General features: G+C 41.8%; 125 protein-coding genes, 1 pseudogene and 2 riboswitches (2 of these 128 running past the window's edge). Of the genes and pseudogenes, 38 read left to right on the top strand and 88 right to left on the bottom strand.

What is annotated here, in order from left to right; all coding sequences use genetic code 11:
• The 3 genes from BAA9072_RS08820 to pruA form a co-directional block, all read right to left on the bottom strand.
• Positions 1–349 carry the 5' end (the start) of a Glu/Leu/Phe/Val family dehydrogenase gene (locus tag BAA9072_RS08820; protein WP_201714296.1) on the bottom strand. The gene continues 896 nt to the left of window position 1, outside the view, so 349 of the gene's 1,245 nt are visible here — the first part of the coding sequence; the start codon lies at positions 347–349; its stop codon lies off the left edge, out of view.
• Positions 350–501: 152 nt separating this feature from the next.
• The gene (locus tag BAA9072_RS08815; protein WP_201714295.1) at positions 502–1,695 is read right to left on the bottom strand and encodes an ornithine--oxo-acid transaminase; all 1,194 of its coding nucleotides are present in this window, start codon (positions 1,693–1,695) and stop codon (positions 502–504) included.
• Between the two features lie 91 nt (positions 1,696–1,786).
• On the bottom strand, positions 1,787–3,331 hold the full coding sequence (pruA, locus tag BAA9072_RS08810) for an L-glutamate gamma-semialdehyde dehydrogenase (RefSeq protein WP_201714294.1): 1,545 nt from the start codon (positions 3,329–3,331) through the stop codon (positions 1,787–1,789).
• 301 nt (positions 3,332–3,632) lie between these two features.
• On the opposite strand from pruA, the gene BAA9072_RS08805 reads away from it, so the two are divergent.
• Complete coding sequence (locus BAA9072_RS08805) at positions 3,633–5,015, top strand: sigma-54 interaction domain-containing protein (protein WP_201714293.1); 1,383 nt, start codon at positions 3,633–3,635, stop codon at positions 5,013–5,015.
• A gap of 366 nt (positions 5,016–5,381) precedes the next feature.
• On the opposite strand, the gene BAA9072_RS08800 is transcribed toward BAA9072_RS08805, so the two are convergent.
• The 5 genes from BAA9072_RS08800 to BAA9072_RS08780 all read right to left on the bottom strand — a co-directional run bounded on the left by BAA9072_RS08800 (position 5,382) and on the right by BAA9072_RS08780 (position 10,382).
• Positions 5,382–6,842 (bottom strand): catalase, encoded by a 1,461-nt coding sequence (locus BAA9072_RS08800; RefSeq protein WP_201714292.1) that lies wholly within the window; start codon positions 6,840–6,842, stop codon positions 5,382–5,384.
• A gap of 234 nt (positions 6,843–7,076) precedes the next feature.
• Entirely contained in the window at positions 7,077–7,409 is a 333-nt protein-coding gene (locus tag BAA9072_RS08795) for a DUF779 domain-containing protein (RefSeq protein WP_201714291.1), read from the bottom strand.
• A 1-nt stretch (position 7,410) separates the two neighbouring features.
• A complete protein-coding gene (adh, locus tag BAA9072_RS08790) occupies positions 7,411–8,931 on the bottom strand; it encodes an aldehyde dehydrogenase (RefSeq protein WP_201714290.1) in 1,521 nt (506 codons plus the stop codon).
• A 420-nt stretch (positions 8,932–9,351) separates the two neighbouring features.
• On the bottom strand, positions 9,352–9,759 hold the full coding sequence (yugI, locus tag BAA9072_RS08785) for a S1 domain-containing post-transcriptional regulator GSP13 (RefSeq protein ID WP_175990525.1): 408 nt from the start codon (positions 9,757–9,759) through the stop codon (positions 9,352–9,354).
• Between the two features lie 335 nt (positions 9,760–10,094).
• Positions 10,095–10,382 (bottom strand): spore morphogenesis/germination protein YwcE, encoded by a 288-nt coding sequence (locus BAA9072_RS08780; RefSeq protein ID WP_201714289.1) that lies wholly within the window; start codon positions 10,380–10,382, stop codon positions 10,095–10,097.
• A gap of 342 nt (positions 10,383–10,724) precedes the next feature.
• Here BAA9072_RS08780 and BAA9072_RS08775 point away from each other — a divergent pair, with 342 nt between their 5' ends.
• The gene (locus BAA9072_RS08775) at positions 10,725–12,053 is read left to right on the top strand and encodes a sodium-dependent transporter (RefSeq protein WP_201714288.1); all 1,329 of its coding nucleotides are present in this window, start codon (positions 10,725–10,727) and stop codon (positions 12,051–12,053) included.
• Positions 12,054–12,193: 140 nt separating this feature from the next.
• On the top strand, positions 12,194–12,565 hold the full coding sequence (locus BAA9072_RS08770) for a helix-turn-helix domain-containing protein (protein ID WP_201714287.1): 372 nt from the start codon (positions 12,194–12,196) through the stop codon (positions 12,563–12,565).
• A 578-nt stretch (positions 12,566–13,143) separates the two neighbouring features.
• Here the strand turns inward: BAA9072_RS08770 and BAA9072_RS08765 are convergent.
• Positions 13,144–14,313 (bottom strand): aminotransferase, encoded by a 1,170-nt coding sequence (locus BAA9072_RS08765; protein ID WP_201714286.1) that lies wholly within the window; start codon positions 14,311–14,313, stop codon positions 13,144–13,146.
• Complete coding sequence (locus BAA9072_RS08760; protein WP_201714285.1) at positions 14,310–14,810, bottom strand: Lrp/AsnC family transcriptional regulator; 501 nt, start codon at positions 14,808–14,810, stop codon at positions 14,310–14,312. The genes BAA9072_RS08765 and BAA9072_RS08760 overlap by 4 nt, the downstream gene beginning before the upstream one ends.
• A 180-nt stretch (positions 14,811–14,990) precedes the next feature.
• On the opposite strand from BAA9072_RS08760, the gene BAA9072_RS08755 reads away from it, so the two are divergent.
• Positions 14,991–15,899, top strand: a complete 909-nt coding sequence (locus BAA9072_RS08755) for an alpha/beta fold hydrolase (RefSeq protein WP_201714284.1) — start codon at positions 14,991–14,993, stop codon at positions 15,897–15,899.
• 113 nt (positions 15,900–16,012) lie between these two features.
• Positions 16,013–17,176 (top strand): MalY/PatB family protein, encoded by a 1,164-nt coding sequence (locus BAA9072_RS08750; RefSeq protein WP_201714283.1) that lies wholly within the window; start codon positions 16,013–16,015, stop codon positions 17,174–17,176.
• A gap of 95 nt (positions 17,177–17,271) precedes the next feature.
• Here the strand turns inward: BAA9072_RS08750 and BAA9072_RS08745 are convergent, their stop codons facing one another.
• The 3 genes from BAA9072_RS08745 to BAA9072_RS08735 all read right to left on the bottom strand — a co-directional run bounded on the left by BAA9072_RS08745 (position 17,272) and on the right by BAA9072_RS08735 (position 19,173).
• Positions 17,272–17,775 (bottom strand): superoxide dismutase family protein, encoded by a 504-nt coding sequence (locus BAA9072_RS08745; RefSeq protein WP_201714331.1) that lies wholly within the window; start codon positions 17,773–17,775, stop codon positions 17,272–17,274.
• Between the two features lie 284 nt (positions 17,776–18,059).
• Positions 18,060–18,260: a hypothetical protein gene (locus BAA9072_RS08740; RefSeq protein ID WP_201714282.1), complete on the bottom strand. Its 201-nt coding sequence runs from the start codon at positions 18,258–18,260 to the stop codon at positions 18,060–18,062.
• Positions 18,261–18,582: 322 nt separating this feature from the next.
• Entirely contained in the window at positions 18,583–19,173 is a 591-nt protein-coding gene (locus tag BAA9072_RS08735; protein ID WP_230980809.1) for a peptidylprolyl isomerase, read from the bottom strand.
• 242 nt (positions 19,174–19,415) lie between these two features.
• Between BAA9072_RS08735 and BAA9072_RS08730 the strand changes: the two genes are divergently transcribed.
• Entirely contained in the window at positions 19,416–19,814 is a 399-nt protein-coding gene (locus BAA9072_RS08730; RefSeq protein WP_201714280.1) for a kinase-associated lipoprotein B, read from the top strand.
• Positions 19,815–19,863: 49 nt separating this feature from the next.
• On the opposite strand, the gene kapD is transcribed toward BAA9072_RS08730, so the two are convergent.
• Complete coding sequence (gene kapD / locus BAA9072_RS08725; protein ID WP_201714279.1) at positions 19,864–20,484, bottom strand: 3'-5' exonuclease KapD; 621 nt, start codon at positions 20,482–20,484, stop codon at positions 19,864–19,866.
• A 307-nt stretch (positions 20,485–20,791) separates the two neighbouring features.
• Here kapD and BAA9072_RS08720 point away from each other — a divergent pair, with 307 nt between their 5' ends.
• Positions 20,792–22,003 carry an MFS transporter gene (locus BAA9072_RS08720; RefSeq protein WP_201714330.1) on the top strand — a complete coding sequence of 404 codons (1,212 nt, stop codon included), beginning with the start codon at positions 20,792–20,794 and terminating at the stop codon, positions 22,001–22,003.
• A gap of 16 nt (positions 22,004–22,019) precedes the next feature.
• Positions 22,020–23,867 carry a transglycosylase domain-containing protein gene (locus BAA9072_RS08715; protein ID WP_201714278.1) on the top strand — a complete coding sequence of 616 codons (1,848 nt, stop codon included), beginning with the start codon at positions 22,020–22,022 and terminating at the stop codon, positions 23,865–23,867.
• Positions 23,868–23,917: 50 nt separating this feature from the next.
• On the opposite strand, the gene BAA9072_RS08710 is transcribed toward BAA9072_RS08715, so the two are convergent.
• Both BAA9072_RS08710 and BAA9072_RS08705 read right to left on the bottom strand, forming a co-directional pair.
• On the bottom strand, positions 23,918–24,493 hold the full coding sequence (locus tag BAA9072_RS08710) for a DUF5366 family protein (RefSeq protein WP_230980799.1): 576 nt from the start codon (positions 24,491–24,493) through the stop codon (positions 23,918–23,920).
• A 163-nt stretch (positions 24,494–24,656) separates the two neighbouring features.
• A complete protein-coding gene (locus BAA9072_RS08705) occupies positions 24,657–24,914 on the bottom strand; it encodes a hypothetical protein (protein WP_201714277.1) in 258 nt (85 codons plus the stop codon).
• A 301-nt stretch (positions 24,915–25,215) separates the two neighbouring features.
• Here BAA9072_RS08705 and BAA9072_RS08700 point away from each other — a divergent pair, with 301 nt between their 5' ends.
• The 7 genes from BAA9072_RS08700 to mnhG are packed head-to-tail and all read left to right on the top strand — an operon-like array spanning position 25,216 to position 30,980.
• Complete coding sequence (locus BAA9072_RS08700) at positions 25,216–27,621, top strand: Na+/H+ antiporter subunit A (protein ID WP_201714276.1); 2,406 nt, start codon at positions 25,216–25,218, stop codon at positions 27,619–27,621.
• Positions 27,618–28,052, top strand: coding sequence for a Na(+)/H(+) antiporter subunit B (locus tag BAA9072_RS08695; protein ID WP_201714275.1), 435 nt, complete (start codon positions 27,618–27,620; stop codon positions 28,050–28,052). The genes BAA9072_RS08700 and BAA9072_RS08695 overlap by 4 nt, the downstream gene beginning before the upstream one ends.
• The gene (locus BAA9072_RS08690; protein ID WP_201714274.1) at positions 28,052–28,393 is read left to right on the top strand and encodes a Na(+)/H(+) antiporter subunit C; all 342 of its coding nucleotides are present in this window, start codon (positions 28,052–28,054) and stop codon (positions 28,391–28,393) included. Before BAA9072_RS08695 ends, BAA9072_RS08690 begins: the two co-directional genes overlap by 1 nt.
• Positions 28,386–29,867, top strand: coding sequence for a Na+/H+ antiporter subunit D (locus BAA9072_RS08685; RefSeq protein ID WP_201714273.1), 1,482 nt, complete (start codon positions 28,386–28,388; stop codon positions 29,865–29,867). Before BAA9072_RS08690 ends, BAA9072_RS08685 begins: the two co-directional genes overlap by 8 nt.
• Before the next feature lie 6 nt (positions 29,868–29,873).
• The gene (locus BAA9072_RS08680; protein ID WP_201714272.1) at positions 29,874–30,350 is read left to right on the top strand and encodes a Na+/H+ antiporter subunit E; all 477 of its coding nucleotides are present in this window, start codon (positions 29,874–29,876) and stop codon (positions 30,348–30,350) included.
• On the top strand, positions 30,350–30,634 hold the full coding sequence (locus BAA9072_RS08675) for a Na(+)/H(+) antiporter subunit F1 (protein ID WP_098350101.1): 285 nt from the start codon (positions 30,350–30,352) through the stop codon (positions 30,632–30,634). The genes BAA9072_RS08680 and BAA9072_RS08675 overlap by 1 nt, the downstream gene beginning before the upstream one ends.
• Positions 30,618–30,980 (top strand): monovalent cation/H(+) antiporter subunit G, encoded by a 363-nt coding sequence (mnhG, locus tag BAA9072_RS08670; RefSeq protein ID WP_201714271.1) that lies wholly within the window; start codon positions 30,618–30,620, stop codon positions 30,978–30,980. Before BAA9072_RS08675 ends, mnhG begins: the two co-directional genes overlap by 17 nt.
• A 59-nt stretch (positions 30,981–31,039) precedes the next feature.
• Here mnhG and BAA9072_RS08665 read toward each other — a convergent pair whose 3' ends face one another.
• Positions 31,040–31,408 carry a DUF2188 domain-containing protein gene (locus tag BAA9072_RS08665; protein ID WP_201714270.1) on the bottom strand — a complete coding sequence of 123 codons (369 nt, stop codon included), beginning with the start codon at positions 31,406–31,408 and terminating at the stop codon, positions 31,040–31,042.
• Positions 31,409–31,481: 73 nt separating this feature from the next.
• Positions 31,482–31,865 carry a hotdog fold thioesterase gene (locus tag BAA9072_RS08660; protein WP_201714269.1) on the bottom strand — a complete coding sequence of 128 codons (384 nt, stop codon included), beginning with the start codon at positions 31,863–31,865 and terminating at the stop codon, positions 31,482–31,484.
• A gap of 164 nt (positions 31,866–32,029) precedes the next feature.
• Here BAA9072_RS08660 and BAA9072_RS08655 point away from each other — a divergent pair, with 164 nt between their 5' ends.
• Entirely contained in the window at positions 32,030–32,416 is a 387-nt protein-coding gene (locus BAA9072_RS08655) for a hypothetical protein (RefSeq protein ID WP_201714268.1), read from the top strand.
• 36 nt (positions 32,417–32,452) lie between these two features.
• On the opposite strand, the gene BAA9072_RS08650 is transcribed toward BAA9072_RS08655, so the two are convergent.
• The 3 genes from BAA9072_RS08650 to BAA9072_RS08645 all read right to left on the bottom strand — a co-directional run bounded on the left by BAA9072_RS08650 (position 32,453) and on the right by BAA9072_RS08645 (position 35,875).
• A complete protein-coding gene (locus BAA9072_RS08650) occupies positions 32,453–33,769 on the bottom strand; it encodes a Na+/H+ antiporter family protein (protein WP_201714267.1) in 1,317 nt (438 codons plus the stop codon).
• Between the two features lie 185 nt (positions 33,770–33,954).
• Entirely contained in the window at positions 33,955–34,089 is a 135-nt protein-coding gene (locus BAA9072_RS24465) for a hypothetical protein (RefSeq protein ID WP_269139930.1), read from the bottom strand.
• Positions 34,090–34,369: 280 nt separating this feature from the next.
• On the bottom strand, positions 34,370–35,875 hold the full coding sequence (locus tag BAA9072_RS08645; RefSeq protein WP_201714266.1) for a leucyl aminopeptidase: 1,506 nt from the start codon (positions 35,873–35,875) through the stop codon (positions 34,370–34,372).
• A 159-nt stretch (positions 35,876–36,034) separates the two neighbouring features.
• Between BAA9072_RS08645 and BAA9072_RS08640 the strand changes: the two genes are divergently transcribed.
• Complete coding sequence (locus tag BAA9072_RS08640; RefSeq protein ID WP_201714265.1) at positions 36,035–36,514, top strand: divergent PAP2 family protein; 480 nt, start codon at positions 36,035–36,037, stop codon at positions 36,512–36,514.
• A 10-nt stretch (positions 36,515–36,524) separates the two neighbouring features.
• A complete protein-coding gene (locus BAA9072_RS08635; protein ID WP_201714264.1) occupies positions 36,525–37,325 on the top strand; it encodes a cobalamin-binding protein in 801 nt (266 codons plus the stop codon).
• A gap of 136 nt (positions 37,326–37,461) precedes the next feature.
• On the opposite strand, the gene BAA9072_RS08630 is transcribed toward BAA9072_RS08635, so the two are convergent.
• The 6 genes from BAA9072_RS08630 to BAA9072_RS08605 all read right to left on the bottom strand — a co-directional run bounded on the left by BAA9072_RS08630 (position 37,462) and on the right by BAA9072_RS08605 (position 42,437).
• Positions 37,462–38,352, bottom strand: coding sequence for a fructose bisphosphate aldolase (locus BAA9072_RS08630; RefSeq protein WP_201714263.1), 891 nt, complete (start codon positions 38,350–38,352; stop codon positions 37,462–37,464).
• Between the two features lie 174 nt (positions 38,353–38,526).
• Positions 38,527–39,231, bottom strand: coding sequence for a 3D domain-containing protein (locus BAA9072_RS08625; RefSeq protein ID WP_201714262.1), 705 nt, complete (start codon positions 39,229–39,231; stop codon positions 38,527–38,529).
• Between the two features lie 538 nt (positions 39,232–39,769).
• On the bottom strand, positions 39,770–40,087 hold the full coding sequence (locus BAA9072_RS08620; protein WP_034763779.1) for a YuiB family protein: 318 nt from the start codon (positions 40,085–40,087) through the stop codon (positions 39,770–39,772).
• A gap of 189 nt (positions 40,088–40,276) precedes the next feature.
• A complete protein-coding gene (locus BAA9072_RS08615; protein ID WP_172655674.1) occupies positions 40,277–40,402 on the bottom strand; it encodes a YuiA family protein in 126 nt (41 codons plus the stop codon).
• 158 nt (positions 40,403–40,560) lie between these two features.
• A complete protein-coding gene (locus BAA9072_RS08610; RefSeq protein WP_201714261.1) occupies positions 40,561–41,064 on the bottom strand; it encodes an NUDIX domain-containing protein in 504 nt (167 codons plus the stop codon).
• Positions 41,065–41,219: 155 nt separating this feature from the next.
• Positions 41,220–42,437, bottom strand: coding sequence for an NAD(P)/FAD-dependent oxidoreductase (locus BAA9072_RS08605; RefSeq protein WP_201714260.1), 1,218 nt, complete (start codon positions 42,435–42,437; stop codon positions 41,220–41,222).
• Positions 42,438–43,339: 902 nt separating this feature from the next.
• Here BAA9072_RS08605 and BAA9072_RS08600 point away from each other — a divergent pair.
• Positions 43,340–44,338, top strand: a complete 999-nt coding sequence (locus BAA9072_RS08600; RefSeq protein ID WP_201714259.1) for an NAD(P)/FAD-dependent oxidoreductase — start codon at positions 43,340–43,342, stop codon at positions 44,336–44,338.
• Between the two features lie 187 nt (positions 44,339–44,525).
• Positions 44,526–45,170 (top strand): SDR family oxidoreductase, encoded by a 645-nt coding sequence (locus BAA9072_RS08595; protein WP_201714258.1) that lies wholly within the window; start codon positions 44,526–44,528, stop codon positions 45,168–45,170.
• 50 nt (positions 45,171–45,220) lie between these two features.
• Here the strand turns inward: BAA9072_RS08595 and BAA9072_RS08590 are convergent.
• The 4 genes and pseudogenes from BAA9072_RS08590 to BAA9072_RS08575 form a co-directional block, all read right to left on the bottom strand.
• Positions 45,221–45,337: pseudogene (locus BAA9072_RS08590) on the bottom strand (iron-sulfur cluster assembly accessory protein); the annotation flags it as partial.
• A 155-nt stretch (positions 45,338–45,492) separates the two neighbouring features.
• Positions 45,493–46,305, bottom strand: a complete 813-nt coding sequence (locus BAA9072_RS08585; RefSeq protein WP_201714257.1) for a hypothetical protein — start codon at positions 46,303–46,305, stop codon at positions 45,493–45,495.
• Positions 46,306–46,317: 12 nt separating this feature from the next.
• The gene (locus tag BAA9072_RS08580; RefSeq protein ID WP_201714256.1) at positions 46,318–46,884 is read right to left on the bottom strand and encodes a recombinase family protein; all 567 of its coding nucleotides are present in this window, start codon (positions 46,882–46,884) and stop codon (positions 46,318–46,320) included.
• 226 nt (positions 46,885–47,110) lie between these two features.
• Positions 47,111–49,618: a Helicase associated domain protein gene (locus BAA9072_RS08575; RefSeq protein WP_201714255.1), complete on the bottom strand. Its 2,508-nt coding sequence runs from the start codon at positions 49,616–49,618 to the stop codon at positions 47,111–47,113.
• 499 nt (positions 49,619–50,117) lie between these two features.
• Between BAA9072_RS08575 and BAA9072_RS08570 the strand changes: the two genes are divergently transcribed.
• Positions 50,118–50,717: a restriction endonuclease gene (locus tag BAA9072_RS08570; protein ID WP_201714254.1), complete on the top strand. Its 600-nt coding sequence runs from the start codon at positions 50,118–50,120 to the stop codon at positions 50,715–50,717.
• An 18-nt stretch (positions 50,718–50,735) separates the two neighbouring features.
• On the opposite strand, the gene BAA9072_RS08565 is transcribed toward BAA9072_RS08570, so the two are convergent.
• The 5 genes from BAA9072_RS08565 to BAA9072_RS08545 form a co-directional block, all read right to left on the bottom strand.
• Positions 50,736–50,912: a hypothetical protein gene (locus tag BAA9072_RS08565; RefSeq protein WP_201714253.1), complete on the bottom strand. Its 177-nt coding sequence runs from the start codon at positions 50,910–50,912 to the stop codon at positions 50,736–50,738.
• Positions 50,913–50,951: 39 nt separating this feature from the next.
• Complete coding sequence (locus BAA9072_RS08560) at positions 50,952–51,713, bottom strand: ribonuclease H family protein (protein WP_201714252.1); 762 nt, start codon at positions 51,711–51,713, stop codon at positions 50,952–50,954.
• Positions 51,714–51,804: 91 nt separating this feature from the next.
• Positions 51,805–53,112, bottom strand: coding sequence for an LAGLIDADG family homing endonuclease (locus tag BAA9072_RS08555; RefSeq protein WP_201714251.1), 1,308 nt, complete (start codon positions 53,110–53,112; stop codon positions 51,805–51,807).
• A gap of 118 nt (positions 53,113–53,230) precedes the next feature.
• Positions 53,231–53,962 (bottom strand): hypothetical protein, encoded by a 732-nt coding sequence (locus tag BAA9072_RS08550; protein ID WP_201714250.1) that lies wholly within the window; start codon positions 53,960–53,962, stop codon positions 53,231–53,233.
• Positions 53,963–54,501: 539 nt separating this feature from the next.
• A complete protein-coding gene (locus BAA9072_RS08545) occupies positions 54,502–54,798 on the bottom strand; it encodes a hypothetical protein (RefSeq protein WP_201714249.1) in 297 nt (98 codons plus the stop codon).
• A 376-nt stretch (positions 54,799–55,174) separates the two neighbouring features.
• Here BAA9072_RS08545 and BAA9072_RS08540 point away from each other — a divergent pair, with 376 nt between their 5' ends.
• A complete protein-coding gene (locus BAA9072_RS08540) occupies positions 55,175–55,975 on the top strand; it encodes a hypothetical protein (protein WP_201714248.1) in 801 nt (266 codons plus the stop codon).
• Between the two features lie 174 nt (positions 55,976–56,149).
• Here BAA9072_RS08540 and BAA9072_RS08535 read toward each other — a convergent pair whose 3' ends face one another.
• Positions 56,150–57,184 carry a tyrosine-type recombinase/integrase gene (locus BAA9072_RS08535; protein ID WP_201714247.1) on the bottom strand — a complete coding sequence of 345 codons (1,035 nt, stop codon included), beginning with the start codon at positions 57,182–57,184 and terminating at the stop codon, positions 56,150–56,152.
• A 163-nt stretch (positions 57,185–57,347) separates the two neighbouring features.
• Positions 57,348–57,710, bottom strand: coding sequence for a HesB/IscA family protein (locus BAA9072_RS08530; protein ID WP_201714246.1), 363 nt, complete (start codon positions 57,708–57,710; stop codon positions 57,348–57,350).
• 218 nt (positions 57,711–57,928) lie between these two features.
• Between BAA9072_RS08530 and BAA9072_RS08525 the strand changes: the two genes are divergently transcribed.
• The gene (locus BAA9072_RS08525) at positions 57,929–58,627 is read left to right on the top strand and encodes a DUF2225 domain-containing protein (protein WP_201714245.1); all 699 of its coding nucleotides are present in this window, start codon (positions 57,929–57,931) and stop codon (positions 58,625–58,627) included.
• A 194-nt stretch (positions 58,628–58,821) separates the two neighbouring features.
• On the opposite strand, the gene BAA9072_RS08520 is transcribed toward BAA9072_RS08525, so the two are convergent.
• A complete protein-coding gene (locus BAA9072_RS08520; protein WP_201714244.1) occupies positions 58,822–59,196 on the bottom strand; it encodes a VOC family protein in 375 nt (124 codons plus the stop codon).
• Positions 59,197–59,308: 112 nt separating this feature from the next.
• Entirely contained in the window at positions 59,309–59,590 is a 282-nt protein-coding gene (locus tag BAA9072_RS08515) for a YuzB family protein (RefSeq protein WP_148970775.1), read from the bottom strand.
• A gap of 284 nt (positions 59,591–59,874) precedes the next feature.
• Here BAA9072_RS08515 and BAA9072_RS08510 point away from each other — a divergent pair, with 284 nt between their 5' ends.
• Entirely contained in the window at positions 59,875–60,942 is a 1,068-nt protein-coding gene (locus tag BAA9072_RS08510) for an NAD(P)/FAD-dependent oxidoreductase (protein WP_201714243.1), read from the top strand.
• A gap of 52 nt (positions 60,943–60,994) precedes the next feature.
• On the opposite strand, the gene BAA9072_RS08505 is transcribed toward BAA9072_RS08510, so the two are convergent.
• Both BAA9072_RS08505 and BAA9072_RS08500 read right to left on the bottom strand, forming a co-directional pair.
• A complete protein-coding gene (locus BAA9072_RS08505; RefSeq protein ID WP_201714242.1) occupies positions 60,995–62,197 on the bottom strand; it encodes a cytochrome P450 family protein in 1,203 nt (400 codons plus the stop codon).
• 138 nt (positions 62,198–62,335) lie between these two features.
• Positions 62,336–62,662 carry a YuzD family protein gene (locus BAA9072_RS08500; protein ID WP_201714241.1) on the bottom strand — a complete coding sequence of 109 codons (327 nt, stop codon included), beginning with the start codon at positions 62,660–62,662 and terminating at the stop codon, positions 62,336–62,338.
• 196 nt (positions 62,663–62,858) lie between these two features.
• Between BAA9072_RS08500 and BAA9072_RS08495 the strand changes: the two genes are divergently transcribed.
• A complete protein-coding gene (locus BAA9072_RS08495) occupies positions 62,859–63,095 on the top strand; it encodes a NifU family protein (RefSeq protein ID WP_034763763.1) in 237 nt (78 codons plus the stop codon).
• A 47-nt stretch (positions 63,096–63,142) separates the two neighbouring features.
• Here the strand turns inward: BAA9072_RS08495 and BAA9072_RS08490 are convergent, their stop codons facing one another.
• Positions 63,143–64,105, bottom strand: coding sequence for a 2-hydroxyacid dehydrogenase (locus BAA9072_RS08490; protein ID WP_201714240.1), 963 nt, complete (start codon positions 64,103–64,105; stop codon positions 63,143–63,145).
• A gap of 74 nt (positions 64,106–64,179) precedes the next feature.
• Positions 64,180–65,181, bottom strand: a complete 1,002-nt coding sequence (gene yutH, locus BAA9072_RS08485) for a spore coat putative kinase YutH (RefSeq protein ID WP_201714239.1) — start codon at positions 65,179–65,181, stop codon at positions 64,180–64,182.
• Positions 65,182–65,421: 240 nt separating this feature from the next.
• On the opposite strand from yutH, the gene BAA9072_RS08480 reads away from it, so the two are divergent.
• Both BAA9072_RS08480 and sda read left to right on the top strand, forming a co-directional pair.
• Complete coding sequence (locus tag BAA9072_RS08480) at positions 65,422–65,922, top strand: phosphatidylglycerophosphatase A family protein (protein WP_201714238.1); 501 nt, start codon at positions 65,422–65,424, stop codon at positions 65,920–65,922.
• A gap of 313 nt (positions 65,923–66,235) precedes the next feature.
• Positions 66,236–66,358: a sporulation histidine kinase inhibitor Sda gene (sda, locus tag BAA9072_RS08475; RefSeq protein WP_201714328.1), complete on the top strand. Its 123-nt coding sequence runs from the start codon at positions 66,236–66,238 to the stop codon at positions 66,356–66,358.
• Here sda and BAA9072_RS08470 read toward each other — a convergent pair.
• From BAA9072_RS08470 to BAA9072_RS08460, 3 genes are all read right to left on the bottom strand, one after another.
• On the bottom strand, positions 66,355–66,606 hold the full coding sequence (locus BAA9072_RS08470; RefSeq protein ID WP_201714237.1) for a helix-turn-helix domain-containing protein: 252 nt from the start codon (positions 66,604–66,606) through the stop codon (positions 66,355–66,357). The two genes, sda and BAA9072_RS08470, sit on opposite strands and share 4 nt — an antisense overlap.
• A 561-nt stretch (positions 66,607–67,167) precedes the next feature.
• Positions 67,168–67,932 (bottom strand): TIGR01457 family HAD-type hydrolase, encoded by a 765-nt coding sequence (locus BAA9072_RS08465; protein WP_201714236.1) that lies wholly within the window; start codon positions 67,930–67,932, stop codon positions 67,168–67,170.
• Between the two features lie 254 nt (positions 67,933–68,186).
• Complete coding sequence (locus tag BAA9072_RS08460; protein WP_201714235.1) at positions 68,187–68,624, bottom strand: DUF86 domain-containing protein; 438 nt, start codon at positions 68,622–68,624, stop codon at positions 68,187–68,189.
• 137 nt (positions 68,625–68,761) lie between these two features.
• On the opposite strand from BAA9072_RS08460, the gene BAA9072_RS08455 reads away from it, so the two are divergent.
• Both BAA9072_RS08455 and BAA9072_RS08450 read left to right on the top strand, forming a co-directional pair.
• Positions 68,762–69,031 carry a DUF3055 domain-containing protein gene (locus BAA9072_RS08455; RefSeq protein WP_201714234.1) on the top strand — a complete coding sequence of 90 codons (270 nt, stop codon included), beginning with the start codon at positions 68,762–68,764 and terminating at the stop codon, positions 69,029–69,031.
• 71 nt (positions 69,032–69,102) lie between these two features.
• Positions 69,103–69,411, top strand: coding sequence for a cytosolic protein (locus tag BAA9072_RS08450; protein WP_201714233.1), 309 nt, complete (start codon positions 69,103–69,105; stop codon positions 69,409–69,411).
• Between the two features lie 44 nt (positions 69,412–69,455).
• On the opposite strand, the gene BAA9072_RS08445 is transcribed toward BAA9072_RS08450, so the two are convergent.
• The gene (locus BAA9072_RS08445; protein WP_201714232.1) at positions 69,456–69,731 is read right to left on the bottom strand and encodes a YutD family protein; all 276 of its coding nucleotides are present in this window, start codon (positions 69,729–69,731) and stop codon (positions 69,456–69,458) included.
• Between the two features lie 103 nt (positions 69,732–69,834).
• Between BAA9072_RS08445 and BAA9072_RS08440 the strand changes: the two genes are divergently transcribed.
• Positions 69,835–70,551, top strand: a complete 717-nt coding sequence (locus BAA9072_RS08440; protein ID WP_230980798.1) for a YhcN/YlaJ family sporulation lipoprotein — start codon at positions 69,835–69,837, stop codon at positions 70,549–70,551.
• Between the two features lie 607 nt (positions 70,552–71,158).
• Here BAA9072_RS08440 and lipA read toward each other — a convergent pair.
• The gene (gene lipA / locus BAA9072_RS08435) at positions 71,159–72,076 is read right to left on the bottom strand and encodes a lipoyl synthase (RefSeq protein ID WP_201714230.1); all 918 of its coding nucleotides are present in this window, start codon (positions 72,074–72,076) and stop codon (positions 71,159–71,161) included.
• 226 nt (positions 72,077–72,302) lie between these two features.
• On the opposite strand from lipA, the gene BAA9072_RS08430 reads away from it, so the two are divergent.
• The gene (locus BAA9072_RS08430; protein ID WP_408015222.1) at positions 72,303–73,301 is read left to right on the top strand and encodes a M23 family metallopeptidase; all 999 of its coding nucleotides are present in this window, start codon (positions 72,303–72,305) and stop codon (positions 73,299–73,301) included.
• Positions 73,302–73,339: 38 nt separating this feature from the next.
• Here BAA9072_RS08430 and BAA9072_RS08425 read toward each other — a convergent pair whose 3' ends face one another.
• The 31 genes from BAA9072_RS08425 to BAA9072_RS08275 all read right to left on the bottom strand — a co-directional run bounded on the left by BAA9072_RS08425 (position 73,340) and on the right by BAA9072_RS08275 (position 102,440).
• A complete protein-coding gene (locus tag BAA9072_RS08425) occupies positions 73,340–73,447 on the bottom strand; it encodes a methionine/alanine import family NSS transporter small subunit (RefSeq protein ID WP_201714229.1) in 108 nt (35 codons plus the stop codon).
• A 1-nt stretch (position 73,448) separates the two neighbouring features.
• A complete protein-coding gene (locus BAA9072_RS08420) occupies positions 73,449–74,975 on the bottom strand; it encodes a sodium-dependent transporter (protein WP_201714228.1) in 1,527 nt (508 codons plus the stop codon).
• 285 nt (positions 74,976–75,260) lie between these two features.
• Positions 75,261–76,823, bottom strand: coding sequence for a Na+/H+ antiporter NhaC family protein (locus BAA9072_RS08415; protein WP_201714227.1), 1,563 nt, complete (start codon positions 76,821–76,823; stop codon positions 75,261–75,263).
• Positions 76,824–76,938: 115 nt separating this feature from the next.
• Positions 76,939–77,120: riboswitch (Lysine riboswitch) on the bottom strand.
• A 79-nt stretch (positions 77,121–77,199) separates the two neighbouring features.
• Positions 77,200–77,964 carry a sporulation protein YunB gene (gene yunB, locus BAA9072_RS08410; RefSeq protein WP_201714226.1) on the bottom strand — a complete coding sequence of 255 codons (765 nt, stop codon included), beginning with the start codon at positions 77,962–77,964 and terminating at the stop codon, positions 77,200–77,202.
• A 61-nt stretch (positions 77,965–78,025) separates the two neighbouring features.
• The gene (locus BAA9072_RS08405; protein WP_201714225.1) at positions 78,026–79,135 is read right to left on the bottom strand and encodes an HD-GYP domain-containing protein; all 1,110 of its coding nucleotides are present in this window, start codon (positions 79,133–79,135) and stop codon (positions 78,026–78,028) included.
• Between the two features lie 336 nt (positions 79,136–79,471).
• Positions 79,472–79,774, bottom strand: coding sequence for a YunC family protein (locus BAA9072_RS08400; protein ID WP_201714224.1), 303 nt, complete (start codon positions 79,772–79,774; stop codon positions 79,472–79,474).
• Between the two features lie 55 nt (positions 79,775–79,829).
• Positions 79,830–81,182, bottom strand: a complete 1,353-nt coding sequence (locus tag BAA9072_RS08395) for a bifunctional metallophosphatase/5'-nucleotidase (RefSeq protein WP_201714223.1) — start codon at positions 81,180–81,182, stop codon at positions 79,830–79,832.
• A gap of 33 nt (positions 81,183–81,215) precedes the next feature.
• Positions 81,216–82,040 carry a sulfite exporter TauE/SafE family protein gene (locus BAA9072_RS08390; RefSeq protein WP_201714222.1) on the bottom strand — a complete coding sequence of 275 codons (825 nt, stop codon included), beginning with the start codon at positions 82,038–82,040 and terminating at the stop codon, positions 81,216–81,218.
• A 21-nt stretch (positions 82,041–82,061) separates the two neighbouring features.
• The gene (locus BAA9072_RS08385; RefSeq protein WP_201714221.1) at positions 82,062–82,904 is read right to left on the bottom strand and encodes a DUF72 domain-containing protein; all 843 of its coding nucleotides are present in this window, start codon (positions 82,902–82,904) and stop codon (positions 82,062–82,064) included.
• 147 nt (positions 82,905–83,051) lie between these two features.
• On the bottom strand, positions 83,052–84,449 hold the full coding sequence (sufB, locus tag BAA9072_RS08380; protein ID WP_201714220.1) for a Fe-S cluster assembly protein SufB: 1,398 nt from the start codon (positions 84,447–84,449) through the stop codon (positions 83,052–83,054).
• 38 nt (positions 84,450–84,487) lie between these two features.
• Entirely contained in the window at positions 84,488–84,928 is a 441-nt protein-coding gene (sufU, locus tag BAA9072_RS08375) for a Fe-S cluster assembly sulfur transfer protein SufU (RefSeq protein WP_201714219.1), read from the bottom strand.
• Complete coding sequence (locus tag BAA9072_RS08370; protein WP_201714218.1) at positions 84,918–86,147, bottom strand: cysteine desulfurase; 1,230 nt, start codon at positions 86,145–86,147, stop codon at positions 84,918–84,920. Before BAA9072_RS08370 ends, sufU begins: the two co-directional genes overlap by 11 nt.
• Positions 86,147–87,457 (bottom strand): Fe-S cluster assembly protein SufD, encoded by a 1,311-nt coding sequence (sufD, locus tag BAA9072_RS08365; protein WP_201714217.1) that lies wholly within the window; start codon positions 87,455–87,457, stop codon positions 86,147–86,149. The genes BAA9072_RS08370 and sufD overlap by 1 nt, the downstream gene beginning before the upstream one ends.
• A gap of 17 nt (positions 87,458–87,474) precedes the next feature.
• Entirely contained in the window at positions 87,475–88,260 is a 786-nt protein-coding gene (sufC, locus tag BAA9072_RS08360; protein WP_201714216.1) for a Fe-S cluster assembly ATPase SufC, read from the bottom strand.
• A gap of 237 nt (positions 88,261–88,497) precedes the next feature.
• The gene (locus BAA9072_RS08355; protein WP_201714334.1) at positions 88,498–88,644 is read right to left on the bottom strand and encodes a hypothetical protein; all 147 of its coding nucleotides are present in this window, start codon (positions 88,642–88,644) and stop codon (positions 88,498–88,500) included.
• Positions 88,645–88,736: 92 nt separating this feature from the next.
• Positions 88,737–88,937, bottom strand: coding sequence for a hypothetical protein (locus tag BAA9072_RS08350; protein ID WP_201714333.1), 201 nt, complete (start codon positions 88,935–88,937; stop codon positions 88,737–88,739).
• Positions 88,938–89,216: 279 nt separating this feature from the next.
• Positions 89,217–89,582 carry a carboxymuconolactone decarboxylase family protein gene (locus BAA9072_RS08345; RefSeq protein ID WP_201714215.1) on the bottom strand — a complete coding sequence of 122 codons (366 nt, stop codon included), beginning with the start codon at positions 89,580–89,582 and terminating at the stop codon, positions 89,217–89,219.
• A gap of 502 nt (positions 89,583–90,084) precedes the next feature.
• On the bottom strand, positions 90,085–90,909 hold the full coding sequence (locus tag BAA9072_RS08340; protein WP_201714214.1) for a MetQ/NlpA family ABC transporter substrate-binding protein: 825 nt from the start codon (positions 90,907–90,909) through the stop codon (positions 90,085–90,087).
• A gap of 15 nt (positions 90,910–90,924) precedes the next feature.
• Entirely contained in the window at positions 90,925–91,593 is a 669-nt protein-coding gene (locus BAA9072_RS08335; RefSeq protein WP_201714213.1) for a methionine ABC transporter permease, read from the bottom strand.
• On the bottom strand, positions 91,590–92,612 hold the full coding sequence (locus BAA9072_RS08330; RefSeq protein WP_201714212.1) for a methionine ABC transporter ATP-binding protein: 1,023 nt from the start codon (positions 92,610–92,612) through the stop codon (positions 91,590–91,592). Before BAA9072_RS08330 ends, BAA9072_RS08335 begins: the two co-directional genes overlap by 4 nt.
• Before the next feature lie 150 nt (positions 92,613–92,762).
• A riboswitch (SAM riboswitch) is annotated at positions 92,763–92,869 on the bottom strand.
• Positions 92,870–92,977: 108 nt separating this feature from the next.
• Entirely contained in the window at positions 92,978–93,328 is a 351-nt protein-coding gene (locus tag BAA9072_RS08325; protein WP_201714211.1) for a hypothetical protein, read from the bottom strand.
• Between the two features lie 238 nt (positions 93,329–93,566).
• Positions 93,567–93,881 (bottom strand): thioredoxin family protein, encoded by a 315-nt coding sequence (locus tag BAA9072_RS08320; RefSeq protein WP_201714326.1) that lies wholly within the window; start codon positions 93,879–93,881, stop codon positions 93,567–93,569.
• A gap of 5 nt (positions 93,882–93,886) precedes the next feature.
• Entirely contained in the window at positions 93,887–94,243 is a 357-nt protein-coding gene (locus BAA9072_RS08315) for a toprim domain-containing protein (protein WP_201714325.1), read from the bottom strand.
• A gap of 181 nt (positions 94,244–94,424) precedes the next feature.
• Positions 94,425–94,661: a YusG family protein gene (locus BAA9072_RS08310; protein ID WP_201714210.1), complete on the bottom strand. Its 237-nt coding sequence runs from the start codon at positions 94,659–94,661 to the stop codon at positions 94,425–94,427.
• 92 nt (positions 94,662–94,753) lie between these two features.
• Positions 94,754–95,137, bottom strand: coding sequence for a glycine cleavage system protein GcvH (gene gcvH, locus BAA9072_RS08305; protein WP_201714209.1), 384 nt, complete (start codon positions 95,135–95,137; stop codon positions 94,754–94,756).
• Between the two features lie 129 nt (positions 95,138–95,266).
• Entirely contained in the window at positions 95,267–95,623 is a 357-nt protein-coding gene (locus tag BAA9072_RS08300; protein WP_201714324.1) for an arsenate reductase family protein, read from the bottom strand.
• Between the two features lie 112 nt (positions 95,624–95,735).
• Positions 95,736–96,038: an ArsR/SmtB family transcription factor gene (locus BAA9072_RS08295; protein WP_201714208.1), complete on the bottom strand. Its 303-nt coding sequence runs from the start codon at positions 96,036–96,038 to the stop codon at positions 95,736–95,738.
• 32 nt (positions 96,039–96,070) lie between these two features.
• Positions 96,071–96,850, bottom strand: a complete 780-nt coding sequence (locus BAA9072_RS08290; RefSeq protein WP_201714207.1) for an SDR family NAD(P)-dependent oxidoreductase — start codon at positions 96,848–96,850, stop codon at positions 96,071–96,073.
• Positions 96,851–96,994: 144 nt separating this feature from the next.
• The gene (locus tag BAA9072_RS08285; protein ID WP_201714206.1) at positions 96,995–98,779 is read right to left on the bottom strand and encodes an acyl-CoA dehydrogenase family protein; all 1,785 of its coding nucleotides are present in this window, start codon (positions 98,777–98,779) and stop codon (positions 96,995–96,997) included.
• 60 nt (positions 98,780–98,839) lie between these two features.
• Positions 98,840–100,018 (bottom strand): acetyl-CoA C-acetyltransferase, encoded by a 1,179-nt coding sequence (locus tag BAA9072_RS08280; protein WP_201714205.1) that lies wholly within the window; start codon positions 100,016–100,018, stop codon positions 98,840–98,842.
• Positions 100,019–100,055: 37 nt separating this feature from the next.
• On the bottom strand, positions 100,056–102,440 hold the full coding sequence (locus tag BAA9072_RS08275) for a 3-hydroxyacyl-CoA dehydrogenase/enoyl-CoA hydratase family protein (protein WP_201714204.1): 2,385 nt from the start codon (positions 102,438–102,440) through the stop codon (positions 100,056–100,058).
• A gap of 428 nt (positions 102,441–102,868) precedes the next feature.
• On the opposite strand from BAA9072_RS08275, the gene BAA9072_RS08270 reads away from it, so the two are divergent.
• The 3 genes from BAA9072_RS08270 to BAA9072_RS08260 all read left to right on the top strand — a co-directional run bounded on the left by BAA9072_RS08270 (position 102,869) and on the right by BAA9072_RS08260 (position 105,125).
• On the top strand, positions 102,869–103,006 hold the full coding sequence (locus BAA9072_RS08270) for a YuzL family protein (protein WP_201714323.1): 138 nt from the start codon (positions 102,869–102,871) through the stop codon (positions 103,004–103,006).
• Positions 103,007–103,392: 386 nt separating this feature from the next.
• Positions 103,393–104,019 (top strand): YczE/YyaS/YitT family protein, encoded by a 627-nt coding sequence (locus tag BAA9072_RS08265; protein WP_201714203.1) that lies wholly within the window; start codon positions 103,393–103,395, stop codon positions 104,017–104,019.
• 128 nt (positions 104,020–104,147) lie between these two features.
• Entirely contained in the window at positions 104,148–105,125 is a 978-nt protein-coding gene (locus tag BAA9072_RS08260; protein ID WP_201714202.1) for a bile acid:sodium symporter family protein, read from the top strand.
• A gap of 355 nt (positions 105,126–105,480) precedes the next feature.
• On the opposite strand, the gene BAA9072_RS08255 is transcribed toward BAA9072_RS08260, so the two are convergent.
• From BAA9072_RS08255 to BAA9072_RS08245, 3 genes are all read right to left on the bottom strand, one after another.
• Positions 105,481–106,944 (bottom strand): potassium/proton antiporter, encoded by a 1,464-nt coding sequence (locus tag BAA9072_RS08255; RefSeq protein ID WP_201714201.1) that lies wholly within the window; start codon positions 106,942–106,944, stop codon positions 105,481–105,483.
• Between the two features lie 103 nt (positions 106,945–107,047).
• Positions 107,048–107,542, bottom strand: coding sequence for a GNAT family N-acetyltransferase (locus BAA9072_RS08250; protein ID WP_201714200.1), 495 nt, complete (start codon positions 107,540–107,542; stop codon positions 107,048–107,050).
• 73 nt (positions 107,543–107,615) lie between these two features.
• The gene (locus BAA9072_RS08245) at positions 107,616–108,533 is read right to left on the bottom strand and encodes a proline dehydrogenase family protein (RefSeq protein WP_201714199.1); all 918 of its coding nucleotides are present in this window, start codon (positions 108,531–108,533) and stop codon (positions 107,616–107,618) included.
• A gap of 322 nt (positions 108,534–108,855) precedes the next feature.
• Here BAA9072_RS08245 and BAA9072_RS08240 point away from each other — a divergent pair, with 322 nt between their 5' ends.
• Both BAA9072_RS08240 and BAA9072_RS08235 read left to right on the top strand, forming a co-directional pair.
• The gene (locus BAA9072_RS08240; RefSeq protein ID WP_201714198.1) at positions 108,856–109,113 is read left to right on the top strand and encodes a hypothetical protein; all 258 of its coding nucleotides are present in this window, start codon (positions 108,856–108,858) and stop codon (positions 109,111–109,113) included.
• 79 nt (positions 109,114–109,192) lie between these two features.
• Entirely contained in the window at positions 109,193–109,477 is a 285-nt protein-coding gene (locus BAA9072_RS08235) for a spore coat protein (protein WP_201714322.1), read from the top strand.
• Positions 109,478–109,738: 261 nt separating this feature from the next.
• Here BAA9072_RS08235 and BAA9072_RS08230 read toward each other — a convergent pair whose 3' ends face one another.
• From BAA9072_RS08230 to BAA9072_RS08210, 5 genes are read right to left on the bottom strand one after another with little or no spacing between them, the layout of a single operon-like run.
• Positions 109,739–110,002 (bottom strand): DUF2573 family protein, encoded by a 264-nt coding sequence (locus BAA9072_RS08230; RefSeq protein ID WP_201714197.1) that lies wholly within the window; start codon positions 110,000–110,002, stop codon positions 109,739–109,741.
• Positions 110,003–110,029: 27 nt separating this feature from the next.
• A complete protein-coding gene (locus BAA9072_RS08225) occupies positions 110,030–110,782 on the bottom strand; it encodes an IucA/IucC family C-terminal-domain containing protein (RefSeq protein ID WP_201714321.1) in 753 nt (250 codons plus the stop codon).
• Positions 110,779–111,597: an ABC transporter ATP-binding protein gene (locus BAA9072_RS08220; RefSeq protein ID WP_201714196.1), complete on the bottom strand. Its 819-nt coding sequence runs from the start codon at positions 111,595–111,597 to the stop codon at positions 110,779–110,781. Before BAA9072_RS08220 ends, BAA9072_RS08225 begins: the two co-directional genes overlap by 4 nt.
• 15 nt (positions 111,598–111,612) lie before the next feature.
• Complete coding sequence (locus tag BAA9072_RS08215) at positions 111,613–112,668, bottom strand: FecCD family ABC transporter permease (protein WP_201714195.1); 1,056 nt, start codon at positions 112,666–112,668, stop codon at positions 111,613–111,615.
• Positions 112,669–112,672: 4 nt separating this feature from the next.
• Positions 112,673–113,659 carry a FecCD family ABC transporter permease gene (locus BAA9072_RS08210; protein ID WP_201714194.1) on the bottom strand — a complete coding sequence of 329 codons (987 nt, stop codon included), beginning with the start codon at positions 113,657–113,659 and terminating at the stop codon, positions 112,673–112,675.
• A gap of 227 nt (positions 113,660–113,886) precedes the next feature.
• Here BAA9072_RS08210 and BAA9072_RS08205 point away from each other — a divergent pair, with 227 nt between their 5' ends.
• Positions 113,887–114,846, top strand: a complete 960-nt coding sequence (locus BAA9072_RS08205) for an ABC transporter substrate-binding protein (RefSeq protein WP_201714193.1) — start codon at positions 113,887–113,889, stop codon at positions 114,844–114,846.
• Positions 114,847–115,037: 191 nt separating this feature from the next.
• A protein-coding gene (locus BAA9072_RS08200; protein ID WP_201714192.1) for a spore germination protein crosses the window boundary here: on the top strand, positions 115,038–115,343 show its start. 1,200 nt of this gene lie beyond the right edge of the window; only the first 306 of its 1,506 coding nucleotides appear in the window; its start codon is at positions 115,038–115,040; its stop codon lies beyond the right edge, outside the window.

The following is a 115,343-nucleotide window of genomic DNA, read 5'->3' as shown; positions in this document are numbered from 1 at the left end:
ACATTGTTCGTGGGTCACAGATGATCCCGCCTTTTCCTCCACCGTATGGAAGATCAACAATGCCGCATTTCAAGCTCATCCACATAGATAGAGCCTTTACTTCCTCTTCGTCCACTTCAGGATGGAATCGTACGCCGCCCTTCGTTGGACCTACTGCATCGTTATGTTGTGCACGGTAGCCCGTAAATACTTTGATACTGCCATCGTCCATTCGAACAGGGATTCGAACGGTCAACATACGAATCGGCTCTTTCAGAAGTTCATACATTTCTTCCGTATATCCAAGCTTCGATAAAGCATCATTGATGACATGCTGTGTAGAAGTAAACAGATTAAGGTTTTCTCCCATTGTAAACATTCGCCTCTTTATTATGTGATCTGAAACGTTGTTATTGTAACATATTACCGTATGTTAAACCATTGACTTGGGAAAGAAATAATTTTTATTTTTACGCCTGTTCAAGCACGTTTCAGGAAAAAAATCTTCTTACCAACGGCGTATTAAGACAATACTTTTTTGATTCGTTCAATCGCCCAGTCCAGGTCTTCTTGTGAGATGACAAGAGGTGGAGCAAAACGGATGACGGTCTCATGAGTTTCTTTACATAGCAATCCTTCTTCTTTGAGTTGTTCACAGTATTTACGGGCTGGCTCAGTCAGTTCCACTCCGATAAATAAACCACTGCCACGAACTTCCTTAATCATAGGATTATCTATCTCACGAAGTTTACTCATAAAGTATTCTCCCATTTGAAGGGAACGGCCGGCAAGGCCTTCATCGATCAACACATCCAGTGATGCAACGGACACTGCACATGCCATTGGATTTCCTCCGAAAGTAGAGCCATGAGAGCCAGGATTGAATACACCAAGCACTTCTTCGTCTGCTACCACACAAGAAATCGGGAATACCCCGCCTCCCAGAGCTTTTCCGAGAATGTACATATCAGGATCGATATCTTCCCACTCACATGCAAACATTTTTCCGGAACGGGCAAGCCCTGCCTGAATTTCATCTGCAATGAATAGGACATTATTTTCTTTACATAACTCAAACGCAGCTTTCATGAAGCCTTTAGGCGGGAATACGATCCCTGCCTCCCCTTGGATCGGTTCAATGAGGAAAGCCGCTGTATTTGGAGTGATTGCTTCTTTCAGTGCGTCAAGATCACCATAAGGAATTAAGTTGATCCCCGGAAGCATCGGACCGAACCCACGCTTATATTCTTCTTCTGAAGAAAGGGAAACGGCTGTCATCGTTCTTCCGTGAAAATTCCCGTTACACGCGATGATTTCTGCACTGTTTTCGGCTACACCCTTCACATCATAAGCCCAACGGCGAGCTGTTTTGATCGCCGTTTCAACCGCTTCAGCACCTGTGTTCATTGGAAGAGCCATGTCTTTACCCGTCAGCTTGCAGATCTTCTCATACCAAGGAGCTAATTGGTCATTGTGAAATGCCCTGGAAGTTAAGGTCACGCGGTCTGCCTGATCTTTTAACGCCTGGATGATCTTTGGATGACGGTGCCCTTGATTGACGGCTGAATATGCGCTCAGCATATCCATATACTTATTGCCCTCAGGGTCCTTCACCCATACACCCTCCGCTTCGGAAATGACGATTGGGAGAGGATGATAATTTTTCGCACCATATTTTTCGGTTTGTTCAATAATCGAATGAGTACTTACTGCCATGAAAGGTTCCTCCTAACGTAATAAAAAACAATTAAATAGTTATATACAAGGAAGGGGCCTCTGCGTACAAAGGCTCCCCCCGTTTTCACTCTTAAAGTGTTTCGGATGTCGTTTTTGCTTGAAGATGAAGCAGAAGATAATCCGGTCCGCCCGCTTTCGAGTCGGTACCTGACATATTGAATCCACCAAACGGCTGGTATCCAACGATGGCTCCTGTACAACCTCTATTGAAGTATAAGTTTCCAACATGGAAATCTTCACGGGCCTGTTCGATCTTCGCACGGTTATTCGTGATCACTGCACCTGTTAAACCATAATCCGTGTTGTTTGCAATCTCCAGGGCATGATCGAAGTCTTTCGCTTTCGAGAATGCGACAACCGGTCCAAAGACTTCTTCCTGCATCAATCGAGCATTTGCATCGAGATCAGCAAAGATTGTCGGTTTTACGAAGAAGCCTTTTGAATTATCCCCTTCTCCACCAATCATTAATTTACCTTCTTTTTTACCGATTTCAATGTAGCTCATAATTTTATCAAATGACGCCTGGTCGATCACAGGACCCATGAAATGCTCACGGTCTGTCGGATCTCCAACCGTCAATTCTTTCGTTAATTCAACTGCGCGCTCTAGTACTTGATCGTAAACGTCTTCCACCACAACGGCACGGGAACAGGCAGAACATTTTTGTCCGGAGAATCCGAATGCTGATGCAACAATTGATTTAGCCGCTAATTCAAGATCTCCTTCGCTATCGACAACAATCGTGTCCTTACCGCCCATTTCAGCGATAACGCGTTTCAGCCATTTTTGGCCGGGGTTCACTTTTGCTGCTCTTTCGTAGATACGGATACCAACGTCACGGGAACCTGTGAATGAAATAAAACGTGTCTTTGGATGATCGACCAGGTAATCTCCAACTTCTGCTCCACTTCCCGGAACATAGTTGATGACACCCTTCGGAAGACCTGCTTCTTCTAATACTTCAATGAACTTGGCTGCCACAACCGCAGTCGTTGAAGCTGGTTTAAGAAGAACCGTGTTACCCGTAACGATTGCTGCTACAGCTGTACCAGCCATGATCGCAAAGGCAAAATTCCAAGGCGAGATCACAACTCCCACTCCCAGTGGAATGTAGTTGAACTGGTTGTATTCACCTGGACGGCTTTCAACTGGGAACCCATCTTTCAAACGAAGCATTTGACGAGCATAGTATTCCATGAAATCGATCGCTTCCGCTGTATCAGCATCCGCTTCATTCCAAGGTTTACCTGCTTCTTTCGTTAGTAAAGCAGAGAATTCATGCTTACGCCGACGAACAATTGCAGAAGCGCGGAAAAGAATATCGGCGCGGGTTTCAGGCTTCACTTTACGCCATGTTTGGAATGCATCATAAGCGACATCCATCGCTTTTTCAGCTAGACCTTTATTCGCTTTGGACACACGTCCGATGAGTTCTTCTTTGTTTGCAGGGTTGACAGAAACGAGTTTATCATCGGTTGTTACCCGCTCTCCGCCAATCACTAATGGATAGTCTTGGCCTAAGTAACTGTTTACTACTTTTAGACCTTCTTTAAATGCTTTCTGATTCTCTTTCTCCGAAAAATCTGTGAATGGTTCGTGCTTGTAAGGAATCATGTGGGCATTTCCCCCTTTAAGCAAAGATTTTTTATTCATCCTCAATATGACGAGGTTCATTAGCAGATATGCAAAAAAAATTTGCATTTAGAAAACCCTTACACTTATAATAATGCAAAAGATAGTTGCATTTTTCAAGAGTTTTTTCAAAATTTTTTAAAATTCCACTCTTTTTGCGGAATCCATTCAGATAAGGAGCTAATCCCCTTAATGAAAGCCTGGAAAATTTGCGCAAATTATTGTTCTATAGACGATACTTTTTGCAGGAATAACAAATGATTAAGAAGAGGAGAGAGACAGCATGCTGGAATCTGAAAAACGGTTGTATATGTATGAAAAAGTCGCTGAACATCTCGAATCAGGTGTCCATGTCATCGATTCTACCGGAAGAACCATCATCTACAATCGTAAGATGCGGGAAATCGAAGGAATGGAAATCGAAGACGTTTTGGATAAAAATTTGTTGGATGTCTTCCAATTTCATTCTGAAGAGGAAAGCACCCTCCTTAAAGTCCTTAACACTAAGGAGCCAACCCTCAATATGAAGCAAACTTATTTTAATATAAACGGTATCGAAATCACGACGATGAACGATACATTCCCTATTTTTCATGATGAGGTGTTGATTGGAGCGATCGAGATTGCAAGAGATATCACCAAGCTCGAAAAAGTGATGAGGGATCATATGCATAAGCGCCCGAGCAGCTTATATACTTTTGATAGCATTATCGGTCAACATCATCGTCTGCAGGACGCAATCGAAACAGGAAAGCGGGCGACGAGGAATTCTTCCCCTGTGTTAATCTGTGGTGAAATCGGTACCGGCAAGGAGCTTTTCGCACACAGTATTCATAACGACAGCGCCCGTGCCAACCACCCCTTCATCACCCAGAATTGTTCTTCATTACGTGATGATATGCTTGAAGAAATCCTTTTTCAGGATGAGCAAGAAGGCAGCAGCCCGGGAGATCAACGGCCCTCCCTCTTCCAGCAAGCACAGGGAGGAACACTTCTCCTCGACGAAATCAACTCATTACCCCCTTCCCTCCAGGAGAAGCTATTAAACTTCTTTTCCAGAGGGACGGACCTTCCATACGACGTCCGTGTGATGGCGACCGTGAACGAGGATCCGATCGATGCCATTGCAGAAGGACGGTTATTGAAGGAGCTCTATTACAGGCTGAGCATTGTGTCTATCTTCATCCCCTCTCTCCGTTCGAGAAAGGACGATCTACCGGAAATCGTGAAATATTTCATTGATCAGTTCAACCACCATTTCGCCATGAATATGAAAGGGATTTCGAAGGAGGTAATGGATATTTTCCATCAATATGACTGGCCGGGTAATGTAAGAGAGCTTGAACATGTTATTGAGGGAGCATTTAATCTCGTTGGCTTTGAAGATGAAATCCACTTCAATCATCTTCCATTCGGTTTCCGACAACGAATTCTCCACACAGCAGTTGGAGAAGAAAAACAGGATGAATCAGATTTCCTCTATCAATCCGGAACAGAGATCAAACCGTTGGAGCTTTTCATAGAAGAGGCCGAAACCTATTATATTCAGAAATCATTGAAACATCATGACTTCAATATCACCAAAACGGCGAAATCCCTTGGAATGAGCCGGCAGAATTTACAGTATCGGATTCGGAAGTACGGGATTGAACGGAATGCGTTTTGATGGTATTGGCCACTTTCTCTAATTGGGGGAGTGGCTTTTTTTGTTATGGGGTTGATCAGGAATAAGATATTTGTGGTTTTTTGAAAATGACAGCTACATATTATAGAGCGCATAGAACCCTACTTTTCCCTCTATTAGAGCGATTGAGCAATTTGCCGCAATTGGAAGAACAGTCAATATCTTAAAAAATGAAAGTTAGGTTGATATTTTGATAAACCCAGATAACGTTTGACAAATATATATCTATCTAAGAAAGACCATAAATCTTCACATCTGCTACCTGAATTCTTCAAAAAAAAGAGCACCAGCCCCTTTTATCAGTGCACCTTCACCGATAAAATAAGACCAGTACTCTGTCATCCCAGCTTATTCCATATGCTGCAAATAAGGTGTCAAATCCACTCCAATACTCTCTGCCAGCTTCTTACCAAGCGCTACATCTGCCCGGAAGAAATTACACACTGCGCGGAGAGCGATTCTTTCATTAATTTGTGATAGTTCACTGGAAATATTTTTCACTACTTGCTCTTTCACTTCATCCGAATAGCTTCTGTAAATGCGTCCAGCCTGACCGAAATCATCTGTTTTCTGGATCTTCTGTCTTCCTCTTTCACCCGTCATCGGTTGATGTATTTCTGTATACCCCTCCACTTCTTTCGGTGTTTCATCGAAGCTGTTCGGCTCATAGTTCACTGAGCCTTTCTGCTGCTTGAATGGCATATGTCCGTCCCTCTGGTTATTCTCCACTTGAGCAAATGGACAATTGATCGGGAGTTGCATGTAATTTGCGCCGATTCGATAACGCTGTGTGTCTGAATAAGAGAATAGTCTTCCTTGAAGCAATTTATCTTCAGAAGGAAGCATTCCGTTCACGAGCACTCCTGGATTGAAGCCCACTGATTCCGTTTCCGCAAAGATGTTTTCTGGATTTTCATTTAAAATCATCGTACCGATAAAGTGAGATGGTATGTCATCCTCCGACCAATCTTTCGTTGCATCAAGTGGATCGAAATCAAAGGCATCTACATCCATTGGATCCAGTAGCTGAACATATAGGTCCCATTCAGGGAATTCTCCGTTTTCAATCGATTCATAAAGATCACGGCTTGCATGGTTAAAGTCTTTCCCTTGGATTTCTGCTGCTTTTTCTGAAGATAGATTTTCAATACCTTGCTTCGGTTTCCAGTTCAACTTCACATACACGGTATTCCCCGCGGCATTTACCCATTTATAGGCATGCACACTGGACCCGCGCATTTGTCTATAGTTAGCAGGAATCCCTTCATCTGTATAGAGATGAAGAAGCATATTTGTTGATTCCGGAGTCAAGGACATGAAATCCCAATATCTCTCAGGCTCTTGGATATTCGTTTGGGGATTCGGCTTTAAAGAATGAACCATATCCGGGAACTTCATGGCATCACGGATAAAAAACACAGGAAGGTTATTCCCGACAAAATCCCAGTTCCCTTCTTCTGTATAAAATTTCACGGCAAATCCCCGGGGGTCCCGTAAAGTTTCAGGAGAATGCTGCCCATGGACGACAGTGGAAAAACGGGCAAATACAGGTGTTTCTTTGCCGGCTTCCTGAAAAAGTGCGGCTTTTGTATATTTTTTCATACTGTTTTTTGTAATGAATACTCCGTGTGCTCCCGCTCCTCTTGCGTGAACAACTCTTTCTGGTACCCGTTCTCTGTCGAAGTGAGCCAATTTCTCAATTAGTTGATAATCCTCGAGAAGTGTCGGACCCCTTTCTCCCGCTGTAATTGAGTTCTGATTATCGCCGATAGGGGCACCTTGATTCGTAGTTAGTTTTCTATTATCCACTAAAAACACTCCTTTAGATTATAATTATTATTAAGTAATTATAGTTTTATTTTAACTATTTTCTAATGAAAGTCAATATAAATTATAATTATTTTAATGTAGTAATTATTAAAAATAGAAAAATGAGTGTACTTCACAATCTATCGTTCTCAATACAAAAAAGAGACAACCTATAAAAAGTTGTCTCTAAAAATTATTATTAAGAGTAGAAAAGTAGAACCATAAAATTCATTCTTACGATCTGATCAATTTAGAATCCGTGACAAAGCGCACGCCCTCCGTGGATTCCAAAGAGAACACTCCTCCCCTTCCTTCTCTAACATCCAATATGATCCGGAAATGCTTCCAATACTCATATTGTTGTTCGTTCATGTAAAAAGGACAGTCGGCTACAGTACCTACCAATACATCACTATCACCGATGATCAAATCATCCTGACTTAAACACATAGGAGAACTGCCATCACAACATCCTCCAGACTGATGAAACAGAAGGGCACCATGTTTGCCTTTTAACGTTTCAATCAGTTGAAGGGCTTGTTCTGTTGCCTCTAGTCGCTCTTCCATTTTAAAAGAATCCTAACGCTTTAGGACTATAGCTGACTAGTAAATTCTTAGTTTGTTGATAGTGTGATAGCATCATTTTATGATTTTCACGACCGATCCCGGACATTTTGTATCCACCGAATGCCGCATGTGCCGGGTATTGATGGTAACAGTTAGTCCATACGCGACCTGCTTGAATTTCTCTGCCGAAACGGTAAGCCGTGTTCATGTCACGCGTCCATACACCTGCTCCAAGTCCATAAAGGGTATCATTGGCGATTTCAAGAGCTTCTTCCTTCGTTTTGAACGTTGTCACGGAAACTACCGGGCCAAAGATTTCTTCCTGGAAAATACGCATTTTGTTGTCACCTTTGAATACAGTAGGCTTTACATAGAAACCAGATTTCTGATCCCCGTTCAGTGTATTTTGCTCGCCGCCGATGAGTAATTCCGCTCCCTCTTCTTTTCCGATTTCAATATAAGAGAGGATTTTATCCAATTGTTCTTGAGAAGCCTGGGCGCCAAGCATTGTATCTGTATCTAATGGGTTTCCCTGCTTGATTTGTTTCACTCGTTCGATTGCACGCTCCATGAATTTATCATAGATCGATTCCTGGATTAGCGCTCTTGAAGGACAAGTACACACCTCTCCTTGATTAAGTGCAAACATGACGAACCCTTCCACTGCTTTATCGAGAAAGTCATCATCCTGATCCATGACATCTTCAAAGAAGATGTTAGGTGATTTACCACCAAGCTCCAATGTAACAGGGATAATATTTTGAGAAGCATATTGCATGATGAGACGACCAGTTGTCGTTTCACCTGTGAAAGCTACTTTTCCAACACGCTTACTTTGGGCAAGTGGTTTCCCTGCTTCTACTCCGAATCCTTGAACCACGTTCAGAACGCCCTTAGGCAGAAGGTCTTCTATCAGTTCTACCAAAACCATGATGGAAGCCGGTGTCTGCTCTGCCGGCTTTAAAACGACACAATTTCCTGCAGCCAGAGCAGGAGCAATCTTCCATACCCCCATCAGAATCGGGAAGTTCCAAGGGATAATCTGTGCAACAACCCCAATCGGCTCATGGAAGTGATAAGAAACCGTATCATTATCGATTTCTCCAAGAGATCCTTCCTGACCTCTGATGCATCCTGCGAAATAACGGAAATGATCCACCGCTAATGGTAAGTCTGCCGCCATTGTTTCACGGACTGGCTTTCCATTATCCCACGTTTCAGCTACGGCCAGCATTTCCAGATTTTCTTCTATACGATCCGCAATTTTATTTAATATATTGGATCTTTCGGCTACAGAGGTTTTCCCCCATGCGTCCTTCGCTGCATGTGCTGCGTCTAATGCCTTTTCAACATCCTCTTTGTTTGAACGGGCAATTTTCGTGAAAACTTTACCCGTAATAGGTGATACATTTTCGAAGTATTCTCCACTTGCAGGAGGCACATATTCTCCACCAATAAAGTTCTCATACTTGTCCTTGAATTGTACCAATGAACCTTCAGTATTCGGATTTTTATAAAGCATCTAAGATCCTCCTGTATTTATGTATTTTCTTACCAATTAAAGCGCTTCCATTCTCATTATATGTCATTCAGGAGGTACGGACAAGTTTATTGTACAAAAATTCTATATTTTTCGTTAATTCACGATAAAATTTTTTGTGAAAAATATAGAAACATGCTTTGTGAAAAGAACCTAATAAAAGACGAGGATCCTCTTATACGTTGGGTTTTCTAATGGTTGAATACAGGTATAAATCCTGATAGGAATAAAGGAAAGGGTACATGGGTTTCCAGAAAATAGATTACTAATCTCCTCTATCAATTTGATCTTTTTTTCTAAAAAGAAGCAAAAATCCAGGCTTATTACCCTGTCGATAGAGGTATGAAATAAACCATCAAAAAAAAGACTGCCCATTAAGAGGACAGTCTTTTTTTTGATGGTTTATTTTTTGATTAGATCTTCACGTTCTGATTGCTCGATCCACTCTTCAAGCTTGTCTTTAAGAGTGTTGAAACCTGCTGGTGTTGTTTCTTCAGCTGCTGGTTTCACACTTCCTTGACGGCGAGGTTTTTTCGCTGCTGCCGGCTTTGCTTGTTGAGCAGGAGCTTCTTCTGTAGCACGGATAGAAAGGCTGATTTTACCAGCTGCTTCGTCCACTGATAGTACTTTCACCTTTACTTCGTCGCCTACTGAAAGGTGCTCACTAACGTCTTTAACAAATCCGTGAGTGATTTCAGAGATGTGAACTAATCCTTGAGTTTCTTCGTCAAGTGCAACGAATGCACCGTATGGTTGAATGCCTGTAACTTTACCTGTTACAACAGAGCCTGTTTCGAATTTTGTAGTCATGGTAACACTCCTAGTATATATATTATTTTTCGTCTTTACACGCAATTGTAGATTATATCATAGAATCAGGATTTCAGCAAAGGAATATTCATCATCCCTTCTTCTTCAATATCCTATCATCCGTCTATAATTGCTTTCTCACTAGTTATGCTTCCCAATTATTCATATTATTAAAACAGTGTAAATTCAGCGTTCATCAGGTTTCTTCATACACATCTCCTGTTTCAGAAGATATTGGCTGGGCTCATCTGTTTTGACGTATACTCTTCTACTACTCCCTGACAGATCACTCCTTTTTCAAAAAAAAGCCCAACCCTGGAAATAATAGGGTCAGACTAATAGTTCTTTACAGTTGAAGATCTTTTCTTTTTCTGCTTTTGAATAAAGGGAACGGCATATAGCATAAAGGCTGCGATGTGTGCGAAAGCAAGGTTTGCAACAAACAGGCTCCACAGGGTTACATGTCCCCAGCCACCGAGTTCCGGTACGGCTACATAATAGATAAATACTGACCATAACGCTATAACAAATGGGATATGAAGAACCGCCCATTTACGATGTTCGACCCATAGAAAAAGTGGAGTTGCTGTTGCGACGAATAGGTATACTAGAAAGACATCCATTTCCATTCCTCCATTTCTGTAGTAAACGCTTTCAATTGTGGCGAAAAAAAGAATAATTTGTGAACGTTTTGTTACAATTAGTATACTACATATTATGAAATTTTCCAGCCTATTTAGCATCTTTTTGACTTCTTTTCTAAAAATTAGTTGAAAAGTAATGATTTTAAGCGTTTTCACACACAATAACTGGAAATACAATTCAAGAGTTCTCTTGATCTGCCCTCAATTACTGACATTTCTTCTCTATACCCTATTTATTGAAAATTAAAAAATCCGGTGTACAGGGGTACTAAAACATAGTACGATTGAAAAATCTTATTTTTTGAAAGGAGGATCTTAGGTATGGCCAAGAAAGATCAATGGACTTCTAAGATAGGCTTTATTCTTGCAGCCGCAGGTTCCGCCATCGGCTTGGGTGCGATTTGGAAATTCCCTTATATGGCTGGTGCGAATGGTGGGGGTGTATTCTTCTTGCTCTTTATTCTTTTTACTGTCTTAATCGGTGCCCCCATTCTTCTCGCTGAATTCGTCATCGGGAGGCGTGCCGGAGCAGATGCAGTTACTTCATATAAAATATTAGCCCCAAATTCCCATTGGCACTGGATCGGTTATTTAGGGACAGTCGTTTCGTTTATTATCCTTTCCTTTTATAGTGTGGTTGGTGGATGGATCCTTTCCTATTTAGCAAGAAGTATGACAGGATCTTTGATTGGAAAGTCACAAGAACAATATGGGGCTCTGTTTGAAAGCATCATAGCCAATCCCAAGGAAGTTCTGATAGCACAATTTGTCTTTATCATCATGACCATTCTTGTCGTACAGGGCGGGATTCAAAAAGGGATTGAACGGGCTAGTCGTTACATGATGCCGGCATTATTTATATTATTTATTATTTTAGTGATCAGGTCCCTGACGTTAGAAGGTGCGATGGAAGGTGTCCGCTTCCTATTGCTTCCTGATTGGAGTTATTTGAATGGGGAAACGGTGCTGCTTGCATTGGGACAGGCATTCTTTGCTCTAACCGTAGGTCTATCCGTAATGGTGACGTATGCATCGTATCTGTCAAAAGGTGACAGTATGCCGAGATCTGCTATCAGTGTCTCAGGGCTGAATATCTTTATCTCTTTACTCGCAGGATTGGTTATTTTCCCGGCCGTGTACGCTCTCGGCTTTAAACCCGATGAAGGTCCCGGTATTGCCTTTGTGGTCCTACCTGCCGTATTCAATGAGATTGCTTTCGGTGGCATATTCTTAACCGTGTTTCTTATCCTGCTACTGTTTGCTACGCTGACTTCGGCTTTCTCGATTCTTGAGATCGGGGTTGCTGCCCTGTCCAAAGGAAACCAGAAGAAACGAATGCCATTTACATGGTTGATCGGAGTTCTCGTATTCATTGCCGGTATTCCGAGCGCTCTATCATTTGGTGTATTCGATGATGTTCTTATTGGAGGAAAGAATTTTTTTGACTTTGCCGATTATATAACAAGTAATTTCGGATTGCCTGCGGGTGCATTACTCATATCCGTATTCGTATCCTACCGATTAAAACGGGAAGACGTCTGGAACGAACTGCAATCAGGTTCATCCATATCCAGAAGCCTCTTCAACAGTTGGATCTTCCTCCTCCGCTACATCGTACCAATAGCCATCGTACTCGTTTTCTTGTCATGATCCAAAGAGGTCCGTCCCTCAAAATGAGGGACGGACCTCTTTTTTATGTAACATTTTGTTCAAGGGTTGCAGGGCTATTTTTTTCCAATTGGTGATAAACTAATGATAGAAGGAAGGAATTTTATGAGGGGGAATTTGGCATGTCACATTTTGGTGAGAATCTAAAACGAGTAAGAGAAGATCGAAAACTATCTCAACAGGAGCTTGCTTTACGAGCCAGATTAGGAACGAAAACGATCGGTAAATATGAATCTGATCAACAGATCCCTGATACACAAACCATCCTTAAACTATCCACCGTGCTCGATATTCCTGCTTCGGAGCTCATGGAACGGGAAATGAAAGAACATCCTCCTAAAGGGGTAGATGCCGAAATGGAGCAGCTGATCAAGGAATTGGGTCCTAAACGGACAAAGCTCATCCTTCGTAAAGCAAAGGAATTCACCGAAGAAGATTTTCTGCGTGTGATGCAAATGCTCTATGAATTGAAATATGAAAAAAGCGAAACATAAAACTTTTTTAAAAAATAATGTATAAAGATGAAAAAAAGGGATCATACTGAAAATAAGCTTTCTAAGTATTCCCCCTTTTGTTTTCATTTTTTGGACGATCTTGGTATCGTCCTATTTTTTTGCGCATTTTTAGGTGCCTGTTAAAAGTGCCTGGCACTATACGAGGATTTTGTGCCTGGCACCATTCGAGGCTTCGGTGCCTGGCACCATTCGAGGTTTCAGTGCCTGGCACCATTCGAGGTTTCAGTGCCTGGCACCATTCGAGGTTTCAGTGCCTGGCACCATTCGAGGCTTCGGTGCCTGGCACCATTCGAGGTTTCAGTGCCTGGCACCATTCGAGGTTTCAGTGCCTGGCACCATTCGAGGTTTCAGTGCCTGGCACCATTCGAGGTTTCGGTGCCTGGCACCAGTCGAGGTTTCGGTGCCTGGCACCAGTCGAGGCTTCGGTGCCTGGCACCATTCGAGGCTTCGGTGCCTGGCACCCTTCGAGGTTTCGGTGCCTGGCACCAGTCGAGGTTTCGGTGCCTGGCACCATTCGAGGCTTCGGTGCCTGGCACCATTCTTGTCTGTACTACTTCTTAACTATGATTTTCCACAAACCGCTTCATCCGCTTCACGGCTTCCTGCAGCTGTTCCATGCTTGAAGCGTACGAACAGCGGATATAACCCTCCCCGCCTTTCCCAAATACATTGCCGGGAACAACAGCTACTTTCTCTTCCATAAGGAGTTTCTCTGCAAACTCCTCTGAACTCATTCCCGTCTTTTGAATAGATGGAAAAGCATAGAATGCTCCACCAGGGGTGTGGCATGTTAATCCACATTCATTCAGGGAGTCGACGAAATAGTGACGTCGATGACGGTAACTTCTCTTCATCTCCATCACATCGTCCATTCCCTTATCCAGTGCCTCGACTGCGGCATATTGAGCAGGCGTCGACGCGCACATCATAGCGTACTGATGAATTTTCAATAAGGATGAGGCAATTTCCTCAGGTGCACATATATAGCCGAGTCTCCAGCCTGTCATCGCGAATCCTTTCGAGAAACCGTTGATGACGATGGTTCTTTTTCTCATGTCTTCTAAAGAAGCGATGGATACGTGATGAGCATCATAAGCAAGCTCAGAATAGATTTCATCTGAAAAGACAACGAGATCATGCTTTCGGATTACTTCAGCCAGGCTTTCTAAATTCCCCTTTTCAAGGACCGTCCCTGTTGGATTGTTCGGGGAACAAAGTAACACAGCTTTTGTCCTTGGGGTGATGGCTGCTTCGAGTTCTTCAGCCGTTACCTTGAAGTCATTTTCCGGTTTGGTTTCGACAGTTACGGGTACTCCTCCTGCCAACTGGACGAGGGGGACGTAAGAAACAAAGCCCGGCTCCACGACAATTACTTCATCCCCCTGATCGATGATAGCCCTCATACTGATATCAAGCGCTTGAGAGGCACCGACCGTCACGATGATTTCCGTTTTAGGATCATAATTAACTGAGTACCCCTCTTTCATATACCGGGCTATTTTTCCCCTCAGCTCGAGAAGTCCCGCGTTCGCTGTATAAGAGGTATACCCCTGCTCTAAAGATAGAATCGCTGCTTCCCTCACCGTCCAGGATGTAATGAAATCCGGCTCCCCTACACCCAATGAGATGACTCCTTCCATATTGGCAGCAAGATCGAAAAATTTCCTGATTCCGGATGGCTTCAAGTTTTTCACGGATTGAGCTATGTATGAGGTCTTCGTTGTCATGGTGACACCACGATTCTTCTATCTTCTCCATGGTCCCCGAAAATGGTCCCATCATGCTTATATTTTTTCAATTGAAAATGAGTGGTCGTTGATAGAACAGAATCCAAGGTCGACAACTTTTCTGATACGAATGTTGCCACTTCATGCATGGATCGCCCCTCCACCGTCACGGACAGATCGTACGCACCGGACATCAGGTATACACTTTTCACTTCTTTATAGCGATATATTCGGTGAGCCACTTCATCAAAGCCCACTCCCCTTTTCGGAGCGACTTTTACGTCAATCATTGCCGTAACGCCTTCATGCCCTTCCACCTTTGACCAATCCACAATCGAACTGTATCTGACGAGAACCTTCTCTTTTTCCAGTTTATTTACCACTTCCTCAACTTCCTCTGTGGATACTTGAAGCATCTTCCCTATATCCTCAGTTGAAATCCTGGCATCATTCTGTAAAATCCTTACTAAATCAAGCTCCATTTCTCTCAGTTGCATCCTGCTTCCTCCTCATCACCACTAAATGGTTTCATTATATCAGAAGTCACCTATATGAAAAGAGTCAAAGTTATTTTCCCCTTTACCCTGAAGGGATATGTCAGAACTTTCGAATCGATGTGTTAAATGCATAATTGCGGGTAAAATATCAATAAACTAAACAGAAAGGAGTGACGAAGAATGCAAGAACAGGATTTCGCCAAATTGGTGCAGGTGAATGGTGCCAATGTTTACTTTGAACATCATGAGCATCCTACTGCATCTGAAACCTTCGTCCTTCTTCATGGATTTCTCTCATCAACCTTTAGCTTCAGACGGCTTACTCCTCTTTTGAAAGAAAATTATAACGTCATTTCTATCGATCTTCCTCCCTTTGGGAACAGCGGGAAAAACAATCGGTTTACTTACTCCTATGAGAACCTGGCCAATACGGTGATCGCCCTATTGGATCATTTGAATGTAAACAACGTCCACTTGACCGGCCATTCCATGGGTGGACAGATTGCCTTGAACGTCATGAAAAAAGCTCCTTCCTTAGTCGAGAAAGGTGTTCTCCTGTGTAGTTCCGGGTATCTTAAGAGAATGAATTGGCCAATCACTCTGTTGAGCCATATCCCCTTTTTTCACCTTTATGTGAAGCTATGGCTTACACGTTCAGGGGTGCGGAACAATCTTGAAAATGTCGTCCATGATACTGGATTGATTGACGATGAGATGATGTTCGGGTATTTGAAACCGTTTCTGGAGGATGATATATTCAAGGCTTTGACTAGGATGATACGGGACCGTGAAGGAGATTTATCTGTGAATGATCTGAAAAACATACACACACCCTGCCTTCTCGTTTGGGGAGAGCATGACAGGGTGGTGCCTTTGTCAACAGGGCACAGGTTAAAACAGGATATTCCGAACTCGAAGCTCGTGGTGCTGAAAGAAACGGGGCATCTTGTTCCGGAAGAAAAACCGACGGAGGTATTGAATCATATTCATGCATTTGTTCGTGCAACAGCAGAAGAGGTGTCAGATGATACTCAGACAGAGTCACTGTTTCAAAATGGACTTTCCCAAACGCTTATTTCTGAAACGTAGGGATAAGTCCCTTTTTTCTTTCATTTTGAAAACGATAAACAAATTATTTTCATCTTTTTCGTTTCCATCATATGATTATACTGACAAATACATAAGCGAAAGGGGAATAAACGATGAGTAGATTTGAAGAAGTCATCGACCGGAAAGGGTCCTCCTCCGTGAAATGGGACTTAACGAAAACTGTGTTTGGTAAAGATGATGTCCTGCCCATGTGGGTTGCGGATATGGATTTCCTTCCGCCGGAAGATGTGTTGGAGGCTCTCGGGAACAGGTTAAAGCACGGAATCTTCGGATATACCTTTGTCGGGGATCCGACAGCGGATAGCATCAAAGATTGGATTCAAAAGCGTCATGGTTGGAAAATAGAGAAATCCTGGCTGCAATACAGTCCGGGAGTCGTTCCAGCCATTTCAACCATCATCCAGGCACTTACTTCCCCTCTGGACAAAATACTCGTTCAATCGCCAGTCTACACCCCTTTTTTCAACCTGGTGGAAGACAATGGGCGGGAAATCGTAAATGCTCAATTAAAGTATCAGGACGGAAGCTATTCCATCGACTATCAAGCCTTTGAAGAATCCCTTAAAACAGGTGTGAAGTTATTCCTCCTTTGTAACCCTCATAATCCGAGCGGGCGAGTGTGGAAGAAAGAAGAACTTACAAAGATAGCTGAACTTTGTAAGAAATACAATGTCGTGATTGTGTCAGATGAAATTCATTCTGATTTGGTCTATAAAAGTCACACTCATACTCCACTTGCATCCCTGAATGATACATTCCGGGATATGACGATCACCTGCATTGCACCAAGTAAGACCTTCAACCTTGCCGGATTACAGGCTTCGGCCATGATCACCCCCAATTCGGAGCTCCGAGAAAAAATTGCTGGAATTCATAAGAAGCAGGGCTTTTTCACTCTCAACACATTTGGCATCAGTGGAATGGAAGCAGCCTATCGCCACGGGGAACAATGGTTAGAAGAAATCCTCGATTATCTGCAGGAAAATGTAAAAGTGACGAAGAACTTCCTTGAAGAGCATCTTCCTGAACTGACTCTTGTCGATCCGGAAGGAACGTATTTACTTTGGATTGATTGCACAAAGTTGAAACTATCCGATGAAGAACTAAAGAATCGTTTGCTGGATAAAGGGAAACTCGCATTGGAACCCGGTACGAAATATGGGCCAGGAGGGGAAGGCTTTGTCCGGATGAATATTGCGTGCCCACGAGAGACACTGTTGGATGGGTTGGAAAGACTAAGGGTCGCACTGGGGTAATGCGAATCTCGTGTAGAGTATGACGATTAATAAAATGTACCCGGTACAATTCGACTTGATTGTACCGGGTACATTTTTCTGTTTAACGCTTTATATTATTTCTTCTCACTTTTAATCTCTCCACACGCAATCCTTTTACCCGAATCTCCGGAGGGTTGGGTCATCCCATCGTCCTTATTTTCATCTATGATGAGAGAGGTGCCTTCTTTTGTGAAGAGGGATGTTTTCCCCTTTGATAACGTAACCATCGGAGCCATGAGTGTTACCTTAACAGTCCCGTCATCCCCAACGATGAGGTTGGGAAGATCGCCACCATGAGCACCTTTAGGGTGAAGCAGTCCATGTTTTTTGTCATCGGGATTGAAGTGGTTCCCCGCTGATACAAAATCCGGCCGCTTGCATACGCCCTTTTCATGAATATGGATTCCATGCTCACCAGGAGGCAGCCCCTCTAGATCCATCACGACTTCTACTCCGTCGGATTGCTCTTGCATGGTGGCTTTCCCCAGTGAATCACCGTTCTCATTTTTCATTTCCACTTCTACTTTTTTAGGATTTTCGATGGCACATCCACTTGCAAGGATTGTGATCAAGATCATATATAGTAGTGATAATTTTTTCAAATCGCTCTGCCTCCATCTCTGCGTACTCTTTCACCATTGTTGACTCACGGGGTGAAAAATATTCCTATTTAAGACAGGCTATATTCGAAAAAGGATGATGCCAGGGGTCTCACCTATCCAGTTCCGACAGCTCCCTCCTCGAGGTCAAAAACTAAATAATCCTCTTTTAGCCCACACTGATTGACAAAACTCAGGCAGACCAAGTGTTAATAAACAACAAAAAAACACGCTCAACGAAGACAAGCGTGTTTTCTATTACCTTATTCTGTTCTCTTTTGAACCCTTGCTTCCTCTTCCATTCTTTTTGTTTTCAATTCTTCTCGCTTTGAAGCTTTTTGAATGATTCGAAATGTGAAAAGGGCTGCTATCATGAAGATGGCCATTGTGATGCCGGCTGGGATATACTCTGTCTTATCTTCAGGAAAATAGAGAAATAAATTTAATATAAATGAAGAAAGCATGGTAAGCTCCTTTCGAAAAACAAACTCTTTGTCCATTATAACAACTGTGTAAAGGACAAACCAACTTCAAATCGTCACGGTTTTTAACGATTTATTGAACGACGATCCGACAATTTCCGAGGAAATAGTCTTTCTTTCCTTATATAAGATGACTCCTTTCTTTCAAAGGTAGTATTTACCGCTCAACTTACGACACCCGGAAAGTGGGTACTTGGAGGGGAAATCAACAATCCACTTTTCTTTTTAATAGCAACCAAATATACAAAACCAGCTTATAAAAAGAGCTGTAAACCCCAAAATGGCGTTCACAGCTCTTCAACGATTATTTTACAACCTTAATGCTTTCAATCACGACGTCTTCTTTCGGAAGGTCGTTTGCGCCCACTTCTACGTTTGCAATCTTATCCACAATGTCCATGCCTTCAACCACTTGTCCGAACACAGTGTGTTTCTGATCAAGCCACGGAGTCCCGCCATTTTCCATATATGCATCGATGATCTCTGCCGGGAAGCCTGCAGATTTCATTTGATCTTCCAATTTCGGGTCGATGTCACTTTTCTGAACGATGAAGAATTGACTTCCATTCGTATCAGGACCGGCATTCGCCATGGAAAGGGCACCGCGAAGATTGAATAATTCCGGGGAAAATTCATCTTCAAATGATTCACCATAAATGCTTTCTCCACCTGTTCCATTTCCCTTCGGGTCTCCACCCTGGATCATGAAGTCTTTGATGACACGGTGGAATTTCAAACCGTCATAATAACCATCTTTACTATGGGTGATGAAGTTTTCCACAGTCTTTGGAGCCTGTTCAGGGAATAGCTTGATTTTGATGGTTCCCATGGATGTCTTCATTTCGACTAATTTCTCGTTTTCAGCAACTTCTGTTGTAAGCTGAGGATATGTCATATTTTCATCTCCTTTGGTTTCTTCCGAAGTCTTCTGTTTCTCATCTGCTTTTGGCTTTTCTTTTGCGGTGTCTCCCTTTTCTGTTTGTCCACAAGCAGCAAGGGTTAAACCTAGTAAACATAGGATGACGATCATTAAACGCTTCATATATGTACCTCCACATGTTACCTTTATAGTAGTTATTTCTCAGTTTCATTCTGCTTTCATTATAATAGAGATTGATGCAATAGAGGAGGTTTTTTATGAAAAACATTCAAATTGGTGATTATGTCACGGCTTTTTATAAGACGGGTAAATACGTGGGGGAAGTCACGGGGGAACGCCCTGGTGCTTTTGTGGTAAAGATTCTCGCTGTATTAAAGCATCCCAGACAAGGAGATCTGCATAACCCCCAGGCTGTGGATGTTCCTTTGTTCCATGAACGTAAAGCACTTGCCCACGGCGAGCGCGCAAACATGCCGGAAAAAATGGTCAAGCCATATGATGGAGATATCCCTGATTACAATGAAACATTGATCCATTCCTACTCGACATTAAAAGACGAACTGGAAAAAGATGCTTCCCCGCATGCGCTAAAGAGCCTTGAAACACTTCGGTCCATCCAAAGGGAATACGAACTGATGTATAACCTCACATTTTAAATAAAGACGAGGGACGGACCTTCAACCTGAAGGTCCGTCCCTCGTCTTGTCATGCGAGCTGGTTGTAGAATTTGGAGAGGTCGATTCTGTCTCCGATGGTGGTGGGTTCGGCTTTATCGAGGTATTTTTTGTCTTTTTCGACTAGGTTGTATATATGCTGAGTGGTGAGGGCATCATCTAATGCTTTATGGTGCTTACCGACTCCTTCCCTCCCATATTCCTGGACCGCCTTCCATAGGCCCGTTTGATTTTGATCACCAAAGAAGCGCTTGTATTCCATGGATAAATCGACGAATTGAGCTTGGAAAGGAAACGGTATGCCGGACTGGGCGCAGTTATCACGCAGTACCTTCATATCCATGTTTCCCCACGTCACTACCTTCGCGACTCCCATATCATTTAACCTGTTAAAGTAATCAATCAAGCACTGGAACGATATCCCTGTCTCCACTTCATTCTGGGTAATAGATAAAAATCGTTTGCAGCGGTTGGTCAGTTTGGGAAAGGCAGTCGGTTTCACGTAAGAGGAAAACGTATCTGACATTTGCCCATTCTGAACCACCACTACCCCGGCTTCAATGATTTCAGGGAAGAAACCTTTGGGGACTCTATGTCGTTCCGGCATAGAAAACTCAAAATCTATAAACACAAGCTGTTCCGCTTTCGCCACTTAAACTCCCTCCTCAAAATGTAGATAAGACCCCAATCCATCTATAATAAAAATTTTTCACGATGTTGGTTGCATTTCTTACTCCCTGGCTTCTTCCGAATTGGAGAACCGCTATATTCAAAAATAGATGCACGCACCGTTTCTCCATACCTCTTATTCTTACATTATATCATGCAGAGTCTAGAAATTATGACTAAATCCCCGTTTTCCATGTGAATAAATGTTATTCGGTGGACTATGAAGCAAATCTTTAATAAAATGAATATTTAGGTATACGAAATAAAAATTCATATAGAAGGTGTTTACCATTTCCAACAAAAAAAAGAATCTAGCCATCATGCTCACGGCCAATTTTTTGGTAGCTGCAAGTGCAACAATGGTGCTGCCCTTTTTATCTCTTTACATTGAAACCTTTGGTACTTACAGCCACGAATATGTACAGCGCTGGTCAGGTTTTGTCTTCGGCGTCACTTTTTTGACAGCGTTCTTCATCTCTCCTCTTTGGGGACGGATCGGGGATCGTTATGGGTATAAACCGATCCTTCTGATCACGGGATACGGAATTGCTGTGTCCATCTTCTTAATGGGCTTTATGGATTCCGTTTTGGGATTGTTCATTCTCCGGATGATTATGGGGGCTGTCACAGGCTTCATTCCTACATCGATGGCCCTTATTTCATCCCAGACTCCAAAAGAAGAAGCGGGACGGACCCTCGGGACCCTGCAGATGGGAACGGTATCCGGCGGGTTATTCGGACCGGTGATTGGCGGACTCTTAGCAGACAATGTAGGTTTTTCCTACACATTCATCTTCACTTCCATTGCTATAGCAACGGCTGCAACCGTCGTATTGTTTGGAATTAACGAGGAGCGGAGCAAGGAGCAGCGAAATCAAAGAAACAAGTATTCCAGTAAAGAAGTCCTTCAGCATATATTCAGCCACAAACTACTTGTGACGGTGCTTTTGCTGTCATTATTGATTCAAGTGGCGAATTTCAGCATACAGCCGCTCCTCGCACTGTATGTAGATGAGCTCACTTCTTCTTCGAATCTGGCATTTTTGGCAGGGATTGCTTTTTCAGCTACTGGTTTCGGAAATTTGCTTGCCACGAGACGATGGGGTCAGCTCGGTGATGATATCGGGTATGAAAAGGTATTATCAATCCTTCTCGTTCTGGCATCTATCTTCATCGTTCCACAGGCACTGGCAGTCGAATTATGGCAGCTTGTCCTGTTCCGGTTCCTTTTCGGAATCGCCATCGGCGGCATGATTCCCTGCGTTACGGCCTACATCCGCCAGGAAGCACCTTTAAGCATGCAAGGGGAAGTCCTCGGATATAATCAAAGTTTTCGGTTTTTAGGAAATGTAATCGGCCCTGCCTTTGGTGGTATCGTGTCCGGCTATATTGGCATTTCTTCCGTATTTTATGTAACAGGTGCTTTATTCTTGGGGGCATTTGGATTATTATGGTGGAGTATACGTCATTCTGACACAACCAGCCATGTGAAAGATTACTAGAAAAGTAGAGTGAGATATGAGAGTTTTTGCAGGATATGTAACGGTAATTAGTTTTGTACTCATCTTTTTTACCACATTATTTTTTGCGACAGACGAATGGAATAAGGTACAAAGCTTTCAACAGGAATTGGAGCACACTGTAAGTACTGACACCATCGACCTGAACCGCACGAGCTTACTCCTTGATCAGGACGGTAAGGTCTTTTCCGAGGTGAATCGTCCTTATCGTCTCTATGCACCCGACGATAAGATCCCAGCATTTCTAAAGGATATCCTTGTTGCTTCAGAAGATCAGCACTTTTACGAGCACGTCGGTTTCGATGCAGGTGCCATTCTGCGGGCTGTTGTGAAAAACCTTGTGTTCACCCATATCCAACAGGGGGGAAGCACCATTACCCAGCAGCTTGCCCGGAACTTATATTTGGGACAGGAAAAAACATATAATCGTAAATTGACAGAGCTATTCTACGCCCACGAAATTGAACAATCCTTGTCAAAAGATGAAATACTGGAGTTATACATGAATGTGATTTACTTCAGCAACGGTGTGTATGGAATTGAAACAGCTTCCCAATATTATTTTCAAAAAAGTGTCACCGAGCTCAATCAAGCGGAGATGGCGTTTATTGCTTCGATCCCGAATAACCCGGGTAAGTATGATCCCATTGACCATTTTGATCAAACAAAAGTTCGACAGGAACGACTGATTGATATCCTTGTGAGCACGTCAAAGCTATCCAAGGATGAAGCGGAGAAATTGAAGAAAGTTCCGATTACTTTGAATGTCCGTAAGAAGACAGATCTGTATCCAGATTATGCCTTTTATGTGGAAAACGAGCTAAAAGACCTGATTGCTTTCAATGAAGGCTTTAAGCTCGAATTGGAAAATGCTTCTACAGCAGAAGAAAAGAAGCGGATCGCCGAGAATCTCGAAGAACGTTTTCAGGACGTGATTTCGTCAGGGGTCCGGATTCAAACGGCTTTGCAGCCTGCACTTCAACAAAAAAGTGTACGGGCTTTGAACGAACAACTGAATGAAGAATTGCAGGGAGCCACCGTCACTATCGACAACAACACCAGGGACATTGTCGCCTTATCCGGGGGAATGAACTACCAGAAGTATAATTTCAATCATGCGTTTCAAGCCTTTCGACAGCCAGGGTCAGTGATAAAACCGCTGCTTGTATACGCTCCCTATATTGAGAAATTCAAGGCAGGCATCAATGACAAAGTGAATGCCAATCAGTATTGTATCGGTGAGTATTGTCCAGTCAACTATGGAGGAGTCCAGCCGGGTAAAGTGACGCTGAAACAATCCCTGGCACAATCTTATAATGGCTCGGCGGTTCGACTCATGGAAAAAGTCGGCATAGAAAAAGCCTTCCAATCCATATCCCCTTTTTCCTTTGAAAAGGTGACAAGTAAAGACAAAACCTATGCCTCTTCTGTGGGTGGTTTTACTTATGGGATGAGTCCCCTTGAATTGACGGAGGCCTATACCTCTTTTATTAATGGAAGGTATCAGGAAAGTCATGCCATCGTTCACGTGAAAGACTATAATGGAAAAATCCTTTATCAATGGAAAGAAGATCCGAAGAAGGTTTGGTCGCAAGCCACTACTTCTAAAATAAGAAAAATGCTCAACGAAGGAGCAACAGTGGGAACCGGAAAAGCCGCCTACGTATCCAAACCCTATGTAGGAATCAAAACCGGAACGACCAATAACTATCATGATTACTGGGTGATCGGGCTAACTGACTCTCTCACAACCGGGGTATGGGTAGGGCATGACATCCCCCGTAATATGAGCCAGATCGAACATCAGCGCCCAAGCCATAAAATCTGGCAGGAAATCATGAAATGACCTGAAACCAAAAAAAGCGTCTGCAGAATGGTCTGCAGACGCTTTTCCTTTTATAATTTCACCTTCGACATTATCGGCAAACTTGCCATCACTCCATTATAAAGCTTCAGAAAAACAAAGAAAATCGTCAAAAACAACGATGACCATGAGAACATCTGTAAACTCACCACTCCGAAGACCCCCCATTTCGAGAGGGACGGACTGATTTTATACACAAAATAGATAAAATAAGAAATAGAACTAAGTGCAAATATGATGAAAAGCCCTAAGAAGGACTTTAGACTCACTACAGACACCAGACCCCCGATGAAGTAGATCATCGAGCCTGAACGAACAAGATTATACAACTGCCCATCCGAATCCGTGGCAAAAAACAGCATGGATACACCATTGATTGTCTCCGCGATCAGTTTTAAAGCCGCAAACACCATGAAAAAAGCAACCATTAACAGGACCAAAATGGCAAGCTTAAGCTGTATATCGGATAAAAACTCCCTCATGCCGGGGTAAACGCCGATTTTTTTAAATACGTCTACGAATACTTCCACTCCATAAACGGAAAACGTAAGACTAAACAATAATATTGAAAAAAGGGGTAAGTAACTTGTTAAGTATGTATTTTTCACTCAAAACTCTCCCATAACCATTCTTCATCCACTCTCATCATAATCGTTTATGGGAATCTTGAAAAGGGTATAGAAACAGAAGGGACAAGGACAAAATACCTATCTATTCTTATTGCTAACAAAGTAAAAAACTGCCCCTTCTATACTGGAAGAAAGGACAGCTTCAATGTTGAAGATTGGTATGTGGCACTACTCTAATGTATTCCCTGGATCCAAAGGGTTGTCTCCCGGGAACAGGTTCTTTCGTTATCTCCTCTTCCACTTCTTCCGTTTCCCCGTATTGAACAGGTTGGATATTCATACTCGTCGGGTCTTCCGTTTCAATGATCCCCCGATTAAACCGGTCTTCCGTTTCAACCATCCACGCAAAACCAAAAAAAGCAAAAAATATCGATGTAACCGCTACTGTTTTCTTTTTCATAACTTCACCACCTTATGGATAGGATTCTCCAAATTGACCGAAACTATTCTGTAGGACACCCGATTTAAGGAGAAAAATCAACAAATTTTTCATATTGGAATACCGCCTATCTTCATATTTAATACTTCATGAATTATCTGATATGGATGGGATGCTGAGTAATGCAAGCATTTATTTTTTGCGTTATAATGCTCTTTGAGGTTCAACTTCGGTCAAGGTGTGTAGAATGTTGTCAGTTTATGAATAAGGTTGACATAAGATCATGTTGAAAATAAATGAATTTATATAAGGGGGGTTTTAAATGACTTTATTACATTGGGCTATTGTATCGCCTTTTTTATTTGCCCTACTCATTCCATTTCTTTATAAAGCATTTCGGAATGTACATACCGGCTGGTTCGTCCTTTTGTTGCCAGTAGCTTTATTTACATACTTTTTTCAATTCATCTCCATTACGAAGAACGGAGATACGGTTAAGGAAACCTTGGAGTGGATGCCTTCCTTCGGGATTAACTTCATCGCTTATGTGGATGGCCTCGGATTACTTTTTGCCATGCTCATCACAGGGATCGGTTCACTTGTAGTCCTTTACTCGGTTTATTACTTAGATAAGAAGAAGGAGCAATTACATAACTTTTATGTGTACCTAATGATGTTTATGGGAGCGATGCTCGGTGTTGTTCTATCCGACAACGTAATCGTTCTTTATATGTTCTGGGAATTCACTTCCATTTCTTCATTCTTATTGATCGGTTATTGGTATCATCGCGAGCGTTCAAGATACGGTGCACTGAAATCCATGCTCATTACGGTCTTTGGCGGACTGAGCATGCTTGGAGGATTCCTGCTTCTTTATCTCATGGGCGGGACCTTCAGCATCAGGGAATTAGTCGTACAAGCTGATCAGCTTATGTCACAGGCACTATTCCTTCCAGCTTTACTCCTTGTACTATTAGGAGCTTTCACGAAATCCGCTCAGTTCCCATTTCATATCTGGCTGCCTGATGCCATGGAAGCACCTACACCTGTCAGTGCGTATCTGCATTCTGCCACAATGGTTAAAGCCGGAATCTATCTTGTTGCACGATTAAGTCCCGTATTCGCAGAATCAAGCGTTTGGTTATGGCTTGTTGGAGGAGTAGGGATTTTCACCTTATTCTGGGGATCGTTCAATGCTGTGAAACAGACGGATTTGAAAGGGATTCTCGCCTTTTCCACAGTCAGTCAGCTTGGTCTCATCATGTCCTTACTGGGAGTAGGGGCGGCTGCCCTTCACTATACGCAATTGGATAATAATATTTATATGGTTGCCACACTAGCAGCCGTTTTCCATTTGATCAACCATGCGACATTCAAAGGAAGTTTATTCATGGTCGTCGGGATCATTGATCACGAAACGGGTACGAGGGATATCCGAAAGCTTGGCGGGCTGATGAACTTCATGCCTATCACGTTTACCATTGCCATCATTGGTGCTTTCTCCATGGCCGGGCTCCCTCCTTTCAACGGGTTCCTATCCAAGGAAATGTTCTTTACGGGTATGGTCAGGGTCCTTGAAATGGATATTTTCAACTTAGATACTTTCGGCATGATCTTCCCGCTCCTCGCATGGGTAGGAAGTGTGTTCACTTTTATTTACAGTATGATCCTGGTCTTCAAAACCTTCACCGGGAAGCACCAACCGGAAAAACTTGAAAAAAAACCGCATGAAGCACCTCTTGGCATGTTGATTTCACCAATTATTTTAGCTTCACTTGTCGTCATTTTCGGTTTCTTTCCGAATATCCTGTCAGAACGGATCATTGCGCCGGCAGTGGCTGCCATTACACCAAGCCTGATTCAGGATGGACATGCAGTCGAGACTCATATTTCTTTCTGGCATGGACCTACACCCGAGTTATTCATGACCTTTGGGGTTATTCTAATCGGGATTCTGTTGTACCTCCTGCTTCCATCTTGGAAAAAGGTCTACTCATGGATTCCTGAACGCTTAACATTGAACTCTTTTTATGATGGAGGACTGGTCAGGAGCGAACGTGGGGCAAAGAACTTCACGAGCGGATATATGACTGGGTTCATTCGAACTTACCTGGTGTACATCTTCTCGTTCCTGATTGCCGTATCTCTGTTTGCCCTATGGTTTAAAGGGGCATTTGCCATCAATACGAAACATCTTGCGCCTGTCGGGGTCTATGAAATCGCCATCGCTCTTCTTCTTGTGATCAGTTCGGTTACCATTCTGTTCGCGAAGTCACGATTAACATCGATCATATCCCTCGGTGCCGCAGGATACACTGTTTCACTGTTTTTCGTATTATTCCGGGCACCGGACCTGGCCCTGACACAGCTTGTTATTGAAACCGTGTCGGTAGCCTTATTCTTACTGTGTTTCTATCACCTGCCTCAGTTAAGCAGACATGAAGAACGGATGCGGTTCAAACTGGGTAATGCACTCATATCGATCGGGGTTGGTGTGGTGGTCACGTTATTTGCCATCTCTTCCTACAGTTCGAAAATGTTTGAATCCATTTCGAAATACTATATTGAAAATACCCATGATAAAGCCGGCGGGGAGAATATGGTCAACGTTATTCTGGTTGACTTCCGTGGGTTTGATACCATGTTTGAGATTTGCGTCTTGGCCATTGCGGCACTGGGCATATTCTCCATGATTAAATTGCGTCTTACAAGGAGGGATGAAGGATGAAAGCAAAAGTAAAAACAAATGATGTCATCCTGCAGACCGTCACCAATGTGGTCGCATTCATTATCATCCTGTTTTCATTACGACTTTTTTTCTCGGGTCACTATACCCCGGGGGGAGGATTTATTGGGGGCTTGATGACGTCGGCAGCCATCGTGCTGTTGTTACTGGCGTATGATATCAAGACCGTCGCCACCATATTACCGGTGGATTACAAGATCATAACAGCAATCGGTCTGTTATTCTCCGTGGCTACAGGGGCAGGGGCCTTGTTATTCGATGTCCCGTTCCTCACCCATGCGTATGATTATTTTCATCTTCCCCTGTTAGGAAAGACATCGCTGCATACGGCCGTGCTGTTTGATACAGGCGTGTATCTGGTTGTCATCGGGGTCACCATGACCATTATTCAAACGATTGGGGTGAGCGAATAATGGAGATCATCATGGCCGTTGTGGTCGGAATTCTTTTCACAAGCGCCGTGTACTTAATGCTATCCAAGAGCTTACTCAGGATCATCATTGGTACAGCGTTATTAAGTCACGGGGCCCATTTATTAATTCTTTCAGTAAGTGGCCTTAAAGGGGGAGCTGCACCTCTACTCGGAGAACATTCCAATGGGTATGTTGATCCACTGCCCCAGGCTTTAATCCTGACGGCAATCGTTATCAGCTTTGGAGTGACAGCTTTCTTCCTTGTTCTCGCTTATCGGGCATATCAAGAGCTTGGCACGGATAATATGGATCAGATGAGAGGTAACGAAGGAAATGACTAACTTATTAATACTACCGATTTTAATCCCGTTATTCACGGCGATTATCTTAATGTTCATAAGCAAATATGTAAAAGTACAACGTGGAATTTCAGCGGTATCAACATTGCTGACTGTCGCAGCCTCCCTTGTACTGATCAATACGGTACATCAGCACGGAATCCAGACGGTGAACCTGGGGAGCTGGGTCGCCCCTTTTGGAATAACACTGGTTTCCGATATGCTTTCTGCATTACTGGTGACAACGACCAGTATCATTACACTTGTTGTCCTGCTCTACTCTTTTAAGTCGATTGGAGTGGAACGGGAACGTTTCTATTATTATCCTGTCGTTCAATTTCTACTGGTGGGAGTGAACGGGGCTTTCACGACAGGGGATATTTTTAACCTTTTCGTCTTTTTCGAAGTAATGCTGATGAGTTCGTACGTTCTATTGGTTCTCGGAGGAACGAAGGCACAATTGCGAGAGGGAATCAAATACATTTTGGTGAATGTCATTTCTTCTGCACTATTCGTCATAACCGTTGCATACCTGTATTCTGTCGTTGGAACGCTGAATATGGCGGATATCTCGAGAAAAATCGCCCTGGTCGATCAGCCTGGTATCGTGACGGCCATCGCCATCCTGTTTCTATTGGTATTTGGACTTAAAGGTGCGATCTTTCCTCTGTACTTCTGGCTGCCCGGCTCTTATTATGCTCCCCCGACACCGGTGCTTGCATTGTTCGGAGCCTTGCTTACGAAAGTCGGAATCTACTCGATTTTACGAACATACACATTATTTTTCTATCACGATACCGGTTTTACCCATGAGATCCTGGGCATACTGGCCATCCTCACTATCATCCTTGGCTGTATTGGAGCCATTGCTTATTGGGATGTAAAGAAAATCATCATCTATAACATCATCATAGCGGTAGGTGTGATTTTGTTCGGAGTATCGACGATGAACCCTGAAGCGTTAGAGGGTGCCATTTATTATGTTGTTCATGACATGATCATCAAAGCCGCTTTATTCCTTCTCGTTGGCGTCATGATTGCCATTACCGGCACAGCCAACTTAAAGAAAATGGGCGGTTTGATCAAGCACTACCCGTGGCTCGGGTGGACATTCCTCGTCGCTGCATTCTCTCTTGCCGGCATCCCGCCGTTAAGCGGTTTTATCGGCAAGCTATTAATCGTAAGGGGAAGCTTTGCGGCAGAGGCCTATGTAGGTGCAGGCGTCGTTCTGGCATCAAGTTTATTGGTCCTCTACTCTGTCATTAAAATCTTCCTGAATGGCATATGGGGAACGCCAAAGGAATATAACGGAGCTTCAAAGGGTGACGCCCGTTACTTATGGATGACGTCTCTGATACTCGTTGTGCTGGCCGTATGTTTCGGCCTTGGGGCAGAAGCGATGCGTCCCCTATTCTCACAAGCAGCAGAAGTACTGGTGAATCCGGATCTCTATATAGACGCAGTGTTAAAGGAGTAATGCAGAATGGCTTTTCAAATTTTATTAAATTTTTTCCTGGCCTTTGTCTGGATGTTTCTTTCGGTATCCTTTACTTCTCAGTCATTCATTATTGGCTTTTTACTAGGATTGCTTGTTATATTTGCATTCAGAAGATTTTTCAACTCACGGTTTTATTTGTTACGGGTGGCTGCTGTCATCAGCTTATTCTTCTTGTTCTTGAAGGAACTGATTCTCGCAAACATCTCGGTTTTAAAAACCGTTTTGAAACCGAAGTTGGATTTCCAACCGGGCATATTCGCTTTACCGACAGAATTAAAGACCGATTGGGAGATTACATTATTAGCGAATCTGATCACTCTGACACCCGGGACCCTCGTCATGGATGTGTCGTATGACAATAAGATTCTTTATGTTCATGCCATCGATATCCCGGACGTGGATGAAGCCATCGAGGACATTAAAAATTCCTTTGAAAAAGCCATTATGGAGGTGAGTCGCTAATGTTACATCTAATTTTTCAAATCACTTTACTATGCGTCTCCCTCTCCATGCTCGGCCTGGTTTACAGAGTCGTGAAAGGCCCCACTACCCCTGACCGGGTCGTGGCACTTGATGCAATCGGTATCAACCTGATTGCAATCATTGCTCTTGTTTCCATGATGCTCGATACATACGCTTTCCTCGAAGTGATCCTGCTTCTCGGAATCCTGGCGTTCCTGGGAACCGTAGCCTTTTCAAAGTTCTTAGAGAAAGGGGAGATCATCGAACGTGAGCGAGATCATTAGATTTTTCATCGGATTTTTCTTAGTCATTGGAGGATTTCTCAGCCTTGTCACCGCTTTCGGCTTATTGAGACTTCCGGATGTATATACGAGAAACCATGCTGCATCTAAAAGTGCGACGCTTGGGGTCATGTCAATCCTGCTCGCGACATTCCTTTACTTCTATCTGGAACATGGGCATTTCAATTCAAGACTGATCCTGGCCATTATCTTCATTTTTGTAACAGCACCGGTTGCCGGTCACCTCATCTCACGTGCCGCCTATAATTCAGGGGTCAAACTTTGGGACAAAAGTGTACGGGATGATTTAAAGGATAAAGAACAATACGAACGCCAGAACAGTCAATAAGAGACAAATGAAAAAGGCTTGCCCCCACTTGTTTAATAGGGCAAGCCTTTTTAAATGCCTTAACGTTGATACAAGTGTTCTTCCACACTTCCATCCTGCTTATGCACAACCAGTGTCCCGGAATGATCCGTCACATAGTCTTTGGCTTTTGAAAGGAGTTTGTCCTTTGTATTTTCTACAAGAATGGCCCTCTTTCCTTCAGCCTTCTTTAATTGCCAGCCGTCGTCGTGGAGGGTGATGTGGTATTCGGTTTTTTCCGATGTATTCCCCTCTTCAGATTGATGGGCACGGTCAGTGGCAATGGCAATCGCCCTTCCCTCTTCATACCCTTCATCAAGGAGGGCATTAGCAATTTCAATCGCTTTATTCCGTACGGCAGCAGGCAGGTTCTTCAGTGAATCAGGATAATCATTTTTTGTCCAACTCATAAAAATAGGCCTCCTAATTTATTGGTTAGTAGTTGATTTCCCATTTTTTCACTTTTTAAACCTGTCTTCTGGGCTATCGTTTTGGAACGACCGCCATGGTACAACGCGATACACAAATTAATTGATCTTCCTCATCTGTGATTTTTATATCCCATACCATCGTGGTCCTGCCCTGATGCATGACTGTACCAGTCGCGGTGACCAGTCCTTCCCGTTTTGCTTTGATGTGGTTTGCATTGATTTCAAGGCCAAAGCATATTTCCTTTTCCAGGTCGATCAATTCTACCGCCCCTACACTCGCCACCGTCTCCGCAAGGGCCACGGACGCACCGCCGTGAAGGAAACCAAATGGCTGCCTCGTCTGTTCATTTACCGGCATCGTCGCAATAACTTTGCCCTTACTCATTTCTACAAATTCAATTCCTAACGCACTGATTAATGTATTCTCCGTATTCACCTGAATCACCTCATATAATAGTCTTCCTTACTATCTGTTCGAGAAAGGCCGTGAAAATCCTCTATTTTCACTTTCCTATCCATCATGCTTTCAATTGATGAATAATCCGATGCTTAGTTTCATACATTTCCTTAGAGCATTTCTTCAGAAAGGGGTTATGTGTTATGTATCGGTATCATCCTTTTTATCCACCTGTTCAACGCCCCTACCCACCGGTCCACTCCAGGGCACAACCAATACCCTCATATAATCGGAACTATCCCCCTGTCGAAACCAAAACGTTCATGTCTTCGGCAGGTAAAACATTAAGCTTAATGGAAGATGCCCAAAAGGTACTCCAAAAAATAAACACCTCCAAAGAGTTCTCATCAAAATTCATGAACGCAGCACAGCAGTCGAACGTACCTGAAGTACATAAACTACTTCAAACCATCGGTACAAGGGTACAGCCGATTGTTTCGTTCAATCCGGATGGAGTTCGCCTTGTCTTTGATGAAAAATTTGGTCAAGTGGATTGCTGTCATTTAATCGTGATCGTCCGGTGGATGTAAAAGAAAAGAAGCAAGGGATGCCCTTGCTTCTTTCTATTATAAGATGATCGCCGCAATCCAACCGAACAGGATCAGAGGAATATTATAGTGCAAAAAGGTTGGGACACATGTATCCCAAATGTGATTATGCTGACCATCCGCATTCAGTCCTGCAGTCGGTCCCAGCGTACTGTCTGATGCAGGTGACCCTGCGTCACCAAGAGCACCCGCTGTACCAACAATCGCAATTGTGGCAAGGGGACTGAATCCGAGCTCCATGGCAAGGGGAACAAAGATGGCCGCAATGATGGGAATCGTCGCGAATGAAGACCCGATTCCCATTGTCACCAGAAGCCCGACCACCAGCATGATGAGCGCAGCCAACGCCTGGTTGCCTCCAATGACATCAGCAGTCGCCTTTACCAATGTCTCAACATCTCCTGTTGCCGTTACCACTGCCGCAAAACCTGATGCGGTTATCATGACAAAACCGATAAAGGCCATCATTTTCATTCCTTCATTCAGTAACCCATCAGCCTCTTTCCATTTAACCGACCCTGAAATATACAGGACGGCAATACCTGCCAATGCCCCAAAGATCATCGATTCCAGCTGTAGCTGGACATATAAGGCCACGACGATGGAAAGGAGAGCGAAGATCATCGCTCGTTTGTTGTAAACGATTTTTTCATCTGCGATCACTTCTTCTGCTTCATTGTAGTCCCTAGGTTTTCGATAACTGACAAACACAGCAATCAGCAACCCAATCATCATTCCTCCGACAGGAAGAAGCATAGCTTTCGGAATATCACTAATGGCGATCTCCATTCCACTCGAAGCCATGTTTTGAGCGATAATCTCATGGAATTGCAGTCCAAATCCTACTGGTAACAGTATATAAGGGGCGGTTAATCCAAACGTCATCACCGAGGCGATTAAACGTCTATCGATTCGTAACTCTGTCATCACCTTTAATAAAGGCGGGATCAAAATCGGGATAAAAGCGATGTGAATCGGAATCACATTTTGTGAAAAACAAGCCATGATTAAAATAGATATAACAATAAGTGCTTTCGAAAGGGCTGTCTTTCTTGTATCCCCTTTTTTCCCGACAACTTTTAATACCCAGTCAACGAGTAGATTCGGAATTCCCGTATAGGAAATCGCCACTGCAAATCCACCCAATAATGCATAACTCAGTGCGATACTTGCCCCGCCGCTTATTCCATCCGAAAAGACGGATATCGTCTCGTCCAATCCGAGTCCGCCTGTCAGTCCCCCGACTAACGCACCAGTGATCAGAGCGAATACAACGTTCACACGTACCAGACTCAGTACCAGCATGACGAGAACCGCTATTACAACTGCATTCATAACTACTTCCTCCTTATATACTCATTATATCGATTTGATATTTGTTTTCGTTATACTTTAATTCGCTAAATTGGTAGAGTGATAAAATCACGATTTCTACTTTAACAAGATAAAGAGTGTTTGTCAATACTTTAGCGGGATGAAAGATGGGGTGGGGAATTTTGAGGTGGTGGGCTCTATTACTATTAAACGTTAATCGACTGGATATTAAACGTTTCGGCTGGATTAGATCCAATTTCCGCTGGATCTTTTATCATTTCGGGTGGTTTATGACCATAAACAGCCGGATTCTTAATCCACTCAGGCTCTATTCTGTTCAACTGCAGCGGATTTCCTTCTCAAATAACGGGGGTGGGTTTTACATTTGAGTCCAGAATCGGTGTGGATTTGAGGGAATTGCGTCATTTTCCAACGTGATTGCGTCATTTTTCCATTTATTGCGTCATTTTCTAACTTAATTGCGTCCTTTCAAGCCCTAATTGCGTATTTTACCATTAATTAACATCCCCCCACCCCCTTCCTCTACTAATCTCCCAATAAAAAAAGCCTTCTCCCAGCGCCCCCATACTCAGGCACTGAAAAAAGACTCTCCAATCGTACTTATTTCTCTAAAGGCTCAAAACGTTCGACCAATAAGGCAAGCGTCCTCGCCATGACACCCGTCCCACCTGAAGGACCAAGATCATGACTTCCTTTTGTCGTAGCGGTTCCAGCGATATCAAGATGTACCCAAGGCAGTCCTTCCGAGAACTCCCCGACAAACGCACCTCCCATGATGGCATGACCCGCACGGCCAGGTGAGTTGTTCAAGTCGGCTATATCACTTCCACGGACGCGCTTTTTATCATTTTCCGTATAAGGAAGCTGCCAGATGTATTCCCCTGATTCACCTGAAGCTTCCAATACCTGTTCGAAGAACGCTTCATTATTAGTTAGGGCACCGGTTTTATCCTCACCGAGTGCAACGATGACCCCGCCGGTTAAGGTTGCAACATCCACTAAATAGTTAGCCCCTTGATGCTTTGCATAGGTCATTCCGTCAGCGAGCGCGAGACGCCCTTCTGCGTCGGTATTTAACACTTCAATGGTTTTACCGCTCATGGATGTAATCACATCGTCAGGCTTGAATGCAGCGCCGCTCACCATATTATCCGTTGAAGGAATGACGGCAACGACATTTTGTTCCGGTTTGATTTCACCAATGATTTCCATGGCACCGAGAACAGCTGCCGCCCCACCCATGTCTGTTTTCATACCGACAATTCCATCCTTGGGCTTAAGGGAGTAACCCCCTGTATCAAATGTAATCCCTTTTCCGACTAATCCGATGACATCCTTCCAGTCCTCTTTTCCGTTGTATTTCAGGACAATCATCTTCGGAGGCTCCACAGAACCCTGGTTCACGGCAAGTAATGCACCCATTCCCAGATGCTCCATTTCTTCCTTGTCGAGGATTTCAACCTCAAAGTTGTATCGTTCAGCCAATTCCAAGGCGTATTCCGCCAATTTTGTCGAGGTTAATAGATTACCAGGTGTATTAACCAGTGTACGTGCGGAATTCACCCCATTCCCGAAAGCAGAGCCAATATGTAAGGCGGTCTCTATTTCTTTCGACTCTCCTTTTGTAAAAAACTCGATCGCTTCCGTGTGTACTTCCGGTTCATTCGATTTCTTTTTATAACCGTGGAACTCATAAGTAGACATCGTAAAGGCTTCCATAAAGGCATGAGCTACATCCGTTGCAACGATTTCTTCAGAAACAAATGTGTCGAGTGCGACAGAAAACGAAGACACTTTCATTTCCTTCAATGTTTTGGACGCTGAACCTAATGACTCTTTTAATAGATCAAAGGTCAACTCTTTTTGCTTTCCAAGTCCTACGAATAACACTCTTTTCGCTTCGAGTTTTCCAAACGTATGTATCTTTGACACTTTCTTCGCTTTAGAAGAAATGTCTTTATCCTTCACCAGCTGTGTAAGGTAGCCTTCAAACTTCTGATCGAGCTCTTTCAGCTCCCCTTCGAATGTTGGCTGATTGTAAATACCGACGATCAGGCATTCCCCGTTCGCCTTCGTCACTTCATTTTGATTGATTGAAAAATTCATGTTTATCGACACCTCCACACTCTATTATAGCGAAGATGTCCAATTATTTCGACTTTCTAAACAATCCACTTTTTAAAGTTAAATTAAGGAGTCATTAGGGTATGATATAATGAGAACATTATTTTTATTCAAACAATTGAAAGGGTGGCATTTCACAACATGGAAGTATTGTTTAATTTTCCATTATGGGCGTCTTTATTTTCCATCTTTTTTGCGCAGTTTGTAAAGGTTCCCATACAGTATATCGCGACGAGGGAATTAAATTGGTCTTTGATTACCTCGACAGGCGGGATGCCGAGTTCCCATTCAGCAGCCGTAACCGCATTATCCACCGGTGTTGCCCTTGAAGTGGGGCTCTCTTCACCCATCTTTGCCGTATCCGCCATGTTTGCCATCATTACGATGTTTGATGCAACGGGAGTCAGAAGACAGGCTGGAGAGCAGGCGATCGTCCTCAATCAATTGATGGTGGATTTCCAGAGATTCATGTCAGAAGCAAAAGGCTGGCAAAACAAACCTGAACAGGAAAAACGCAAGGAGCTGAAGGAATTATTGGGTCATAAACCCATTGAAGTATTCTTTGGTGGATTATCAGGAATCATTCTGACGCTTCTTCTTCATTATTTATTCATCGCCTAGGAGGGGAATCATGAAAATCGTTTCCATTTGCCCCAGTAACACAGAAATCATCGACTACCTGGGATTAACACCTCTACTTGCAGGTGTTGATGATTTCTCCGATTATCCCGAAGAGGTAAAGTCCCTGCCACAGCTTGGACCGGATCTCTCCATTAACATGGATAAGCTGGAATCATTAAACCCGGATTTGGTATTTTCATCATTAAGCGTACCAGGAATGGAAAAGAACATAGAAGAACTTGAAAAAAGGAACATTCCCCATATCACTCTTAATCCTCAGAGTTTCTCTGACATTGCAGATGATCTCTTAACGGTGGGAAAAGCTTGTGGCATTGAAAATCACGCGATCAGACGTCACCAGGAATTTACAGGTACCGTTAATCGGTTAAAGACCATCGGGGAAGGGGTTTCCAATCCCCCATCCCTTTATTGGGAATGGTGGCCCAAACCTGTCTTCACTCCGGGAAAGATTAATTGGCTGACCGAGCTGAGCGAAATGGTCGGTGCCCGTAACCTCTTTAATGACGTTGAATTGGCAAGTGTTCAAACCGATTGGGATGATGTAGTAAAACGCAACCCGGATTATATTTGCCTGGCATGGGTCGGGGTTCAGCAGAAACGGGTGAAGCCGGAAATCGTAAAAAAGCGGCCAGGTTGGAAACAGCTCGAGGCTGTACAAAAGGATCGGATTTTTGTCTTGGAAGAAGCACTCTACTGCAGACCATCCCCCCTTCTATTAGAAGGGGCCGTTAAGCTTGCCGGGTTGCTTCACCCCGATTTGTATCATGAAGAATTTTCTCAAATCGAGTAAGAGACTTATCCCATAGTACATTCATACATTAAAATGCCTGCTCATTCACTAGAAATGAGCAGGCATCTTAAATTTTTTCTAACACTTTTCAACCCTCTGGAGAAGCAGAATGGATGGTTTTCTGTTCAGCATCCCATTAATTCTTATGGACCGATGCATCATAAATCGAATCAACAGCCTTCTTCAATGCTGCATCAAATTCTTCCCCGGATTGATTGACATTCAAGTCAGAAGCCAATGCCCGGGAGAAGCTTGCAATCACGCCGTCATTTTCTCTCAGCTTCTCATTCGCTTCTTCTCGGGAGTAGCCGCCTGAAAGCGCGACGACCCTCACGACACGAGGATGCTCAACCAACTCTTTATATGCATTTGCTTTCGTTGGAATTGAGAGCTTCAGCATGACGTTTTCCTCTTCTGACAGCTCATTCAAGTGTTTAATGATTTCTTCACACAGAATGTCTTCGGATTTCTCCTTTTGTTTACTGTGGATATTGACTTCAGGTTCGATGATCGGGATTAGACCTGCAGCGATGATGCGTTTTCCAATTTTAAACTGTTGTTGGACTACTTCTTCGATGCCACTCTTGTTCGGTTCGTGTATGACCGAGCGCATTTTTGTCCCGAAAATATTCCGTTCATTGGCACGTCGGAGAATCTCCTCCAAATCAGAGATCGGTTTCATGAGCTGGACGCCTTTTTCCTGACCGGCCAGTCCTTTATCCACTTTTAAGAAAGGGACGATGCCTTTATCAGCAAGGTAATCTGCTGTATATTTGCCTTCAATTTTGCTGTCCATCGTTTGTTCAAAAAGGATGACACCAAGGATGCTGTCTGGGCTGAAAGCAGGAGAAGTGATAATTCTCGTCCGCATTTCATGGACCTTCTCAAACATTTCGTCTTCATTGGTGTAGGTGTCTTCAAGCACACCATACGCTTGTAACGCTTTGGGAGTACTGCCTCCGCTCTGGTCGAGGGCTGCAATGAATCCTGTTCCATTCTTCATTTTATCGAATTGACTTTTGTTCATATGTTCCACTCCTTCTGAATTCGCATCTCATATTACTTTTCCCCTTTTTCCTATGTTGTTAAACGGATCCAAGAGGATGGAGACCTTTGTCTTTAGCTATACATGCGGTCCTTACTATTAAGTCCGGTATATTAAAAAAGCACACAGTGATATTGAACTGTGTGCTTTTTTCATTCATTCTTCTTCAGGTGATAGAATCTGTTGCCGGAACACCTGCATGGATTTATTTTCATTAAGAGCCGCTAATTCTTGTTCTGATAACTCTCCTGTACCCATCTGGACCACATAGACGTCTATTGTCTGTTTGCCCCATTCATTATACACATCGTCCACTGTTTCATAATAAAGGTCCAACTTATTTCCTTTGATTGCACTCCCAGTATCGGCTACGACCCCATATCCATAATTGGGGATAAAGAGGATGGTACCGATGGGATAGACAGAAGTATCGGCTGCAATCGTAGAATATAGATCCCGCTTCACTTTCACTCCTGAGTATGTAATTCCATAGAGGGGATGGTCCGGATTCTTCCCGGTCGATTCAACACCGGCTGTATAGCCCGTTGCTACAACCGTATGTTTCGTATATTGATCCCAATCAACGGATTCTTCCAGTGTAGACGGTTTAACAGATGCACTTGCTGACACTTTTGTCTCGTACCCTGTAAACCTTTTAAGAAACTTCAATGATAACTTCAAGGGACTTGTCTTATGTTCTTTATAATCTATACTTGTTTGATCACTGTCACCCTTGTTCATCAACCAGGTTTTAAAGGTTTGCGCTTCTACACCCGAGACTGATTGAAAGGTCGTCCCTAGTGCAAAGATAAACAAAATGATCATAACGAATCTCTTCGTCCACATGTTAAACAGATTCATGTATTCACTCCTCCCACCCTTCATACTTCCCATTGGTGAGGAGATATATGCATAAATTGATAAAAAAATCGAATAGTTTCAATATTTGGAAATTAAGGATGTAGCTGTTTTCTCGTGAAAAACCCTTTTAAGACGGGTCATTCCTCACTTCAACTAGTATGTACTGTTTTAAGAAAATACTTACAAAATAAAAGCTTTTAGAGCTTTGTTTTGCTGGGCAATTGCCTGAAGATAGGGACCGTTCCTTTCCGCTCTACTCTGTGCTTCTATATTCTGATAGTCTAATGACAAATGTGTGATAAAAAACGATTGGTGTTTTCTACATATGATCTGGCTGGTATCATTTAATCTATAACTGGAGATCCGGGAAAAACTGGACAGGTGAGATCCCTGAGGCTCACTTCCAGCCCCAGGGAAAGCGAGTACCTGAAGCGGATTCAACCTCTTCTCGCTTTTCCCACAACCAGAGCCTTTACTTTTCAATCATAATAAAAAATCCGTTCAATCCGGGATTTAATTCCCGGTTAAACGGATTTGGTTAAAACATACGATATCCTTTTGCTCTTAGAATCCTCATCACGATGCCGGAAAGGATGGCACCCGCGAGACCGCTTCCGAGAATAACGAGGTCCGCTACAGCCAAGTGGCTTAGCCTTGTCCCAAGTTCTGAAAAAGACTCTCCAGCATTTCGGAAATAATCTATAAAACGAACTTCGTCCACGATAAATATAACGACAATCGGATAAATGATGGCCATGATCCAAGTCATACGCAATAACATATTTAACAAAAAACCTATTCCGAAAAATAGAACAAAAAATAGAAGCATCGAAATAATCATTACATGTATAGGCATTTTCCAATTACACCTCCATAACACTAAAGAATAGTGTACCCCGAGTGAAATGTAAGCGTCAATATTTTCAAGGAAAGATTTGTGGTTTATTCACAAAATAAACTTATTTATCATGTGTACATAAAAAACAGACCCAATGTCGGTATCCCACCGTCATTAGGTCTGCTTTTATCCTCTATTCTACAGGGGTTATTTTTGTTTCCCGCTGCCTCCGCAGCACGGACACGTTTCAGAACCACCCAACACTAACTGAAAGTATCCTTTTCCTGAACAGTAAAGACAATATTTCGTTTTAGTACTTGCAGTAGCTCTCATAATTCCCTCTCCCTTTTCTTTAATTTCTTAATTTTCTGATAATATACCATCTCTTCAGAATAAAGAAAAGGGACAATAAAGGGGATGTACCTCAAAGAAAGCGAATACATTTATGTTTTTCTTTCGTTATCTCTTTTTTTCTTAATATTTACAGAATTTTATAAAAATAACCGGTACTGTGTATAGGCAAATTGAGTCCCTGGGTTGATTCCTTCAATCATGTTCAATTCATGCTGAGATCCCGATCGTTTGATCATCTCATACACCATCACAGATGTCTTCTCGTCCCTTAATAATTCCTGAGGAGACTTCCACTGGACATCCCATAATTCAGCTTCTTCCATCTCCATAGAAGAAGTTTCCTCATTCTCCAACAGAAAGATCATCATGTTATCGCTGATGTCGTGTTGAAGGACTCCTGATCTCACGCCAACGATCCCTTTAATGGTTGTGTCTAATCCTGTCTCTTCCTTCACTTCTCTTATCACAGCTTCATCGACCGTCTCGCCTGCATTGACAAATCCTGCCGGAAGTGACCACATGCCCTTTAATCCGCTGTATTTCTTTTTCACGACCAGCCATTTACCATTTTCATCAATCACCAGACCTGCCACGGCAAGCCAAACCTTTCCCCTTTTCACTGTACACACCCCCAATTGCATAAATACAAACGAAAAACGTCTCGTTCAGCACCGTCAAGCATAAGGCCGAATTGAGTATATGTATTCTTTACCTTTTTGGCAAAACGATCTAATACCTGAAACTGAAAAAAAGCAGAGTGGAATCCACCCTGCTTTTTTATTTATTCATGTAAGACTTAAAAGAACTTGAACTTTCCTTTTTTGAAGACAAGTGATGGTCCACCAACCATGTAAAGAGCACGGTTGTCGACGACTTTCTTCATGAAGGAAGCTTTTGTACCAGTGATTTTCTTACCGTAAACGACACCGATTGCATCGTCTTCACCAAGGGAACATACTGTTCCTTTAATGTCTGGAGTGAATAATTCCAAGTCCTCTTTGCCGTGAAGCAGAGAAGCGATGTTGCGTGCACATACTTCACCTTGTTGCATGGCGATCTGTGCAGTAGGAGGGTATGGACGCTCTGTTTCTTCATTAATCATAAGTGAACAGTCACCGATGATGAAGATGTTGTCATGTCCCGGTGCGCGAAGATCCCGATTGATTTTCACACGAGCACGCATGTTTTCAATTCCGGCTCTTTCAATGATGGAGTTACCACGTACACCTGCAGCCCATACGATCGTACCTGCCTTGATTTCTTCTACTTCGTCTTCACCTTTAGCGATGAGAACGCTATCTGCTTTTGCTTCTTTAAGTGGAGTTCCGATATGGAATTCAACACCCTTTTTCTCAAGCTTGGCACGGGCGTATTTCACTAGCTCAGGATCAAATCCAGGAAGGATCATTGGAGCAGCTTCCACACATACAATCCGTACTTTCTTACGGTCGATATCATATTCATGACAAAGTTCAGGAACACGGTTACCTAATTCGCCTAAGAATTCGATTCCTGTGAAGCCTGCTCCACCTACAACGATGGTTAAGCGTTCATCGTTCAATTCACCTTCGTTTTTATACGTAGCAAATTGCAGTTCAATGTGCTCACGGATTTGTCGTGCAGAGTTAATATTTGAAATCATGAATGCATGCTCATGAAGACCTTGAATTCCGAATGTTTCAGATTCTGCACCTAGAGCAACAACCAAGTAATCGAATTCTACTTCACCTTCACCTGTGATGACCTTCTTCTCATCCACTTTGATATCTTCCACAGTGGCTTGCAGGAAATTCACTTTGCTTGTGTTGACCACATCTTTAACGTCGTAGCGTACACGATCGTGATGGAGCGTACCGGCAGAAGCTTCGTGTAACCAAGTGGTTTCGTAATGATAATCATTCTTATTAATTAAAATAATTTCTGCTTCATTTGTTCCTAATTGTTTTTGAAGACGGGTTACCGTCATTAATCCACCATAACCTGCACCTAATACAACGATTCTTGGCTTTCTCAACTGAATCACATCCACCTTTTTTGATAAATTTGCTTTGGATACTCCTTAGAGTCCTCCACATTATGCGTTTTTATCCCGTTCAATCTGATGCTATTATCTTTTTCCCTATAAAAAAGAAACTAAAACAAATCAAACGCGATGTTTTCCTTCATTCAAAGAGGAAAATACTGTATGAAAAATATAAAAACAAAAGTATGTGACGTATTTCACGAACTACTACATAGTTATGCGAAAATTGTCATAAATTCTTAACAATATGCCTACATTACATAATATTCTTTTTACCAATCATTTTCAAGATGTATATCGTAAATTGGAAACTTAAGAATATTTAGAAAAGCGGAGGCGGCTTGCCCAGGCCCGACAAGCATAAGATGAAACGACCGGAAAGGCGCCCCTTGCCTTTTTGGTCGTTTTAGCTTATGACCTCAAGGGACTAGCCGCCGGAGCTGGACACAGAAAAGCGGAGGCGGCTTGCCCAGGCCCGACAAGCATAAGATGAAACGACCGGAAAGGCGCCCCTTGCCTTTTTGGTCGTTTTAGCTTATGACCTCGAGGGACTAGCCGCCGGAGCTGGACACACAGAAAAGCGGAGGCGGCTCGCTCAGGCCCGACAAGCATAAGACGAACATGCCGGAAAGGCGCTATTTGCCTTTTTGGCATGTTTGACTTATGACCTCGAGTCTCTAAGCCCTGGAGCTGGACACAGAAAAGCAGAGGCGGCTCTCCCAAGCCCGACAAGCATACGTCGAACATGCCGTAACCCTCCAACAAAAGTCGCAGTCACCCCCATCAAATAGACTGATTATTCCCACTTATAAAGCCAATTATTGTGAAGAATCGAAAACGGTATGATAGAATAAATTAATATGAAATACATCTTAATTGTTGGAGGGATCCAGTTGAAGGAAGATCAAAAAGTGTATGATATCACAATCATAGGCGGCGGTCCTACCGGGCTGTTTACAGCGTTTTATGGCGGTATGAGAAAAGCATCAGTTAAGATCATCGAAAGCTTACCACAACTCGGGGGGCAGCTTGCTACTCTATATCCTGAGAAATACATATATGACGTTGCCGGTTTTCCTAAAGTGAAGGCGCAGGATCTTGTCAATAATTTAAAAGATCAAATGGCGAAGTTCGAAACGACGATCTGTCTTGAGCAAGCCGTGGAAGGCGTGGAAAAACAGGCTGATGGCATGTTTAAGCTCACAACGGATAAGGAAATTCATTTTTCCAGAACAATCATCATTACGGCAGGAAATGGTGCCTTCCAGCCCCGCCGTTTAGAACTCGAACATGCATCAGAATTTGAAGGGAAAAATCTTCATTACTTTGTTGATAATCTGGAGCATTTCAGGGATAAAAACGTGGTCATTTGCGGCGGCGGCGACTCTGCTGTTGACTGGGCACTGATGCTTGAACCGATCGCAGAAAAGGTTTACCTCGTGCACAGACGTGATAAATTCAGAGCACACGAACATAGTGTGGAGAACTTACATAACTCCACAGTGGAATTGAAAACACCGTTTGTCCCGTCAGAATTGGTGGTTGAAGAAGAAAAGATCAATCAGTTGATATTAGAAGAAACAAAAGGCGACGAAAAGGAAATTATCGACCTCGATGAGTTAATTGTCAACTTCGGATTTGTTTCGTCCCTTGGTCCGATTAAAGATTGGGGCCTTGAGATTGAAAAGAATTCAATTGTGGTGAATTCGAGAATGGAAACGAACATTCCAGGCATTTATGCCGCTGGTGATATCAGTACGTATGATGGAAAAGTCAAACTCATAGCCAGTGGATTTGGTGAAGCACCGACAGCGGTCAATAATGCCAAAGCGTATATGGATCCAAAGGCAAGAGTGCAGCCGATGCACAGTACGTCCATGTTTACAGATTAATCTTAATCAGAAGGCACAGGAAATTGAATCCTGTGCCTTTTTACTATTTTAAGGATGAGGGAGTGTATACCATGCTCGAGAGGCTCATTTTCTTCCTCTTAACCGCGTCCCTACATTGTTTATTTTCACCATGGATGGGTAGACCAATAATAGGACAAAAAATCTAAGATAAAGGATGAGGGAGAGAATGAATGTATTAGTCATTGGAGCAAATGGTCACACTGGCCGTCATATAGTGAAAGAGCTTTCAAATAGCAGTCAGCATTTCGTGAGAGCCATGATTCGGAAAACAGAACAGGCAAAGGATTTGGAAGACTTGGGAGCAAGACCCATTGTTGCTGATCTTGAGCAGGATTTCTCTTATGCTCTTGAAAATGTAAATGCCGTTATCTTTGCAGCTGGCAGCGGCGGATCGACAGGTGACGATAAGACACTTGCCATCGACCAGGAAGGCGCAAAAAAAGCAGTAGATTATGCGAAGAAAATGGGAATTGAACGTTTTATCATGCTCAGCTCCATGGGTGCCGGTAACCCTTCAAGCGGCCCGGATGAATTGCAATTTTACTTAAAGGCTAAAGGAGCAGCAGATTCTCACTTGAAAGAGAGCGGCTTAAATTACACCATCGTCCGCCCGGGTTCTCTTTCCTTCGAAGATGCTACCGGTAAGATTGAAGCTGCTTCCAGTATCGAAGATAAAAGTCGGGACATTTCCCGTGCAGATGTTGCGAAGGTGCTCGTGGACTCTTTAACCATAGAAGAAACGAATCACAAGGTATTCGAGATCTTGACTGGTGACACACCTGTGGAAGAAGCGCTGAAAAATATTTCATGATCTTGAAAAGGGACGGACCTCTAGATTTAGAGGTCCGTCCCTTTTTATCTTTAGCAATTTTCCGGCGTACCCTTATTCGTCGCCGTCACAAATGATGATCCACATCCGCATGATGCGATGGCGTTCGGATTGTCAATCGTGAATCCGCCGCCCATCATGGACTGCTTGAGAATGTTTATATATCAAGGTTTATTTGAGTTTTTGAGGGTTACAAATTGCAAGCATGATTGTTAATTGCAAACCAAGTAGATGGTTAATGTCGTTAATTCAATTATATCCAAGCCCAACAATATGTTCAATATTAAAGTAACTCAGACATATTTTATAGAACGTATTCACTGATTAATAAAAGTATTATCGGCAAAGCAACTCCAATACCAATTGAACTTATAAGTTTTCTTGATTTTTTTGCCTTGTTATAATGTTCTGGTATAAATTCAAATTCTACACTGGGCCAAATCTTTTCTATTTGGTCAGAAATCCACATGTACCAAATACCTATTGGAATGAGTGACAAAAATGATATAATAATCCAACCATCATACGAGATACTTCCTATTCCTATTTTTTCACCATTTAGAATACCTACAAGGAATACCATTGTCATAATAGTTGTGAAACTAAGGATTGCACTTAACCAAATGGTACATAGCTTTTTGTACTTTAGAATAAAATTTTCTTGGGGTTTTATATGATCTTCGATTTCTTTTAGCCATCCAAATTTTGCATTAACCCATTCTGAGCTGCTTCCTAATACCTTTATATAACTATCTCTATGCTTAATTTGACTTACGTAAAATTCAATTTTGTCTCTATTGTGTGATGTGTACTCCAATTTTATTGTTACAACATTTTTAAAGTCTAAAACTCCTCCTTCAATTAAATGCTTTACAGCACTATATTCATAAGTGGACATATCAGAACAATACAGAAGTATACTTACTCTTCCATGAAAATAATCCTCTAAATTCACAATATTTTGTTCAAAAAGTTCTGGTCTAGTAATTTTCAGTTCTTCTTTGAATCTTCTAAATTCCTTTTCATGGTCATTTTCTAAGACTTGACAAATTTTTATTAATAATTCTTTATTTAACACTTTTGACTGAATAGGATAAGTTCTACTTTCTATATTCACCTATCTTCCCCCTTAAGAACTCATAGTAATTTTTCGACTATTTATTTCTCTATATAGGGTTGCTTTTGATACGCCAGTGATTTCTTCAATTTCTCTAACAGAATATTGATTGGTATGATAAAGCTTTATAGCCTTGTCTACATCTTTAGAGTCTTTTTTTGGTCTTCCCCCTCTACGTCCCCTAGCTCTAGCACTTTCTAAGCCTGCTCTAGTACGCTCTGAAATTAAATCCCTCTCCATCTCACTTAGCACTGCCAACATTCTAAACATCGCCTTTCCAACGGCACTGGTAGTATCTATGCTATCTCGAATGCTAACAAGTTCGATACCCCGCTTCTCAAGCTCCTCTGTAAGTTCTATAAGCTTTTTTGTAGACCTGCCAAGACGGTCTAATTTATATACTACAAGGACATCTCCTTCTCTTGCATAATCAATTAACTCTAAAAGCTTCGGTCGATCGTCTTTCATTCCACTAATTTTTTCAGAATACACCTTCTCACAACCTGCTTGCTGGAGAGCATCCATTTGAAGATCTAGACTTTGTTCTTGAGTGCTAACCCTTGCATAACCAATTTTCATATAAACACCAACTTTTCCATTTTATACTAATATTGTACCATAAAGGTAAACACTTGCATATATTGATACATTGTTTTTGAAACGGGTTTTGATACGTAATTCACACAAAAAATACCACCTAATTTAAACTAGGTAGCATTGTATTTAAAACATTCGTTTTTGAGACAAAAAAACTCCCACTAATAGTGGGAGTTTATCAAAAGCTTATTATTTTAAAATAAAGAAACTACCTTCTTCTCTCAATTCCCTTATACTCTAACACTTGCGATATAGTTCCTGATCCTACATTAAGAGTAGTTCGAATTTCATCTAGAGGTTTCCCTTGTCGATATGCTTCAATTATCGCTTTCATACGCTCTTCTTCTTTACCACCGTCTATAAATTCTGATTTAACAGCGTTGTCTTTTTTTGCAACTTTCCCTCTATAATTTATCTCAAAATCGAACCCTATTTCAATAAGTTTATTTATTCTCTCACCAGACAATTTTTCTTGCCTATAAAATTTTCTTTGATTCGAAACCCAAAGTGCAAGCTCCTTATTTTTCGCATTTTTATTATTTGCGTTTCTTCGAACGTTACAATCACCATGCTCTTTTTTATACTCCATCAACTCTTCATACATTTCTTCCCATCTAAACTCTCGCATATCCCATATAAATCGGATACCTTCTAATAAGTCAATCTGCTCTTTTGAAAGTTTCCCTTTTTTGTATAAATTCCTCAACCAAATAGTCCATTCACCTAAGCCAAAATCCTTTACTTTATACCGTTTAGGTACATTTGCTGTACCAAATTCTTCATAATAATTTAATAAGTCTTTAAATCTTAACCTCCATTGTTCCTCTGCTCCCCATTCAAAGTTCAGTTCATTTAGCTTATCTAACCGCTCTTTTTCTAATATTCCTTTACTATATAATTTTCTTTGAGTAACAACCCAATAAGCAAGTTGTTTATTTTTATAGTTACGCTTCACCATACAGTGACCATTTACTCTATAGAACTCTTTAATTTGTTCATATCTATATTCCCAAGCATTTTTCAACCTTAATTCTATATCATTAAAAAATTGTAATTCTTCTTTTGTTTCATCAAATATAGTAAATTCTGGACAGCTTTCTCCTAAACCTAGTTTATTTCTTTTTTCTCTTTCCATTTCTTTTGATTTATTTAAATCGATAATGAAGCTTGCCGCACTTATGTTATTAAAGTTGTTAACAAAATCAAATATAAGTGGTTTTTTGTCTATATTTCCAGCTTTAATTGCCCTACCTATTTGTTGATAGAATATTCTTGGTGAAGTGGTATTCCGAAGAAGAATAACACCTGAAATATCATCAATATGTAAGCCCTCGTTTAACATATCTATAGCAAATAATAAGTGAGTTTCATTTTTATTACTTGCTAATTTGAAATCGTTTAGTTCGTTATCACTTTGTTTATCTCCGCTTACAACCCTATATTCTCTTACCCTCATATCTGGTCTAGCTACTGTAAACCATTTCTTTAATAACCATTCCATATTACTTAGATGTTTTTTATTCTCACAAAATACAATAAATTTATTATCACCATTCTTAATATATTTATTTAAGATTGTTGGAATGCCTTTGCTTTTCTCCCAGTTTTTTTTATATTCCAATAACTCTAATAAGAGTCTATCTTTATCTGAATCATCACTACCAGAGATCTTCTCATTTAGCTTATTTATTTCATCATCAATTGTATAAAGTGCAGTAACATAAGTAGGCATAGGTAATATATTTTTGGCAATTGCATGAGCTAAACTTAAATCGGTTGAAACATTACCATCAAATAATTTATCAGACATATCCTTATTGCCATCTAAATACCTTACAGGAGTAGCTGTTGTACCTAATAGCAGTGCATCAAAATTATTATTTATTAATAATTGAACACCCTTTCCCCACTCTTTAGCACCGCATCTATGAAATTCATCTAAAACTATTAAATCGAATTTAAATGATCCTATTTCACTTTTTGAGTATCTTGCTAGTTTTGCATAGGACATTAGCTTTGTATTTTGTAATGACCACATAAACTTTGAATTTAATTGATTAAGAATGTATTTAGATGGTGCTAAGACTAAACATTGTTTATCAATGAAATCTGATAAGAACTTAATGATGATGTAACTTTTCCCTGTTCCTGTAGCCTGTACTACTGCTACTTTTTTTGAATGTCTAAGAAGCTCCTTCGATTTATCATATGCTTTTTTGTTATGAGCTAACAACTCTATCTCTGGCTCAACATTTTTTCTCTCACTATTATACTTATCAATTAAACCTTCCACATAACCCCAGTTTTCTAGACGCATATTAAAGTCATCTAATTTTTTTGCGTTTTTTACGTACCCCTCCATTGATACCATAATATAACTATTGCATTTATATTTCACTCTAGATTTTTCTTCAAATTTTATTAACTCAATCTTTGTATCATCATATGTTAAACTTCTAGCTTGGTTCTTTGCTTGGACTATAATAGAAATGGTTTCTGGGGTTTTAGGATGACATAGTAAAATGTCTGCTCCAACGTCACCTTTTGAACCATTTCTAGTAGCTAGCCAACCATTTCCAATATATAATTCTTTGAGGAACTCCTCAAAAACTATGCCTTTTTTATCAGTTGGTACTTGTTGTAGTAATGTTTTTATTTTTGCTTTCTCTTTATTACTACTTAATTTTTTCAATTGGTTTACATATTTTTCAATCATAATCTCTTCCCTCCATGAAATAATCCAATGATCTCAATATTAAACCACCTGTATTTGTGATGTATTAAACCTCGAATAGAACAATTAAAAAGGATTATTCACTTGAATGTTTGCATCTATTCTAAATTAATAAACTTTGATTTTGATAAAGTAAAGTACATTACATATCCTCTTTGATTCTTTTCATAAAGGGCAAAGTAAACACATGTCTAAAGTCTCTAAACTCTTCCCTCTTACTATCGAATTGAGTTATTATCGTTCCTTTATTCTCAGTTATTAATCTTTTAATCTGATTGTACTCAAACAAGGGTTCTCGATCATCTAAAGGAACGTAGCCATCAACGTCTATACATACCAATTTATACATTAACACCTTCCTTTTTACCTATATTCTAAATTTCGACAAACTGCCTTATTTCCCTTTTTCAAAATACATATTTTTACATAAGTTAGTATATTGTTAATTCCTTTAGGAAAGACATAGACTGAGGTGATGTATTTGATTTATTTAGAAATTATTGTTGCACTAATCTTAGCGGCTGCTTTCTTTAAATTTTACTCACACAAAAAGAACACTGATTACCAAACTGAACTACTCGCACATCACATTGATAAAAGCGAGGAAATGAAGCGAACATTAGCGATGGGATTGTATATGAGGTTTAGAAAAGAGAGCGAAGAGGAAATAAATCTTCTTTCTTCTTCATATCTAAAACAAGATCCGATTATGTTTGAGTCTTTTGTCGCTGAGATTATTGAAAGAGCTAAAGGTGGAAGTACATGGGTTTCTCCTCCAGTAGGAGATTTTGGAGTCGATTTTGAGCATACCACTGAGGACGGACTATATCTTGGACAAGTTAAGTGTTATAGAGGAGACTTACCTTTTGAAGCCATAGCTCTTATTCACAGCAACATGGTTAAAAGAGGAGCTGTTGGAGGTTACGTAATCACCACTGGCGCATTTACCCCTGGCGCTCGGGAATATGCTCTAGGGCTAGATGTAGAGCTTATAGAGGGTGTCCAGCTTGTCGAACTATGGTTGAAGGGTTTAGAAAATGCAGAGCAAGAAATTAAAGGCATCATACCTAGCTACGTTTAAAGCCACCTTATAGGTGGCTTATTTAAGTTTTTGAACCTCGATAAGCCCAATCTGCTCAATTACTTCTAGCAGATCTTCTACCGCAGTTTCTTTAGAATATACTTTGTCTTCTTCTAAACTTAGTGCAACACTAAGTAATTTAGATTTCATTTCACTTAAAGCTAATTGTAAGGCAATAACGTTACTACTATTCATAAGTATCCTCCTAAGCACTAATGACCTTACGAAATAGCTTTAGCCTATTTCTATATTCCATTCCATCATCATTCTAGGTGTGAGAGGTATTAACTGTTTACCCCTATACCTTCTCTTTGCTCTTGATAACTTTCTCTTCTTGTTCATAATTCTATAGTGATGAATTATCGTAACAAAGTCAGCAAATGAGAAGGACACCACAGTATCGTTCACAACTGTAATCCGCTGGTCATAATAAGCAAAGACCTTACTGACTTCATCCTCTTCAATTAAAATGCCTAACCAAATCTTTCTATTGATACTTCGTTGGTATCTGTGAAAAGACTTGTTTTTATGAGGAAGCGCATTACGAAAGCTTTCATAAACGGATATATCAAGATAATAGTCTGGGTAGTCTTTTAACGATTCTAAGTAGTCTCTTCTAATTTCAGATAGCTTTACAGACGGAACAAAGGTATCACAGTATGCTATGTCATGAGCTATATTGTACCTTCTGGGGATATGCAGAATCTTTATTCCCATCTCCTGGACATTCTCATTCACTCCCTGAAATATTCCCTCTTTATCATGCGTAATTGAGTTTATGGTTGCTTTATTATCTGTAAGGATTACTCCTGACTCAATTCGATAATACTGGAGGAAAGCAAGTATCTCCTTTACAGCTAACGCCTCAGCAATATGAGTCTTTTGCTTATTTATTGCTATTCTCCTCTTAATTATGTCTCCATTTTCAAATTCGATAACAAAGGATAGAAAACTTGACCTTTTTTGTATTGAAGCATCAGTATAAGCTATGAACACTATTTAGCACCTCTTCCATACTAATTTCGCACAAAAACTTTTTTATTAAGTATAGATTTCTTAGGTATTGTTTATTGTCAGAGTGTCTCACTTACAATAGCTTCCTCTGAGAATTTCTCAACTCTATTATTCTTTCAAACTCCATTTTTTTCCTTTTCAAATATAGACAAGCATCTTTATGGTAAATTGCTTTATAAAACGATTGAGAGTCTCTCGTGCTATAGCATATTTCCCACAAATTACGTTCAGGCTTGCAAGCATTGACGTTAACAGCCCTTAACCCCTTTTCAACATGAAGGAAGTTTTTTATCTGGTGTAGAATTTGAGGACTGCCACTACAAATTCTCACTCGAAGTTGTGTCATTTTACACTTTGGTTGCTCTTGAGGACCTACACTTCCATCTCCATCAAAGTATCCTCTAATAAAGTCAGGTATAAAACAATTAGGGATATCAAGTGGCATCATTACAGTAAAGGATTTCCTTTCTGTCACCTCAAGTTCCTTTAAACGTTTGACTATTTTTTTTGAGAAGATGCTTAGTTCAGCTGAAGGATGTATTCCAGATTGAGATTTGGAAAAGATTGAACTTACCTCTCCTGAATAGTCAAATTCTTTTCTTATATTCTCAAGTAAAGATATATCCTCTTGCTTCAACGAAAGCTTTATTCTCCATCCAGCAGTTATTGAACCATCCGCAGCTAGAAAACCCAATATATATGCCATGTTAAAAGACCATTCATTAAAATAGTCTTCATTTAACTTATGTTTTCTCCAGATAGACTTTTTATCTCTCAATCGCTTGGCGTCCTTTTTATCTCTTAAAGGGACTTTTAATTCTTTTAACACACTTACGATAGTTCCTTCAGAGCAAGAATAAAGTTTAGCAATATCTTTAGGAAACATTTCATCTTCAACATACATTTTAATTAGCTGACTTGAATCGCTCTTGATAAATTTGTTCTTCGAATGCTTCTCGATACCAAACTTCCTCATCCATGAACTCAAAGTAATTACGTTACAACCTATCTCTTTAGATACTTCTTTAATAGTTTTATTTTTATTAATAAGTTGTTCTTCCAGAAATTCAATATTTTTATATAGCGGTTCGTGTCTCCTTATACCTAAATCCTTAAACACATTATGCACCAGCCCACTAGAACAACCATACTGTTTAGCAATTTCTACTTGTGATATTTCCCCTCTCTGATAAGCTTCTGAAAACGACAATATCTCTTCTCTTAATTGATTCGTAAGTGTATGATTATTTTTGTATACACCATGTTCATATGCATATTTTTGAACATGCGACCTTGAAACGCCTAGCAGATCTGCTAGTTGATTGTGAGTCATTCCTTCTACTATTAATTTTTCAAACAGCATCTCTTTTGATATTCTCATTTTAATATCTCCTTTTACATTCCTAAAAGGTATGATATGTGGTGTATATTTAATATATAAAAAATAAAAATTATTAAATTATAGTTATATTATAAATACACCACATTTCATACTTTTATTATTTTTCATCTTCCTCAAGATAATTCTCTTTTACCTGCTCCCAATTAAGTACCTTTCTTTTATCAATTTCTAATTCTATTTGTGAAAAATTCGAAACATCATTCACAAGGTACTTGCTTGCTTTTCTGTATTGTTTGGGCATGTTTACAACAAAAGGCTTAACCCTACAATTTATAAAATTGTATTTTTTAAGAGATTCTAAATATTTATCTCTAACAGTAGGCTTTATCCCTGTCTGAGAACTTATTTGTTCTAGAGAAATATTTACTCCTTTTGGAAATTTATCATTCTTGAACTTAAGAAATGAGTATAGATAGAAGCCAATTACCCCTATCTCTTTATTTGCCATAGATTCAGCAAATACATCAATTGTAATCAAATGAGTGTTTTCAATTTCATAGAACGTTCCATTTAGATAGTTTTCTTCGTATGCCCAGTGTTCTCTAAAAAGACCTTTTAACGGAACTTTAATTTTCCTGTTACGAACATTTGTGTCAATATGTCTCTCTATACCAGTAAAGAAACCAGTCTTTTTAAGCTCAGAAATGTATGTGAGTTCAAGGTATTTGTCCTCATTCGTAAATGTGTAATACATAGGCAGATCCGTATCAGATTTGGTATAACCTATATTATCTAAGACTCCACCATCTTTAATGACATAGTTTAATGTTTTGTTATCCTCCGAATACCCCAATATTTGCTTTAACTTTCCAATTGTAAACCGCTCCATATCAATGTATCTCGCATAACGATACAACCAAGAAACTAGATAATAAAAGGAATAAGCAAAAGCAATATGAGAAGAATTATTATTAAACCTCTTGGCATGTACTACTATTTCTTCATAAATCTCGTTTGGCATGTATATTTTTTTTTCAAAATCTGTTGGAGCAAGTAGCTTTACGATTTCATTTTTGTTAATCTAAACCATCTCCTCTTTTCTAAATCTTTCATTAGCCCCGTAAAGTTCATCAAAATGTAGGAATAGACTTTTCACCTTCCTTCTTTATGGATTGTTTCACACTCTTCTTGTGGTTATGTAGAAAGTCATTTCTAGACGTCGAAGGCAAGTAAACACAAAAAAGAGCTAATAGGCACTCACAATAAATAGACAGACTTATCCCTGTTTAGATATTGTTGATGACCATTAGCTCTAAATTCAGCTCAATGTAATATTTAATTGATTACATTCTACCAAAAAAATGAAAAAATGTAAATATATTATTTGATATATTTTATGTAATAATACCTATTAGTAATCACATTACATTAAATCAGACTAAATCCCCTCTCCTTCATATAACGAGAAGCAAACTCTTCACCAAATACTATATGTCCCATGTAAAGTTTCATAGGAAGGTCGTACCTTTCACAAAATGAATCGGCATAGCGTATTGCTTCTGCTAGATTTTTAGAGTTTGTCACATGAAATTCAATATCCTCATCATTGTAAGTGGATATTGTAATTACACACTCGTCACGTTGAACAACAATATTTACACATTCTGGTTCTCTACCTTTCATTAATTTCCGAAACTTGTTTTTGTTAATGTCTACTTCTGTCATTAATACCAACTCCTATAATTTATTTATGGTAGAAACACAAAAAAGCTAACGATTACAAACCAGATCATCAATAAAAGTATAGTGTTCTCCATATAATTCGGAACACCTTCTTATTCATGGATTAAATGTTTGAATTGATAATCGATAGCTTAACTTCAGCTAAATCATTGTTTTTTGTATTTCCTTCACTCGCTTTTAATATGCACGATATTGTTATTTCCTAAACTATTAATTTCAAATGTTAATAAAATCTTTCTTTCATTTAAAAATTAGTGTGTTCGCTCGCAATGTTGCAAATGAGTAGTTGAAAAGGAGTATTATCTATTAAAAATGTGATATCATTACTTTTAGGAAATTATAGGAAGAGGGAAGAACTGTGGTTTCATTCATTAGAGAAAACTATTATGCAAGGTTATGGCTGAGTGTAATTGTATTAATTGTTTCGGGGATATTGTTTTTGTATTTCGCTCAGATATTTAATTTAAGTACTTTTTGGAGTGCGACAGTAAGCAACGTTGCTTCAGCACTTATAATTACAGGTGTTTTCAGTATTATTAATGAATATTTGTTGAAAGATAAATTGGTCGAACTAATATTAAGCAAGTTAAAATTAAAAGATTCAATTGATAGGACAGGTATTACTGAAATCTTCTCTAGTATTAACGAGATAGATTATAGGTTTTTAATAAAACATTCGAGAAGAAACATAGATATTTTGCATATCTATGCGAGAACATGGACAAATAATAATTTTGATGAGTTGAAAGATAAAATGCAACGTTCGAACGTGAAGATTAGGGTTGTTTTGTTATCACCAGAGTCAAAATTATTGGAAGGACTTGCTGAACATTACCAAATTACTCATGAGGATTTAAAAGATAGGATAAAAGAAATGGAATCAAAATGGGAAGAACTAGTGAAATTAAATCGCAGACAAGTAAGAAAAAAGACACAAAGTAGTATTAAACTTTATTACAGCGACTACCTTCCTGCATATTCAATTTATAAGTTTGACAATCAATTAGTCAATGTTCAATCCAAACCATCTAGAGAGAAAACAGGTAAATTACCCTCGATAATAGTGAGAGATACATTAAAAGAAAATGACCTTTTTGACATGTATTCTAAGCAATTCGAAGATGTTCTAAAACAAGGGACAGAAGTTACATTCAATTAAAGGTCACAATATATTGGATTTCCAAATTACTCAATAATTAAGACGGACACCAATGTCCGTCTTAATTATGTTATAACTTATTCTCTCTTAACTCCCCCTGTAGAAGAGGATGTATTAAACACCTTACATTTTTCACATTTTTTGTATTTCCTGTAAACCATCCCCTACCATTATTTATTTTGTTTTGTCTTTCAACTTCATAACAGGAGAATACTGGTCATGACTAATCCTTAAGTCATCAGTATCCATTTGAATGTACCTCCTCATAGTCCGTATATCTGACCACCCACCCATCTTTTGAAGAGTGAATGCATCACATCCATTAAGTGTCATGTTCTTTGCCCAAGTGTGTCTATATACGTGAGCAGTCATCTTCTTTCCTTTTATTCCAGCCTTATCACCATAATACTTTAACCTTTTATTAAAGTGGTTTTGCCCAAGTGGTTCTCCATAGGAAGAAAGAAAAATTCTGTCTGTGGAGAAGTGCTTACCATTTTCATTGATTAGCTGTAAGAGCAATTTTACTGTATGACCAGAAATGGGAACAATCCTTGGTTTCCGATTTTTATTCTTCTCTCCTCCCAGTGTAATAAATCGTGTTTTAAAGTCGATATCCATCTTTCTCAAACTTAATAGTTCACTGGCTCTTATCCCGCTATCCAATAACAATATGATAGCTACATAATCCCTGTACCCCACATAGTCCCTTTGATTTGGCTGTCTAAGTATCTCCTTTACCTCTTCATCGGATAAACAATTGGTTAGGTCTATATCCTGTTTCAGGAGTTTAATGTTGGTCATTGGGTTAACTTCAATCAGATCCTCCCTGTCCAAGTAATTAAAAATTGCTTTGTATACCCTTAGTCGGATATTTATAGTTGTCTCAGATAAGTCAACACCTTGTTCATCACTTTTAATGTATTTATGCCCATCGTATTTCTTTGCATCATATTTCAAATAATTGATGTAATCCCTAAAATGGTGTGGAGTAAGTTCATCTACATATTCGATTTCATAATTTTTATTAAGCCAAACCATAAAGTAATTCCAGTCTTTCTCATAATCCCTCAACGTTCTTTCACGTAATCCTTCTGCCGTCTTTCCAGAGATAACTAAATCCACCGCTTGCTCCAAAGTCAATTGGGGGTATTCCTTCTGATTAGTCATCTTCCCAACTGGTACTCGCTTTTTCCTTTTGTTTAAAGCCATAAAAAAACCTCCTCAAATAGTTAGTGTTTGACATTAACTATCGAGAAGGAATGCAATTAACAACCTCATATTACAACTTCTAGGGTTGTTATTACACAATCGAGTGATTGTGTACACTCAATATTCACTTGTAATTCACAACCCTATCCGTCCCTCTTAGTTATCAGCAATTTTCCGGCGTACCCTTATTCGTCGCCGTCACGAATGATGATCCACATCCGCATGAAGCAATGGCATTCGGATTATCGATCGTGAACCCACCGCCCATCATGGACTGCTTGTAGTCTATTTTCGTTCCGTTCAGGATGGCAGCATCTTCTTTCGCCACAACCAGCTTAATTCCGTGCTGTTCTGTTGTAGTATCGCACTCCTGAAGTTCATGTTCGAATCCCATACCGTAAGAAAGACCGCTACAGCCTCCCCCTTTTACCGCTACTCGTAACATGGCATCTGTCTCGTCATGTTCCTTCATCATGTCGTTAATCTGAAGGGCAGCGGCTTCTGTTAGAATGACCACTTCACTCATTCATTACACCCCCAACCTTTTCATTTCTTACTACTTAGTATACTCCTTTCTATTTTACTACTCAACTAAAGGAGCTTTGGTGAATGATTGGCAAAATATCCTTAATGAAAATTCAAATTATTCATGACCTTTTACTCAAAAAAATAAAAAAACACTGGTCCACCTTCCTCTCACCAAGGTATAATGAGGTAAATAGTCCCGATTATGAGGTGAGATTCATGACGGTGGTGACGCCCTTTTATGATAAGAAGACGCAATGTCTTTCATGTAAACACTCTTATACTACAACAAGGATCCGATCCCGTTTTGTAAAGCTTACAGGGTATGACAGTGACTTTTGTCCCCTGTATCAATCAGATGAAGTAAATCCTTTGCTCTATAACGTATCCGTCTGTCCACAATGCGGTTTTTCTTATACGGATGATTTCACAGTATACATCCCCCCCGTTCTCAAAGCTGAATTGGAAAAGAAGATCAGCTTGCATTGGCAGCCACAGGATTATGGGAAGCTCAGATCTTATGAAGATGCCATCAATACGTATAAACTGGCCGCCTATTGTGCTCTCATCAAGAAGGAGAAAAAGGTGACGATAGCCGGTTTATATCTTCGCACAGCCTGGCTTTATCGAAAAACAAATGATAAAGAACAGGAAAGACGTTTCATTAATCTGGCTGCACATGAATACATCGATGCCTATTTGAGCGATGGCGTCCCGGGTGCTTCCATGTCTGAAACAAAGCTTCTGTATATCATCGCTGAGTTACTGAGAAGACAGGATAAAATAGAGGAAGCCATAGTCTATCTTTCCAAAGTTATCAGTAAGCAGCATCTCTCGACTGAGCCCAAGATTATTGAGATGGCCAGGGACCGTTGGTATGAAATTCGGAAAATTCATAAAGAATCGAAGCCTATGTAAAAAGGCTCTTTTCATAATGTCTTACGGCATAGTGGTAGCCAAAGACTCCTGGATGTAAAGATAAGACGTCATGGACAAACGCTCGTTACAAAGGAAGCGGTTCCTCTTGTAATCCAGCACACTCGAATGGATCTAGCCCATGAATGGCCATATGTTAAAGAGTCCCATAAAAAAGAACACCAGTTTACGCTCTCCTAGTGTTCTTCATAGATCCCTGGACAATAAGCTTCCAGCTTGTTTCCATCCGGATCGTAAAATGTAAAGTGACTGGGATGCACAGGGTTTTCTTCTACCTGTACTCCTTTTTCCGCTAACCTTTTATAAAGCACATCCTTGTATTCTTCCGATATCCGCAATACCGGATACGTGGATCCGCAATCGAATCCCTCACCGCCTGCTTCGATTAAGCAAAGAGTCCCCAAATTGTCTCCTCCGAAGGAAAGAACCACGGTTGAGTCATAATCTTTCTCAACGTGCAGCCCCAGTATTTCCGTATACCATTGTTTCGCCTCTTTCATGACCCTTACCTTTATGTTCGTTTGCAGAACACCTTGAAAATAATGTATCATTTCCTCCCCCTTATTATTGGATTTCTACTAATGGTTTTCTACTCATTCTCTCAACGGTTATCAAAATCCTTTAATAAAACAAAAAAAATAAGCCGGTCAGACCGGCTTTTCTTCAAAACATCGGGTTGTCCTCAAGGAATTGATAGATATGATCCACCAGTTCTTCAGGTGTGTCCCCTGTAACGACCTCCCCATTGACAAGAGCGTAAAAAGATTGGGCGCATTTTCCGCAGTAACCCAGGCATCCATACTCAATGACATCAAGATTGGGGTCCCTTTCTAATATCTCAAGCGCTTTTTGCGCACCGCTAGCAAGATTGCTAATACAAAATTCAATAATAGGTTTCAATTCTATCACCTCACTACTCTTTGTTATGCTACCTTTTTTTATCATTATCGTCAATGATTTGCATTCCATGTAATGGTATAACAGATTGTGAACATTTTCGCTTATTTCTGTTGTGAAAACACCTTTATTTCGATATACTTTTAATGTTAATAGGTTTATTTATGTAGTATTTACTCGAATTATGCTTCACATTGAAAATGCTTACTTTATCAGGACCCGTTTCGACGTGAATGTCCTTTGAATCCTGTCCCTTACCACTATCGGGATATAAATCATTTACAGACACACTATTTCAACAATAATGTAGAGTGCAAAAAGGGGAAATTTTCATGAAACAATTAGTGCTGCTTGGCGGAGGATATGGGAACATGCGCGTCCTTCTTCGCTTATTACCCAACCAATTACCTGAAGATGTATCAATCACCCTGATTGACAGAAATCCTTATCACTGTCTGAAGACTGAATATTATGCTCTGGCTGCCGGTACGATTTCAGATCAACATGTACGTGTATCTTTCCCGGAACATGCCCGATTATCTTATGTATATGGAGATATCTCCGGCGTGGATATGGAGAATCAACTTGTTCATATGAAAGATCAGGATCCCGTTCCATATGACGACCTTGTCATTGGACTTGGGTGTGAGGATAAATATCATAATGTACCGGGTGCTGATGAACATACTTTCTCGATTCAAACGATTGAGAGATCCCGTAAAACATATCAAACGTTGTGTAACCTTCCAGCTGGTTCGATTGTCGGCATTGTCGGTGCCGGTTTAAGCGGGATTGAACTGGCCAGTGAGCTTCGGGAAAGCCGCTCTGACCTTAAGATTAAATTATTCGACCGTGGACCACGCATTCTTAATGCATTCCCTGAACGTCTAAGCTCTTACGTTCACGGCTGGTTCGATGAGAATGGCGTAGAAATCGTGAACAATTCCAATATCACTAAAGTGGAACCGAACACGCTACATAACCACGAAGAGCAGATATTCTGCGATGCCATCGTTTGGACAGCAGGAATTCAACCGAGCAAGGTCGTTCGTGATATGGATGTGGATAAGGATGCAAGCGGTCGCGTTGTTCTGACAAAGTATCACAACCTGCCGCAGGATGAGAATGTCTATGTGGTCGGTGACTGTGCAAGCCTCCCTCAAGCTCCAAGTGCCCAACTTGCTGAAGGACAAGCTGAACAAATCGTAACCATTTTGCTGAAACGCTGGAACAATGAAGAGCTCCCGGCAGAATTACCAAAGATCAAGCTAAAGGGAATCCTTGGCTCACTTGGAAAGAAACATGGTTTCGGACTTGTAAACGAGCGTTCCATCACTGGACGGGTCGCCCGTTTGTTGAAATCCGGAGTATTGTGGATGTACAAATATCATAATGGATGATGACAGAACCCCCACTTTAGAAAGTGGGGGTTTTTTGTATCCATCTTTTCCTTCAATCCAGTTCTACTTGAAGATCCTTCAGTCCCCTGAGCAGAAACATATCCCTCCAATTGGAATCACCAGGCTTTCCAATCATTTTCATGGAAGGAAAGGCACTTAACAACTTCTGAAAGGCTATTTTTCCTTCCAGTCTTGCGAGAGGTGCTCCGAGACAAAAATGAATCCCATATCCAAATGCCATATGCGGGTTCGGTTTTCTTGTCACATCAAAAGTGTCGGCTGCCTTGAATTTATTTTCATCACGATTCGCAGATGCAAGGGAAGCGAGGACCATATCTCCTCTTTTGATGATTTTCCCGTTAAACTCCATGTCCTCAGCAGCCCATCGAGCCGTTGAGAAATCAACGGGACTATAGAAGCGAAGCGATTCTTCAATGGCTTGCTCAATGATAGAGTGATCCCTACGCAGCTTCTCTAATTGATCTGGATGTTCGAAGAGAGCATACATGCCATTTCCGATAAGGTTGACCGTCGTTTCATGTCCGGCAATGATGAGAAGAACAATCATGGAATAGAGCTCATCCTTTGTCAAGCGCTCCCCTTCTTCCTCATGCAGGATCAAGTTAGAAACCAAATCATCTCTCGGATTCTCTTTCTTCTCTTCGAAGAGAGCCTTCAGGTATTCTATAAATTCCTTCATATCCCCTTGGAAATCAGAATCCATATTATCCGATGCCGATACAATCGTATTGGACCATTTCCTGAATTTTTCACGATCTTCTATCGGGACACCCAGAAGCTCCGAAATGACGATGATCGGAAGAGGAAAGGCAAATTCATCTATCAGGTCGACGGGCCCTCCTTTCTTTTTCATATTTTCTATGAGCTGATCAGCAATGTTCTCAATTCTCGGTGAAAGCTCTTGGATTTTTTTAGGATTAAAATATGGCTGCACCAGCTTTCTCAGCCGGGTATGATCCGGGGGGTCAACATCGAGCATCATATGTTGAAACACCCTTGCCTCCATGGGCGCATCTTCATCTCCTCCCGATGCAGAAAATAACGTTGATTGATCTTTAATGAAGGAACTCGTTTTTAAGAGCTTTAAGACATCTTCATACCTTGTCACGATCCAGGTAGTATGGCCATGGTCTTCCCAAGCTGCAAACAGCGGATCCGCTTTTCTCAAATGGGAATAGAATGGGTAAACTCCCTTTTTAAAGTTGGATTGAAATACAGTTTCATTTGAAATCATTATATCCCTCCTAATAAGACTGACTAGTCAGTCTTATTAATCAGTATAGAATAAGAAGGACAAGGCTTCAATTGATGCGGTCTCAATTCGAGTATAAAAAAAAGCCAACTTCATAGAATGAAATTGGCTTTCCACGGATTAAACCGCCTTATACCCATACTTCTCAAGTTCCGAGTAGATCGTCTTCAAACGGGGATTTCCTTCACCGACAATATTCCCCTCCAATAGTACAATTGGATAAAACATATCTTCTTCGATCACCTTAGAGGCAAATTGTTTTACAGATTCTTCTTCAGGAGGATTGTGAATATCCACATATTTAATCACAAATGGCTGATTCGGATATTTCCTGCTCACTGCAGCCTCCAGCCATTCGTATGTTTCCTTTGATGATGGTAAGTTTACACAGCTTGGACAAAGTATTTCCGCCCCGTATACGTAAAGTTCAACTGGTTTACGCTCCATATATTTCTCCCCTTTGTTTCCCTCTTTTGTTTATTTTACAAAAAAAGCACAAAGGTGGGAACCATAATATGAGATTTTCTTAATGGAAACGTCATGGGAAACATTTCTTGAAAAAGAAATGCCCAATCACTTGCAGGTTGATAGATTTTTTGCGAATATGTCATTATAATAGATAGTAAGGAAGGAGTAGATAATTATGGCTGAAAACGAAATGATTGCACCCGTTCAGGAAGTATTAGATAAATTACGTCCGTTCCTACTTCGCGATGGTGGAGATTGTGAACTTGTGGACGTTGAAGATGGAATTGTGAAGCTTCGCCTACTTGGTGCTTGTGGAAGCTGCCCAAGTTCAACCATCACATTAAAAGCAGGAATTGAACGCGCATTAGTGGAAGAAGTTCCTGGTATCGTTGAAGTAGAGCAAGTATTCTAATCCAGCATTAACATCAAAGCCTGAATCCTTTGGATTCAGGCTTTTTTTTACTTCACCGCTGTTTTCGGCTGGTCTCCCTTTAATACCGAGAAGATGTTCTCCACGCACAAAGCCATCATGGCATGGCGGGTTTCCTTTGATGAACTTCCAATATGGGGGATGGCGACCACCTGATTCAATTGAAGCAAGGGATGTTCCTTGTTGACCGGTTCTGTTTCAAACACATCCAGGCCAGCCCCCGCAATTTCCCCCATTTTCAATGCTTTCTCCAGGGCGGTTTCATTTACGATTGGACCACGTGCCGCATTAATGAAAATCGCTGATTCCTTCATTTTATTGAATTGATCCTCCTGGAACATCCCCTCTGTTTCCTTAGTCAGAGGTGCCAGGACGACAACGAAATCCGATTGAGCAAGAAGCTCATCGAATGAGGCATACCGGACTCCAACGCTCTGTTCAGCTTCGGGTTTACGGGAACGGTTATGGTACAACACATCCATATTGAATCCCTTCGCTCTTCTTGCTACCGCTTCACCGATACTCCCCATACCGACAATCCCCAACGTTTTGTGATGAATATCCATTCCGGCAAGGAGAAGGGGCGACCAGCTCTTCCACTTTCCTTCTTTAATATATCTGTCGGCTTCAACGATTCGTCTTGCTGTAGCCATCAAGAGTGCAAAAGTTAAATCCGCTGTCGTTTCCGTCAATACATCGGGCGTATTTGTTATGGTGACTCCATTTTTTCTTGCCGCTTCCAGGTCGATATTGTCATAGCCTACCGCAAGATTCGCCACAACCTTTAAAGAGGCGGCATTCTGTAAGAGCTCCTGATCTACCTTGTCCGAAAGCATGGTAAGTAAAGCGGATGCTTTCTCTGCTTTACTTAGTAGGGTGTCCCGCGGTACAGGGGCATCCTCCTGGTTCCACATCTCCACCTCGAACTCTTTCTGTAATGGAGCGATGACGTACTCCGGAAGTTTTCTTGTAATGTAGATATATGGTTTCATATGTATCCCTACCTTCACTTTACTTTTTTCAGTTTAGCATAAAGTGAAGGTTTCGTCCTTTAGGGGTTACGGAATTATAGCCATGCTATAAGGGGAATCCCCCATTTTTTCACCGGAACTTCGGACATATGATAGAAGTCAGACAGGAATGCTTCATATTGGTGGGAGTTCTTTAAATACCGCTCAAGCTTTTCCTCAACGGTCTTTTTCTTCTGTTCTGATTGTGAAATGTAATATTCCTCAACGCATTCAAAATAATGCAGTGGAAATAAAAGCCGGGAATACAACAACCTCCATGAAAAAGGGGAAAGTGGTGTAATTGATTCATACTCTTTCATAAATTCCTGAAGCTCAGGATGGAACGTCTGGCTCCTCATGAAATATCGTTCCCTCACCCACTCTGCGATGTCCCTGCTGCAGTGGTCGAAAACCCAGTGAAATGGAAAATGTATGCATACTTCCGTTCCCCAGGTGGATTGCAGAAACCGTTCGTGACAGATCGTACCAGCATCCTCTGGCTTCGGATCTTCATCGAGTTCCGTATCGACTAAGTATTGAATGGCGTTTTCCGCCAGTGCACTGTAATAAGGATAGCTTTCGACAAACCGGTGCTCAAATTCGTCAACTGGCTGATCCTGAATGACCTGGTAATAGGCCTTTTCTAACTGAGAAAGCCTCCTTTCCCACAGGGTTTTCCACTGCCCCATCCGGTTTATTTTTTCTACTTTCTCTTCAAAGGTCCGTCCCCTGAAATGGAATTTGCTTAGCTTTCTGCCGAGCTTCTTATCGGGTGGAGATTGGGTTCCTTCATTTCGAAGAACAACATAATCTTTATCCTTCTCCACAACAAGGAATCTTCCCTCATTACTCTGTACAAAGGTTGACACATGTCGATCCCCTGCACTTTTCAAATGCTCTGCTAATTTATAAAGTTCCACCAGGGTTTCCTGTTCCATATTCGAGACGCCAACAATACTATATACTAATTCCCCGACCATATATCGATCCATCATTCCATCGTAAAATGCCCGCTCAGGACGCAACCCAAAATGGTTAATCAAAATCTCTTGTGACATACTGACCTCTCCTCTCTATAATGACCGTTCTCTTTCGCAGACATCTACAAAACAAACTATATATAATTTGAGAATGATTCTTTCAACCCATTTATGAATATCCAAAACCAGAGATGGGCAAGAATGAGAACAGAAGCTATTATTATGTCTATTTTTCAATTGTGAATCATATGAGTAAAACAAGGCTTCGTCTAATCGAAATAGGGGTTTTATAATCTTTCAAAGAAAAAGGTGAATAGGATGAAGGATAAAGAATCAATGGATTTATTAGAGAGTACTGCACGTAAATGGTTGCATGAAAGAGGAGTGGAAATTGAAGATATCGCTCAATTAGTCATGTACCTTCAACAAAAATATCATCCTGATCTTGAATTAAAGGAATGTGTCTATAACGTTGAACGTGTATTAACGAAGCGTGAAGTGCAGAATGCGATCCTGACAGGTATTCAACTTGATATATTAGCTGAAAAAAAGATGCTCGAAGAACCATTGCAGGCAATAGTTGAAGTAGATGAGGGATTATATGGGGTGGATGAAATCCTGGCCTTTTCCATCGTGAATGTATATGGTTCGATCGGATTTACGAATTATGGATATATCGATAAGCAAAAACCGGGAATACTGGAGAAATTGAATGATAAGTCTTCTGGCAAGTGCCACACTTTCCTGGATGATATTGTGGGGGCAATTGCAGCAGCAGCCTCAAGCAGATTGGCACATCGGGCGAAATGCGCAGAATGAAGGGAATATAAGTATCTTATCAGACGACAGGGTCGTCTGATTTTTTGTGATTAAGAAGCACAAAAGGCAAATGAAACTTTCAGCCCTAAATGAATATACAGTGAAAAATAATTAGATCCATTTAACTAACTTAATCATTGCACAACGGTGAATAGTTTTATATAATTACAATTATAGTTGTAATTATGTTCAATAGATTGTACCCGGAACCTTCTCCAAAAATATATACATCGAATAAAGGCTTTCACTATCATTGGAGTATACAGAATTCCCTACATAATACATTACGTTTCATTAATCGAGGTGAAATCTTATCCAGCTCCTGAGTGACAAAGCCCTTATTGATGCCTATAAAAAAGCAAAACAGTTAAAACTCAGTAATGACTTCATCATGCTGATCGAACAAGAAATTAAAAAGAGAAAATTAGTTCATTAAAGAATCGTTTGATTGTAGATGTCTTCGTGTTCTTCACAAGTCGGCATAATGTCTTCCCACTGAACTTCCAACGCACATACAATGGCAAATAGCTTTTTCAGGGACGGGTTTGCCTCTCCCTTTTCAATCAACGAAATATAATTGACCGTCAATCCACATTTGTTACTTAATTCTTGTATGGTGATTTCTTTTGCTCTTCTATGATGCCTTATTTTCTTTCCGACAAGTCCTGTAACTGTAATACTCATTGCCTCACTACCCTTTTAAAAATTCTTTAGAAATGACTGGAATGTCTCGAAGATCAAGCTAAGAAACAGTGACTTTCATTCTTAAAGTTGTTTGCATTCGTAAAGAATAGTTAGAAATTGAAAAGGTATCAATGCTAATAGTCCCCTACTACCTTCGATGTTTACCCTAGTTGAATACCTTTACACTTAATTTCGAAATATTTCTTAAAAAAATTGATATGTCCTTCTGAGTACTCAAATATGTGTCGTGGAAAAATTAAAATTAGTTAGAGGAAAACCATATAATAAAATAGGAGTATAATGTACGTTTTACGCTTACTATTATACTTACAACAATAGCTATAGAGGCAGGTATATTGTTATTTCACAGGACCATGACAAAGGTCCTCGATGTATAAATAGTATTTTGCTTACTTCTTTTCACACTAGTTCTATTTTACTTATACAGACGTGTGTTGTCTATTATGAATATGTTTCTAATAAATGATAATTTTTCTATTTGAGTACTCAGCAGGGCAATAAAAGGAGCTGAAGGCTTTCAATGAAGCCTCCATTTTTTTATTATACATCCCACTGGTCGAGTGATTCGATTGTATAAGTTGGCTGGATATCCTTTTCCCTCAATGCCTCTTTCGTTGTGACTCCTGTATGAACCAGAAGCGTATCGAGTCCCGCGTTTATTCCCGCCAGAATATCTGTATCATAGTTATCCCCAACCATCAGCGTGTCTTCCTTTGGCACACCCAACACAGACAACGCCTGTTCCATGATGATGGATTCAGGCTTTCCGATAAAGACCGGTTCGGTCTGAGTGGATACAGCCACGACAGAAGTCAGGGAACCGTTTCCGGGAAGAAGTCCTCTTTCAGTAGGAATCGCAATGTCTCCATTTGTTGAAATAAACGTTGCCCCGTTTCTTACACCTAAGCAAGCGAGGGATAATTTCTCATAATTAATCTCCCGGTCAATGCCCACCACCACAAAATCCGGTTTATCATCCTGAAGCGTAATGCCGTTCTCTCCCAGTGCTGAACGGATACCTTCCTCTCCGATGACATATGCGGTTCCTTTTGGTTTTTCCTTCGCCATATACTGTGCAGTCGCCATGGATGTTGTAAATACCTGTTCTTTCGTTGCGGGTATATCAAAGGACTGTAATTTTTCAGCCACTTGTTCAGGTCTTCTTGAAGAGTTATTCGTCACGAACAGATAGGGTAAGCCCTTTTCCTGCAACCGTTTCACGAAATCTCCAGCTTCTTCGATCTTCTCTTTCCCTTTATACATCGTTCCATCGAGATCAATTAAGTACCCTTTATATCCTTTCATCGTGTACCTCCGTAACGTTGTGTATAGTATGGCCAATATTTTGATGTTCACCTATAAAAAAACAAAGCGCCTTCTAAATAGAAAGCGCAGTTAAGGATCTGAATTTTCTCTGTCAACCAGCATGTGCTTGGATGGTGAGGAGAACTGCTCAGCTTTCCCCGGACATAAAGCCCTCGGAAAGCGAGCACCTGGAGCGGAATTCACTCCTACTCTCCAATTAAAAGCAACAAAGTTTATCCAAACAGCATGAAAGACTAATTTTTAAATGCCGATACTGGCCCCAATTCATTTTCGAGGTAGTTCCGGACTTGTGTTGGGAAATGTGTTAGTGTTTGGAACACATCTTTTAAGATTGTATGTAACTGTTCGTGATCCACAGATGTATATTCCTGAACCAATGGTTTGCGCTGCTCGACGAGGCGTTTAAGATCTTCGCTCATCTTGTCTGTAATCACCTTTTCATCCAGAAGAATATCAATAATATCCTCATAGCTGCCTGGATCCCTCATGATAAACCCATCAATCATGCTGTTTCCAACATCAAGAATGGATTCAATGATTACGTGGGCAACCCTCTCTAACGCCAACTTTTCTAATGTATCATTCCATTGGTCTTGACGACTGACAATATTTAATTGCTTATTCATATAGACCAATATGTCTTCTATTTTTTCCCTGTCTACAAAATACATGATGTTCACCTCTTTCTCATACGGAATCCTCACACTTTATTTTAACATAATTTTAATTCCCCCATACAGGAACCACCCTGCAATTCTCATCTTAGTTTGGTATGATGAAATAAGCAGAAAAAGAGGAGGACATCGTGATGAGTGAACGCTTTTATTTATATGACGATACGGAAAATACAAGAACGAGATTCGTGAGTTTCATGGGGGAAAATCAACGGTACGACCTGGCCATTACCCAAACTGAACGCTATTACGGGAAATCATTGGTGCTGGATCTTCAGGGCAGTCGATTTGCCATCATGGGAAGAGATGACCTTGATGAACCCGGCTATGTAGAAAGTGTATTTAAATTAACAAATGAAGAAGCAGATGAATTAAGGGACTTCTTAGGTGAAATCATTCTTTGACGAAAGGTACAGCCTAAGAATGAACTCCACTTTACCCTCACATACTAAAGGTATGAAAGGTGGGAGATATAGTGAATAAAGACCGTAACTCTAAAGATAAAGAAGAAGAAGTTTACAGTGACTTCTCCAATGTAGAAACATACCGTAATTTCCTCGTCCCCGAGACACTTCCTGAAGGTCCTTACGGAGCTCCCAGAGGTAAGCATGCCCCTGTCGAAAACAAGAGTACACCATGGGAAGAGGGACAACGATATTATAGTGCCTTCAACTATGAAAACAAATCCCTGCATCAGGATATTCCGCGCCAGGAGCCCGGTTCACACCCGGTTCATGCAGACCCTGATGTAAATGAAGAACCTCCTTATACCGAAAACAAGTAAAAGAAAGGAACAAACGATCATTGTCGTTTGTTCCTTTCTCACCATTATTTATTGGCTTTCTTTACGAGAAAATAAGCGCACCCAAAGTTACAGTATTCATATAAATAATCCTTATGAGTACTTACCTTTGTGTCGAAAGAAGCCTTTTGATTGTGATCATCGAAGAACCCTTTTAATCGGAGCTGTCCGTATCCCCAGTCACCAAGTATATAATCGTATTTGCTTAAAATATCGCTGTATCTTTCCTTAAATGCTTCCTCGTTGAATCCGTCTCTAAATTCCTCAACGATTTCGTAGCATGTGTTCTGCACGCAAATCATCTCGTCCCCCCGCTTTCGTTTCCTTATTCTTAAATTATAACGGATTGTCCATTAATTACTATGAAAAATTGCAACAAGAGATGGTCACCCTATCAAATAGGGGGTGTTTAAGTTGAATAAATTGATCTTAGGTACAACGGTTCTGAGTTTTACGCTAATCGGAACAGCTTGTAATGGTATCGACACAGCCAATGAAGAAATGTTCCACGACAATGGGAATACCATCAACGTAAGTGACAGGGAAGACCTGTATAACGAAAATAGCTGGACCAAAAAAGGAGCACACCGAGGTGAAGACTTCGGTTATGTTCGTCAACAAAAAAGTCCTACTGGAGGTCAAAACATTTCCACGAAGGATATGTACAGCATCAATCGTGAGCAGGTGGCCGACAGCATCAGCAAGATGAGTGTCTCCCTTCCTGACGTGAAGGATTGCTCTACTCTCGTGACGGACGAAGAGGTTCTTGTGTCCTACGTTACAGATAAGAAAGATAAAGACGGCCGCTTTGAAGTAGCCGATCAAGTTAAAAAAACAGCCATGTCCGTCATTCCAAGATGGTACCATGTCTATGTGACCGACGACAAAGCTTTAATGAGAAATGTCGAAAACCTGGCAAAAATGGATAGTGACAGCAAAAATGCGAACACAGCCATTGATGACACCATAAACCTTATGCTCCAGGACTCCCCACAAGGAAGAAACGTGGATTCAGGTGAAAATGCCAACGGTGAAATGACATCGGATCAATACGAAATGCGTGACGACGACACCCACAAAATCAACATGGACCGTCAAAAACGCAATGACTATACTGAGTAAAGAAAAGCGCAGGCGGCTCGTTCAGGCCCGACAAGCATAAGATGAATCTGGCGGAAAGGCGTACTTTGCCTTTTTGCCAGATTTAACTTATAACCTCGAGGGCCTAGCCGGCGGAGCTGGACAACCCGAAAAGCGCAGGCGGGTTGGTCAGGCCCGACAAGCATAAGGCGAATCAACCGGAAAGGCGTTTTTTGCCTTTTTGGTTGATTTGACTTATGACCTCGAGGGCCTACCCGCCGGAGCTGGACAACAAGAAAAGCGTAGGCGGGTTGGTCAGAGGCGACAAGCATAAGACGAGAATGCCGGAAAGGCGCTTTTTGCCTTTTTGGCATTCTTGACTTATGACCTCGAGCCTCTACCCGCCGGAGCTGGACAACAGAAAAGCGTAGCCGGCTCGTTCAGGCCCGACAAGCATAAGATGAATCTGGCGGAAAGGCGTACTTTGCCTTTTTGCCAGATTTAGCTTATGACCTCGAGGGCCTAGCCGGCGGAGCTAAAAACAAGAAAAGCGGAAGCAGAATACAACACTACCTCACATCTGCTACAAAAAGGACTGACTGTTAGAGAGCTCCTCCTTCAGTTCAGTCCTTTTGTGTTGTATGTGAAATTACGCTTTTTGAACTTCTTGCTCACCTTTAGCTTGTCTTGCTTTCGCAGCTGCGTTCACTTGCTCATCAGCATGATAAGAAGAACGAACGAGAGGACCCGCTTCACAGTGACTGAAGCCTTTTTCCATCGCTGCTTCTCGCAACTCAGCAAACTCATCAGGATGATAATATTTTTGAACCTTCAAGTGCTTCTTAGATGGTTGCAGATATTGACCTAATGTCACGATATCAACATGATTGGCACGTAAATCATCCATCGTTTCCAGAATTTCTTCCTTCGTTTCCCCAAGACCGACCATGATACTCGACTTCGTAGGGATATCCGGATTCAACTCCTTCGCACGGCGCAGGAATTCCAATGTACGATCGTAAGTTGCACGTGCACGAACCCTTGGAGTCAGGCGACGGACAGTTTCGACATTATAGTTCATGATATCAGGTTTAGCATCCATCAATGTCTTAATATTATCGAAGACCCCACCCATATCAGAAGGCAATACTTCGATTGATGTGAACGGGCTCTTACGACGGATGGCGCGGACGGTTTCAGCAAAAACTTGTGAACCTCCGTCTTTTAAATCATCACGGGCGACCGCCGTAATCACGACGTGCTTTAAATTCATTAATTGTACGGAATCCGCAACGCGTTCCGGTTCTTTCAGGTCCAGTTCAGTGGGAAGGCCTGTTTTAACGGCACAGAAACGACAGGCACGTGTGCAAATGTCCCCAAGGATCATGAATGTAGCCGTACGTCTCGTTCCCCAGCACTCATGAATATTAGGACAACGTGCCTCTTCACATACTGTATGAAGGTTGTTTTCACGCATCATTTTTTTTAAGCCCATATAATTATCGTTCGTATTCAGCTTAATCTTAAGCCAATCCGGTTTACGAATGTGTTCATCTTTCTTGCTCATACCCCTCATCTCCAATCCTAAATAATTCTGACTTAGGCAAAGAGTGAAACGCTATCTTGATCGTTCATCCTATGTAAAAAAAGCCATCATCAATATACTTCTTTTGTCACTTTATCATACTAAAAAAGTGAAAACAAGCATGTGATACCCTATTACCATTTATTGATGATTATGAATCACGGTGAACGATACAAACTACATATAGGCCCCTAAAAATGGAGGGATTATTTTGTACAAACGATTGGTCTTGGCCATTGTGGTTTTCTTTGCGATAAGTCCTTGTCAGGGATTTGCAGTAGAAAAACAATCAGACGAACAAATACACACCAAACGAATGGAATTATTTCAAAAGAGCGAGGCTTTGACACACATTCCCTGGTATTACTTAGCTGCCATTGATCAGTATGAACGCAGTCTCCGTTTTGCCCGTAAGGACAGGGAAAAGCCATCCTCTCTTATCTCGATTTATATGGAGCCTGAAAAGTGGGTCGGCCCTCTGAATCCTCACTCAGATGATGACAATCCCGAAACGATTGCTCTATTCAATGGAACAGGTCGGGACGGAGATCATGATGGAAAAGCAAGCCTGAAAAGTGATGAAGATATTCTTGCGGCTTTGTCGGATTTTATATTACGGTATGGAATCGACCGGGACAATTTCAAGCTTGCCCTTTGGGATTATTACAAACGGGATAAAACCGTCAGTATTATTATGGGGATTGCAAAAATCTATAAACAATACGGAACAATTCATCTCAATCAAAAAGCCTTCCCACTCCCCTTAAGGTTTAACTATAGTTACAGAAACACATGGGGAGATGCCCGGGGTTGGGGCGGAAGACGGATCCATGAAGGAACTGACCTCTTCGCTGATTACGGTGTTCCAGTCAGGGCGACGTCTTATGGAATCATCGAGATGAAAGGGTGGAACCGTTATGGAGGCTGGCGTATCGGAATACGGGACATTAATAATACGTATCATTACTTTGCCCACTTAAGTGGTTTCGCCAAAGATCTTCATGTAGGACAAGTCGTTGAACCGGGAATGGTCATTGGCGGTGTCGGAAGTTCAGGATACGGACCTCCTGGGACATCAGGGAAATTCCCTCCACACTTGCATTATGGAATGTATAAGGATAATGGCTTGACAGAATGGTCGTTTGATCCATATCCTCACTTAAGGATGTGGGAACGGCAGGACAGAATCAAAAGCAAGAAACATTAAAAAAGCAGACAATGGACATCCATCGTCTGCTTCTTCCTTTATACTTGTTTTTTCGATTTAGAAACAGCGTTCATAATACTTGCTGCTAATCCACCCCAGATGATGACCATTCCTACAACCATCATTGCAATTGCACTACCAGTCATGTTAGCTTACCTCCTTATAGCTGTCTGCGTCTGTTTTGGCATGCCAGCGTTTAAACCCGAAGGCCACTCCCACGATAATGGCAAAGGCAGCTACAAACCAGCCACTGTAAAGAATGAAAGCATCAGAATATCCTTCGTAGTTGCCTGTTTCTGTTTCAAATTCTTTTAGTAAATTCATTTTGAATAAGCCGAACATCATCCACCCAAGAACGATTGGTGTGATGACCCCTAAACATACTTTCCACCAGGCACCAAGACGAATATCCGAGATTCCATTCGCATGGGATTGGAATGCACCCAACTTACGCAGGAACCAGGCGATTACAACTACCTCCACTAATCCTACAAACGCCACTCCAAATTGGTTAATGAAGTAATCCGCCACATCAAGGAACAATAGTCCGCCCTGTGTCGCAAATAGAATCGAGATGATGGCTGAAAGCCCGCCACCGAATAACACTGCCTTGTTACGGGAGATCCCGAATTTCTCAGAGACAGCTGCTACATAGGTTTCCGAGATGGAAATCAATGATGACAGACCGGCAAGGACCAGTGAAGCGAAAAATAAGAAACCAAATACTTCGTTGAATGCCGGGAATTCGTTAATGATCTGCGGGAAGACTACAAACGCGAGCCCCACGCCGCCACTAACTACATCCTGTACCGCCACACCTTGTGATTGTGCCATAAATCCTAAAGCGGCAAATACCCCGATACCTGCCAACAATTCAAAGCCGGAATTACTAAATCCTGTAATGAACGCATTGTTCGTAATATCCGATTTCTTCGGAAGATAACTGGAGTACGTAATCATGATGGCAAAGGCTATGGATAAACTAAAGAAAATCTGTCCATATGCCGCTACCCATACACCCGGATCGGCAATTTTGCTGAAGTCCGGTTTAAAAAACGCCTCAAGACCATCCATCGCACCAGGTAAAGTTATAGCGCGAACAACAATAATTAAGAATAAAATAACAAGTGCTGGAATAAAGATTTTATTCGCTACTTCGATTCCTTTCTTTACACCCTTGAAAAGAATACCAAGCGTAACAGCCCAAACGATGACCAACGGGATTAATACCCCCGGGACCACACTCCCTGTCTGACCTGCATCCACTGTAAGGTTTAAATAATCACTGAATAAGAATGTCTCTGTATCCTTCCCCCAGCCTAAATTGAAAGAAAATACACTGTAGGACATCGCCCATGCAATAATAACGGCATAATAGGTGGAAATGACGAATGCAATTAATACCTGCCACCAGCCAAGCCATTCTGTTTTCTTATTAAGACGGAAATAAGATAACGGTGCTGAACCACGGTACTTATGACCAATTGTAAATTCAAGTACTAATAATGGAATTCCTGCTGTTAGAAGAGCGAATAAATAAGGAATAAAGAATGCTCCCCCGCCATTTTCATACGCTACTGATGGAAAACGCCAAATGTTCCCTAGTCCGATTGCTGATCCGACAGCAGCTAGAATAAATCCTGCTCGTGTACCAAACTGTGCACGATTCTCCATGCTGTTCCCCCCTAGTTCTTTTCAACTACCATTTTAAGGTATTTGAAATTTTTATATTTTCAGATTATTTATAATCTAAAGTCAGTATAGCTAGTTCCGGGACAATTGTCAAAGCTTTATTTTAATGATTTATTGTGAATTTCAGAAAATCACGACAGTACTATTTCACTACAAGGAATTTGTCGGATTTTGGAGAATGGGAGGCAATGGGATCAGAAGGTAAATTCAGCATGATGATTGCATTAAAAAACCAGAAGCTAAAACAGCTTCTGGTCTCCTTCTTAATTATTCTGCAGATGCAGGTTTTGCTTTTTCACCGAACAAAAAGGCGAAGGCCATGATTAATATGATGACTACTACGAGCCCAAGAATGGTGCTGCCGGTGAATCCTAATACAAGGTATCCTATAGCGGCTACAACCGCACCGATGACCGCATAGGGAAGCTGGGTAATCACGTGATCGATATGATTGCTTCCCGCTCCGGTAGAAGAAAGGATCGTTGTATCCGAGATCGGCGAGCAGTGGTCCCCTAAAACAGACCCTGCCAGTACCGCTGCCATGGCAGGGAGTAATATACTTACGTCTGTCGATGCAGCGATTTCTCCGGCTATCGGCAGTAAAATACCGAACGATCCCCAGGATGTTCCCGTTGAAAAAGCCATGATTCCGGCAACCAGGAATAAGATGACCGGCAGTGCCTGCATCGGTAAGCTGGATTGCTCAACGAGTCCCGCAAGATATGTTCCTGTTTGCAGTTGATCGATAAGAGTAACGATCGTCCACGCAAATATCAGAATGTAAACAGCCGGCAGCATGGACTTGATTCCTTCCACTACGGCTGTCCCGATGGCACTCCCTTCAATTCCTTTCAAGCTGACTTGGCGAAGGAAGAAGATCAGGGAAATCACAAGGCCGAATAATCCACCATACAATAATGATTTGGTAACATCCGTATTTTCAAAAATCGGCAGTAAATCAAAGGATCCCACCGCTTGATAACCGGTCCAAAGCATCATGGAAACGGTCCCGATGACAAGGGCCACGATCGGCCATACAAGGTCGCCTACCGACCCTTTAGAACTGACAGGAAGATCATTTTTCAATTCACCAGGAATCTCTTTGCCCGGATCAAAAAGATCTCCAGTCTCAAGGGCACGTACCTCATGCTCTTTCATTTTCCCAAAATCCAATCCTTTATAAGCAACCATGATAACAAGTAAGACAGCTGCCCATACATAAAGGTTCATCGGGATCATCTGTATGAAAGCTGAAAATGCAGTATACTCCGTGATACTGTGAGCTGTAAGAATGGAACCGATAATCCCGATAATGTAAGCTCCCCAGCTTGAAATCGGGGATACAACACAAATCGGAGCAGATGTTGAATCGATGATATAAGCCAATTTCGCACGTGAGATTCTGTGACGGTCCGTTATGGGTCTCGAAACCTGACCGACAGCAAGGGCGTTAAAATAGTCGTCAATAAAAATGATGATACCTAATACCGCAGCCAGTAGCTGTGCGCCCTGTCTTGTCTTCACACGCTTCATCGCCCATTCACCGAATGCGCGGCTTCCGCCTGAGATGTTCACAAATGCAGTGATCACACCAAGAATGAGTAAGAAGAAAATGATGTAGACATTCCATGTGTTAAGCCCTCCATCTGCGACAAAGATGCCTTTGAAGGCGTCCCAAATAAAGCTGATTGTTTTGGTGATTGAGAAGTCTGCCAACAAAAAGGCAGATGCAACGATTCCTACTCCAAGTGAAAGTAGAACCCGCCTCGTGAGTATAACCATAAGAATGGCTAAAAGGGGTGGTAATAGTGAGTAAATCGTGTTTTCCATAGTGTCCTCCTCCTATTTGATAGGGGGGAACCATCGTAGCATGACAGAGGATAATAAAAAAAGGCAACGATAGAGAAGCTATCATTACCTTAGTAAGTAATTTAAGTGCTCCATCACGATCTGTAGCTCCCCATTATAGAAATTCCCTATAATGACAGTGTTATCCTTTTTCAAGATAACCCCAGTAAATACACATTCGACATGTATAATTACTTCGGCAAAAGTTCCCTTTCATCTGTTCTCACAGTTGTCATTCTCAAACAGCCTACTCTTGAACTCTGCGCCTCTACCCCATCGGACTGATGATGTGGTGTGATATAAAATTTTCTTTATTAATATAACAAACTATCATTCTTTTGACAACTTTTTTTCCTGACTAATTTGTGGGAAATTCAATGGAAGGACTTGAGTCCCCTCCACCATTGTTATAAAACTGCGGTACATCCAAATGAACGGTGCCCATTGCGACCAGGATATCCTGCTTGATCGTTTCAGTTTTCGTTGCAAACGGGATGATGATTTGCACATTTACTTCAAGCTCCACAAATACCTTCACCACCGCATTATTGATTCCAAACTGCTCCACCGTTGTTTTCACATCCGAACGTACATCACCAATGGAATGAAAGCGTATGGGGATTTTTGGTCCTAAGTTCCCGAGTAATACGTTGTTCGTTGCCTGACCCAAGGGAACCGAATAAGTAATGCCCTTCGATGCTTTCGACTGTCCTTCATCAATTTCCACCTCGGTGAGAAACTCAAGATTTTCAATATTCCCTGCCTCTGCTTCCTGAAGATTCTGCTGTACAAGATTTGTAATTTCAGCCTGAACCCTGTTGATTGTCTGCGTATTGTATTTAAATGAAACAATATCGCCTTCTGAGTTCTTTACTTCTTCGGTTATATCCGAAATATCCAGAACATCGGCAATTTTCTTATTGATCGCCTTGTTAATGACCAGAGTTCCAATCCTGCTCGTTTGTGTCTCGGCATAAGCAAGGAGCGTCGGTTTCAACCCTTTGTTAATGATCCACAACCCGAATCCAGTTGATATCATAAAAAACAGAAACGTAATGATCATGACATGTCGAAAAGGCAGCGGACCTCCTCTTCGGGGTTTGTAGGTTTTAAACTTTGACAAAAAAATCCCCCCTTACAAGCTATTTGTATGCATTGTAAGGGAGGTTTAACGCAAAAATTTATTAAATCTTAAGAGATTGGGGTTCATAATCGGGATCAAAGCCTGTAATCACCTTGTCTAATTCCGAACTTAAATCCAAGGGATAAGGAGAGAGTAACTCTTGACCATCTTCTTCAATGATCCGGACTACCGGCCGGTCCGTCACTCCTTTATTTTGATCGGTCACGATTCCTTTCCGTCCATCATTCAGTTCCACGATCATACCGTTTGGATAGATCGCGACCGAAGAACGAAAGGCCTCGATCACCTGGGGATCAAACAGGGATCCCGACCCTGCATACAATACTTCCAATGCCTGATGAGGAAGCATGGCTTTCCTGTACACCCGATTTGAGGTCATAGCGTCAAATACATCGGCCACTGCGATAATCTTCGCAAACGGATGAATCTCTTCACCTTTGATCCCCCTCGGGTAACCGGAGCCATCGAGCCTCTCATGATGCTGATATGCACAATGTGCGATAATCAAGGACACTGAATGAAGCTGCCTCAGAATCTCAAAGCCATGCTCAGAATGCTTCTTGATTTCACAGAACTCGTCTTCTGTCAGTTTTCCCGGCTTTAGAAGAATCTCTTCCGGCACGAGCATCTTACCTATATCATGCAATATTGCCCCCACCCCGAGCTGCTCGAGCTGCTTCTGTGACAGCTGGAGCTCAAGACCGATGGAAAGCGTATATAAGGTGACATTAAATGAATGATGAAAAATATAGGAGTCATATGTAAATACATCTGTCAAAATGGTGAGAAGATCCTGATTCGCCTTTACCTCTGACAGGACGTCATCAATCACCTGCTTCAATTGCTTGGCACTATCTTCAATCATAAGTACACTTGGCGACGTATCCGATGAGCTCAATTGATTAAATGCCATCTGGATATTATGGACCGCCTGCTGCCTCACTTTACTCGAAACAGTCCCCTTTACATGGATTCCACTGGAAAGAGAGTCTTCAATATAGACATACTGAATACTAAGTTCCTGCAGCCTGTAAATCATGCGTTCTGTAATGGGAACATTATCATGAATCAAAGCTTGACCTCTCGTATTATATACCGTTGTAGCTAGAACCATGCCGGGTTTTAAAGCCCGTGTTGATATAAGCCTCATAGAATTCTCCTGTGTAATTCTTTCATTTTTCGACAAAATTTCCTAGTATCTCCATTATAAAGGATAAAAACGATCTTGCAAGGTGTATTTCTTTATATATTCATGAAAGAATATTGAAGGATTACAAGAGATTATGGGTTTCAGTTAGACATGTGGAATGAGGAGATGGCATGAGTTAGGCATACCTGAATCACTTTTGTTTACTCAAGATCCTTGTATAAGGCCGAAAGAAGGAAGGTTAAGGAACCCATTTGTCGATTCCCCGTGAAAATCCTCTCTTCCTCCACAAAAACAAAGACCAGCTGCTCTTAATAAAAGCACTGGCCACTCTCGATTTTATATCATTTTTAAAAGTGCCTCTCTGCCGGCCATTCCTGTGTGGATGCCAAGGTTTGCTGCTCCATAGGTAATCGACTCCAATGGGGCATCAAGAAGCTGATCGATGGTTTTCACACCTACTGCTCTTCCCGCAATAATTCCCCTGTCTTTTAACTTCTCATTCAGCAGCGCAACATCAAGTGCTCCACACATTATATATCCTTTTTCACTCGTCACGACGAGTAAATTGGTTTTTGGAAGTTCAACAGAAATCGCTGTAAAGGTATGTCCCCCAATGATAATCGGAGATACATTCATCATGTTTATCGCTCCCTTCACTCATATGTATGTTATGAGTAAGAAAACGGTGAGACATTTACTTTTTTAATTTCCACTCGAGGACATCCCGTAAAAACTCCGGCATGAAGTACTTCTTCTCGAGCCTTTGCAGGTCTGGAAAGAAATGACCGAATGTGAACATATCCGGCAGGGCAAGGGTGTACATTTTTTCAGACTCGATCAGACCGTTACCAATGAAGATATTATGATCTTTGAAATGAATATTCGAATATACGAAACTCCCCATCACTTTCCCCCTGAAGCCAAGTCCTTTCACTTCAAGATGTGGCCAGTCTTCATTAAGAGTCTGCTTAATGATTTCTTTCAGCTCAGCTCCCTTCATCCGGATCATGCAAGGGTTAATGGGGTGGGGAAGGATTCGATGCAAATCCTGCCTGGTCACCACTCCTTCATGAAGTCCATCCATAAGAAGACCTGAATTTAGGAAACCGCAATCAGCCCCGCACCACTCTAAAAGAGCATCACTAAGCAATTCAGGAAGGGTGGATGGCTGATACCAATCAACAAGGTAGGAACTTGTCAGCTGTGTTATTTCATGCTTTAATAACTCCTCCCCTTTCCTGATCCATTGCTCTATTTCTTCCTCCTCCTTATCAACAGAGGGGAGTTCATCCTGATCATAAAGGAGTGCCCTTTTGTTTACAATTTGTTTAGTGGCAGTATCCACCTCAATCATCATATGGCCGACAAAGTGACCATATTTTCCTGCAGCACCCAGCATGGTGCCGTTCACCTCTTTCCCACTAGGTAAAACATGGTGGGTATGAGCGCCTAGAATAACGTCTATTTCCGGGAATTGCTCCCCGATCATCTCATCATCCCTGATTCCTAAATGGGAAAGGAGGATCATAATGTCCACGTGGGGATGAAGCTCTCGAACTAATATCTCCAGTTCCTCCATTGGGGGGGTGATGTTCCAGCCGAGGGCTTCGTAAAAGGGTTTGAAGTAGGCGGTTAAACCAATGACCCCGATTCTCATGCCACTGCCGGTCTGATAAATCCGTTGCGTTTCCAACCAACTAGGACGGCGGGAAGTTCGATTCAACAGGTTCCCTACAATCACATCAAATCGGGCTCCATCATATAGACGATTTAAATCATCATAATCCAATGTGATTCCTTCATTGTTTCCAATGGTGACGGCATCAAATCCGGCTTCATTTAATAATTCAACATTCCCTTTCCCTAACGTCGCTTCACTCAATGGATGAGAGCGGTCCACATGATCCCCGATATCGAAAAGATACACAGGTTCCCCTTTCCTTACATGTTGCTTTTTTCTCTGCTTCAAAAAGTCTCTTATTCTGGGCCAATGCTCAAAATGACTGTGAAGATCGTTCGTATGATATATATGAATGGTTTCTCTCATAAATCGTTCACTCCTATTGGAGGTATGTCATCCTCATCCTGTCATTCCTTGATAAATCAATCGAATTCCAATTATTATTAAAATGATGCGCAATACACTCACCAATACCTTTGACTCGAGTTTCGTATTGACATATGCTCCGAGTTTCGCCCCGATCCAGGCTCCGGGAATGAGAGCCAGAGCATAAAGCCATTTCACATTCCCAAACAGGACGTGTGTCCCCGAGCTCACCATTGCCGATAAAAAAATCATAAACATGGACGTTGCCACAGCCACATGGGGTGGAAACAGGAAGATCAGAATCATGGCAGGGACCATCAATGACCCTCCGCCAATGCCGAACAGGCCGGATGTAAATCCGACGACAAAGGCAATGGCTCCACCTAATAAAGGAGGGTATCCGTATCGGAAAGTTTCTCCACTCGGATCAATGAACTCCCGTTGAAAAGAAGCATTCCTGAATTTTTCAATGGGCTTTAATTTGTTCCGAACCATTAGAATGACTGCGATCAATATCATAAAAATACCGAAATAAAGATTAAAGCTTTCCATATTTAACCCTTTGTTCACCCAAGCACCCACTATGGAACCCGGTCCGCTCCCTGCAAAGAAAATCAAACCGCTTTTATAATCGACGGTTTTGTGCTTTAAGTACGCAAGGGTGGAGGATAACCCTGTGAAGATCATAATGACTAAAGAAGTCCCCACCGCGGTCTGGGGGTTCATCCCATCTATCAAGCTTGTATATGAACCAAAATAGATCAAGGCAGGTACAACGATCACACCCCCGCCTAAACCTACCAGGGCACCTATTGCTCCTGCTAAAAGACCAATTGATAGAAGAACAATCCACTCCATCGGGCTTTCATCTCCTGTCAGCTAAAATAAATCTAGTTGTTTTGGGGCAAGCCCACCATACTCAAGTCCCAATAAATCAATCAGGTCTTTCGCGTTATCAGCCGCGTCTCCACCTGAATTATTGTTAAAGAGAATATAAATATCCTCAGAAGCTTTGTGCAAATGATGAATATGGGGGATCCATTCTTCCAGCTCAGCACGATTATAACGATATAAATAGCGTACCTCGCGCCAATTCTCACCATTTGGTTTATTCCATCCATACAGATTCCTGCCGTGAAAACGTATAAGTGTCGCCTTCTTGTGAGTGGCCTCCAACACACGGGGCACCGACCCCTCGCCTGCTTGAGGTTCATCACAAATGCTGTGGATCCATTCTTCCTTTTTCATAAAGGTTAAGGTCTTGTCCCGAAATTGCGGCCTGAACCAGCTTTGATGCCGGAACTCCAGTGATAGAGGCAAATCTTTCAATTGCTCCCTGCAATACCGGATATAGTCGACATTCTCCTTTTTACAATCGTACCATGGAGGGAACTGAAGAAGGACCATCGCCAGTTTTCCTGCTTCTATGTACGGGGTAAGGGAATCTTTAAATGCTTTGAACATTTCGTCCCTTGAATCAAAGGGTATCTCTCCCCGCTGATGTCCTGTCATTCCCTGGTAGGCTTTCACAATAAAAGAAAAGTCTTCCGGCGTTTCCCTCACCCATTTTTCAGCATTTCGAATAGGCTGAACGGCGTAAAAAGTTGTGTCTACCTCGACGATGGGAAAATGTGCACCATATTCTTTTAGTTTGTCTCTTGGGGAAACATTTTCATAAAGGGTATCATGATCTCCCCAGCCTGTTACACCTATGTATATCATCCGCAATCACCCACTTTATTATGAACATGTCCATTTTATCATAAGGGAAATGGAAATTCTTATGTTAGGTTTCATGTAGAAAGAATCGTGGTTTTTTAGGATAAAAAAACTCCCCTGATGAAGCATCAGGGGAGTTTTAAGGATATATTATCCGATTGAACCTTCCATTTCGAACTTGATCAGGCGGTTCATTTCAACTGCGTATTCCATAGGAAGTTCTTTCGTAAATGGCTCGATGAAGCCCATTACGATCATTTCTGTTGCTTCTTCTTCTGAAATACCGCGGCTCATTAGGTAGAATAATTGTTCTTCTGATACTTTTGAAACCTTCGCTTCGTGTTCTAACGAGATATTATCGTTCAGAATTTCGTTGTAAGGGATCGTATCAGAAGTCGACTGATTATCCATAATCAGCGTATCGCACTCAATATTGGAGCGTGCGCCTTCCGCTTTACGTCCAAAGTGTACAATTCCACGGTACGTAACTTTACCACCATGCTTGGAAATAGACTTCGAAACGATAGTAGAAGAGGTGTTAGGTGCCAGGTGAATCATTTTCGCTCCGGCATCCTGGTGCTGACCTTTACCTGCTAAAGCGATGGAAAGCGTCATACCACGGGCACCTTCCCCTTTAAGGATGACAGCAGGATATTTCATCGTTAATTTCGAACCGATGTTTCCATCTACCCATTCCATCGTTGCGTTCGCTTCACATACCGCACGCTTCGTAACAAGGTTGAACACGTTGTTCGCCCAGTTTTGAATCGTCGTATAACGGCAGTACGCATCTTTCTTGATAATGATTTCAACGACTGCAGAGTGAAGTGAATTTGTTGTGTAAACCGGTGCTGTACAACCCTCTACATAATGAACACTTGCGCCTTCGTCTACGATGATCAGCGTACGCTCGAATTGACCCATGTTTTCTGAGTTAATACGGAAATAAGCTTGAAGTGGTGTATCCACCTTGATTCCTTTAGGAACATAGATGAAAGATCCACCGGACCAAACCGCTGAGTTAAGGGCAGCAAATTTGTTATCCGTAGGAGGAATAACCTTCGCCCAGTGCTCACGGAAAAGCTCTTCATTTTCTTTCAAAGCAGAATCTGTGTCTTTGAAAACAATCCCCATGTCTTCAAGATCCGATTGCATGTTGTGGTATACAACCTCTGACTCATATTGAGCAGAAACCCCTGCAAGATACTTTTGCTCAGCTTCCGGAATACCTAGTTTATCAAACGTCTGTTTGATCTCTTCAGGTACTTCATCCCAGCTGCGTTCTGATCTTTCAGAAGGCTTCACATAGTATGTGATCTCATCAAAGTTCAGTTCCTGCATGTCTCCGCCCCATTGAGGCATAGACATATTATAAAAATGCTCCAGTGACTTCAAACGGAAATCAAGCATCCACTTAGGCTCATCTTTCATACGAGAAATTTCTTCAACGATTTCTCTCGTCAAACCACGTTTAGAACGGAAAATCGATACGTCTTTATCGCTAAAACCGTATTTATAATCTCCGATCTCAGGCATTTTCTTTGCCATGTTGATTCCTCCATTCTTAATTAGAGTAGGAGAAGAGCTTATTCCTGCTCTTCTTCCTGTACTCCTTTTTCCATCGCTTTCCAGGCTAGTGTCGCACATTTAATGCGTGCCGGGAATTTAGCGACTCCTTGTAATGCTTCAATATCTCCTAAATCCACATCGTCGTCATAGTCATTGCCTTGCATCATATCAGAGAAGATTTTGGAAAGCTTAAGGGCCTTTTCAATATCCTTCCCCTTTACAGCCTGTGTCATCATAGAAGCAGAAGCCATTGAAATCGAACAACCTTCTCCATCAAACTTTGCATCCTGGACGACACCGTCTTCAACCTTCAACGTCAGGTGAATACGATCTCCACACGTAGGGTTATTCATATCGATGGTAAAGCTGCCATCTTCTAAAGAACCTTTGTTACGTGGATTCTTATAATGATCCATAATGACTTGTCGATATAACTGATCTAAATTATTAAAAGACATCGCTGAAAAACTCCTTTGTCTTCACCAGGCCGGCAACAAGTTTATCAATATCTTCTTCTGTATTATATAGATAGAAGCTGGCGCGTGCTGTTGCGGATACATTTAACCACTTCATCAGCGGCTGTGCACAGTGATGACCTGCGCGGACGGCAATTCCTTCAGCATCAAGTACGGTTGCCACATCATGTGGATGAACATCATCTATGTTGAATGTCACAATACCCGCACGCTTCCCTGGATCACTTGGTCCGAAGATCGTCATGCCTTCCACTTCGTTCATCTTACTCAAAGCATAAGCGGCAAGCTTATGTTCATGCTCTTCAATATGATGAAGACCGACTTGCTCCAAAAAGTCGATGGCAGCACCAAGCCCGATGGCACCTGCGATAATCGGTGTGCCCCCTTCGAATTTCCACGGAAGCTCTTTCCATGTGGATTCCTGAAGTCCGACAAAGTCGATCATCTCTCCACCAAATTCCACCGGTTCCATTTTGTTCAGGTGTTTTTTCTTACCGTAAAGTACTCCGATTCCTGTTGGGCCAACCATTTTATGACCTGAAAAAGCAAAGAAATCGCAGTCAAGATCTTGTACGTCGACTTTCATATGTGGAGCAGCCTGTGCTCCGTCAACGACCATGACTGCATCATTTTCATGAGCAATCCTGGTAATTTCCTTGATTGGATTCATCGTACCGAGTACGTTTGAAACCATCATGATGGAAACGATCTTCGTTTGAGGTGTAACAGTCTCCCTTACATCCTCGATGGCAATCGTTCCATCTTCTTGAAGTGGAACGTATTTTAACGTAGCTCCGGTTTCTTTGGCCAGCTGCTGCCAAGGAATGATATTACTGTGATGCTCCATATGAGTAATTACAATTTCGTCACCTTCGGAAAGATTTGCCCGACCATAGCTTGCTGCGACGGTATTGATCGCGGTGGTCGTTCCACGGGTGAAAATCACTTCCTGGGTGGAGGAAGCGTTAATGAAATTGCGGACCTTTTCACGAGCTCCTTCATAACCGTCTGTCGCTCTCGTCCCAAGGGTATGAACACCTCGGTGAACATTCGAGTTGTATCCACGGTAATAATCGTTAACCGCTTCAATAACAGAAACAGGTTTTTGAGATGTTGCGGCACTATCAAGATAAACAAGCGGATGGCCATTTACTTCCTGGTCGAGAATCGGAAATTGTTTACGAATCTCTTTTACATCCATTAGTTTACTTTCCTTTCAATAACCTCAACAAGTTGCTTCTTAACTCCCTCGATTGGTAATTGTTTTACCACTGGAGCTAAGAATCCGTGAATAACAAGGCGTTCTGCTTCTTTTTGCGGGATTCCACGACTCATAAGATAGTACAGTTGTAGTGGATCTACTCGACCTACGGATGCTGCGTGTCCCGCCGTTACATCATCTTCGTCAATCAGAAGGATCGGATTTGCATCTCCACGTGCCTTTTCACTAAGCATCAATACGCGGGACTCCTGCTCTGCGTTTGATTTGGAAGCACCATGTTCGATCTTGCCGATACCATTGAAGATAGAAGATGATTCGTCCTTCATGACGCCATGCTTAAGGATGTATCCTTCAGAATTCTTCCCGTAGTGCACAACCTTCGTTGTGAAGTTTTGTTTTTGTTTCCCACGTCCTACGACTACGGTTTTCGTATCACCATATGATCCATCACCCATAAGGTTTGTTACGTTTTCAGAAACGGTATCACCGTCGTTCATCAATCCTAAAGCCCACTCGATGCGTGCATCTCTTTCAGCTACACCACGACGATTTACATAGGTTGTCAAGCCGCTTGATAAGTTATCCACTGCACCATAAGCAACTTTTGCATTATTTTTTGCCAGGACTTCAGTTACGATATTGTATACTCCATCTTCTACATCAGCGGTAGAGATATAGTTCTCAACATATGTGACAGAGCTGTTATCTTCTGCGACAACCAATACATGGTTGAACATAGCCACTTCGGCGTTGTCGTGCACGTAAACCGCTTGAATCGGTTGAGAGAGTTCCACACTCTTAGGAATGTAGAGGAATGCTCCTCCGTTCATCAGTGCTGCATGAAGGGCCGTAAGCTTATGCTCATCCGTTTTCACGCCTTCAGTCATGAAGTACTTCTGTACAAGTTCACTGTGGTCTTTCACAGCTGTAAAAATATCCGTAAAAATAACACCATTGTCTTTTAATTCGTTCGAAAGAGAAAGAAAAGCAGGTGTATTATTTCGTTGGATATAAAGACTTTGATCCTTGCTTTCTAAATCAACTAATGCTTTCACTTCATCCGGCAGCTCACTCAATGATGAGAACGTATCACTATCCACTGTGTGTTTTTGGAATTGAGTGAAATTCCAATTTGTGATTTTCGTTTTATCAGCAACTGGAAGGCTTAGATCCTTTACTTTATCAAAGGCATCTGTTCGAAGGGTTGTTAACCATTCCGGCTCTCCAAGTTGTTTTGAGTAGGAGCTGACATAGTCTTGTTCTACTGGTAGTTTCGTTTCTACAGTCATTTTCATCCCCCTAACACTTACGCTTCTTGGCCAACAGTTTCGTCTTTGATTCCCAGCTCTTCTTTAATCCAGTCATATCCTTCTGCTTCAAGGCGCTGCGCTAATTCTTCGCCGCCTGATTTCACAATGCGTCCCTGCATCATAACGTGAACGTGATCAGGTGTGATGTAGTTAAGAAGGCGTTGATAGTGAGTGATGATTAAGCAACCGAAATCTTCCCCACGCATTTTGTTGATTCCTTTAGATACAACTTTAAGTGCATCGATATCAAGACCTGAATCAATCTCATCAAGAATGGCGATCTTTGGTTGGATCAACATTAGTTGAAGGATTTCATTACGTTTCTTCTCTCCGCCTGAGAATCCTTCGTTTAGGTAACGTTGAGCCATATCCGGATCCATCTCAAGGTATTCCATTTCAGAATCCATCTTGCGGATAAATTTCATAAGAGAAATTTCTTCGCCTTCTTCGCGACGGCTATTAATTGCTGAACGTAAGAAGTCTGCGTTCGTTACACCGCTGATTTCACTTGGATACTGCATTGCAAGGAATAGGCCCACCCTGGCGCGCTCATCCACTTCCATTTCAAGGACATCTTCCCCGTCGAAGTGAATGCTTCCTTTTGTCACTTCATACTTTGGATGCCCCATAATAGCAGAAGATAAAGTTGATTTACCTGTACCATTTGGTCCCATTACTGCGTGGATCTCTCCACCTTTAATTTCAAGGTTAACCCCTTTCAGGATTTCCTTTCCTTCAATCTCAACATGAAGATCTTTAATTGTTAAAGTAGAACCTGCCATGTGTATTTACCTCCGTGACTTTATAATGAATTTAAGAATATAATTCTTTAATCATTCTCAATTTATTCTCATTACAATCTTATAACAAATAAAAGCTATTATCAACTTTTTCAGGTTGTCAGTTCATGTTAACAAGAACGATAGAATCCCTTTCTATTGTTGGCCAAAACTGGTGGGAAAATGTAGGTTGTCTAAGACCTGTTTTTCTTAAGTAGACTATGTGAGAACTTTTGCTTTTCATATAGCGAGTGGTTTGATTTCCGCTGCAGGTGCTCGCTTTCCGCGGGGCTGGCGGTGAGCCTCCTCAGGCTTCGCCCTGCGGGGTCTCACCTGTCCAGCATTTCCCGCAGGAGTCGAGCACCTTCCGCTCCAATCAATTTTCAAAGTCTGATCTTCCTAAAATGACCACAAATTTTACTTCTAAAAAAATAAAAAACCAGTGCATCGTCTACACTGGTTTTCTTTTTTCTTCCTTATTATATGTTAGCGTGCACCCTGCGATCAAGTGCTGCAATCATTCTTCGGCTTTCTTTATAGTCCTGCTCTCTTTTCTTCTCTACTTGCATCCTGACATCATGCTTTCGTTTGTACACCTCATAACCAATCCCATGGGCTCCATGCATTGCTTTCTCCATTTCACTTGTGTACGAGATACTATCAAGAGAGTCGATAATCAATCATTCCTTTCGGTTTTTTAATTACTTTACAACTATACTACCCCCTCGTTCACAAGACAAAACCGGTATTTCAGCATTTTTTCTGAAATTTATCCTTCAGCCTGATTCCCGGGAGCTACCCTTAAGTTTTCACAAAATTCCGCCATTATACTGCCAAATAATAGGTCGACGGTGAAATTTAATTAGTTCGAACGTATATTCATACATACAAGAAGGTTCTCTAAAACCTTCCTCACAAAAAAGAGAAGGATTTCTCCCTCTCGACCTGACTCCTTGCTTTTATTGCTTTAATTGATTCAAATCCTGAATCGACTGCTGTACCAATGTCACTGCCTGGCTCATGACTGCTCCGCCACCGAATGCAGCTGTCACGCCGATTGCCTCCAGTATTTCCTCTTCTGAGCACCCTTGATCCAGGCAGCCTTTTGTATGATAGATGATACAATATTCATCCTGGGAATATAGGCTGATTCCAAGTGCAATCAACTGCTTCTCTTTTTTGGAGAGAACTCCTTCTCTGAAGCAGTGATCTGTAAACGTATTATATTGCTCTGCAAGCTCAGGCATTTTTTCAGTGAAAATTCCAAGTCCCATTTTATAGTCATGAAGGGCCGCTTCTGTAGTATTTCTTGGTTCCATCTGCATTACATCCAGCTCCATTTCTAAAATAGATTCATCGGAAATAGTATGAGCCAATTTGGAAATGAATATGTTAAAAATTGCAGAATGATCATACAAAAAACCCGTTTCATCTGGAAACGGGTTTTTCGTAAACATTGTTGTAGGGTGTTGGTTGAGGTGTCCAACAATAGGGGTGCAACTCAAGCATGCCTGCGGGGTCTCAACTTTCCCGTATTTCCCGCAGGAGTCGAGCACCTGGAACGGAAATCAACTTACCGAGCCTGTGCTTATTAATTAGAAAAATATTCACCAGTATCCCGAAATTTGTGAGCGGTTAATATTAGCTTCTCAAATGGATATTCATACTACAAAAATCAGAAGAACAAATCTCGTTTTAGACGGTAAAGGGAACTTAGTAGACTCCTGCGGTAAGCAGAGCAAATCCCTTCACGATTTAGCACCCACTGATTGATAAAGTCTTGGCAGTTCCTTTATTGATACAATGAACTCTGCAAAGTGAGCTTTTTTATTCAGTTACCGGAACTACTGCCCCATCCCATTCTTCATTGATGAAGTCCTGGATTTCTTTCGAGCGCAGTGCTTCAACCAACGCTTTTACTTCCTCTTTCTTTTCATCACCTTTGTTCACAGCAATCACATTCACATAAGGCGAGTTGCTATCTTCAATGGCAATAGAGTCTTCCAGAGGCTTCAAGCCTGCATCAATGGCATAGTTTGAGTTAATTACTACCGCGTCACCTTCTTCGTTTTCATACATTTGTGGAAGAAGAGCCGCTTCATACTCATAATCAAATTTCAGGTTTTTTGGGTTTTCTTCGATGTCTTCCAGTTGCGCCTGTGTATTTTCCACTCCATCCTTCAACGTGATCAGACCCTTTTTCTCCAATAATGTAAGAATCCGTCCATGATCGGATACGGAGTTGCTCATTAAGATCGTCGCACCTTCAGGGAGATCCTCAAGAGATTTGTATTTTTTGGAGTATACACCGATTGGCTCAATATGAATTCCTCCCGCATTGACGAAATCATATTCGTTCTCTTTCATTTGCAAATCCATATAAGGTACGGTTTGGAAATAGTTCGCATCCAAATCACCATTATCCAAGTCTTTATTTGGAAGGATATAGTCTTGATACGTTTCGATTTGCAGGTCGATTCCTTCTTCTTCCAGAATCGGCTTAACTTTTTCAAGGATTTCTGCATGAGGAACATTTGATGCTCCTACCACTAACTCCTTCTCGTCGCTGCTTCCTGATCCTGAATCACTCCCACATGCTGCTAAACCAAAGATACTTGTTGCTGCTACCATTCCTGCTAACCATTTTTTCATAATCATTCTCTCCTCTTATCGTTTATCTAATTTATTTGTAAAGAAATCACCAATAATTTGAATCAAAAACACAATGAGTAAAATCATGATGGTTGCGGCAAGGGTTACATCTTCCCTGCTTCGTTGAAATCCATCCAGATAGGCTAAGTTCCCTAAACCTCCTGCACCGATGACACCCGCCATGGCTGTATATCCGACAAGGGCAATCGCCGTTACGGTTATCCCTGAGATCAAAGCCGGAAGAGATTCGGGAATAAGCACTTTCCAGATAATCGTGCTTGTTCTTGCTCCCATTGCTTTAGCCGCTTCAATGACACCTTTGTTCACTTCTCTTAAGGCGATTTCAACCATCCGTGCATAAAATGGAGCAGCACCGATAATTAATGCGGGGAGTGCAGCGTTGGCCCCACGGATGGTATCCAATAAAAATTTTGTAAATGGAATCAATAATACAATCAGGATAATGAACGGGATCGAGCGAAACACATTGACTACTGCACTGGTTACCGTATAAGTGAGTTTGTTTTCCCATAAATTCTCCTTAGAAGTAAGAAAGAGCAGTATCCCGAGAACCAAGCCTAATACAAATGTAATCAGTACGGACATGCCCGTCATGTAAAGAGTTTCCGTAGTGGCTTCCCACATCTTTACCCAATCTACATTAGGGAATAAATTTTCCATCATCCTCCGTGCACCTCCACCTTGACCATCTGTTCCTCCGCGAACGCAATGGCTGCCTGAATGGTCTCTTCTTTTCCATCAAGATGGACAAATAATGTGCCGTATGCCCCTTTTTGCGTTTGGGAAATTTGTCCTTGAAGGATATTGACATCCAGGTCGAATCTTCGGATCAAGCCGGTAATGAGCGGTTGCTCTGTCGATTCACCCACAAATGTGAATTTCAGCACTTTCCCGTCTGGATACTGAGCTAAAAGGTGATCCAACGTTTCACCCGTTTCATCGACTTGAGATACTTCTCTCACAAATCGCTTTGTCACCTGCTCTTTAGGATTCCGGAACACTTCAAGGACGTCTCCCAGCTCTACCACTTTCCCTTGTTCCATAACCGCCACACGATGACAAATCTTTTTGATCACATGCATTTCATGGGTGATCAGGACGATGGTCAGACCTAAGCGTTTATTAATGTCCACCAATAAATCAAGAATAGAATCGGTTGTTTGCGGATCTAATGCAGAAGTCGCTTCATCACATAGTAGGACACTGGGGTTATTCGCAAGGGACCTTGCAATCCCAACCCTTTGCTTCTGTCCGCCGCTCAACTGAGACGGGTAGGCGTCGCCTCTTCCATGTAAACCAACCAGTTCCAATAATTCGGTGGCTCTGCGGACTCTCTCCTTTTTTGCAACTCCGGCAATTTCTAATGGAAATTGAATATTTTCTAAAACGGTTCGGGACCATAGGAGATTAAAATGTTGGAAAATCATGCCTATTGACTGTCTCGCCTCTCGAAGCTTTTTCCCTTTTACTTTGGAAACGAGCTGTCCATTCACATCCACTATTCCTTTTGTCGGAACCTCAAGTCCATTGAGCATCCTAATCAGGGTACTTTTCCCTGCTCCACTATAGCCAATCACACCAAAAATTTCTCCATCGGCGATTTCGATATTGACGCCGTCGACGGCAGAAATCGGCCCTGATTTAGAATGAAAGATCTTTTTCACATCTGATATCGTAATCATGTTGTCTCCACCTTCTTTCTGAGTAAAACGACCTTTTTAATCAGGGTTATGTTTACACATACCTGGCAATTCAGAATCCATTTCACATAAAATAAAAAATGCCTTCCTGCGATAAGCAGAAAGGCATAATCATATATAGGACTATCCTTTCTCTCATCTTTCAAAGCAAATGCTTTGAGTGAATTGGCACCATTTCAATTTTCATTGATGGTTGCCGGGCTTCATAGGGCACGTCCCTCCACCTCTCTAAATAAGAGTAAAGTATCGATTATTTAATTTTTTTGAATTGTTAAAGACTCTGAAAATTTGCTACAAGAGAGATTCTATCATCGGTTATAGAAATATGTCAATTCTTTTTTATTTTTTCATACTTGTACTGTTTCTTTTGCCCTTGATCTTGTAAGCCAAAGAACGGATTCTACAAATAATAGTGGGCGATATCCTCCCCTTACCTCCAGGGTACCGCTTTCAATCAGTTGGGACAATCGCTCTTCCCCTGTAAGCAAATCAACCATCCCCACCTTTTCTCCTTCAATGACAAAATGGGATTCTCCAAACACATCATCCAGCACAACACAACCACTGCTGGAAATGGATATTCCATAAATATCATTTCCACAATGAAAATGAAGAATGAATGGGCTGTCCGGAAACAAGAGTCGTAAGTGATACCTGGAGTGACACTGATCTACTAATTCCTCTAAATATATTCGCATGAATACCCTCCCAATGATACTTCTATATATAATTAATTCCACTTTCAGGTATTTTTCCCTCTTATACATTCTCGACATGTTTTGAAGGGAGAGATCGATTTTGTCGAACAGTAAGAATTTGGATGATGACCAGTCAAAAAATGATGGGATTCGCAACATTTCCCGAGAAATATGTCCGCGTTTGTAGAAAGAAAATTAAATTCCATTAAAAAAAGACCTTCTCAGGCCTCTTTTCCATCTAACTTATTGAGATTTTGTTTAATGTCTCATATAGGTATGGCACGGATTGAAAGGCATAAATCCTCTCCATTTCCTCTCCGTCCTTAAACAAAAGGAGGCAGGGGACACTCTCAATAGATAGCTCTTCCGCGAATTGGGGCAGGTAATTCAAGTTAGCTTTCGCAAAATGAAACGACTGGGGCAGTTTCTCCACTACGTCTATCATTTTACCCGCTACCTGACAGGTACCACACATTGGTGTATATAGGTAAACGGCTTCTAACGTATGGTCTGTAATACATTGGTGCAATGCCTCGGTACTGCTTACCTCCATCAAATCTAAATCATCCTTTTTCCAAGATATTCTTTATGCACATCGATATTTGCACCGATAAGAACGGATGCCAGATGATACCCCGGCGCAGCGGCCACTTCCTTATACATCCTATCAATGTATAGGTGTTCGGCTTCGGGGAATTCCCGTTTAAACTGTTTACGTAATTTCTCCCCTGCATCATCAGCATCAACAAGGATGTAAACATCCCTTTCAAACAGCTCGTCGATGAGTTCGTCCATCTTCGTGATGCTGATCGTTCCATTCGTGCAAATTATTTCAATCGGTTCTTTAATAATGTCTTTTACTTTCCGCTTGTCGGTTGTTCCTTCAACAATGATTACCTTCTCGTCAAGTTCCATCATGATCATCACCTTATCTTTCAGAAATAAGATTAGGATAGTATATTCAGATAACAAGAGATGATGTCCACTTTCTGCTTATATTTTCTCATGTTTACAAAATATAGTGCAAGTGGTTTGCCTAACTGCTTATAGAAATGGTGCCAGATCCTTTGCGGAATCTGGCACCACGAAACACTTTTTAACACCAACCACCCTCATCACAATCCGTGTATCTTGCATCATGTCCTTCAGTAGAAGTATAGCTCTGGTAAATTTTATTTTCTTTTGCTTCAAAGTTTGGTTCCATTGTTAGTCCATCAAGAGGTAAAGCCGTTTTGCCGATGGGCTGGTTATCCAGGAATAATTCAACTTCACCATTTTTCAGTTTACCCGTCACTCTGCCTGTCACATCTAATTTCTTCGGTTCAAGCACCATTTGTCTTCACCCTTTCTCATCTCGCATACTCATATGATGCCCAAATCGATAAAAAAACACCTTGAGAAATCCTCAAGGTGTTCTGGCAGATATTATCCTTCATTAATCATTTCGTCATATTGTTCAGCGGTCATCAGCTTGTCTACTTCTCCAGCATCTGAAGGTTCCACAACGACCATCCATGCCTTTTCATAAGGTGATTCGTTCACGAACTCAGGGCTGTCGGACAGCTCTTCATTCACTTCTACTACCTTACCTGAAACAGGGGCATACAGCTCAGAAACGGTCTTAACCGATTCAACACTGCCGAATGGTTCATTTGCTTTGATTTCATCGCCAACCTCAGGTAACTCGACGAATACGATATCGCCCAGTTCTGATTGTGCAAATGATGTGATTCCCACGCGTACATTTTCCCCTTCAACTTTGACCCACTCGTGTTCTTCTGAATAACGAAGTTCTTTCGGTGTACTCATTCTCTATCCCTCCAAATGCTAGTTATACAACCTAATATTGACACACTTTTCAATGAAAAAGCAAGAAAACTAAGTATGAATCATGAAACTTTTTCATTGCCCATGATTTGGGAATTTCAGGGCCCCTGATTACTTCCAGGTATCTTCAAATGTTTCTTCTTTAAATCCTACTGTAACCTGGTTTCCATCCGTTGTAATCGGACGTTTGATCAACATTCCGTCCGAAGAAAGGATTTCCAGTAATTCATCATCGGATGCAGAATTCACCTTATCTTTCAAGCCAAGTTCACGATATTTTTTTCCACTTGTATTGAAAAACTTCTTAAGAGGATATCCGCTCTTTTCATGAAGGCTCTTAAGTTCTTCTTTTGACGGCGGGTTTTCTACAATATGTATTTCATTCAAAGCTATTCCCTGGTCATCTAGCCACTTCTTTGCTTTGCGGCATGTACCGCATTTGGGATAAGAATAAAAAGTCAATGACATCATTCCACCACCTTTCCATTTCAATTAAAGACGGGGAAGGATCCCCGCACAGGCTAACGAATCTATTTCTTACATTCGACAATATCCGTTAGTATCCTTCTTTTCGGGAACATTACCCACACTGATTTTCTACCGTTTCAACCAACTCTTTAAGAAGGACGGTTGCATTGTCCAATTCAAGAGAATAGAAACGCTGCGTTCCCTTTTGTTCCATGGATACTAATTGCTGATCCCGCAGGATTTTTAAGTGATGCGAAACAGCAGGCCGGGATAGCGTCAGATTTTCAGTTATCTGATTGACTGTAAGAGGTTCTTGTTCGGCAAGAAGTAAAATGATATCTTGACGATAAGGATCACTCAGCGCTTGAAACAATGGTATACAAGCACGAAATGTATCGATTGCTTTTTGACCCATAGTGTTCTCCCTTCAAACTCATTCACTATTGATTATACCCGTTCTTGTACCTTGCGAACAATACTCGTGACCATTTTACGCGGCATGAATCGAATCGACTGAGTGAGGATCCGGTTTTTCATGCCCGGCACGATAACCGTCTTCGTATTGGTCATCATCTGTTTAAAACCTTCTTCCACAACGTCTTCGACACTCATCACGCCTGATTGGAACAGTTTGGAGGACTGAAGTTCGGCTGCATCACTGAAACCTGTTTTGGTGGCTCCTGGACACAGAGCGGACACTTTCACCCCATGTGGTGCCCACTCATTGGCTAGAGCTTCTGATAAAGACAATACATATGCTTTCGTTGCATAATAGACCGCCATTAAAGGTCCTGGCTGAAAGGCTGCAGTTGATGCAACGTTTACTATTTGTCCACTCTTTCTCATCACCATTTCTTTCCCCAAATACTTACTCAATTCTGTAAGAGCGGTGATATTAACTTGAATCATGTCGAGTTCTTTTGACATCTCTGTTTCTTCAAACTCTCCAAACAATCCAAATCCAGCATTATTGATAAGTATGTCTACGTTTATTCCTTTTGCTTTCACTTCTTCATATAGCTTCTTTGGTGCTTCTGGATTGGAAAGATCAGAAGTTAAGACGTGGGCTTTCACACCGTATTTACTCTCGATTTCTCGGGACAGATTCATTAGCTTTCCCTCACTGCGGGCTACAAGGATCACATCATGACCAGACCCTGCAAATTTATGACTGAAGTTTAATCCAATTCCGCTTGAAGCTCCTGTTATCAATACCGTTTTATTCATCTATGGTAACCACCTTACTTTAATGTTTAAACGATTAAACGTTTAATTTTTTAAACATACAGTAATGAATTATGTACTGTATGTCAAGTGCAGAACAAAAAGAAAGGGACGGACCTCCATTTCGGAGGTCCGTCCCCAGCTTACTTACAGTGCATATTTTTCTGCGTCAATTAACTTTTCAGATGCCTCGCGCTTCACTGCGATCACGTTGGTCGGTGTATGGCGCGTGAACTTACGAAGTGCAGACAGCATCATGCGCAGTGTGTCGCCCGCTTCGGTTGCGACAAGGGTTTCTTTCGCATGTTGTTCGATTTCGTTAAAAGCTTCTTGACAGAAGATTTGTGTGTAAAGGAGCTTCTGCTTCGCTTTCTCTACCCCACCTTTTTCAATGGCTTTCTCCGTTCTAAGAACAACTGATTCCATTGCGTAAGCTTGAGAAACGATATCCGCAATGTTCACAAGGATTTCCTGCTCCTTTTCAAGGGCTTTACCATATTTCTGTGCTGCCAATCCAGCCAGCATCAAGCCGATTTTCTTCGCATTTTTCACAAGGTATTTTTCTTGTGCCAGTGGCTCATCGCCTACTTCTTCAGGCATAAGCATCATTAATTCTTCTTGCAGAGCCTGTGCTTTTTGAAGGAGTGGTAATTCACCCTTCATCGCTTTACGAAGGTATGTTCCAGGAACAAGAAGACGGTTGATCTCATTCGTTCCTTCAAAGATACGGTTGATACGCGAGTCACGATACATTCTTTCGATTTCGTATTCCTGCATGAATCCGTATCCCCCATGAAGCTGAACGCCTTCATCGACTACGTAATCCAATACTTCTGTCGCGAAGAATTTGTTTAAGGAGCACTCGATGGCGTATTCCGCGATTGATTTTGCAACCTCTGTCCCATTCTTTACTTCTTCATCCGTCAGCTTGCTCATGCGATCTTCGAACAATCCGACAGTCCGGTAAACGGAAGATTCCGCTGCGTATAATTTAGACGCCATGGTTGCAAGCTTTTCCTTTGTTAAGTTGAAGCTTGAGATCGGTGTTTTGAACTGTTGACGCTGATTGGTATATTGAACTGTTACTTCAAGAGCTCGCTTACTAGCTCCTACAGCTCCTACCCCTAATTTGTAACGTCCGATGTTTAAAATGTTGAAAGCAATGATATGACCTTTACCTGCATCCCCGAGGAGGTTTTGTACTGGGATTTCAGCATCTTCCAGGATTAATGTACGAGTGGATGAGCTCTTGATTCCCATTTTCTTTTCTTCAGGACCAGTTGAAACGCCAGGGAAATCTTTTTCCACGATGAATGCTGAGAAATGCTCCCCGTCAATCTTCGCATACACGACGAACACATCAGCAAATGCAGAGTTGGTGATCCATTGTTTTTCCCCGTTTAAAATGTAATGGGTCCCTTCTGCATTCAATTTAGCGGTCGTTTTCGCGCCAAGTGCATCTGACCCCGAACCCGGCTCCGTTAACGCATATGCCGCTAATTTTTCACCAGTTGACAGTGGAGGAAGGTACTTTTGCTTTTGTTCTTCGTTACCGAACAAAACGATTGGAAGTGACCCGATACCAACATGTGCCCCGTGAGAGATGGAAAAGCCGCCGGCTCGGGACATCTTTTCAGCAATCAAAGCCGAACTTACTTTATCCAACCCTAATCCACCGTACTCCTCAGGTACATCCGCTCCAAGAAGACCAAGCTCTCCAGCTTCTTTTAAAAGGCGTACAGAATGTTCGAACTCATGATTTTCTAAATTTTCGATGACGGGTACGACTTCATTCAGGACATAATCTTCCGTCGTTTTTGCAATCATTTTTTGCTCATCTGAATAATCCTCCGGTGTGAAAACTTGCTCAAAGCTTACATCTTCAATTAAAAAACTTCCACCCTTGATTAGCTTTTCTATTTGATTCGCCATTTCGAATCCCCCTATATTTGATTTTGAAAGAGTTGGGACGCCTTTTCCGGCCCTCCTCTATTAACCGATTAATTCAAATACGCCGGCTGCACCCATTCCGCCGCCTATGCACATCGTGACGATTCCGAATTGCTGGTTTCTCCGCTTCATCTCATGTACAAGTGAAAGGGTAAGCTTCGCGCCGGTACAGCCAAGTGGATGACCGAGAGCGATGGCTCCTCCGTTCACATTTACTTTTTCTTCGTTCAATCCAAGCTGACGGATAACCTGGATGGATTGGGAGGCAAAGGCTTCGTTCAGTTCAAACAAACCGATATCCGAAAGCTCGAGCCCTGCCATTTTTAATGCCCGTGGAATCGCTTCTACCGGGCCAATCCCCATGATTTCCGGCGGAACTCCGGCTACTGCGAAGCTTCTGAATTTTGCCATCGGCTGAAGTCCTAATGACCCTGCCTTTTCACGATCCATTACCATGACAGCAGCTGCCCCGTCACTCGTTTGAGATGAGTTCCCTGCCGTTACTGAGCCTTTCACATTGAAAGCCGGACGCAATTTTGCCAGAACATCAGAACTGGTTTCAGCACGGACACCTTCATCTTTTGAAAATTGGAAGGATTTTTCAACGAATTTATTTTCACCGTTCACTGAACGATGAAGTACATTAACAGGTACGATTTCATCGTCGAATTTCCCTTCTGTGATAGCCTTGGCTGCTTTTTGATGACTTCTAACGGCAAAGGCATCCTGGTCTTCACGAGATACGCCGAACTTACTTGCAACCTGCTCAGCGGTATGACCCATGCTCATGTAATATTGAGGTGCGCTTTCTGCCAGCTTCGCATTCGGTCTCACTACGTGACCCATCATTGGGACGAGGCTCATGGACTCGGCTCCACCTGCAATCGCTGTATCAGAGTGACCGAGCATGATTTTCTCTGCTGCGTAGGCTATGGATTGTAACCCTGATGAACAGTATCTGTTGATTGTGATCGCCGGTACCGAATCAGGCAGACCTGCAAGTCCTCCGATATTTCGTGCCATATTCAATCCCTGTTCTGCTTCCGGCATCGCACATCCGATTATCAAATCATCGATGTTGCCTTCATAATTCCCTGCACGCTTGAGGGTTTCTTTTACTACAAGTGCTCCAAGATCATCTGGTCTCATTTGGGCCAATGATCCTTTTCGTGACTTTCCGACTGGTGTTCTTGCACCAGCAACAATGACTGCTTCACGCATGGTATTCCCCCGCTTTCTTTTATGATTCGAATGCTGATTAGTTGCGTAATGGTTTTCCTTTTACAAGCATATGCTGCATTCTTTGCTGAGATTTCGGCTGTGCAACCAGGCTCAGAAATGCTTCTCTTTCAAGATCCAACAGATACTGTTCGTCTACTTCGGTTCCGTATGGTACTTTTCCACCTGCAATGACGTAAGCGAGCTTTTTCGCGATCATCAGATCATGTTCTGATATAAAGCCTGATTGGAACATGGATTGAGCTCCAAGAAGGAGAGTCGCATATCCTGGCTCACCAACAACGGGAACCTTTTTTCGGATTGGAGCAGAGTAGCCGCCTTCGAATAGGCTAAGTGCTGCCTGCTTTGCGTCATACAGCAGATGATCATTGTTGACACTTACACCATCTGCTTTACTTAAGAAGTTGTTGTCCCTTGCTTCATCACCAGATGTGGAAACCTTCGCCATAGCAATCGTTTCGAATACTTTATTGGCCACTTTTTGAAGATCGAATTCCACACCGTTTGGCAGGTTGGCTAAGTGCTTCATATATAGCTCTTTATTTCCCCCTCCACCAGGGATCAATCCTACTCCGACTTCGACCAAGCCCATGTAGGTTTCCATGGATGCCTGAATGTGGGCAGCCGGTAAGCAGACTTCGCTCCCACCGCCTAAGGTCATACCGAATGGTGCTGCCACCACTGGTCTCTGAGAATATTTGATCTTCATCATCGCCTGTTGGAAATGTTTGACGACCATATCGATTTCAAAAACGTTATCATCCTGTGCTTCCATTAGAATCATCGCCAGGTTCGCTCCAACACAGAAGTTCTTACCGTGGTTTCCGATGACGAGTCCTTTGTAGTTCTTCTCTACTTCATCAACGGCAAAATTGATCATTTGCGTGATATCCATACCAATTGCGTTGTTTGGAGAGTGGAATTCCAGAAGAGCGATTCCGTCACCGATATCGATCAAGCTTGCGCCGGAATTTTTTTTGATCAGCTTCCCTTGCTTCTTAAGAGCCTTTAAATCGAGCACCTTTGGATTTCGTTCGACAAGTTGATAGTCTCCACCGTGATAGAAGTAGCGCTCACCCTCTTCTTCTTTATAGAAAGTGGAGTGGCCTTCAGCAAGCATAGTGTCAACCCATTCAGGTACCTTTACGCCTTCTTCCTTCATCCGGGAAACCGACTTCTCAACCCCGATGGCATCCCACGTTTCAAATGGACCCATTTCCCATCCAAAGCCCCATTTCATGGCTTGATCGATACCGACAATATCATCCGCAATCTCACCATGGAGCTGAGCCGAATAGTTTAAGACCGGTGTAACGATATTCCATAGGAGCGTACCTGCCTGATCCTTCGCATAGACAAGTGATTTTAATTTATTTTTTAAGCCTTTTTCGTTTTTCGCCATTTCCAGTGAAGCTGTTTTCAGCTTTTTCCGCGGCTGATATTCCAATGTTTCAGGATTGAGCTCCAAAATTTCTTTTCCCTTCTTGAGGAAGAATCCCTGTCCGCTCTTACTCCCGAGCCAACCGTTTTCAAGCATTTTTCGCATAAAGTCCGGTACTTCGAATACCTTTTTCTCTTCGCCGTCCACTTGGTCGTACACATTCTTCGCAACATGGGCGAATGTATCAAGCCCAACCACATCAAGGGTGCGGAAGGTAGCACTTTTCGGTCTCCCGATCATTGGTCCCGTTATGGAATCTACTTCCCCAACAGAATAGCCGCCCTTCAGCATTTCTTGTACCGTGACCAGCAATCCGTATGTTCCAATTCGGTTCGCAATGAAGTTTGGCGTATCCTTTGCCATGACGACACCTTTACCAAGGACTTCTTCACCAAATGTTTTCATAAAGCTTACAACTTCCTGATCCGTCTTCTTCGTCGGGATCACTTCAAGAAGCTTTAAGTATCGAGGTGGATTGAAGAAATGTGTGCCTAAGAAATTCTTCTGAAAGTCATCGCTTCTTCCTTCTGACATAGCCTCGATTGAAATACCTGATGTATTCGAGCTGATGATACTTCCCGGCTTACGGTAGCGTTCCACTTGCTCGAATACTTTCTTCTTGATCTCTAAATTCTCGACGACTACTTCAATCACCCAGTCACAATCTTCGATGCGTTGAAGGTCATCTTCGAAGTTACCTGCCGTAATAAGTGAAGCATTCTGCTTTGACGTTAATGGTGCCGGTTTCTGTTTAAAGAGCTTTTTTAAAGCGTTTTCACTAAACTGATTACGAAATGCCTTACTTTCTTCTGTCAGTCCCTTTGCTTTATGTTCGTCTGTTAATTCTCTCGGTACAATATCTAATAACATTGTCGGGATGCCGATATTTGCAAGGTGAGCGGCAATTCCTGAACCCATGACTCCTGATCCTAACACTGCGGCTTTCTGAATTCTACGAACCAATGATATTTCCCCCTTATACACACTTTGAATGAATACTCATTCATTTTTTACTTAAAAAAAAGACTCGAATGAGTTCCTGTTACATCTAATATATCGGATTTTCTAAAATATCGCAATATTTAAACGCTTAAATTTACAAAAAATTCACTATAATTCCCGCACACCTTCTGGGCAGCCGTCTAGAACAACGTATTCACAAACACACACACCAGTGATAAAGAAAGCAAGAAGATTTCCTACTATATATATATATGATATTTTTGAGGGACGGACCTTAGGTAGACGGCCATTTCTTCTCCCAATTTTTATTGAAAGCTTATTCCGAAAGGGTTTTCACTTGTTTTTTTCTTCATTTCTAATGAAATTTGGAGGTCCGTCCCTCATATTTATTTGGAGATGCGGGAATGTTAGGAGTGGAGGTGTTTGAGATGGCGAAGCAGAAGAAGAATCCTTCTAAGGCTGGGGTTAGTGCAGCCAGTGTGAAGGGGGATGCCGGTCCGACGGTTGAAATGGCCGGCGGCGGCAAGAGGAACAGTCAAAACAATCAATTTAAGAAGCAACCATAGAAATGTTTGGTGACAGCACCTGATCTGTTATGGTCGGGTGCTGTTTTAAGTAAGTGAAGAGTTGTCCTCGGGAACTACTATTTGGATTTATCGACCTTCATTTGAATTTATCAACCGTTCGAGAATTTCCGCAAATACCGTGTCCATATCTACGATCATGCATCCTACCAGGAATTCAGCAATCCATGCAATCCCCCCGACTCAACATGAATATCACCTCCCCTTCCCCATACAAAAATTAACTTTGCCTTCCCGCTCGTTTTGAAGTAAACTATTACTATTGATTTAAAGATGTCAGACCTCCTACTTTAACATGACCGCAAAGTGGCTCGTCTGTTTTTTTAAGTATATGAATGATAACGTTTACAGATAAGGAGTTTATGTGGATGAAACGCAGATGTTTGTATTTTACGATTGGACTTTTCGTTTTGACGATGGGGGTTGCCCTCATCATTAAATCCGGCCTTGGCGCCTCTGCCTGGGATGCCCTTGCAGTGGGCGAATCAAATATGTTTGAAATTACAGTGGGGACAGCCGTTTTTATCAATGGAGTTGTATTGATTGGCCTTAATGCCCTTATAATGAAGGAAAAGCCGGATGTATTAGCGGCAGGATCTATTCTGGTTATCGGGATGTTAATCGATTTTTGGCTGCTCGTTGTCTTTAACGATTATACTCCCGACTTGTTGATGAATCAGCTGATTGCACTAGCTTCCGGGATTCTGACAATGGGGATCGGAATCGCGATTTACCTGCAGGCAAAGTTTCCGGCAAGCCCGATGGATACACTCATGGTGGCGATCCACACACGTTTCGGGTTAAACCTTCGAAACTCCCGGATCATCAGTGAAGGGTTTGCCCTTTCTCTGGCTTTCCTCTTCAAAGGAGATATCGGAATCGGAACCATCATTGTGACCCTTACATTAGGCTTCGTCGTTCAATACAGCTTCCCGATATTCGAACAGCTCTTCGAGAAAAAAACGATGGGAAAACCAGCCGTTTCTGCTGAATGATTGATGCTAAATAACAAGCACTCTTCCGATATGGAAGGGTGCTTGTTTCGGTTCATATACAAAGTATCATTTATATAAACATGATATGATAAAACGAAAAATAATTTATACATAGGAGCGTTCTTCCAATGCTGCAATCACTAAATTCAATACTTGAAAAGCTGATGCCGTTTATCACTCCATCAGCGGTACTGATCGGTGTGCTATTTAGCGGTCACTTGTCCCCCTTCACCTTTCTGGTGCCATGGGTGTTCGCCTTTATGACATTCTCGGGCAGTCTCAGTTCTAATTTTCAATCACTTCAAAAAGCCTTTAAATACCCACTTCCACTATTAATGGCGCTTTTCACCCTGCATCTCATCATGCCGCTCTGGGCATTTGGCGTGGGGCATCTTATATTTCCTGATGACGGGTTGACGATGACAGGACTGATTCTTTCGATGGTTATTCCAACCGGGATCACGAGTTTCGTGTGGGTATCAATTTATAAAGGGAATATCGGTTTGGCTTTATCGATCATATTAATTGATACGATCCTATCGCCCTTTATTGTCCCTGCCAGCCTCTCTTTATTCGTAAGTCAAAAAGTCGAAATGAATATAGGGGACATTATGAGCGGCCTTTTCCTTATGGTTGTCATTCCGTCTCTGATCGGGATGCTCTGTAATCAGATCACCTGTGGCAGAGTCAAGGATACCCTTGGCGTTCAGCTGGCACCTTTTTCTAAAATCGCCATAGGTGTCGTTGTGGCAATCAATAGTTCCGCTGTCGCTCCGTATTTAAAAAACATCGACAGTAAGCTATTGCTGATCGCATGCGCTGTCCTATTCATCGCTTTATCCGGGTTTGCCCTGTCCTGGTTGCTCTCTTCCCTCCTCAAGCAGGGAAGAGAAACGAAAGCGAGTCTTTTATTCACAGGTGGAATGAGGAATATCAGTGCGGGTGCGGTCATCGCGGTACAATACTTTCCTGCACCCGTCGCCGTTCCCGTTGTAATCGGGATGCTTTTTCAACAGGTCCTTGCATCATTATTCGGTTTCTTATTTCATAAAAGGGAAATGAGGGCAAATCGAATCATAAAAGAGGCTGAGACTACAGTGTTTTAGTCAAAGAAAAATCCGAACGATTTCGATTTCATTAAAGAATTTCGAATCATTATCGTTCGGATTTTTATTATTTATCATAAAGCATAGGTAATGTATATAGTTTGCTGTTGATTGGAGTGCAAGACGAAAACTCCTGCGGGAAAGCAGAAAAGCGAAAGGGCTTTAATCAGAGGCTCTTCTTATGACCTCGAGTCCCTAAGCCCCGGAACTGGACATCTTTCCTCATTAAGAGGCTCGCCTTCCACCCGGGGAAAGCGATGTCTCTTGCACGGAATCGGGCAGCAGTACTAAAGACTATTTGTATGAATTTTTCGTTCGTCTTTAGATTGGATCGATTTAGTTATATCCAGCCTCTTTATGAAGGAATTACTCCCCCTTTTGCATTTAGCATCTCATTGATGCGCTTTCTCTGGCTCTTATCAGCAAGCACATAGAGAGTATCGCCTGCGTTAATGACGGTATCCCCCATTGGAGTGATCAGTTCATTGTTTCTGATAACGGCTGAAATCAATGTTTTTTCAGGAAGGTTAATATCTTTGATGGCACTGTTTGTAATATAGGCATCCTCATTAATGAGAATTTCAAGCATTTCATTGTTTGTTTTTCCAATGGAGACGAGTTCGATGCTGTGGGCAATCGGCGGTTTCTCTTCTCCGGCAAGCTTTAGATAATTTGCCAAAGGAGAAATCGTCGTCCCTTGTATTAAAGCAGACAGGAGCACGACGAAAAATACAACGTTAAAGATGACCTCGTTGTTCTCAATACCGGCTACCATCGGATACGTAGCCAATACAATCGGTACTGCCCCTTTCAATCCTGCCCATGAAATAAAAAATTTTTCTTTTACCGTGAAGTTCTTTGCAAGTGCTAAGCTTAAATAGACTCCCAGAGGCCTCGCTACAACAATTAACAGAATAGCAAGCGCAATTCCCTGCCATGCAATCACTGGCAGGTGCTGAGGGAATACTAATAATCCCAGGAGGATAAACATGACGATCTGCATCATCCATGCGAATCCCTCATTAAATCTGACGATCGAATGACGATAGGTCAGTTCCTTATTCCCGACAACGATTGCCATAATATATACGGCTAACAGGCCGCTCGCCTCCAAGATGCTTGTGAACGCATAAGTGAAGATGGCAAGGGAAATCGACAGGACCGGATACAGTCCTGAGGAATCGAGATTGATCCGATTGATGATCCATACAGAAGCATACCCCAGAACCAACCCCAGTACCAAGCCCATACCCATCTGCCAAAAGAAGCTCAGAACCAAGGCAGCAGGATTCAATCCCGGAAATTGAATCAATTGTAAAAAAGCTACTGTTAAAAAAATGGCCATGGGGTCATTACTTCCGGACTCTGCTTCCAGTGTGGAAGATATCTTCGGTTTGATGTTTTTATTACCTAAAACGGAGAAAACAGCTGCAGCATCAGTGGAACCGACAATCGCCCCAAACAGCATCCCTTCAAGCCAGCTTACACCAAGTATGTACTTGGCTGCCACACCGATGGATACCGTGGTTGCCACAACACCAATCGTTGCAAGTGAAAGGGCAGGTTTATACACCCTTCGTACATTACCCCATTTCGTTTGGAGTCCACCTTCGAACAAAATGATAATAAGGGCAAGCGTACCGATAAATTGAGTGATGGGAGCATTATCGAAGAAGAAATATGTATTTAAAACCATACCCACGATGATGAAAAGGATCAGTGAGGGGACACCAAGCCGTGTGGAGAATTTAGCGGTGATCACACCAACCAATAGCAAGAGGCCAAGCAACAAGGTCAAATTATCAATATTCATTTCCATAGTATCGCCTCTTATTTCATGAAGATTATTCCCTTTATTATATTATATTGTGAATTACGTAACAATAATTAAGCCTTACCCTCTTGTGTAATTTTAGTCCCTCTCATAACATTTTACCCATGATGATATATTCATGAGGGACGTTTGGGAAGAAGCCCTCCCGAATGATTTTAAACCCCCCGGAAAGATAAAAGGCGATGGCTCTGTGATTATCTTTGCGCGTGGTGAGGAGGACCCGTTCCTCTTTTCTATTTTGCAGTAATCGCTCAACCAGATGCTTCGCAACTCCTCTCCCTCTGTATGCCGGATCGACACCAAGCTCGACCAGCTCCATGCAATTCTTCATCCATTCACGCTCGGAATGTAAATGACGTGCGAGTAAATCGTGATAGTATTGACCTTTTCTTGAAGAATATCCATAAATGTATCCTGCTACCCGTTCATCCATGATAGCCAGGTATCCTTCAAAAAGGGGATACGTTGAATGACGTTTGAACTGGTCTTCCATGCCCAGGGGGTCCACCTTGAATAGGCGGCAATATAACTTGATCATTTTCTTGAAATATTTCCCTTCCACCCTATAAGGAACGATTATCATTTTTCTGACCTCCCTTCAAATGTAAATAAATAAGACCCTATGAGCATCCATAGAGTCTTCATCCTACTTACTATTATTTCTTCACAACCCCTTTTAGAACAAAGGCGACATTCGCTGGTCTTTCAGCCAGTCTTCTCATGAAGTATCCGTACCAGTCGGTGCCGTAAGGGACGTAAACACGCATTTTGTAGCCTTCTTTGACCAGCTCACGCTGACGTTCCACGCGGATTCCGAAAAGCATTTGAAACTCGAATTGATCATGGGGGATTTTATATTCTTCCACAAGTCTCTTCGTATATTCGATCATCTCATCATCATGGGTGGCAATAGCCGTATAATTTCCATTCAACAGATGAGTTTTAATGATTTTTTTGAAATTATCGTCTACATCCTTCTTATCGGGAAACGCAACTTCAGGTGACTCTTTGTAAGCCCCTTTTACAAGACGCAGATTGGGGGAATACGCATTCAAATCATCGATATCCTTTTCTGTTCTATATAAATAGGCTTGAATGACCGTGCCAATGTTATCATACTCCGACTTCAACCGTGTGAAGATATCAATGGTCTTTCCACAACGGGAGTAGTCTTCCATATCAATGGTGACAAATACATTCTGTTTGGTTGCTTCATCAAGAATCAATCTCATATTCTTTATGACAACCTCTTCAGAAATATCCAGCCCCATCGATGTCATCTTAAGGGATAGTTGAGATTTAAGGTTCTCTCTTCCGATTGCACGAATAGCCTCTACACATTCAAGGGCCATTTCGTTTGCTTCACGCTCATTGTCCACAAACTCTCCCAAATAGTCGATCGTTACAACAAGATTCTGACTATTCAGCTCGCGAATAACCTCAACTGCCTGCAGGATGGAAGACCCTGCAACGAATCGACCGGCACCAAAGCGCAGGCCATATTTCTTAGCAAGTTTCGTCATTGGCTTATTTTTTGAAAGGAATAAAAAGAAATTACGCATTGCTTGCTCCATGTTGCTTACCCCCTGAAAAAACATATATACCATACTATGAAACCGTTTTCTTAATTGCTAAAAAAGAAAAGATTCATCCTAATAATATATTACCAACATTTTATCACCTTTTAAACATTTTGAATATACTTTGAATACTTTCTTAGTAGAATATTATCGAAATTTGTAAATACGTGAATAAGTCTGTTGAATAGTAGGAAAAATAACCTGTGCCTTATGATAATATCGCTTTTTAACTGCGTCGTATACAGGGTAATATTACCTATGCGATAAGCACAAGAATGGATATTGAAGACTTGAAAAGGAAATGGAGGAATGGAACATGCAACAACAACCTCAACAAGGAAGCCAGCAGCAAACGTATACACAGCCGCCGAACATGCTTACTACGAAGGATTCACTGTATTTGAATGACATGCTTGCCTGGAATCTGAATGCCATGAAGAAGTGTCATTTTGCGGCTGCTCACTGTCAGGATACGGAGATTAAAGCCGAGTTGGATAAATGCGGTCAAATGCATCAGCGTCACTACCAACAACTATTGACACATTTAAATACGACTAACCAAAACATGATGTAGAAAGGAGTCCTTTGACGTGAATCAACCAAATCAGCAAAAAATACAAAATCCACAGACTCAAGTCCCGGCTACACCCCAGATGAATGATCGTGACTTCATCACCGATGTCCTGTCTCAAGAAAAATATATGACTGCTTCTTACTGTACAGCTCTGAACGAAGCGAGTCATCAAGCGCTATATCAAGACCTGCTCACGATATTTAATGAAACACAAAATGCCCAAAGGGAGCTATACAATGAAATGTTCCGAAAAGGCTGGTACAAGCTCGAGGCTGCCGACAGCCAAAAGATTCAACAATCATATCAACAGCACCAACAGTATTCTTCTCAATTTCCTTATGGGTATGGCGGTCAGGTCCAATAATCGAAAAGGCAGACTCTGGTCTGTCTTTTTTTATGGAATTTTACGAGTGTGGGGGCTGGAGTGGATAGGAGTTTGTGGCTGCTTGGGTGTTTTTGCGAATTCTGGCGATTTAAGAATAAAAGTTCTGAATCCGATGCTTCTCATTGTAAAATTCATCATATACCCTATACTCACTGAGGATTCCCATCTTTCTCCCCGTTTCCGACAACATAAAAAAAGCACCCTCTTCTCAATCAAAAGGGTACTAATCAATCTAAACCACTATTCTTCATTTTTCTTCCTATTCATTTCCGCGCGATGTGACTCATTCATCACTTTAATCTCACCGATGATCCGTTTCATTTCATCTTTGCCTTCGGGATATAGTGAATTCCAATGCTTCACCAGTGCAGGCATATTTTTGGCGATGAATGAGTAAAGAGCGTATTGGGTCACCATTTCTTTCTTGTCGGCGCCGGTTTCCCCCACTAATAGCTCAGTGTACTTTTCAAGTAATGCATCAAATTGTTCGGGAAATTCCTTCATTACGTCAACCTCCTTGTGAATGATGAATCATGTCTTTTTCACTAGACAGGTTTGCGGACATGTTTTACAACGATACTGTTCCCCGTCTTCCAGCCTGTAGGAGAAGCAGCATGTTTTCCGGACACGAACTTTCTCCGGCACACCCTCTATATTTACTTTCCTGCTATAATATCTAGCCAGCGGATTATTGTGATACGTGCCGAACCAGTGGCTATTTTCATCTAAAAGAAGAGCACGAAATTCGTCATCACGACCACTTCTCATTCCTTCATTCAAAAGGAATTCATCATTCTCGAATATCCAAAATACATATACAGCGATGTTTTCCCAAAGGATCAGGTTCGAAAGCTTCGTCTCTTTCTTTAAAGACTGAATCACTTGATCAAGATGGTCCCGGAAGATGGCTTGTATAAACTCACTTTTTTCCTCAAAAGACATGAACTCAGTTGCCGATGCATCCTTCAGGTGAAATTGAGGCAGCCATAAACCATCTTTCTCACCATCCACCATAATCAGGTTTTCAGGCGTGAAATTTAATTTCTTATTCCAATAGGTCATAGCCATTAAACCCATGGCTGCTACAAAAGCATAGCGTTTCATGAATAAAGAACCTGCCACATTAAGATCGTCGGTACCGATCAGTGAACGACGATGAGAAAGATACACCTTCATCTCGTCACCGTCAAGGAACGTACGAGCTTCTATTCCATCTTTATCAGGTGACATATGAAACCGGTATTTTCTCAAGACTTCCCACTGTTTCTCAGTCAGGGAGCTCATCCTGCCTCAACTGCATCCTTCAAGATGCAGCGCCCTTTACCGAATGGAATACATAAGGGAGTACCGAATAACGGGTCTCGGGATACCTGACAATCCATATCGAATACATTCTTCACGAGCTCACAGCTTATTACCTCTTCAGGCTTTCCTTGGGCATATATCTGCTTATCCCGGATCGCCACGATATTATGGGCGTATCTGCAGGCGAGATTCAGATCATGAAGAACCATGACAATGGTACGCTGTTCCTTCTCGTTCAATTCAAATAATAAGTCCAGGATCTCAATCTGATGGGTCATATCTAGATACGTCGTAGGCTCATCCAACAGTATAATGTCAGTGTCCTGGGCGAGTGTCAGTGCAATCCACGCGCGCTGCCTCTGCCCTCCCGACAGTTCATCCACTTTCCTGTGCTGCAGCTCCTCCATCTTTGTTGCTTTCAATGCATCCTGAACAATTTCTTCATCTTCCTTAGACCACTGTTTGAGCCAGGTTTGATGAGGATAACGCCCCTGCTTGACGAGCTGAAGGACGGTCAATCCTTCCGGAGCTGTTGGGGATTGAGGGAGAATGGCCATTTTACGAGCGACTTCTTTCGTTGATAAACGAGAGATTGCCTCCCCATCCAAGAGGACCGAACCTTGTTTCGGCTTCAGCAACCGGGCGATGGAACGGAGAAGTGTGGATTTTCCACAGCCGTTCCCCCCGATAAAGACCGAAATCTCCCCTTGTGGAATGTCAATATTCAATTCATCGATGATCGTCCGTTCCCCGTATGATAGAGTCAAATCTTTCGTTTGTAATACGTCACTCATCTATGGCCAACTCCTTTATGAATTTCTTGTTTTAAATAATAAATATATAAAATATGGTGCACCGATCGCAGCTGTAAATACTCCGGCAGGGACTTCCAGGGGCAGGAATAATGTCCTGCCGATCAAATCTGCCACCATGACAAGGATTCCACCGATAAGGGCTGCAGTCGGAAGAAGCGCTCCGAAAGAAGAGCCGACCATTCGCCTTGCCATATGGGGTGCCATCAAGCCAACAAACCCTATTCCTCCTGCAAAGGCAACCGCCCCGCCTACTAAAGCCGTTGACATGAGAAGAAGGAAGAAACGTTGAAGCTGGACATTTCCTCCTACACTTGTGGCGATTTCTTCACCCAGTTCCTGAATATTCAGCTGCCGGGTAATAAAGAAGCTTAACAGAATAAAGACCAGGCTCCAGGGAAGCAATATCCATACATCCTGCCAATCTGAACCGTTCACCGTACCCGTGATCCAGATATTTGCCTGACTGGCCCGGTAAATAGGGCCAAGTATCATAAGTAATGTGGTCAAGGCTTGAGTCAAAGCTGATATACCAATTCCGATTAGAACGAGTCTAACAGGCGATACTCCTTTTCGCCAAGCTAAAAAATACACTAAAAATGCTATAAGCGTCGCTCCAAGGAACGCAGCAACGGGAAGCCATTTAATACTGACCATCAATGAATTGTCATCATTGCTGAATAAAGTCAGAAAGGCAACGACTGCCGCTCCCGCTCCCCCTGTAATCCCGATGATATCAGGCGATGCCAATGGGTTTCGAATCATCCCTTGAAGGATCCCACCTGCAACGGCCAATGCCATTCCGGCAAGGAGTGCGATCATGATACGCGGTAGTCGGAATGAAGTGACTACAAGCTGTTCCAAGCTTGACCCTCCCCCAAAAAAGACACTGACCACCTTCCAAGGTGCGATTTTCATGTCACCGATACCAGTACTCATTATAAGGACAAGCAGCGTTATCACACCGAGGATCGTCACTTTTTTCACCGCAGATAAATCAACAAGCATGGAAACCCGGTCCTGAAGCCAACGCTTTCCTATAAATCGATTCATTTGTTTAAAACCCCTTCCTGGCGACGTACACGAAGAATGGTGCACCGATTATGGCTGTCATGACACCAACCGGTACTTCCTGGGGCATGATGATGTATCGGGCTCCTATGTCAGCGACTAATAATAATATGGCTCCGAGTAAGCCTGAGAAAGGGATCAGCCACCGATGATCCACGCCGATGATTTTCCTTGCCAAATGAGGGATGACAATCCCGATAAACCCGATGGGACCGGCAACTGCGACGGACCCTCCTGCTAACAGAACGACAATCGCCAATGCGAGGAATTTGATCAAGGACGTTTTCAGCCCAAGCCCTTTCGCCACATCTTCCCCCATAGAAAGGATGTTCATCTTGCCAGCTATGACAAGAGCAAGGACCCATCCAACCGCTATATAAGGAAAGACTCCATTTAATAGCTCCAGACTTCTGCCTTGCACAGATCCCGCAAGCCAGAATAATACCTGCTCCAATGCAGCTTCATTAAGGACAAGCAATCCTTGAGTAAAGGAAGAAAACATTGCGGTAATGGCAGCACCGGCCAGCGTAAGCTTCATCGGTGTCAACCCTTTATTCCCCGCTGAGCTGATGACAAATACACCGACGGCGGCTAAACCAGCACCTGTAAACGCCAGCCACGTAAAGGATTGAAGATTGGTTACGCCAAATAACGTCACCGCTACGACTACCATGAAGGCTCCGCCAGCATTGATCCCGAATATACCCGGTGAAGCCAGTGGATTCTTGGTCAATGTTTGCATCAGGACACCGGAAATCGCAAGTGATGCCCCTACCGCAGCAGCGATCAGCGCCCTCGGCAACCGAATCGTTTGGAGAACAATATGCTCAGTCGATCCCGTTGGGTTGGCAAAAGCATCATAAGCTGTTCTCCATGAGGTATCCGTGTATCCGTATACAATACTGATCCCGATACACAAGATAAGAAAAAGGAATGTGCCTATAAATATAAAAAGTTGTTTTTGTATTTTCATTATGTGCTAACCTTTCTATTCCTTAAAGGTTATTCTTAAGGAAAGGAAACAAATTGGACCATTACGTTCTAGTCTTCCCTTCCTATTTTAAAGAAGAATGGAACGAGCGTCAATGACTTTGAAAATCATTATCATTTAGGTATTGACAATGAAAACCTTCTCAACTACTATTATGAGTGTAAATGATAATCATTATCATCGATAAAATCATATCAGGAGGATTACATATGAAATTAAAAAGCATATTTTCTTTACTGCTTATCTCTACTCTTCTTTTTCTTGCTGCCTGCGGGAATAAAGATGAAAAGGATGAATCAGAAGGAAATGATACAAAAGAAGAAACATATACAGTAGAACATGCAATGGGGACGACAGAAATAAAAGGGACTCCTAAGAAAGTGGTCATCCTTACAAACGAAGGCACAGAAGCTCTTCTCTCTATGGGAGTAACCCCTGTTGGCGCCGTACAATCATGGACAGGTGATCCTTGGTATGATCATATCGCTGATAAAATGAAAGATGTAGAAGTAGTCGGAACAGAAAGTGAATTAAACGTTGAAGCGATTGCGAAACTTCAGCCGGACCTGATTATCGGGAACAAGATGCGCCAGGAAGAGCAGTACAATCAGTTGAAAGATATCGCTCCTACCGTAATGGCTGAAACTCTTCGCGGTGACTGGAAAGAAAACTTCGAATTGTATGCGAAAGCGTTGAATAAAGAGGAAAAAGGTCAAGAAGTTCTGGGCGAATACGATCAGCGAATTGAAGACCTTAAAGGCAAGCTTGGAGATAAGCTGAATCAACAAGTTTCCATGGTTCGTTTCATGGCGGGAGATGTTCGTATTTATCATAAAGATTCATTCTCAGGTGTGATACTGGATCAATTAGGATTTGCCCGTCCTGAAGGTCAGGATGTAGACGACTTTGCTGAAAAGGGTGTAACGAAAGAACGCATCCCGGCAATGGATGGAGATGTTTTATTCTACTTCACATATGAAACAGGAGATGGCGAAGCGAATAAGCTTGCAGAAGAGTGGATCAACGACCCTCTATTCCAGAACCTTAAAGTAGCTAAACAGGAGCGGGTGTATGAAGTCGACGATGCCATCTGGAATACAGCAGGCGGCGTCATTGCAGCGAATAAAATGCTGGATGATATTGAGAAATATTTCTTAGAACAAGAATAATCGTCATATGGGAGCGGGACAGCTCCTTAAAAAGCCGGAAAGGGATTCCCTTTCCGGCTTTATTTATCATAGTGAATCCTCTTTTCAAATAGCGTATTACGCTTTTTTCTCCAATCCCCATCCTTTTTCATAATTCTCCTTTTTTCGGAAACACTACAGAATAGACCATACATCGGACATGAGGGATTAGTATGTTTCCATTCTTTAAGAACAAGAAAAACAACGATCAGGACAAGAAAAAGCAATCATATGAAAGTTTGAAAAAGGAAGCGGAGAAATCTGCTGATTATAAACAGGCATATTATCAAAATCCCCATACAGGGGTTAAATTCAGCCTGCACTTCGTCACGACGTTAATTGACGGGAAAATCCTGCAGGAGGATGTCCTCCCTTCATTACTCTCCAAGGATTTTTCTTCCTTCGATGATTTGAAAACATTGGTTCCTGTTTTGGATATTCAAGTTTCTACAGATGAAACACAAATCGAGCAGAAGCTC

Source organism: Rossellomorea arthrocnemi (genome assembly GCF_904424705.1).
Lineage (GTDB): Bacteria > Bacillota > Bacilli > Bacillales > Bacillaceae_B > Rossellomorea > Rossellomorea arthrocnemi.
Note: the sequence above shows the minus strand (reverse complement) of the source record. Positions and strands in the feature narration are given on the sequence as shown.

Coding starts and splice junctions, on each gene's coding strand:
- sufC (WP_201714216.1), bottom strand. CDS start 88,260: ATGGCAGGTTCTACTTTAACAATTAAAGATCTTCATGTTGAGATTGAA.
- BAA9072_RS08310 (WP_201714210.1), bottom strand. CDS start 94,661: ATGGTGCTTGAACCGAAGAAATTAGATGTGACAGGCAGAGTGACGGGT.
- gcvH (WP_201714209.1), bottom strand. CDS start 95,137: ATGAGTACACCGAAAGAACTTCGTTATTCAGAAGAACACGAGTGGGTC.
- BAA9072_RS08665 (WP_201714270.1), bottom strand. CDS start 31,408: ATGAGTTGGACAAAAAATGATTATCCTGATTCACTGAAGAACCTGCCT.
- sufB (WP_201714220.1), bottom strand. CDS start 84,449: ATGGCAAAGAAAATGCCTGAGATCGGAGATTATAAATACGGTTTTAGC.
- BAA9072_RS08210 (WP_201714194.1), bottom strand. CDS start 113,659: ATGAAAATACAAAAACAACTTTTTATATTTATAGGCACATTCCTTTTT.
- BAA9072_RS08775 (WP_201714288.1), top strand. CDS start 10,725: ATGGCCAAGAAAGATCAATGGACTTCTAAGATAGGCTTTATTCTTGCA.
- BAA9072_RS08490 (WP_201714240.1), bottom strand. CDS start 64,105: ATGAAACCATATATCTACATTACAAGAAAACTTCCGGAGTACGTCATC.
- BAA9072_RS08500 (WP_201714241.1), bottom strand. CDS start 62,662: ATGGAGCGTAAACCAGTTGAACTTTACGTATACGGGGCGGAAATACTT.
- BAA9072_RS08705 (WP_201714277.1), bottom strand. CDS start 24,914: ATGAAAAAGAAAACAGTAGCGGTTACATCGATATTTTTTGCTTTTTTT.
- sufU (WP_201714219.1), bottom strand. CDS start 84,928: ATGTCTTTTAATAATTTAGATCAGTTATATCGACAAGTCATTATGGAT.
- BAA9072_RS08675 (WP_098350101.1), top strand. CDS start 30,350: ATGTTACATCTAATTTTTCAAATCACTTTACTATGCGTCTCCCTCTCC.
- BAA9072_RS08565 (WP_201714253.1), bottom strand. CDS start 50,912: ATGAATAGTAGTAACGTTATTGCCTTACAATTAGCTTTAAGTGAAATG.
- BAA9072_RS08345 (WP_201714215.1), bottom strand. CDS start 89,582: ATGCAGATGGAACCAAGAAATACTACAGAAGCGGCCCTTCATGACTAT.
- BAA9072_RS08520 (WP_201714244.1), bottom strand. CDS start 59,196: ATGATACATTATTTTCAAGGTGTTCTGCAAACGAACATAAAGGTAAGG.
- BAA9072_RS08245 (WP_201714199.1), bottom strand. CDS start 108,533: ATGGAGCAAGCAATGCGTAATTTCTTTTTATTCCTTTCAAAAAATAAG.
- BAA9072_RS08240 (WP_201714198.1), top strand. CDS start 108,856: ATGCAACAACAACCTCAACAAGGAAGCCAGCAGCAAACGTATACACAG.
- BAA9072_RS08370 (WP_201714218.1), bottom strand. CDS start 86,147: ATGGATGTAAAAGAGATTCGTAAACAATTTCCGATTCTCGACCAGGAA.
- BAA9072_RS08745 (WP_201714331.1), bottom strand. CDS start 17,775: ATGATCTTGATCACAATCCTTGCAAGTGGATGTGCCATCGAAAATCCT.
- BAA9072_RS08230 (WP_201714197.1), bottom strand. CDS start 110,002: ATGAAGGAATTTCCCGAACAATTTGATGCATTACTTGAAAAGTACACT.
- BAA9072_RS08405 (WP_201714225.1), bottom strand. CDS start 79,135: ATGAGGCTTATATCAACACGGGCTTTAAAACCCGGCATGGTTCTAGCT.
- BAA9072_RS08685 (WP_201714273.1), top strand. CDS start 28,386: ATGACTAACTTATTAATACTACCGATTTTAATCCCGTTATTCACGGCG.
- BAA9072_RS08650 (WP_201714267.1), bottom strand. CDS start 33,769: ATGAATGCAGTTGTAATAGCGGTTCTCGTCATGCTGGTACTGAGTCTG.
- BAA9072_RS08260 (WP_201714202.1), top strand. CDS start 104,148: ATGCTGCAATCACTAAATTCAATACTTGAAAAGCTGATGCCGTTTATC.
- pruA (WP_201714294.1), bottom strand. CDS start 3,331: ATGATTCCTTACAAGCACGAACCATTCACAGATTTTTCGGAGAAAGAG.
- BAA9072_RS08330 (WP_201714212.1), bottom strand. CDS start 92,612: ATGATTACGATATCAGATGTGAAAAAGATCTTTCATTCTAAATCAGGG.
- BAA9072_RS08400 (WP_201714224.1), bottom strand. CDS start 79,774: ATGATGAATGTATCTCCGATTATCATTGGGGGACATACCTTTACAGCG.
- BAA9072_RS08220 (WP_201714196.1), bottom strand. CDS start 111,597: ATGAGTGACGTATTACAAACGAAAGATTTGACTCTATCATACGGGGAA.
- BAA9072_RS08750 (WP_201714283.1), top strand. CDS start 16,013: ATGAGTAGATTTGAAGAAGTCATCGACCGGAAAGGGTCCTCCTCCGTG.
- BAA9072_RS08535 (WP_201714247.1), bottom strand. CDS start 57,184: ATGGCTTTAAACAAAAGGAAAAAGCGAGTACCAGTTGGGAAGATGACT.
- BAA9072_RS08415 (WP_201714227.1), bottom strand. CDS start 76,823: ATGGAAAACACGATTTACTCACTATTACCACCCCTTTTAGCCATTCTT.
- BAA9072_RS08205 (WP_201714193.1), top strand. CDS start 113,887: ATGAAATTAAAAAGCATATTTTCTTTACTGCTTATCTCTACTCTTCTT.
- adh (WP_201714290.1), bottom strand. CDS start 8,931: ATGCTTTATAAAAATCCGAATACTGAAGGTTCATTGGTACAATTCAAG.
- BAA9072_RS08335 (WP_201714213.1), bottom strand. CDS start 91,593: ATGATGGAAAATTTATTCCCTAATGTAGATTGGGTAAAGATGTGGGAA.
- BAA9072_RS08575 (WP_201714255.1), bottom strand. CDS start 49,618: ATGATTGAAAAATATGTAAACCAATTGAAAAAATTAAGTAGTAATAAA.
- BAA9072_RS08480 (WP_201714238.1), top strand. CDS start 65,422: ATGAAGGATAAAGAATCAATGGATTTATTAGAGAGTACTGCACGTAAA.
- BAA9072_RS08740 (WP_201714282.1), bottom strand. CDS start 18,260: ATGCTTTCTTCATTTATATTAAATTTATTTCTCTATTTTCCTGAAGAT.
- BAA9072_RS08780 (WP_201714289.1), bottom strand. CDS start 10,382: ATGGATGTCTTTCTAGTATACCTATTCGTCGCAACAGCAACTCCACTT.
- BAA9072_RS08635 (WP_201714264.1), top strand. CDS start 36,525: ATGAAAATCGTTTCCATTTGCCCCAGTAACACAGAAATCATCGACTAC.
- BAA9072_RS08445 (WP_201714232.1), bottom strand. CDS start 69,731: ATGATTTGCGTGCAGAACACATGCTACGAAATCGTTGAGGAATTTAGA.
- BAA9072_RS08655 (WP_201714268.1), top strand. CDS start 32,030: ATGTATCGGTATCATCCTTTTTATCCACCTGTTCAACGCCCCTACCCA.
- BAA9072_RS08795 (WP_201714291.1), bottom strand. CDS start 7,409: ATGGAAGAGCGACTAGAGGCAACAGAACAAGCCCTTCAACTGATTGAA.
- BAA9072_RS08320 (WP_201714326.1), bottom strand. CDS start 93,881: ATGGAGGTAAGCAGTACCGAGGCATTGCACCAATGTATTACAGACCAT.
- sufD (WP_201714217.1), bottom strand. CDS start 87,457: ATGACTGTAGAAACGAAACTACCAGTAGAACAAGACTATGTCAGCTCC.
- BAA9072_RS08615 (WP_172655674.1), bottom strand. CDS start 40,402: ATGAGAGCTACTGCAAGTACTAAAACGAAATATTGTCTTTACTGTTCA.
- BAA9072_RS08295 (WP_201714208.1), bottom strand. CDS start 96,038: ATGGGTCAAAAAGCAATCGATACATTTCGTGCTTGTATACCATTGTTT.
- BAA9072_RS08550 (WP_201714250.1), bottom strand. CDS start 53,962: ATGGAGCGGTTTACAATTGGAAAGTTAAAGCAAATATTGGGGTATTCG.
- BAA9072_RS08455 (WP_201714234.1), top strand. CDS start 68,762: ATGAGTGAACGCTTTTATTTATATGACGATACGGAAAATACAAGAACG.
- BAA9072_RS08545 (WP_201714249.1), bottom strand. CDS start 54,798: ATGACAGAAGTAGACATTAACAAAAACAAGTTTCGGAAATTAATGAAA.
- BAA9072_RS08250 (WP_201714200.1), bottom strand. CDS start 107,542: ATGATAATCGTTCCTTATAGGGTGGAAGGGAAATATTTCAAGAAAATG.
- BAA9072_RS08390 (WP_201714222.1), bottom strand. CDS start 82,040: ATGGAGTGGATTGTTCTTCTATCAATTGGTCTTTTAGCAGGAGCAATA.
- BAA9072_RS08805 (WP_201714293.1), top strand. CDS start 3,633: ATGCTGGAATCTGAAAAACGGTTGTATATGTATGAAAAAGTCGCTGAA.
- BAA9072_RS08815 (WP_201714295.1), bottom strand. CDS start 1,695: ATGGCAGTAAGTACTCATTCGATTATTGAACAAACCGAAAAATATGGT.
- BAA9072_RS08510 (WP_201714243.1), top strand. CDS start 59,875: ATGAAACAATTAGTGCTGCTTGGCGGAGGATATGGGAACATGCGCGTC.
- BAA9072_RS08515 (WP_148970775.1), bottom strand. CDS start 59,590: ATGATAAAAAAAGGTAGCATAACAAAGAGTAGTGAGGTGATAGAATTG.
- BAA9072_RS08325 (WP_201714211.1), bottom strand. CDS start 93,328: ATGCGAATATATTTAGAGGAATTAGTAGATCAGTGTCACTCCAGGTAT.
- BAA9072_RS08525 (WP_201714245.1), top strand. CDS start 57,929: ATGACGGTGGTGACGCCCTTTTATGATAAGAAGACGCAATGTCTTTCA.
- yutH (WP_201714239.1), bottom strand. CDS start 65,181: ATGTCACAAGAGATTTTGATTAACCATTTTGGGTTGCGTCCTGAGCGG.
- BAA9072_RS08300 (WP_201714324.1), bottom strand. CDS start 95,623: ATGTCATTGACTTTTTATTCTTATCCCAAATGCGGTACATGCCGCAAA.
- BAA9072_RS08495 (WP_034763763.1), top strand. CDS start 62,859: ATGGCTGAAAACGAAATGATTGCACCCGTTCAGGAAGTATTAGATAAA.
- yugI (WP_175990525.1), bottom strand. CDS start 9,759: ATGACTACAAAATTCGAAACAGGCTCTGTTGTAACAGGTAAAGTTACA.
- BAA9072_RS08735 (WP_230980809.1), bottom strand. CDS start 19,173: ATGACATATCCTCAGCTTACAACAGAAGTTGCTGAAAACGAGAAATTA.
- BAA9072_RS08755 (WP_201714284.1), top strand. CDS start 14,991: ATGCAAGAACAGGATTTCGCCAAATTGGTGCAGGTGAATGGTGCCAAT.
- BAA9072_RS08620 (WP_034763779.1), bottom strand. CDS start 40,087: ATGCCTATACATGTAATGATTATTTCGATGCTTCTATTTTTTGTTCTA.
- BAA9072_RS08770 (WP_201714287.1), top strand. CDS start 12,194: ATGTCACATTTTGGTGAGAATCTAAAACGAGTAAGAGAAGATCGAAAA.
- BAA9072_RS08235 (WP_201714322.1), top strand. CDS start 109,193: ATGAATGATCGTGACTTCATCACCGATGTCCTGTCTCAAGAAAAATAT.
- BAA9072_RS08610 (WP_201714261.1), bottom strand. CDS start 41,064: ATGCAATTGGGGGTGTGTACAGTGAAAAGGGGAAAGGTTTGGCTTGCC.
- BAA9072_RS08645 (WP_201714266.1), bottom strand. CDS start 35,875: ATGAATTTTTCAATCAATCAAAATGAAGTGACGAAGGCGAACGGGGAA.
- BAA9072_RS08290 (WP_201714207.1), bottom strand. CDS start 96,850: ATGAATAAAACGGTATTGATAACAGGAGCTTCAAGCGGAATTGGATTA.
- BAA9072_RS08270 (WP_201714323.1), top strand. CDS start 102,869: ATGGCGAAGCAGAAGAAGAATCCTTCTAAGGCTGGGGTTAGTGCAGCC.
- BAA9072_RS08505 (WP_201714242.1), bottom strand. CDS start 62,197: ATGATTTCAAATGAAACTGTATTTCAATCCAACTTTAAAAAGGGAGTT.
- BAA9072_RS08630 (WP_201714263.1), bottom strand. CDS start 38,352: ATGAACAAAAGTCAATTCGATAAAATGAAGAATGGAACAGGATTCATT.
- BAA9072_RS08580 (WP_201714256.1), bottom strand. CDS start 46,884: ATGAAAATTGGTTATGCAAGGGTTAGCACTCAAGAACAAAGTCTAGAT.
- BAA9072_RS08465 (WP_201714236.1), bottom strand. CDS start 67,932: ATGAAAGGATATAAAGGGTACTTAATTGATCTCGATGGAACGATGTAT.
- BAA9072_RS08700 (WP_201714276.1), top strand. CDS start 25,216: ATGACTTTATTACATTGGGCTATTGTATCGCCTTTTTTATTTGCCCTA.
- BAA9072_RS08225 (WP_201714321.1), bottom strand. CDS start 110,782: ATGAGCTCCCTGACTGAGAAACAGTGGGAAGTCTTGAGAAAATACCGG.
- BAA9072_RS08285 (WP_201714206.1), bottom strand. CDS start 98,779: ATGGCGAATCAAATAGAAAAGCTAATCAAGGGTGGAAGTTTTTTAATT.
- BAA9072_RS08215 (WP_201714195.1), bottom strand. CDS start 112,668: ATGAATCGATTTATAGGAAAGCGTTGGCTTCAGGACCGGGTTTCCATG.
- BAA9072_RS08340 (WP_201714214.1), bottom strand. CDS start 90,909: ATGAAAAAATGGTTAGCAGGAATGGTAGCAGCAACAAGTATCTTTGGT.
- BAA9072_RS08530 (WP_201714246.1), bottom strand. CDS start 57,710: ATGAGTGAAGTGGTCATTCTAACAGAAGCCGCTGCCCTTCAGATTAAC.
- BAA9072_RS08715 (WP_201714278.1), top strand. CDS start 22,020: ATGAGAGTTTTTGCAGGATATGTAACGGTAATTAGTTTTGTACTCATC.
- BAA9072_RS08395 (WP_201714223.1), bottom strand. CDS start 81,182: ATGAGAGAAACCATTCATATATATCATACGAACGATCTTCACAGTCAT.
- BAA9072_RS08265 (WP_201714203.1), top strand. CDS start 103,393: ATGAAACGCAGATGTTTGTATTTTACGATTGGACTTTTCGTTTTGACG.
- BAA9072_RS08760 (WP_201714285.1), bottom strand. CDS start 14,810: ATGCAACTGAGAGAAATGGAGCTTGATTTAGTAAGGATTTTACAGAAT.
- BAA9072_RS08255 (WP_201714201.1), bottom strand. CDS start 106,944: ATGGAAATGAATATTGATAATTTGACCTTGTTGCTTGGCCTCTTGCTA.
- BAA9072_RS08280 (WP_201714205.1), bottom strand. CDS start 100,018: ATGCGTGAAGCAGTCATTGTTGCTGGTGCAAGAACACCAGTCGGAAAG.
- BAA9072_RS08425 (WP_201714229.1), bottom strand. CDS start 73,447: ATGACTGGTAGTGCAATTGCAATGATGGTTGTAGGAATGGTCATCATC.
- BAA9072_RS08595 (WP_201714258.1), top strand. CDS start 44,526: ATGAATGTATTAGTCATTGGAGCAAATGGTCACACTGGCCGTCATATA.
- BAA9072_RS08730 (WP_201714280.1), top strand. CDS start 19,416: ATGAAAAACATTCAAATTGGTGATTATGTCACGGCTTTTTATAAGACG.
- BAA9072_RS08695 (WP_201714275.1), top strand. CDS start 27,618: ATGAAAGCAAAAGTAAAAACAAATGATGTCATCCTGCAGACCGTCACC.
- BAA9072_RS08640 (WP_201714265.1), top strand. CDS start 36,035: ATGGAAGTATTGTTTAATTTTCCATTATGGGCGTCTTTATTTTCCATC.
- BAA9072_RS08385 (WP_201714221.1), bottom strand. CDS start 82,904: ATGATATACATAGGTGTAACAGGCTGGGGAGATCATGATACCCTTTAT.
- BAA9072_RS08470 (WP_201714237.1), bottom strand. CDS start 66,606: ATGAGTATTACAGTTACAGGACTTGTCGGAAAGAAAATAAGGCATCAT.
- BAA9072_RS08420 (WP_201714228.1), bottom strand. CDS start 74,975: ATGGAGAATCGTGCACAGTTTGGTACACGAGCAGGATTTATTCTAGCT.
- BAA9072_RS08680 (WP_201714272.1), top strand. CDS start 29,874: ATGGCTTTTCAAATTTTATTAAATTTTTTCCTGGCCTTTGTCTGGATG.
- BAA9072_RS08765 (WP_201714286.1), bottom strand. CDS start 14,313: ATGACAACGAAGACCTCATACATAGCTCAATCCGTGAAAAACTTGAAG.
- BAA9072_RS08460 (WP_201714235.1), bottom strand. CDS start 68,624: ATGTATTTTGTAGACAGGGAAAAAATAGAAGACATATTGGTCTATATG.
- BAA9072_RS08690 (WP_201714274.1), top strand. CDS start 28,052: ATGGAGATCATCATGGCCGTTGTGGTCGGAATTCTTTTCACAAGCGCC.
- BAA9072_RS08555 (WP_201714251.1), bottom strand. CDS start 53,112: ATGAGAATATCAAAAGAGATGCTGTTTGAAAAATTAATAGTAGAAGGA.
- lipA (WP_201714230.1), bottom strand. CDS start 72,076: ATGAGCAAGAAAGATGAACACATTCGTAAACCGGATTGGCTTAAGATT.
- BAA9072_RS08315 (WP_201714325.1), bottom strand. CDS start 94,243: ATGGAACTTGACGAGAAGGTAATCATTGTTGAAGGAACAACCGACAAG.
- BAA9072_RS08625 (WP_201714262.1), bottom strand. CDS start 39,231: ATGAATCTGTTTAACATGTGGACGAAGAGATTCGTTATGATCATTTTG.